Origin of the sequence: Candidatus Phytoplasma pyri (assembly GCF_046600495.1) — a bacterium.
In the GTDB taxonomy this organism is placed as follows: Bacteria; Bacillota_I; Bacilli_A; order Acholeplasmatales; family Acholeplasmataceae; genus Phytoplasma; species Phytoplasma pyri.
The window spans coordinates 136,641-230,003 of sequence record NZ_JBKIOZ010000001.1 but is presented as its reverse complement, the minus strand read 5'-3'; the positions used below and the strand labels follow the sequence as shown (position 1 = coordinate 230,003).

The following is a 93,363-nucleotide window of genomic DNA, read 5'->3' as shown; positions in this document are numbered from 1 at the left end:
ATATTTTATTTTAAAAAATTAAAAATTTTCTTTAAGCAAATATATTATAACATGTAAAAAAAACAATGTCAATAATTTATTATTTTATAAAATTTATTATTTAAAAAATAAAAATTGAATTAGATATTGTAATTTTAACATAAATTAAATTATTTTTTTAATATTATTTACAAATAATTAATATAATCAAATAATAAAAATTATAATAATATTAATTTTAAAAATTTAAATTAATTAAATAATGATTTAATTAAAATTTAAAAAAAGTATATTATAAAATATAATAATTTTTTAAAAAATCCAATATAAAAGATAAAAAATATATTTTATTTTTTATCTTCTAATAATAAATATAAAAATTACTAATAAAAATTTTATTTCAATCATTTATTTTTAAAAATTTATGTAAAATTATTTAAATTTAATATATATAATTACTAAAAATTATAAAATAAATGTTTTTATAAAAATTAATAATATATTTTTTTAAAATATTTCTTAATTTAAAAATTTTAGTATATTCTAAATAATTTTATTAGTTGAAAATATTATTAAGGAGTTTAATGAAGTTTTTTACTTATAAAGATTAAAAAAAAATTTATATATTTATACTTTATATTATAAATTTAAATTTATTTATGTTTTAGAAAATTAATTGTATAAAAAACATATTTTCTATAATATTTTTAATTTAAATTGTAAATTTTATAATTATTATGTTAATTAATATTATTAAAAATTAAAAAAATAATAAATGATGTTGAAAAAAAATAATTGATATAGCTATTTTTTAAAAATAAATTATATTTCAATAAAATAAAATAAAAAAATATTATTACTTAATATCTAAATTATTTTTTTTTTTTATAAAAATAAGATTTAAGTAATTTTTGATATTCTTCAAAATTATTATAATTTTTATTTTTCATAAAATAACGTTTTAAATCTCTAGATAAAAAAATTCTAATATCATCACTGTTATATCCTACTTGAATTTTTTTATCACATACAATGATTGGTGTTCTTAAAATACTAGGATATTTAATAATAATATTTTTTAACTCTATAACATTTAAATTTTCAAAATCAATTTTTTTTTCTTTATAAATATTGGACCTCTTAGAAATTATATTTGTAAAACCATGTTCTGTATTTTTTAATATAAAATTAATATCAAAATAATTAATTTTATAAAAATTTAAATTAAACTCTTTATAATCCAATTTATGTTCATCTAACCAATTTTTAGCTTTCTTACATGAAGAACTACTTAAACTAGTATAAATTCTAATCAATTTATATATTTCTTCTCCTTTATAATAATTTAATTCATATTTTTTAAATATTTAATATTAAATTATTTAAAATTTAAAATAATAATTAATATATGAAAAAAATTATAACAAAAAACAAAAAATATTCAACTAATAGGCAAATATATAAAAAAAATATAACAATAATTTTAAAATTTAGTCGCTAATTGTATTGATTTTTATGAAAAATTTAAAAAATAAATAATTATTAATTAATAATTTAACTATTAGACTATCACTATTATATTTTGATTACAAATTTTTTATTTAAAAAATATGAAAATAAAATCAATAATCAAATTAAAAAATTAAAATTATATATTATCATACTTCAAAAATAATTTTTTAAAAAAATAGTTTAAAAAAAGATTTTTTTCCTTAGTTTTTTATTATTTCGTAAAATATTTATTGATTTTTTCATTTTTTTAAAAAAAAAAAATCGATATTTATCGATTTAATGAGTTAAATTTATTCAATTTTAAAAAATTAAAATTTTGGTAAAACTACATTTTGTTAAATTATGTTTCTATTATTCAACAAATTATTTAATAAAATAAATTATTTTTATTTTTAATATAATTTAAAATTATTCCAAAGAAGATACTTTATTTTTATAATTTTCTAAATAAATCATTAAAATAGAAATATCAGTAGGATTAATACCTGAGATTCTTGATGCTTGACCTAAATTATAAGGTTTAATTAAATCTAGTTTTTCTTGTGCTTCTTTAGATAAATTATGAATTTTATGATATTCAATATTAGTAGAAATAACTTTACCTTCTAATTTTAATAATTTATTAACTTCTTTTTGTGCTTTTTTTATATATCCTTGATATTTAGTTTGAATTTCTACTTGTTCAAAAATAGAATGGTCAATATTTTCTTTAAAAAAATATTTTAAAAAATGAGTATTTATCTCTGGTCGTTTTAATAATTGTGATAAACTAGTTTTTTCACAAATTAAAGAAGATTTAAATTTTGATAAATAACTTAAATTTTCTTCATTAGGTTCTATTTGTAAATTTTCTATTTGTTTTAAAACATCTTTAATTTTATCTTTTTTTGTCTTAAATTTTTGATAATTTTCTTCACTAATCAAAGACATTTCGTAAGCGTATTTTTTTAATCTTAAATCTGCATTATCATGTCTTAATAATAAACGAAATTCAGCTCTTGAGGTTAATAAACGATAAGGTTCATGAGTTCCTTTATTAATAAGATCATCAATTAAAACACCAATATAAGCTTCATTTCTCTTCAGAATAAAAGGTGGTTTGTTTTCTATTTTTAAACTAGCATTTATTCCAGCCATTAAACCTTGACAAGCAGCTTCTTCGTAACCACTAGTTCCATTAATTTGACCTGCAAAAAAAAGATTTTTTATTTTTTTAGTTTCTAAACTATGATAAAGTTGATTAGGATTTAAAGCATCATATTCAATAGCATAACCATATTTAACAATTTCTGCATTTTCTAATCCCGAAATTGTTTTTAAAATTTTATGTTGTACGTGTTTAGGCATGCTTGTCGAAAGACCTTGTAAATACATTTCATTTAACTTTAAACTTTCTGGTTCTATAAAAATTTGATGTTGATTTTTATTACAAAATCTAACTACTTTATCTTCTATTGAGGGACAATAACGTGGCCCTTTCCCTTCAATATAACCACCATACATAGATGATTGTTTTAAATATTTATTTATAATATCATTAGTTTTTTGATTAGTATATGTTAAAAAACAAGGCTCTTGTTTTCCCATTGTGTTAATAGGAGAATCAAAACTAAAAGTTTGAAAAATATCATCACCATGTTGTATTTTAGTTTTAGAATAATCAATAGTATTTTTTTTAATTCTAGGTGGTGTACCAGTTTTTAAACGAATTATTTCAAAATTATTTTGTTTTAATTGTTTACTAATTCCGTAATTAGTAGGATTATTATTAGGTCCTGATAATATTTTATCTTCACCTATAAAAATTTTACTAGATAAATATGTTCCGGTTGTAATAATTACTGTTTTGGCCAAAATTATACTTTTATTATTTAATTTAACTCCTTCAATTTGATTATTATTAAGAATTAATTCTTCTACTAATCCTTCTAATAAAGTTAAATTATTAGTTTTTTTTAATATTTTTAAAATAACTTTTGGATACTTCAATTTATCAATTTGCGCTCTTAAAGCTCTAACAGCAGGACCTTTAGAACTATTTAGCATTTTCATTTGAATTTGAGATAAATCTGCTGCTTGGCCCATAATACCGCCCAAAGCATCAATTTCTCTTACAACTACACCTTTAGCTGGTCCCCCAATTGCAGGATTACATGGTAAACAACCTATTTGTTCTAAACTTCCTGTAATTAATAAAGTTTTTTTGTTTTTTTTCGCTAAAATTAAGGCTGCTTCTATTCCTGCATGACCACCACCAACAACAATACTATCATAATTCATTTCTATAAAATTTTCTCCTTTTATTGATTATTTTGCATCATTAAAAGATTTAGGTTGATAATTTTTTTGTTGTTCTAAAATTTCTTCATATTCTTTAGAACCTATAATTTTTTTTATTTTGTTAATTGTTTCATTTAAATTATCATTTTTTAATAATATAAAATATTTTTGTTGTTTTTTAGTTATAAAAATAGTACCTAAAATAGGAAATAAAATCGATAATAATATTATTATAAAAGCATAATTTTCTAGTACGTCTAATTTCCAATTTATAATCAAAAACAAAACACTTATTATAAAACTAATAAAAACATAAAAAGAATATTTTTTTTGAAATTGTAGTTGTTTTTCAAATAAAGAAATCATAAAATTAATCCAAATAATATTTATTTTTTTTTGATATAAAATTTTAAAATTTTTATAATATTCTTTATCTATTAATACTCTAAAAAATCCTTTATCCGCTGTATAAACAACAAATTGACGTGAATTTATTAAAGGGTTTTTATATTTACTCTGTTCTATATAATAAAACTCTATTCGATGTTTACCTTTTTCATTTTCAAAATCTTCAATTTTAAAAGGTTCTCCTTCGACAGAATTAAATATAACATCTAACATTTTTATTTTATTATTTTTTTTAAAATTAAATAATTTCATATAAAAAACCTCTTGTTTTTTCAATAATAAATAATTTCTTGACATCTTGTTATCTTTAACATAAATTTATAATTTATGGCTGCTTCAATTAAGTTCTGACCAGATTCATTATTCATTTATTCAAGTACAAGATGTCAAGAAATTATTTATTATTATGTTTATTATTTTGATTAACAATTTCTTAAATTTTTAAAAAAATTTTTCAAAAGTATCTTATTTTCCTTAGCTAAAAGACCTGATTCAGTAATTATTTTATGTGGATAATTTAATTTTAATAAAGAAATTATACTATCAATAGAACCGGATTTATAATTATTAACACTATAATAAATTTTGTTTATTTGAGTTTGAATTAATGCACCTGCACACATAAGACAAGGTTCTAAAGTAACATAAATATTAATTTTATTTAAACGACGATTTTTAAATTTTTTGTTTAATTTCATCATTAATAAAAATTCTGCATGTCCAAAGAAAATTTGTTTTTTTTCACAATTATTATGTGTTCTTTCAATAATTTGATGATTCAAAACAGCAACAGCTCCAACAGGAACTTCATTTTTATAATAAGCTTTTTTAGCTTCTTTAAATGCTTCTTGCATAAAAAATAAGTCTTCATTTAACATAATTTTTTTTCAATATTCTATTTATTTTTTAATTCGTGATATTTTCTATTTCTTGGCTCATATTTTACAATTTTATTTTTTTCTGTCATTATTATAGGTTCACTATTTTTAGCAGGTTTTTGATTTATTAATCGCTGTGTTCTATTGGCTGGTTTACCACTTACAGAACAAACACTTTTTAATTTTGTTACTTTATCAGCAATAGCGAGTAAATTCGGCATTGATCCAAATGGTTTACCCCTAAAATCTAAATCTAAACCTGCTATAATAAATTTTATATTTTTATTAGCTAAACTATCTACAATATCAACTATTTGATTATCTAAAAATTGTGCTTCATCAATAACTATTACTTCTGTATCATTTTTAATAAAATCTAAAATTTCTTTACTTTTTTTAATAACAAAAGAATTTATAGTATTTTGATTATGTGATATTAATTCTTGTTTTTTTGAAAAACGTGTATCTAAATAAGACTTAAAAACTAATACTTTTTTATTTAAATTTTTTAATTTTTTAATAATTTCTATTAGTTTTTCTGTTTTACCTGCAAACATTGGACCACAAATTATTTCAATTAAATTATTTTCATCATATGACATTTTTTAAAATCCTATTTTTTTAAAATAATTAGTTATTGTTAACAATAATTTTTATTTAGTTTTATTTTGATAACGTTTATTAAATTTATCTACTCGACCTGCCACTGTAGTAAAATTTTGTTTTCCTGTATAAAAAGGGTGACAATTAGCACAAATCTCAATATGAATATTATCTACTGTAGTATCAATAACGTGTTGTTTTTTACAAGTTGCACAAACTAATGAAATTTTTTTTAATATTGGGTGTAATTTTTTTTTCATTTAACACTAATCTCCTATATTAACTAGATTTTTATGAAAATTTATTTTTAATACTAAGTAATCATATTTCATATTATTTTAAAATTAAAAATAAATAATGTCAGAACAATAATTAAATTAAATTACATATCATCAAAATTTATTATAACATAATAAAAATGATATTTTATTATTAAATTAAAAATATCGAATATTTTAACTATTTTATTAAATATTTTTTATATTTTTAAAGGAAATTTTTTTGATAATGTAATAACTTTTTGTTTTAAATGGTTCAAATAATTTAAATCATTATGATTTTTTATTGCTTCATCAATAAAATCAGATACTTGTGCAAATTCATTTTCTTTAAAACCTCTAGTGGTCATCGCAGGAGTACCAATTCTAATACCGCTCGTTACAAGAGGTGGTTCTTTATCAAAAGGAATAACATTTTTATTTGCTACAATATTAACTTGATTTAAAATATCAGATATTTTTTTACCAGTAAAATTTAGATTTTTACTTTTTACATCTACTAAAAATAAATGATTTTCAGTACCTTTACTAATTATTCGATAACCTTTTTTTTTTAAATTTTCAGCAAAAAAGAAAGCATTTTTAAGTATTTGTTTTTGATATTTAATAAAATCAGATTGCAAAGCTTCTTTAAAAGCTACAGCTTTAGCTGCTATTACATGCATTAAAGGTCCACCTTGACCACCAGGGAAAACAGCTTTATTAATTTTTTGTATTATTTCTTTACTATTAGTTAAAATTAATCCTCCTCTGGGCCCTCTTAAAGTTTTATGTGTAGTTGATGTTACTACATCAGCTTCAGCCTCTAAAGGACAAGGGTGTAAACCACTAGCTACTAAACCTGAGATATGTGCTATGTCTGCCATTAAATAAGCATTAACTTTATTGGCAATTTTACGAAAAGCTTTAAAATCAATAATTTTTGAATATGAAGAATATCCTGTAATAATTAATTTTGGTTTAACATTCAAAGCTATTTTTTCAACTTCTTCATAATCAATTGTTTCTGTTTTAGGATTTAATCCATAAAAATAAGATTCATAATACTTTCCAGAAAAATTTACTTTACTACCATGTGTCAAATGTCCACCATCTGACAAAGATAAACCTAAAATTTTATCATTAGGTTTTAATAAAGCTTGGAAAACAGCCATGTTTGCTTGTGAACCAGAATGAGGTTGAACATTAGCATATTTAGCTTTAAAAAGATCAGTAACTCTTTGAATAGCTATTTTTTCTATTTCATCAATATAATTACAACCATTATAAAATCTTTTTTCAGGATAACCTTCTGCATATTTATTTGTTAATATTGTTCCTTGAGTTTTTAAAACATCTTGTGAAACAAAATTTTCCGAAGCAATTAAATTTATAGTTTCTTTTTGACGTTTTTCTTCTAATTTAATTTGTTCAAATATTTCTTGATCTTTTATATAAAAATTATTTATTTCTTGATTCATACTTAAAAAAACCTCTTTTTTTAATAAAAAATATTATTTTTTTATTTTATTAAATAATTTTAGAAAGATTAAAAAAATAAATAAAAGACTATTGAAAATATTTATAGTCTAATTATATTATTTCATTTTAAAATTATAAATTTTATATCAATTTATTTTTTAAATTATGATATTTTATAATAATTAATTATTATTTTATATAAAATAATTTATAAAAAAAACAACAACAGAACCAAAAAATATATTTACTGCACTTAATAATAAATACTTTAAAACATTTTTATATTTAAAATTATTATTAGATGTTGTCGTAACAATAACTTCTGGATTAATATTATCAACTGAAGATAAATTTATTTCATTGTAAAAAGGATTATTTGTGTTTTGTGAATTAGATGTCTCGGGCAACTCAGACATTGATAAAAAATTTACACTAGGATTAATTTTATTTTGATTTTTACTAGTAATAACTTCAAAAAAAGCATACATTTTATTATTATTTTGATTTATTTTTTCTGGTTTGGATGGTGTTTTTTCTTTTTCTAAATTTTTTTCTATAGATAAATCAATGTTTTTTGTTAATTCTTTCTCTTCAACGGCGGCACAAATATATAATATATTTTGATTATAATTAATAAAAAATAAAATTAAAATAATAAAAAATTTATTTAAAAAATAAAACTTTTTATTAAAAATTTTTTTCATTTTTTTATAAAAACCCACTCTCTATTTTGAAATTTGAGTAATTTTAAATTTTATAATCTAATTTTAACAATTATATTATAACAAAATTAAATTATTTAGTTTAAATTTTATTTTAAAAAATGTTATAATTTATTTAAAAGTTTAAATAAATTATTAAATAAGGTGGTCAAATAAAATGGAGATATGTCCCCAAATTAAATATATTTTAATTAGTGATAAAAAAAACTTATATAAAATTAATAATTTTTTAAAAAACCAAGGTTTGAAAAAAGATATTGTTGATGATTTTGGAGTAATTTTTGCGGAAAATCAAGAAATTATTGGGACAGTCGGCAGATATCGTAACAATTTAAAATGTTTAGCGATTGCCCAAGAATATCAAAACCACAATATTGCTAATCAATTAATTACTTTTATGATAGAAAAAATTTATCAAAAAGGTTTTAATGAAGTTTTTGTTTTTACCAAAAATGATTATTTTTTTATTTTTAAAAATTTAGGTTTTGAATTAATTTATGGTAATGAAAATTTTGGTTTTTTTACTAACAGACATGATTTATTTTTAAAATATATTGATTATCTTCACAATCAAACTAAAATATCTTCTAATAGTGGAATTATTGTTATTAATGCTAATCCTTTTACCAAAGGACATGAATATTTAATTAAACAATCTTTAAAAATAAGTGACATCATTTATCTTATTGTAGTTAAAGAAGAAGGATCTTTTTTTGATTATCAAAAACGTTTAGAAATGGTTAAATTAGGGGTAAACAACATAAAAAATGTAATTGTTTTAGAAGGTAGCAATTACTTAATATCTAAAAATGTTTTCCCTTCTTATTTTTTACCTTCTACAGAAGAAGTTATTAAACAACAAACTATTTTAGATACGTATATTTTTATCAATTACATTGCCAAAGCTTTAAAAGTTAAAAAAAGATTTGTTGGAGAAGAACCTTATTCTCTAACTACTTATCATTATAATAATACTATGAAAAATATTTTAAAACAAAATAATCTAGAATTAATTATATTTCCGAGACTTAAATTTAAAAATAAATATATTTCAGCTACTCAAGTTAGAAAATTATTTGTTTTAGGTCAATTTGATAAATTATCATCTTTAATCCCGGAAACAACTTTAAATTATTTAAAAAAATTAAATTATTTAGAATATAAAAATAATGTTGATTTAATGAAATTAGTTGATAAACAATATTAATAAAATAAAAAACATCAAAAAATTTTAATTTTATTTACAAAAATTAATTAAATTAGTAGAAATTTTAAAAATTATATGTTAAAATTATGTTAAACAAATTATTTTAAATTTATAATGTATATTTAAAATAATAAATACAATTAAAATAATAATTTAATAATATTTTGCCTTTAAATAATCGGAGGATGATGTGTATATATAATTTTATATATAAATATTTAAAATATAAATTACATAAAACAATTATTATATTATCAATTTTATGTATAATGATAAATTATGTTTTTTATTGTTATTTAGAACATTATTTAAATTATATTTATTATTTTTTTTATAGTTTTTTAGATATACCAAATAAAATATATTCTAACTTTAATAAAAGAGCTTTAAACATTAATGTTAATAATCAAATATATTTTAACTTAATTAAAAAATCAATAATCAAAAACAAAAAAATACTTTAAAAAAATAATAAATATTTATATATTATAATAAAAAAATATAAAAATAAGGAGAATTATTAAAATAATGTTATCTCAAAAAGAAAAAAACCAACATCAAGAAATTAAAAATTTTCTTTTAGAAATTCAAGCAAGATATTATAAACATAATCAAATGCCCAAAAAAGAATGGTTTACTAATACCATCCCTGAATCCTGTTATTCTTCTTTAAAATTAATCAATAATAATTTAAAAAAAGAGTTAATAGTAAAATTTACTCATATAGATGAAGATAATCCAGAATTCTTTTTACAACCAAAACAAATTATTAAAGTTTTAGAATGTGAAATTTTAATTAATAATGAAGAAGGACCAAAACCTTTAATTTTAATACATGAATTTCGACACGTGAATGAAGAAGAAAGTAATAAATTTCGAAAAGATAACCATATATTATAAAAATTATTTTAATATATTATTATAATAACAAATTTTTTCGGCAATATTTAAAAATACAAAATAAATTATAGTTCAAAAAAAGCTAAACTGTTTTTTAAAACAGTTTAGCTTTTTTTGTTATCTAAATTGAACCAAATATGTTAATTTTAACAACATAGAATTAAATTTGGGTAAAAAATGAAAATTAATCTTTTATTAATTTATCAATTAATTTTATTGTTAATAAAAATTTACAATAAAAAATAAATTATCAAAAAAATAAAATTAAAAATGATATTAAAATAGTTTTTATAAAAAAATTATTATAATACGATTAAAATATAAAAAAATAGTAATTTTTAAAAAATAAATTCATTATTTGATTTATTTTATTTTTATAAATATTAAAAAAATTTATTATAATTTAATTAATCATACTATTTTTTAAATAATAGATAAATAAATAATTTTAAATAAAAAATATTAAAGAAAAAAATTTGTTTTTTCTTTAATATTTTTATGTTTATTATTTTTATTTGAAAGTACCTTCAACTGCTTCTTTAGTATGTAAATTAATTGCTGCTAATAATTTTATTGATTTTTGTTCTGTTAAAAATGGACTTTTTTCATTCCAAACGCCACTATTTTCCATTAGTGCCTCATCAATTTTAAATTCAATTTTTAATTTTATTTTGCGACTTTTTTTATATTGATCTTTAAATTTTTCATATAAACTAGAATTTCTTTGTACGTCTTCTTTAGAAAAAACTTTATTTTCTCCTTGTAACTTTGTAGCGCCTCCTTGTATTAATCCTATTTGTTGTGAATTTGAATCTTGTTGTATAGAGTTTGTTACAGTAAAAGTTTGGCCATTATTTTCTGAAAACTCCCAAGTGTGGTTTAATATTTCCAAATATTGGCAATCTTCTTCTTGCATTTCTGTTGTTGAATCTTGTGAATTTTTTTTCATAATTTTAAATTGAGTTATGTTGTCTAAAACAACATTTAAACTAGTTTGAGCACGAACATGGTCAGCTAATTGTATTTCATAAACTTTTGTAAATTTTCCATCATTTTTAAGTTTAGGATAATCTTCAACAAATAAAATAGTTCCCTCGTTTGTGTTTAATGAAGTCTTCCCATGGTTTTCCCATCCTATTGAATGTGTACTTTCATCAGTTTCTTTAATTATGAATTCGCTGTCTTTTTTTCTTTCACTAACAGGTGGTCTTTTTGTTATTTCAATATTTGCTTTTAACATTCTTTGATAATTTGCCATAAGAGTTCCAGAAACAGATATAATGATTATTAAAGGCAAAGTCAATAATAATATAATTATGATTTGCTTGATAATTTTTTTATTATTTTTAACCATTTTTTACTTCTTTCTTTTTTTATTTTTTTTAAATTATTTTGTATTTTTTATTTGCCATTTTCTTTGATCCATTATTTCTTGCTGTTTATTAATAAAAACATCTCGTAAATCTTCCATAATAATTTGTTTTGGTGTTGCAGAATTTTCCTTATTTCTTTTAATTGCTTTAATAATTGATATTCTTATAAATGTTTCCATATCACGGAATGTTTGTAATTCAGGAAAATTTTCAATTTCATTCGCTATTGTATCAATTAAATAACGAATTGCATCTTCTGATATTAAATTATCTCTTTTTAATTTTTGAATAAGTACTTGATTAAAATATTTTTTTCGACTTTGTAAATCTAAAGGTTTTACTTCTATTTTGTAATCAAAACGAGATAAAATAGCATTGTCTATATCTTCTAAATGATTTGTTGTTCCAATCCAAAAAACTTGTTTTTGATTATTTTGATTTTCAATAGAAGTAAAAGAATTTTTAAACTTTGTAACAATATTTTTAGTAGATTGGTTTTCAGCTTTTTTCAAACTACCCCAAGTATTTTCGCATTCATCAATACAAACAATAACTCCTCCATCCATACTTTGTGTTTTTTTAAATAAAGCATTTACCATTTTAATGCCTTCTTTAGTATTATATTTTTGAAAATTAGTTCCATCAATCTCAATATAGTGAAAATTTGTTGTTTTAGCAAGAGCTCTAGCAAGTGTTGTTTTTCCTGTACCCGGAACTCCATGAAAAATAACTCCAGTTGGAGGTTTTTGTTTAAATTCTCGTAAAGAAATAGAATAAGACATGCAAGTTTGTAAATCACTTAGAGCTGATTTTTCTTGTTGTAAACCAATTAATTCGTCTAAACCCATTAGTTTTTGATATTTAGAATCACCAACTCTACATATCAATTTATCTATTTCTTCTTCATATTCTGTTAAATTTTCATTAATATTTTCTCCTCCCATTTGTGTGACAATGTTTTGCATTTGGGACTTAAAATTTTCATTTGTTTGATTTTGTAATGATTTTAAATTTTCATAATATTCTCTATAATATTTTTTTAAATATTTTTCGATTTCTTCTAATGTATCATCATCTAATTTTATTGAATTGGTTGATTCTATTTTAGATTTTTTTTTATTAAAATCTAAAAATCCCAATGTTTGTAATATATAAAATAAAGCACAAATAGCAATAATAATTAACAATAAAAATAAAATAATATTATATATATTAAATTTTAATTTTTTTTTTTTCAAGAAGTATCAACTCTTCTTCCCATAATTATTTATTTAATATTTTTTATTTAAAATTTTTTTATTTAAATAAAAATTAATTATTTGGATATAATCTACTATTAAGAAATTTTTTAAATTCCTCTTGTTTTGACTCTAATGTTTGTGAATTTTCTAAAATTTTTCTTATTTCTTCATATTTTAATAATGTTTCTTGTTCTTTTTTTATTTCTATTGTGTTAAAATAGTATATTTCTTCTTGTTGATCTTGATTTTTTAATTTACCTCTAAATTTTTTATTAGTTTCATCTTCAAGTTCTAATTTGGGAATCTCATTAATTGGTTTTTTTTTAATTACTATTTCTTCTTCTGCAAAATCTCTATATTTGTTAAAATCCATGATATAAACATCATCTTTAAACTGAATTAAATCAAAAACTCTAAAATCTTCCCAAATAGTACTTCTCAACGAAAATTTAAATTTTTTATCTTTTACATCAATTACTAATAATATATCTGTTTTACAATCAAATTTATCATTTTTTTCATTAATAATATATTTTTCTTTTTCATTAATAATATATTGTTTATTTTTTTCATTAATAATATATTTATCAATTCTTTTATAATTATCATTATTTTTAAAATATAAATATTGCATTATTTGATGCAAAGTGTATTTATTTTTTTTTATTTCTGATTCTTTAAAAATTTCTTTTAAAAATCCTTCTTTTTGTTCTAATTGAATTAACATTTCTTGAAACATTTCTTGAGAAGTATAAAATGTATCTTTTTTAAAAATTTTTGTAAAACCTTCATCTAAAAAATTGGTATCATTCATTATTTTTTCATTAGTAGTAGTATGTTGTTGTTTATAGCCTTTACGAATACAAATTTCTTCCCACAATTTTTGATACATTATTTTATAATCAAATTCATTTTTAGCTAAAATCTCAAATTTAACTTCAATTTTTTTTTCATAATTATTTGCGGAAGCAATAAATGTTGATTGTATTAATAACAAAGAAAATAAAAAAAAAGAAATAAACATATATTTTATTTTTTTAATTTTATTCATATTTAACTCTTTATTTCATAAATTATTTTTATATTGAAATAATTAATTTTAGCTTTTTTTATTTTAATTATAGTTTTAATTTTTAATTTATTTTGAAATAATTATTTTTTTTTCATATTCCTTTCATATCCCAAAATTTTAATTTTATTTAAACCAATAAGTAAAGAAATAGTAAAAATAAAAGTAAAAGAAATAGTCATAATTATTAAAATATATTGATTTGTTTTTTCTTTTGCTTTTAATTCTTCTTTGAATTTTTTTAATTCTTCTTGGATTTTTTTTAATTCTTCTTCTTCTTTTGCTTTTAATTCTTTTTTGAATTTTTTTAATTTTATTTTATCTTTTTTTATTTTTTCTTCTATTGATTGATCAGAAGGAGGATTTTGTACTGAAACAGTTTCTGTTACTTGTGGTTTCAATGTTAAATTTTCTCGTTCTATTTTTAATTTTGTTAATATTTCAGTTTGATTTTGTATCTCTTTTTGTATATCATTTATAGATTCTTTTTTTATCTCTTTTAAGGATGATCTTTGTGAATTTATTTCGTCTTGCAATTCAATAATTCTTTTTTTTTTGTTTTCTAATCTTTCGTCTGTTTTATCAATGTCTTGTTGTAAAGATTTTTTTTCATTTTGTAAAGAATTTATTTTTTCATAAAGATCGTTTTTTGTGCTTTGTAATGTTGAATTTCCGACTGTTTCTAATACTTCATCAATTTTTTTTACAAAAGAAATGGGATTTTCTTTTATAAAATTATTACCAGGCATTTTATATAAAAGATATAAATTAAAAAAAGAAAATAAAAAAATATGAAATAAAATTAATATACTTTTAACTATTTTAAATATGTAAAATATAAAAGAATTATTATTTTTTTTTGTCTTTTTTCTTTTAGGTTTTTTTTTGGTTACTTGTGGTGGTAAAAATTTTTTAATTTCAAATTTATATTTACCTTCTTTCTTTATAAATAATGTTAATTTTAAAATATATTTTAATCATATTTAAAAATATTTAAAAGATAAAGTTTTTTTGAAATTCAAGTTATTTTAATTATTTTTTTAAAAAAATTTTTATAATAAATCGCGTAAATAATAAAAATAAAATGCTTTTTTATTAATAATATTTAACTTTATATTTACATGTTAACATAAAAAAATTTCAATTACAAATGAAATGATAAAAATAACATCATAATATTATAAAAACTAAAGTTTCTTAAAAAAATAAAAATAATTTATTACATTAATTTTCTTGTATTAATGCTAAATAAAATTTATTAATCGTGTTTTAAAAAAATTACTAATAATTATATTTTTTTTATAGATCTTAATAATATGAAATTCATTAATTAAACGTTTTTTTACATTTAACTAAAATACAAAAATAAGCAATAAAATTAGTTTTTTATATTTTTTTAATAATTATTCTAACTTTATTAAATCAAATTTTTGTAGTTCGAAGGTTGAAAATCATTTAAATTTTTTAATAATATAATAAATTAGTTTTTAAAAAAATAAAAAATTTAATCACATTTTTTATTCTTTTTTTTAAAAAAAAAAAAGATCGATAAAATATCGATCTAATAAATTAAATTTTAAAAAATGATGTAAATAGATTTTTAAAAAAAAATAAATTTAATTAATTTTTGGTTCAAAAAAAACAAAATCACCATCTTGTAAACTTTCAGATCTCATTTTTTGATAACCATTACCTTTCATAGAAAAGTTATCCATAGTTTTAGTTTCAGTATTCAAACCGTTTAAAATCACAGGATTTACTTCTTCTTTTTCAAAATAAGGATTAAAACCTAAATTCATTAAAGCTTTATTAGCATTATAACGTACAAATTTATTAACATCATTAACTAAACCTTGTTCATTATAAACACTTTTTACCAAAGCAGTCTGTTCTTTATAAAAATATTTTAATAAATCATACATCCATGTTGATAATTCATCTTTAGTTGATTTATCTAAAGAATTATAAATATTTAAAGCTAATCGAGCAATATAAACTCCATGCACACTTTCATCTCGAATAATTAAATTAATAATTTCACCTGATTGCATTAATTTACCTTGACTATAAAAAAATAAAGGATAATAAAAACCACTATAAAATAGCCAAGTTTCTAAAAAAACCGAAGCAACCATAGTTTTCCATTGATATTTTTTAAAAATTAAATCAGTTATATTTTCATCATTATATTTACGTTGAAAAATTTTTTTTTCCAAATTTTCATAAATATTAATAATTTTAATAATAATATTTTGTAAATGTTGTTGATTACTGCCCCACAAAAATAAATCATCAATTTGTTTACTATTTAATAAAGTCATAAAAATATTTGAATAACTTTTGGCATGCACTGCATTTTCCATTGCACCCATAAAATTAAGTGTCGCTTTTTTTTGATGTTCTTCTTTTGTAAATGAAGAAGAAATAATAAGCATCCCACTATCACCTTGATAAGTATCTAAAAAAGTTAAAATTAATAAATTTTTAGAATAAATATTTTGTTCAAATTTACTTAAATTTTTCCAAGTTTGTAAATCCCCTTGTAAACTAATATCTTCAGGACGCCAAAATTGACTTAAATTTTGTTCATAAAAAAAATGAGTATAAGGATCTTCTAATTGATTCCAATTGGCACCAATATATTTAATATCTTTATTTTCCATTTTTAAACTTTCTTTTTTTTATTTTTTAATTATTTTATTTAAACCCCACAAGCTTCACATTCATTAACTTTTAATTTTTGAGTTCGCGTATAATATAAAGTTTTAATACCTTGATAATGGGCATATAAATAATATTTTTGTAATTCCCTAGTGGTAATATCCGATGTAATGCCTAATTCAAAGGAAATGCCTTGATCAATATGTTTTTGAGCGGTGGCAATAACTTCAATTAAACGATATTTATTCATTTTATAAGTAGTTTCATACATAAAAGAAAATTGTTCTAAACCAGGAACCGGAAAATAGGTTTTCGAATTTCCATAAGTTCTTTCTTCAATTAATTGTTTAATTGGAGTTAAAGATGGCGTCGTACTCATAATATAACCAATTGAACCATTCGGCGCAATTGCTAAACGATGCGAATTATAAAGCCCATATTTAATCACGTTTTTTTTCAATTCGGCCCAATCTTGATTACTAGGTAATTTAATATGTTTAAAAATATTTTTTACTTTAGTGCTTTTTGGTAAAATTTCGCCGCGATTATTAAAATAACTCCCATCAGCATATTTAGATTTAGCAAAATTAAAAAATTTTTCACCAGTAGTTTTAGCTTTTTGCATGGAATGTAATAAACTATAATAATTAACAGCGTTAAAAAATACGTCGATTAAATCTAAATTCTCAGCACTACCAAAAAAAATATAATGCTTAGCAATAAATTCGTGATGACCCATAATTCCAAAGCCAACACTACGATTTAAACGATTAGCTTTGGCAACTCCCGGAACATAAGAAATATTAGTATTTAAAGCAACGGAATTCATTAATTCCATCGCCATAAACACTGTTTCTTTAATGGCGTTATTTTTAATCATATTACCCATATGACCAGAAGATAAATTACAAGAAATATCCATGCCAATTTTATCTTCTTCTCTTTTATCATAATCAGCATAATGAGAAGTAACGGTCGGTTGTAAAATTTCGGTACATAAATTAGAAAATTTAATTGGTAAATTCAACATATTATTTTTATTAACATTATCAGAATACATAATATAAGGATAACCCGATTCACCTTGTAATTGAGCAATTAAATCTAATAAATTACGCGGATTAATAATTTTCTTTTTAATTTTTGGATTTTTAACTAAAATATCATACCAATAATCCATATCAATGCTAATATCAGCAAAATTTTGACCATATTCTAAAAAAACAGTATGCGGATAAAATATATACATCATTTCATTATTTTTAGCTAATTCTAACATTTTATCCGGAATTACAACTCCAAGCGATAAAGTTTTAACTCGCACATCTTCATCAGCATTTAATTTTTTAGTATTTAAAAAATCTTTAATATCGGCATGAAAAACATTTAAATAAACTGCCCCAGCACCATTTCTTTGACCCATTTGATCAGCATATCGAAACCCATGATCCAGTAATTTACAAACTCCAACTACTCCTTTACAAACATTAGCATTTTTTTTAATTGTTTCGCCTTTGGCTCTTAAATTACTTAAATTAATGGAAACTCCGCCACCAATTTTCGAAAGTTGCATCGAAAATTCAAAAATACGGGCAATATCATTTAATGAATCACCACCTTCAATTAAAAAACAAGAAACAAATTCGCCACGATATTTTTTTCCACTATTAAGTAAAGTTGGAGTAGCAGGAGTGAAATTTTGTTGAATTAATGATTTGATTAATTTTTTAGCTAACCCAAAATCACCATGGGCATGATACAAAGCATTAATAACTAAACGATCTTCATAAGTTTCTAAATATTTGGTTTTATTTCTATTTTTTAAAGCATAATCATTATAAAATTTAAAAATACCCATAAAACTAGCGAATTGAAATTTTTCGGCATAAGCTATTTGATAGATAGTTTTGATTTGTTCATAAGTATAATGATTAAAAAAATCTTTTTCGTAATAATTATTTTCTAATAAATATTCTATTTTAGCTTTTAAACTAGAAAAATATTTTAATTTCGGTTTTACTTCTTCTTTCAAATAAACTTCTAATGCTTCTTCATCTTTTTTTAAATCTTTAATATTCCCGTTTTCATCAATAACTTGATTATTCAACATAATCCATTTAGGAATCACATTTTTTTGACCATTTTTATAAATATAATTAGATAACCATTTTTTCAAATACAAAACATCTTCTTCAAAACCACTACCTTCAAACTTTAAAACTAAAGGAATTTTAAAATTAGAAGCAATTAAATCTCCTGCCATACCAAAATTAGAACCCCAATTTTTATTTCCGGAAACAGCAACACCTATAGTTGAAGCAGAATGTTTATCTAAAAAAATTTTAGTTTCATTTGGAATTTCACCAAAATTTACACTTTTAGTAATAAGAAAAATAGGAAGACCATTTATCAAATGTTCTTTTAGTTCTAAATTATATAAATGGTCTTTTACATGATAAAAAGAATAATTTAAATTTTTTGCCATATTATAAACTTGACCATACTTTAAACCATCATAAACAATTTTTATCATTTTATAAATCCCCCGGACAAAAATTTATATTAATTTACATATTTAAAAATATTATATTAATATTATATCATAGTTAAAATAGTATTTAAAAATAATAACAAAATCAAAATATTCAATTAACTAAAATTTTTAAAAAAATAAAAAATAATTATAATAAAAAAACACTCTATTAAGAATGTTTTTTATTATAATTACTAAATATTTATTTTTGTTATTATTATATTATTCAAAAAATAAAATCTTTATTGTTTAAAAAATAAAATATCTTTATTATTTAAACAATAAAGATTTTAAAATATTAATTTTGGTGGAGATGATGGGATTCGAACCCATGTATAATATCAATCTTTTTTATATTTTCTACATATTTAGTTTTTTTTAAAATTTTTAATTTAATATAAAAAAACAAAAAATTAAATTAAATGAAAAAAAATAAAAATAAATGTCAAATATTTAAAAATACATTTAATAAAACTTTAGAATAAATTTTATTGATAATAAATTAAAACTATTAAAAAAATATATTATATTATATTTAAAAATTTTTCAAGTTATTTAAAAATTAAATCAATATTCTTGAATTTTTTTAAAATAATTATAAATAATTTTTAAAAATTTATTTTTATTATAAAACAGCTCTTCTCATCGAAGGTAAATTATTATTGAACAAATATGATGGAACAAATTTACTATCTTGTTCTTTTACTGAATGATTATTTTCGTCATTTATTTGAAACCTCAATGTTTTTACTTGCATAACCAAGATATGCTTTATAAAATCAATTGATACTAGCAAATCCAAAAACATCCCCATAACAACATTGTAACAAATTATTAAATAAACTCAAATAATAACTTATTTTTTATTATTTATTATATGATTAATAATAATTCCTATTAAATAAACAATATATACCATTAAAAAATTAATAAAAATACATACAAATATTACATCTTGACTTGTAAAAATATTTCTATCTTTTTGATATGGTAAAGATTGAAAACCATAACGATAAACTATTTCTCCTAAACCATTAATACCAATAGGACCTAAAACACTCGCATATGCTAAGCAACTAATAAAAAGTGATATTGTTTTAAAAATTATACTCTGAATAGATTCTCTTATTATAAAATATCTTATAAATTGCAGTTTATTTGCACCCAACATATAAGAAGTTTCATAAATATTTTCATCCAATTCTAAAAAAATTTGTTCACAATTACGAGCAAAAATAGGAATTAATATAAAAATCAAACATAAAAGTGCAGCTTCAAAACCAAAATAAAAATTCAAATATGGACCTAAAAAAATTTTAATAATTAAAATAGAAAAAGCTAAAAAAGGAGCTGACATTAACAAATTAAAAATAAAATTTATAAAATAATAAATTTTATTTTTAAAATATGTTTTTTTTATTCTAATCATATATAAAAAAATTCCTAAAAATAAACCTATAAAAAAAGAAAAAAAAGTAGCTGGTAATATCAATTTTAAAGTTTCTAAAAAACCATTTAAAATTAAATAAGATTCTCCTTTGTTTGGGTTAACTGTTGGTTCTTTATAAAACAAAACTGCTAAAAATCTTTCAAAAAAATTTTCCATAATATCTTCTATATTTTCATAATATCTTCTATATTTTGCATAATTTTGTCTATATCATCTTTGTTATTAATAATAATTTGTGTATTTGGAAATTGTTCATCACAAAATTTAATTATTTCATCTTGTTGTAAAGATTCTTTTAAATATTTTATTTTTTCACTATCTTTATTATCTTCTCTTGACATTAAAGTAATTGAAAAAATATTAAATTCTTTTTTTTTTAACAAAAATTCATCATTGTTATTATTATCATTAATTATTTTTTCATAATTATTATCGTTCATAAAATTAGGGTAATTAACAGCTAATTTATATTCACTTTGTTGTTTAAATGCATGCGGTATTTGTCCATAAGTTTTACATTCAAAATTTTCATTTTTTAATTTAGAATCAGATTTTAAATCATTTAAAGAATAAAACATAGATGTTGACAAATCATTTTTATCATTTAATTCTACTAAACCATATTCTTTCAAATAAAGTAAAGCAAAATGTACATTTGTAGGATCATTCGGAATTAATACTTTAAAATTATCATTAACTGAAAAACTTTTTAGATCGAAATTATCATTTTTATGTTTATAAATACCAAATTTAGCAACATAAAAAGGCTGAATTGGAATAATATTACTCCATTTATTTTGATGTCTTTGATTATCTAAAAGCCAAGGAGTATGACATGATATAACAGCATCAGCTTGTTTATTTTCCACTAAATCAATTGTTCCAGGAAAATTATTTGAAAGTAGTTGAACTTGTAATTCGATATTATATTTTTTTGCTAAATAATCTTTACACGAAGAATTTAAAATGCTTTCAACTTTTGGTAAAGCTGTTACTACTTTAAAAATTTTATTTGGTTTTATATAATTAGTTTTATTTGATTTTTTATTACTAATTCCAGTAGTAAATACATTAGCAAACAAAATTCCAATTAAAATCGATAATAAAACAAAAATAAAAATAAAAAATAATTGAACTTTATTTAATTTTTTAATTTGATTTATAAAATCTTTTAATTTGTTCATTATATGAAATATATTTTATACTCCTTTTTATTTTTTCTTTATAGTTTTTTTAATATTTAATTTTTATTTTTATCAAATTTAAAATATGAAAACTTAAATATTATAAATATGCCATTTATAAATATACCATACATAATTTTTTTTATATAATTTATATATTTTCAAATAAATATAAAATTTAAAAATGTAAATTTAACTTTTAAAACATTTTAATTTTTTTTAAATAAACAAATAATTTAATTTTTATTTCTAAAAATAAAAATTAAATATTATCTTTTAAATTATATAATTTTACCAATATTCTTTGTTATTACTTATGTTTAAATAACAATAATTTTAAATAAATATTTTCCAACACAAATTCTTTTTTTATCTTCTAATAAATTTCTATACATTTCTAATTATTTAGTTTTTATAAGCAAGAATAAATTAAAAATAAAAATAATTAAAAAATGTTTTAAATTTTTTGATTAAATCATTAATTAAACGTACTTTTAACAATATTAATAATCTTATAAAATTGATTAATAAATTAATAAATAATTTAAAATTAAATTTTCTTTAGTAAAATTTCAATAATTTTTAAATCAAATAAAATTTAAAAAATTGAAATTTTAAAAATTAGGAACATTAGACACTTATTTTTTTTTAAAAATTTAAAAAAATGTTCCTAATTTTTTTAAACAAGTAATTTACGAATAATAAAATTCATTCTAGGAACAATTTTTAAAATGTTCCTAAATTAAAAAAATTGTTCCTAACTTAATATTTTTTATTAATTAATAAATAAAAACAAATTATTTAAGTAATAAAAAAATGTTCCTAAATTGTTAAAATTAGTAAATGTTTTTAAAAAAAATAAGGAACATTTAAATTTTTATTTTATTTTTAAAAACAAAAAAAATTTTATTATTTTATTTTAAAAAATGTGTTTAAAAAAATATAAAAAATTTTATATCTTCTTTTTATGTTCCTATAATGTTCCTATAATGTTCCTATAATGTTCCTATAATGTTCCTATAATTTTGATTTTTAAACATAAAATACTTGTAAAAAAAAAATAAGAACATAAAAAGAGGTTTATAATAATAATAATAATTAATATATTAAATAAATAAATAAAAAAAATTTTTTTAAAAAAAAATAAAAAAATAAAAAAATAAAAATATGTTAATATTATTGTTATAGAAAGAAAAAAAAATAATTATAAAATTTAAAATTTATAAATAATTAATAATTAGAATTGAAAGAGATTTAAATTTTAATAATGAAAAAATATAATTATATCTGGGAAAAAATTTTAGAAGAAATTTCAAAAATTTATAGTGATAAAGTTTTTAACGAAACCTTTAAAAATACTAAAAAAGTTTATAAATATGAAAATAAAATAATTTTTATTTTAACAGAAAATGAATTTATAAAAAATAAAATTTATAAAATTTATTTATCAAAAATAAATGAAATATCCAAAATTTTTTTTAAAGAAGAAAATTTAAATTTTAAATTTATAACCAAAAATGAAATTAACGAAATTAAAGAAGAAAAAATAGATAAAAAAGAATATAATATTTATAATTATGGAAATTTAAATCAAAAATATAATTTTAAAAATTTTATAATAGGCGAAAGCAATAAATTTGCTTTTGAGATGTCTAAAAAAATTTCAGAAAATGAAAAAATTAAAATTAACCCTCTTTATATTTTTGGAAATGTTGGACTAGGTAAAACACATTTATTACATTCGATAGGAAATAAAATTATTGAAAACAATAAAGAAAAAAAAGTTTTATATGTTAAAGCTGATGAATTTATAGAAGATTTTATTAATCAATTAAAAGAAGAAAAAATAGAAAATTTTAAATTAAAATATAGAAATATTGATGTTTTATTAATGGATGATATTCAAATAATGTCTGAAGCTAAAAGAACTCAAATAGAATTTTTTAAATTATTTGATTATCTTTATTTAAATAATAAACAAATAGTTATTACTAGTGATAAAAATACTTCAGAATTAAAAAACATAATGTCGCGTTTAATATCAAGATTTGAAGCTGGATTAATAATAGATATTAAAAAACCTGATTTTAAACATAGAATAAATATTCTAAATCAAAAAATGTATGAATTCGAAATAAAAAAAATTAAAATTAATAAAGAAATTTTAGAATTAATAGCATCTTGTTTTGTCAATAATATTAGAGAAATGGAAGGTGCTTTATTAAGACTTTTTAATTATATTCAAACTTATAAGGATGAAATTGATTTGAATATTGCTAAAGAAATTTTAAAACCACTTCTAAAAGGAAAAATAAATAATTTTAAAAATAAATCATATAAAAAAAAATATTTAGAAAAAATCAATATTATAATAAGTAGTTTTTATAATATTGAAATTAATGAATTATTGGGAAAAAAAAAACATCAAAAATATACTTTACCGCGTCATATATCAATGTATCTATCTAAAAAATTGTATAAATTTTCATATAATGAAATTGGAAATTTTTTTAAAAAAAACCATTCCGCTATTTCTAAAGGTTGTAAAAAAATTGAAAAAAATATCGAACAAAATACAGAATTTAAAAAATCAGTTGATTTTATTATAAAAAAAATAAAATCAAAAGAAGAAACTGAGGAAATATAAAAAAAATGCATTTTAAAATTAAAAAAGAAATATTTTTAGAACAACTTTTAAAAATTCAAAAAATTATTCCTCATAAAACTTTTTTTCCTATTTTTTTAGGAATTAAAATAAAAATTAAAAAAAATTTTTTAATATTAGAATCAACTGACGGCAATACATCAATTAAAATAAAAAATAAAGATTTAAAAATCAAAGAAGAAGGAAGTTTATTAATTTCAGGAAAATATTTTATTGAAATTATTAAAAAAATAAACAGTGATTTTATTGAAATGATAAAAACTGAAAATAATTCATTAAATATAAAAACACAGCTTTTAGAATATAAATTAAAATTAATGAATTTAAATTATTTTCCTAAAATTAATTTTTTTTTAGAATTTAAAGAAAAAATTGAAATTAAAGGTAATATTTTTAAAAAAATTATTAAAGAAATTAAAATATCAGCAGCCAAAGATGAAAAAAAAACAATTTTAACAGGCGTAAATTTTATTTATCAAAAACCATTTTTAAAAGTTTTATCCACTGATTATTTTCGTTTAAGTCAAAAAAAAATAAAATTAGATTTTGATTATAAAAATTTTAATATTGTAATACATTATAAAATTTTAGAAGAATTGAGTAAAATTTTAGAATATTATGAAAACGATATTTTACAAATTTATTTTAATTCTAAAAAAATGTTTTTAAAAACTGATAATTTATTTTTTCAAACAACACTTTTAGAAGGCGAATTTCCTAAAACGCAAGAAATTTTAGAAAATAATTTTATAAATAAAATTAAATTAAATAAAGAAAAATTAATTAAAACTTTAGAAAGAGTTTCTTTTATTTCAAACAAAGATATAAATGATATTAGTATTGTTAAATTAAAAATAAAAAAAGAAAAAAAAATAGAAATATCTTCTTATAATGATGAAATTGGTAATATTGTAGAAGAAATTTTGCCTTTAGAAGAAATTATAGCAGAAGAAATAGAAATATCTTTTAATGCAAAATATTTAGAAGATATTTTAAAAGTTTTTTTAGTTAAAGAAATTACTATTTCTTTTCAATCTGCTTTAAAACCTTTTATTATTACCAGTTCTGAAGATCCAACTTCTTTACATTTAATTCTTCCTTTATTAAATTAATAATTTTTATGATAATAAAAATTATTCCAAAAAATAAATTAATATAAAAAATATTAATATATTAAAATATATATATATATATATATATGAATTAATTAAAAAAAAATTAAATATTTATATTATTAAAAAAGAAAGGTAATTTTTTAACAAAATGTTGAAAAAAACAAAAATATATAACGCTGATAGCATTCAAGTTTTAGAAGGTTTAGAAGCAGTAAGAATAAGACCTGGAATGTATATTGGTTCAACAAATGAAAAAGGTTTAAATCATTTAGTTTGGGAAATTATTGATAATTCTATTGATGAATCTTTAGAAGGATATGCTAATGAAATAACACTTGAAGTTTTACCTGAAAATATTATTCGTGTAACTGATAATGGTAGAGGAATTCCTATAGATATTCACCCAAAAACTAATAAAACAGTAGTAGAAACAATTTTAACAACATTACATGCGGGTGGAAAGTTTGATAATTCTTCTTATAAAATTTCTGGAGGACTACATGGTGTTGGTGCCTCAGTAGTAAATGCTTTATCTTCCTGGTTTTTAGTTGAAATTCATTTAAAAGGTAAATTATATTTTCAAAAATATGAAAAAGGGAAACCAGTAACTGAATTAGAAATTAAAGGTAAAACTGATAAAAAAGGAACTGTTATTACTTTTTTACCAGATAATGAAATTTTTAAAGAAACTACAAATTATAATTTTGAAACTTTGAAAATAAGAATGCAACAATTAGCATTTTTGAATAAAGGTATTAAATTAATTGTTATTGATAAAAGAAAAAATATAGAAGAAAAATTTGAATTTTATTATAAAGAAGGATTAAAAGAATATATTAAACATTTAAATAAAAATAAAATAAGTTTAAACAAAGAATTTTATCAAGAAAAATTTTTTGAAAAAATGTTTTTTGAAATTGTTTTTCAATATACTGAAGTTTATAATAGTAGTATTTATTCTTTTGTTAATAATATTCCGACTCATGATGGTGGAACACATGAAGAAGGTTTTAAAATGGCTCTTAACAGAATTTTAAATAAATATGTTAAAGAAAAAAATATGTTTAAAAAAAATATTACTTTTATTAGTGAAGATACTTTAGAAGGTTTAACTGTAGTTATTTCTTTAAAACACCCTAATCCTTCTTTCGAAAGTCAAACTAAAACTAAATTTTTAAATTCTGAAGTTAGACAAATTATTTCTAAGTTTTTTGGCGAAGAATTAGAAAAATATTTATTAGAAAATCCTCAAGAAGCTAAAAAAATTATAGAAAAATGTTTTTTATCTTCTAAAGCAAGAATTGATGCTAAAAAAGCTCGTGAAGCTACAAGAAGAAAATCACCTTTAGAAACTTTAGGATTTGCTTCTAAATTAGCTGACTGTTATAATAAAAATCCACAAGAATCAGAATTATATATTGTTGAAGGTGATTCGGCTGGTGGATCTGCTAAACAAGGAAGAGATTCTAAATATCAAGCTATATTACCTTTAAAAGGAAAAGTTTTAAATGTTGAAAAAGCTCGTTTAGAAAAAATTTTAAGTAACAAGGAAATTATTTCTTTAATTCAAGCGGTAGGAACTGGTTTTGGTAAAGATTTTAATATTGAAAAAGTTCGTTATCATAGAATTATTATTATGACTGATGCTGATGTTGATGGTGCTCATATTAGAACTTTACTTTTAACTTTTTTCTTTAGAAATTTAAAAGCTTTAATTGAAAAAGGTTATATTTATTTTGCAAAATCACCTTTATATAAAATTCAATATGGTAAAAAAATAACTTATGCTTATGAAGAACAAGAATTAAAAAATATTTTAAGTCAAATAAGTGGTAAATTTTATATTCAAAGATATAAAGGTTTAGGGGAAATGAATCCTGAACAACTTTGGGAAACTACGATGAATCCAGAAACTAGAACTCTTTTGCAAGTTAATTTAGAAAATGATTTAGAATCAGACCAAGTTTTTAATATGTTAATGGGAGAAGAAGTTTCTATAAGGAAAAAATTTATTCAAGATAATGCAGTTTACGCTGATTTAGATGTTTAATAAAAAAATTTTTTAAAAAGAAGAGATTAAAAAATGTCAAAAAAAAATGATTTGTTAAAAAATGAAGATTATCTGATCGGGAAAATTAAAAAAATTAATATTAATCAAGAAATTAAAAAATCTTTTTTAAGTTATGCTATGAGTGTTATTGTGGCTAGAGCGTTACCAGATATTAAAGATGGATTAAAACCTGTTCAAAGAAGAATTTTATATGGAATGAATGAATTAGGTGTTTATTATCATTCTAGTTATAAAAAATCAGCTAGAATTGTTGGTGATGTAATGGGTAAGTTTCATCCTCACGGAGATTCTAGTATTTATGAAGCTATGGTTAGAATGGCACAAGATTTTAATTATCGTTATCCTTTAATTGATGGTCATGGTAATTTAGGTTCTATTGATGGTGATAACGCGGCAGCTATGCGTTATACTGAAGTTAAAATGTCTAAAATATCTATGGAATTATTAAAAGAAATTGATCAAGAAACGGTTGATTTTATTGATAATTATGATGGTAGTGAAAAAGAACCGGTTTTTTTACCTTCTAGTTTTCCTAATTTATTAGTAAATGGATCAACTGGTATTGCTGTTGGAATGGCCACTAATATTCCTTCTCATAATTTATCTGAAGTAATAGATGCTTTAATTAGTTATATTGACAATAAAGACATTGATACTGAAGGTTTAATGGAATTTATTAAAGGACCTGATTTTCCTACCGGAGGAGAAATTTTAGGTATTTCAGGTTTAAAAGAAGCTTATGAAACCGGAAGAGGAAGAATATTTGTTCGTTCTAAAACAGAAATTATTTATTCTGATAAAAATAAACCAATTATAATAATTAAAGAAATTCCTTATCAAATAAAAAAAACTAGTTTAATTGAAAAAATTGCTTTTTTGGTTAAAGAAAAAATTATTGAAGGTATAACTGATTTAAGAGATGAATCTAATAATGCAAGAGGTATGAGAATTATTATTGAATTGAGAAAAGATATTGAACCTAAAATTATTTTAAATAATTTATATAAACATACTCAATTGCAAACTTCTTTTTGTTTTAATATGATAGCATTAGTTAATGGTGTTCCTAAAATAGTTTCTTTAAAAAATATGTTGGAAGAATTTTTTCTTTTTAGAATAGATGTTATTAATCGTCAAAAACAATTTGAATTAAATAAAGCTAAACAAAAAAAACATTTGATTACTGCTTTAGCAATTATTCTTAATGATATAGATAAAGTTTTAGAAATTATTAAAAATTCTAATGATGTTAAAGAAGCACAAAAAAATATTATGATAAATTATAATTTTGATGAAATTCAAAGTAAAGCTATTTTGGAAATGAGTTTACAAAAAATTACTAATTTAGAAATAAAAAAAATTATAAAAGAAGAAGAAAGTTTGAAATTAAAAATTTTAGAATGTGAAAACATTATTAGTTCACAAACTAAAAAAGAAAAAATTTTAAAAAAAGAATTATTGAAAATTAAAAATCAATTCCAAGATAAAAGAAAATCTATTATTAGTAATGAACAATATTTAACAGTTGAAGATGAATCTTTAATTAATAAAGAAACAATTTTAATTACAGTTACTCATAGAGGTTATATTAAACGTTTAAACCTTGATACTTATAAAAAACAAAATCGTGGTGGAAAAGGTGTATCAGGCTTAAAAATGCAAGAAAATGATTTTTTAGAACATATTTTAATTACTTCTACTCACGATCATCAATTATTTTTTACTAATAAAGGTAAAATTTATAAGTTAAAAGGTTATGAAATTCCTTTAGGTTCACGTTATTCTAAAGGTATTCCTTTAGTTAATTTATTACCTTTAGAAGAAAATGAATTTTTAACTTCTTTAACAAGTGTAAAAGATTTTAAAGAAGAAAAAAATTATTTAGTTTTAGTGACTAAAAAAGGGTTAATAAAAAGAAATTCTTTAAAAGATTTTGAAAATGTTCGTAGAAATGGTAAAATAGCTGCTGTTTTAAAAAATAATGATGAAGTTTTATTTGTTAGTAGAACTACCGGTGAACAAGATATTATTTTAGCTGCTTCTGATGGTAAAGCTATTCGTTTTAATGAGTTTGAAATTAGACAAACAGGACGTAAAAGTTCAGGTATTAGAGGTATTAAAATAAAAGAAGAAGAAGAAATTATCGGTATGACTGTAGTTGATAGTGAAAAACAAAATATTTTAGTTATTACTGAAAAGGGCTATGGAAAAATAACTAAAGCTAATGAATATCGTAATCAAAATCGTGGTGGTAAAGGTACTAAAACATTAAAAATAACTTCTAGAAATGGTAAATTAGTAAGACTTTTAACTATTTATCAAAATGAAGAATTAATTATTTTTTCTGATCATGGAAAAGTAGTTAGAATTGATACTAAACAAATACCTTTGACTAAATCTAAAGTAACACAAGGAAATATTTTAATTTCACTTGAAGAAAGTGATAAAGTATCTTCAACAGCTTTGATTAAAAAAACTTTGATTAAAAAAGAAGAATCAAATGATGAAACTTTGATTGAAATTTTTTAAAAAAATATTTTTTCAAATTATTTAGTTAAATATTTTATTTATTGTTGATAATAATTATAGTTTATTAATATAAACTAAATTTTCTTTTTTATATAAAAAAGTGTGGTAAAAAAATGATTAAGTATTTTAAAAATTTTAAAATTATTAAATTTTCATTATTTATTTTATTTTTTTTCTTTGCAATTTTAAATTATAATTTTATTTATGGTTTAAATGAAGAAATAGAAAAAGAAGTTAAAACATTTGATGTTTATTTAGGAAAAAATTCTAATAAAAAAGATATAAAAGAATATTTACAAAAAAATATAAAAAATTTTGATTTTTCACAAAAAAAAATATTAAGTTTAATTGAAATTGATAATTCAATTATTAATTCAAATTTAATGGCTATTTATTTAGAACCATCACTAAAAGAATTATCATCTCAAAATACAAATATTAGTAAAAATAAATATATTGATTATATAAATATTTATTTTTTTTGGTTTTTAGAAAATAAAAATATTAACTTTGATTTTAAAGAAAATAATTATGATTTATTAGAACAAATTTCTCAATTTGATTTTATAAAAAAAGAAGATTTAAAAAAAATTAAATTAAAAACTTTTAAAAAAATAAATTCTCAAAGAATTAATGTTTGCATCAAAAATATTTTTAAAAAATTATCTAAAAATTCAGGATTTATTTTACAAAATTTACTTAATAGTGTTTTATTTGAAAATTTTTTAATTAAAATGTTAGAATTTATCGAAATTAAAACAAATTTAACTTTAAATATAGAAATTTTAAATTTTATAGAATTTAATTTAGATCGATTGGAAAAAATTAAAGAAAATTTTTTATATTTTGGTGAAAAAAAAACTTTTCTAGGGCCAGGAATTATATTTTTAAAAGAAATTTTTTTAATTATTGAAAAAATAAATAATTCTATTAATGAAAATTTAAATATTGTTATAGAACAATGTAATGAAGGTGTTTATGATTTATTTTCTGGAAATTTATTAAAAGGTTTTTTAGAAATTTTTATTGATGTTCCTAAAAAAATTTTTCGAGGTCTTTTTAATGTTATTGATAAAGTAATGATAATTTTTTATCAACAAGATATTTATTTAATTAATTAAATTTTAATATAAAAAATTTTCAAATTCAAGGAAGTTTAAAAGTTTTTGAATGAAAATAAAAAATAAAAAAATAATAACAAAAAAAACTAATTCTTTTGAAGAAACTAAAGAAATAGGTAAATTTTTAGGACAAAAAATTAAATTTATTAAAAAAACAGTTATTATTTTATTAGAGGGTGAAATGGGTTCGGGTAAAACTTGTTTTACAAAAGGTTTAGCTCAAGCTTTAGGCATAAAAAACAATATTAATAGTCCTACTTTTGTTTTAATGAAAACTTATTTTGGTTTTAAAAGGAATTTACATCACCTAGATATTTATCGATTTATTTTGAAACTTGAAAATTTAGAAGAGTTATTAGAAGAAGTTGAAACAGGGGATGTTCTAGTTATTGAAACTTATCAAGATTTAAGAAAATTATTTAGTAATTTTAATTTTAGGGTAAAAATTGATTATTTAAGTGAAAATCAAAGAAATATTTTAATTGAATTAAATTAAAATATTATAAAATAAAAGCTTATAGTAAAGGTAATGTTATAAAGTAAATGAAAAATTTTCTTATTTTAGATACTTCTACTGAAGTTCAAATTGTTATTTTGGTTATTGATGGTAGCATAAAAACTTTTAAAAAAAAAATTGGCCAAAAAAATTATGTTGCTAATATGGTTCCTTTGATGGATGCAGTATTACAAGAAAATAAAATAAATTTAAAAGATTTAAATGGTATTTTAGTAGGAACAGGTCCTGGTTCTTATACGGGTACTAGAATTGCTGTTTTAACATCAAAAATAATTGCTTTATCTTTTAATATACCTTTATTAGAAATTAATAGTTTAATTCTTTTAACTAGTGGATATCTCCAAAAATATTTAACTCCTTTAATAGATGCGAGAAATAATTTTTTTTTTGGTTTAAGTTTAAAAAATAATGAAATAATTTTACCAGAAGGTAGATATAATAAAGTTTTTTTAGATAATTATCCAAATCACATTTTAATAACTAATGATAATATTAAATTAGATTTGAAAAAAGTTTTTTTTTATGCCAAAAAAGTTAAAAACGTACATACTTTAGTTCCTAATTATTTAGTTAAAATTTAAAAATTTAAGGAAAAAAATATGATAATTTTATCGATAGAAACTAGTTGTGATGAAACTAGTGCATCTATAACTAAAGACGGTAAAAAAGTTCTTTCTAATATTGTTTTTTCTCAAATAAAAGAGCACTCATTAAACGGCGGTGTTATTCCTGAATTAGCATCTAGAGAACATGTAAAAAATATTACTTTAGTTTTGGAAAAAGCTTTAAAGGAAGCAAATATTCAACCTCAAGAAATTGATTTAGTTGCCTTTACACAAGGCCCAGGTTTAATTGGTTCTTTATTAGTAGGGATTAACTGCGCTTTGGTTTTTGGTTATATTTATAAAAAACCAGTTTTAGGTATTAATCATTTATTAGGACATATTTATTCGGCACAAATAGAAAATGAGATTGAGTTCCCGGCTCTAGTTTTGGTTGTTTCGGGTGGACATACAGAATTATTAGCTTTAGAAAATTATTTACAAATTAAAAAGTTAGGTTTTACTTGTGATGATGCTGTTGGGGAAGTTTATGATAAAGTTGCTAGAATTTTAGGTTTTGGTTATCCCGGAGGTCCTATTATTGATGAATTAGCTCAAAAAGGTAAGGATACTTTTAAATTCGTTCGTCCTTATTTAAAAAATGATAATTTTAATTTTAGTTTTTCTGGTTTGAAAAGTTCAATATTTAACTTAGTTTCTAAAAATAATTTTGATTTAAAAGAAAAAATAAATATTTGTAATTCTTTTCAATCTAGTGTTATTGATGTTTTAGTAGAAAAAACAAAGAGAGTTTTAAAAAAATATTTTTTTAAACAATTAATTATTACAGGCGGAGTTGCTGCTAATTATAGTTTAAGAAAAAGATTTGTAAGTGAATTTTCTCAATTAAAAGTTATTATACCTAGTTTAAAATATTGTGGTGATCAAGCAGCTATGATTGGAATTGCAGCTTATTATCAATTTAAATATCAATTAAAATTTAATCAAAATTATCATTGGGAAGGTAAACCTAATTTATCTTTTTAAATTAGGATGAAAAAAATGCAAAAACAATCTAATTTTATTAAAAAAATTATGATCGAAGATTTAAAAAAAAAAAAATACCATCAAATTATTACAAGATTTCCTCCTGAACCTAATGGTTTTTTACATTTAGGTCATGCAAGAGCTATTTTTATTAATTTTGAATTAGCTAAATTTTTTAATGGACAAACTAATTTAAGATATGATGATACTAATCCTATTAAAGAAGATAAAATTTATGTTAATTCTATTTTAGAAGATATTAAATGGCTAGGTTATGAACCCAATAAAATATTATTTGCTTCTGATTATTTTTTAGAAATGTATGAAAGAGCTTTAATTTTGATTAAAAAAAATAAAGCTTTTGTAGATGATTTGAGTTCTAAAGAAATATTTCAAACTCGTGGTAATTTAATCGAACCTGGTCAAAATTCTCCTTATCGTAATCGTAGTATTGAAGAAAATTTAAGACTTTTTCAAAAAATGCAACAAGGAATTTATAAAGAGGGTGAAAAAGTTTTAAGAGCTAAAATAGATATGAAAAGTCCTAATATTAATTTAAGAGATCCTGTTTTATATCGTATTTTAAATGCTAAAACTTTAAAAAATGTTAATTGGTTCATCTTTCCTACATATGATTATGCACATCCTTTAGAAGACGCTATTGAAAAAATTAGTCATTCATTATGTTCTTTAGAATTTGAAGATCATAGAGTTTTATATGATTGGGTTATTAAAGAAACAGAAATGTCTCATATTCCTACTCAAATTGAATTTGGTAAGTTAAATATTACCGATTTTATTTTAGGTAAAAGAAATTTAAAATTTTTAGTAGATAATAAATTAGTTAATGGTTGGAGTGATCCGAGAATTCCTACATTGTCTGGTTTAAGAAGAAAAGGTTATACCCCTGATTCTATTAAAAATTTTTTATTAAATATTGGCTTATCTAAAAATAATTCTAAAGTAAAAAAAAGTATGTTAGAATCTTTTGTAAGAGATGATTTACAATCTAAAACTTTTAAAATGATGGCTGTAATAAATCCTTTAAAAGTAACAATTACTAATTATCCTTTAAACCAAAAAGAAATTTTAGAATTTCAAGAAAATAATGGTTATTTATTTCAAACTAAAAAGATTTTTTTTTCTAGAGAAATATATATAGAAAAAGAAGATTTTCAAATTAATAAACCTGATATAAAATATAAAAGATTATTTTTAAATGGTGAAGTAAGATTATTACATGCTTATTTCATTAAAGTTTATGATATTATTAAAAATAATCATGGTGAAATTATTGAATTATTAGCTACTTATGATCCTAAAACAAAAAGTGGTAGTGGTTTTAACGAAAGAAAACCTAACGGAACTATTCATTTTGTAGAAGTTAGTACAGCACAAAAAGCTAATTTTAATTTTTTTACGTCTATATATAAAACTGAAAAACCTAAAGATTTGAAATCAGAATTTAATTTTAAATCTTTAGAAATTAAAGTGGGATTTTTAGATAGTTCTTTTAAAAATTTTAAACATTTGGATAAATTTCAATTTATTAGAAACGGTTATTTTGTTTTTGATAAAGTGGAAGAAAAAATATTAAATTTTAATGAAATTATTTCTTTAAAAAAAACTTATAAATAAAACAAGTAAAATATATTAATTAATCTTTTGATATAATTTATTTATTAAAATAAATTAATAAAATAATATTTTTTATTTAAATTTTCTAATTTTGAATTGTTTTATTTATTTTTATTTCATTTTTTTTAAAAAAATAAACTTTCTTTAAAAAATAATTTATCATATTATTTTTTTAGATTTGTTTTAAAACTTTGTAATTTTTAAAATTAAATAATTTAATTAATTAGATCGATATTTTGTCGATCTTTTTTTTAAAAAAAATAAAAAACCATTTAGATTTTTTTTTGTTTTTATTTTATTTTTAAAAAATTAAAATACTAAAAATTTTTATTTTTTATAATGTTAATTTATTTTTTTCACATTTTATTTTATTTGATATTAAAAATATAAATTTATTAATAAATATATTTATTAATATAAAGGAATTAAAATTAATTAATTTTTTAAATATTCTAAAAAAATATAACACTTTTCTTCGTTTTTTTAATCAAATAAACACCTTTAACGGTGTTTTTTTTATATTTAAAATTAAAAAAATTAAAAACGAAATTAATAAATAAAATTTAAAAAAATATCAAAACAACTTGCTGAATTAAACAAATCATTTGCATTATTTAAACAAACATACTACAATAATAATAAAAATAATTATAAAAAGGAAAAAATGATGAAAATAATAAAATAAATTTTTTTTTTATGTTATAAATCAAATATAGTTATTAAAAAATACTTTAAAAAAAACTAGTTTATATATAACAACAAAATTTCAATTTAAAGAAAATAAAAATAAACAAAAAGAGAAAATATTATGTTTGAAAATCAATATACTATTGCTGAAACTTTCGTAGGTGCTGGTGGATCTCATTTAGGTTTTTTTAAAAATGGTTTTAAAACTGTTTATTTAAATGATTTTTGTTCTGAATGTGTTCGAACACTTAATTATAATTTCCCTATTTTATCTAAAGTTATCGAGTGTGAAGACATTAAAAATATTAGCAAAGAAAAAATTTCTCAAAATATTACTTCTTTAGACGTGTTGTTTGGAGGAGTGGTTTGTAAAGGTTTTAGTTTGGCTGGAGAACGAAATTTAGCCGATGAAAGAAATTATCTTTATTTAGAACAATTAAAATTAGTTGAAAAATTAAATCCTAAAATATCTATTATTGAAAATGTCCCTACTTTTTTTACTTCCGAAGTTCTTAAACGAGAACATATTCCTAATTTTCAAAATGAAATTACTATTTTATGGCGAAATATTAGTAAATTAAAACATCAAAAAGCAACCAAACGCAAAAAAAATTTAGATTTTTCAGAAGAAAATAAAATTTTAGAAATACTTAAATTAAAAAGAAAAAAATTTGTTAAAAGTTTAAAACAAAAAAATGTACTTATCTCTGTTTTTCAAGATTTAAAACAAAGATATGAAAAATTAGGATATCGTATTTATTATCATATTTTAAACTCAGTTTGGTATGGTTCTGCAACAGATCGAAATCGTTTAATTATAGTAGCAATAAAAAATGATATTCAAAAAGAATATAAATTTCCTATAATTACTCATTTTGAATATGATAATCCTATTGGAAAAAAATTTTTGCCAATAGTAAAAAATCCTAAACCGTATAAAACAGTTGCTGACGCTTTAGCTTTAATAGACTATTCCAATAAACAAGATTTAGACAATAAACCTATGATACATAAACAACGAACTGTTTCTAGATTTTCTTATATTCCTGAAGGTGGTAGTGTAAAAAGCGTTATGAATATTTTGCCTCAAAATTTAAAATTAAGTGTTTTTCATTCTAGAGGATGTAATAGAAGATTATCTAGAAATAAACCAAGTATGACGTTGGTTCCAGGACATAGTGCTTTTCCAATTCATCCAACAAAAAATAGAAGTATTACCGTGAGAGAAGCCGCTTGCATTACTGGTTTTCCTATTGATTATAAATTTTTTGGTAGCCATACTAATCGTTGTGAACAAGTAGGTAATGCAGTACCCATTGAATTGTCAACTGCTATTGCATTTTCAATTAAAACTTTTTTGGATGAAATTAATGATAGAAAATGAAATAAAACAACTTATTTTGCATAATGAAATTGTGCGCAAAAATATATTAAATCTTTTGCATATTAAAAAAATGAAGTTTATTTCTGAAGTTACATTTATTAATGGAATTAAACCCGATTTTTGTTTTTTAAATCAAGACAAACAAATTTTAGCTATTTTAGAATGCAAAGGAAGTGATATTGAAATTAAAGAATATGTTGGAGTTATTGGTAAAATATTTCAATATGAATATCTTAAAACAAGAAAAATTATACAAACTTTTAATAAAAAATGTTTTTTTTTGCTTTGCATAATGAGTGATTTACTAAAGAATTTAAACATTTGTAATTTTGCTTATCCTAAAAAAATAAATATTCTTATTATTAATAATAAGAATTATTGTACTACAATATTAAATAATAAACATATTTCTAAGAAAAAAAAATCTAAAAATCTTATTATGATTTCGCCTTATTTTTTTAAAGATATTAGGATTGGTGAAATGTATATAGTTTTAAAAGAAATTTTAAAAGATACATTACTTAATCAAAGTATTTCAAAAATTAAAAGAAAAAAATATGAAAATAATTTTTTATCAAAATATAAAACACCTAATTCAAAATGCATACGTAATGTTTTTATTTCTTTGACATCATTAGGTTTAATCACTCCTTTCAACAATATTCCTTCTAATGAAGGATTTCGAATGGCTAATTTGCCTTTTGAAGAATTTTGTTTTACTATTTATAATAATTGGTATTCGGAATTTATAAATACTTTATTGAGTTCATTTGAAACATGGCGTAAAAAAAATAATAGTCATAAAATAATTAATATAAAGAATAAAGATATAGCTGATATAATTAGACAAAAATATAATGGAGCGGATGTTAAATTTTTAACAGAGTCTAAAGAAAGATATATAAGTAGTTGGTTAAATTGTATGAAGAATGATTTTGGTTGTATTAATTTTTTACCATATAAATTAAAAAAAAATATTACTATAAATTATAATCTAACAATAGAAAATAAAACAGAAGTTTTAGATAATATTAAAAAATATTCTAATATAGAATATGTTAATCTATATTTAAATAAATAATTATTAATATTTATTAATTAATGAATTTTTTAATTAATATACATTTGCAACAAATAAAATGAATAAAAATTATTTTTTAACTATAATTATGTTTTAGTAATATTATTTTTTGAATTAAATTCCCAAAAACTGTATTATTAAAATGTTTTGAATGTAATATTTTAATTTAAACTTATTTGTATTTTTATTGAAATATAAATTCAAATATAACTAAAATCAATTAATTCTCTTAAATGAGAATTTTTTTATATATTCAAACCACATTAATTTTATTAAGCTACCTTATAAAGAAGGTAGTTTTTTTAGCTTTAAACATGACTTAAATAATTTACGAAATTATTTACAAAAAATAAAAAGGGGAAAAATAAAAAAATCACCTATGAAAAGAGGTTGCAAACATGACAAAAAAAGAAAAAAATTTCAAATTAATGCAAAAAAAATACAAATTAAACCTTGGTAAAAAAGCTAAAATTATCCTAACTGTTAAAAAACCAGTTGCGGCAATCAAATAAAACGGTTAAACTAGTGGTAACATTACTTACAGCGTTAAATTTTAACTCTTAATATTTGTTGAAAAATTGTTAAACATATTTTGTTAACGATTTTATATGGTGGGGGGCCAACATTGATTGCTTTTAATGCTTTATACAATTTAAATAAAATAACTAAATTATCTAATATTTTGTTCTTTAAAGAATATTTAATACTTAATATAAAGATTTAGTAACCGGTTTAAAAAAACATATTTTAATATTAGAAGCTGAAATTGCAACCACTACGAATGCAACTAAAAAGTCGACTTACAAAAAGCTAAAGCTAAATTAGAACAAGGATTTATTATTAGTTAAAAAGCCAATTGTTAGTTAAAAAGTAACCATTATATTAGTTACTGAGGGGAATACAGTAAGCTCAATTAGAACCACTTAAAGATGCTTTTGAAATATGGTTATTGTTAGATAATAGTGATCGCTCCGGCCGTTTGTTCAAAAACTTACAAAATATTAGGGATAAATTGTGCTAAAAAACGCCTTTAGTTCAATTTATATCTATTTTTTTTGTATTTTGGTTTTATTAGAAAATTAAAAAAGTAGAAATAAATATAGTTTTAAAAAAAATAATTAAATTATTTAACAAGATTTTTAAAAAAGTTTAAATGTCTTTTAAAGCATTTTTAAAAATTTAAAAACAAAAACTATATCTATATCTTTAAAAAAAGATATAAAAAATAATAATTAATGTATATAACTTAATGTACAAATAATTTTTTTTCTTTTTTCTTTTTGTTTTTTTTAAATTTTTTAAAAAAATTAATTGATTTTACTTTTATTTTTTGGTTTAATAAAAAATAAGAAATTAAATTTAAAAATTCTAGAAAGGGAAAATAACTTTTATAAAAAAATAATTAAGTTAGATTTAATAAAAATTTGACAAAATATTTTTTTTAGTTATCATTCGATTAAATTTAATAAATGATTTTTTATTTTTGTATTTTTTAGTAGTTCCATTTTTCTGGTACACTTCATAATTAAAAAATTATATAATTTTATTATCATTATTATATAAGATATATATTTTTTTATTAAAATTGATAATTTTTTTGGTTTCAAAAAAATTTGGTTTATCTAAAATGTATTAATTTTTATTTTACTTTTATATTTATTTTATTTTTTATATAAAAAAAGCTAAATTATTTTTTTAATAATTTAGCTTTTATATTATTTTTTTAATAAAATATTTAAATTTTATTATTCTGGCATCATCATAGAATTTTCTTTATTATTATCGTTTTCTTTTATTGTTACTACTGCTGCTTCAGTAGTTATTATTAATGATGCAATAGAGGCTGCATTTAGAACTGCTTGACGAGCCACTTTAGTTGGATCAATAATACCTTTTTTTAATAAATTAGTATAAATACCTTCTTTGGCATCAAATCCAAAATTTTCTTCTTCAGATAACTGTTTACGAATTACATGATCACCATCAAAACCTGCATTTTCTGCAATTTGATATGTTGGCGCTAAAAGACTTTCAATAACTACATTAATCCCTTTTTGTATATCTGGATTAGAATCGGTTAATTTAACATTTAATTCTTTATAAATTTCTATTAAAGCTTTACCACCGCCTACAACGATTCCTTCAGTTATAGCTGCTTTAGTAGCATTTAAAGCATCTTCAATTCTTAATTTTTTTTCTTTTAATTCTGTTTCAGTAGCTGCTCCAACTTTAATTAAAGCAACTCCTCCTGATAATTTAGCTAATCTTTCTTTTAAGTTGTTTTTTTCAAATTCGTTATCATTATTAGCACATTGGATTTCGATTTCTTTAATTCTTTCTTTTAAAGCAGAAGTTTTGTGAGCTCCAACTAAAACAGTGTTATCTTTTTTAATTAATGCTTTATGAACATTACCTAAATCTTTTATTTTTATATCTTTTAGATTCATATTTAAATCTTTAGAAATAAATTTAGCTTGAGTTAAAATAGCAATATCTTGTAAATTTTCTTTTTGATTATCTCCAAAACCAGGCGCATTAGTAACAACTATATTAAATGTCCCTTTCATTTTGTTGATAACTAAAATACTGGTAACTTCATTTTCTACAGAATCAGCAATTATTAATAATGACTTACCTTGTTTTACTACTTCTTCTAATAAATGTAAAATTTCTTGAATATTATTTATTTTATGATCTGTTACTAAAACTAAAGGTTGTTCTAATTCAACTGACATAGTTTCTCTATTATTAACAAAATAAGGTGAAGCATAACCTTTGTCATATTGCATACCTTCAACTACTTCTAATTTAGTTTCAAATCCTTTTGATTCGTCAACATTAATAACGCCATTTTTGGTTACTTTTTGCATTGCTAAAGCAATTATTTTTCCAATTTCTTTACTTCCAGAAGAAATAGAAGCTACATTTTCGATATCTTCTTGTGTTATTACTGGTTTTGATTTTTCTAAAAGTTTTGCTATAACTTGTTTTGTCGCTTTTTCTATTCCTTCTTTTACTAAAACAGGATTAGCACCTAAATCTATTGCTTTGAAACCACGATGAATCATTTTTTGAGCTAAAAGAGTAGCAGTTGTAGTTCCATCTCCTGCATTATCATTTGTTTTAGAAGCAACTTCATATAATAATTTAGCCCCCATGTTTTGAAAAGAATCTTTTAATTCTATTTCTTTAGCAATAGAAACTCCATCATTAACGATTAAAGGAGATTCATAATTTTTTTCTAGAATAACGTTACGTCCTTTAGGTCCTAAAGTAACTTTAACAGTATTTGATAAAATATCTACTCCTTTAAGAAGTTCTTTTCTTGCTTCTTTATTGTAAATAATTTCTTTTGCCATATTAAAAATTTACTCCTTTCACATTTAATTTATTTTTTTAATTATTAATATTTTCATCAATTAATTTTTTTTAATCATTTATTATTGTTTCATTTTAAAAATTTATTTTACAAACTTTTTTTAAATTATTTTACAATAAAGCTAAAATATCTTTGGAAGAAATTACTAAATACTCTTTATTTTCAATTTTAATTTTATTACCTGAATAATTTTTGTAAATTACTTCGTCATTTTTTTTAATTTCTGATACTTTCGGTCCTACTGCTATAACTATTCCTACAGATGATTTTTCTTTTTCTTGAGTATTTACAATAATTCCACTATCTGTGGTATTTTTTTCAATTTTAAATTCTAAAATTACATTATCTTCTAAAGGTCTAAACAATATCTTCACCTCTTTTTTAAATTTTAAAAATATATTAAAAATTTCATAAAAAATATTTATTATATTTTAATTAAATTTCTATGTTTTATAAATGATGTTTTTTAATAATGATATTTTTATTAATTTTTTAAAAATAATAAATTATTGTATATAACATCAAATTTAATTATAATATAGTTAAAAAAAAATGTCAAATTTTAAAATATGAATTTTATTATAAGATTTTATTAAAAAATATATATAATTATATTAATATTGATGATATTTTTAATAATTTAAAATTATAAATTGTTTTTTTAATTAAATTTTTAAGAATACTAATATAATCAAATTTTTTTAAAAAAATATAGAAAGGTTTTTTTAAAATTATAATTATGTATAAAAATGGTTTAATCAAAATTGAATTATCTAGTCCTGATATTAGAATTTGTAATCCTTTTATTAATGCTGAAAAAATATTAAAAGTTATAAATTTGAGTTTATCTAGTTTTGTATTGTTTCCAGAACTTTGTTTAAGTAGTTATAGTGCTGGAGATTTATTTTTTAAAACTGCTTTTTTAGAAGAAAATATTAAAGCTTTAGAATGGTTAATAAATACTACTTCTTTTGAAGGAGTTTATATTTTAGGAATACCTTTAGTCATTGGCACTTTAATTTTTAATGTAGCAATAGTTATACAAAATAAACGTATTTTAGGTATTATTCCTAAAAAAACTATTCCAAATTATAAAGAATTTAATGAAAAAAGATGGTTTCAATCAGGAAAAAATTTTTCTCAAACGGAAATTATTTTATTAGGACAAAAAGTTCCATTTGGTGATATTTTGTTTATTAATAAAGAGTTTGATTTAATTTTTGGAGTTGAAATTTGTCAAGATTTATGGACTATAGAATCTCCTAGTGATCTTTTAGTTTTGAATGGAGCTCATATAATTTTTAATTTATCATCTTCTACTGAACATATTGGTAAAACAGAACAACGTTTAATGGCTGTAATAGATCATTCTCGTAAACAAATAGGAGGATATTTTTATACTAGTAGTGGAATAACAGAATCATCAACAGATGCTGTTTTTTCTAATCATAAAATAGCTGCTGTTTTAGGTGAATTGATAGGTGAAAAACATTTATTTGAACCAGATGTTAGTTTGGTTGTAGATGTTTGTCTTGATTCTATTAAAAATCAAAGAATAGTTGATACTACTTATGGCGATCAAATAATTAATAAATTTTTTAAATTTCAAAAAGTTAATTTTAAATTAAAGGAAACTAAAAAATATATTTTAGAAAATAATTTAGATCGCTTGCCTTTTATTCCAAAAAATAATTTATTTAAACAATTAAAAATAGCCGATATGCTTCAAGTTTGTTCTTTACAAAGTAAATTGTATTATCTGCCAGAAGCTAAAGTAATTTTAAATATTACAAATAGCATTGAAGATTTTTTATCTTTAATGGTTGTTTATAAAGTTTTTATAAATTTAAAAAAAGATTTAAATAATTTAATTATTATTTTACCTTATTATGAATTGAGTGAAGCTAGTTATTTTAACAAAATTCAACAATTTTTAAAACAATTAGAAATTAAAAATATTGTAAAAACTATTTCTTTATCAAAAAAAAATAATAAATTAATGTTAGATTATAAAAAAGATATTTTGCGAGAAACAAATAATAAAGATATAAATAATGAAAAAAATTTATTTTTATTTACTTATAATTTATCTGATATTGCTTTAGGTAATATTCAAATTAAATTTTTTTATAATTATGTTTATAATGTTAATGTTGGGATACCTAATACTTTTATGCAAAAATTATTTTTATATCATTTAGAATCTGATGATTGGAATATGGATTCAGAATTAAAAAAATTTTATTTATCAAAAGCAAATGATTTTTTAAAAGAAAAAATAATTGTTGAAGATTTTATTTTATATTATTTTTTATTTAAAGGTTTAAAAAAAGATAAAATAGTTTGGTTTTTAAAAGAAGCTTTTAATTTTGATAGTAAAAAAAGTTTAAAATTAGTTAATGATTATTTACAAAAATTTTATAAATCACAATATAAAAGACAATATATTTCTCCAGGACCAAAAATATTAGAAAATAGTTTATCTCCTAGAACAGAATTTAAACTATCATTTGATTTTTAAATAAATCAAAATAAAAGTTAATATAAATATGAAAAAAAAAGTAATTATTGGTTTATCTGGAGGAGTAGATAGTAGTGTTGCAGCTTTATTATTAAAACAAAAAGGTTATTTAGTAGAAGCTGTTTTTATGAAAAATTGGGATTCTGGTTTAAATTTTGATATTGAAGGTAATCCTGATATCAAAGAATTGGTTTGTCCCCAAACAAAAGATTATCAAGATGCTTTAAAAGTATCTCAACAATTAGAAATTAAATTTCATAAAGTTGATTTTGTAGAAGAATATTGGAATAAAGTTTTTAAATATTTTTTAGATTCTTTGAAAAAAAATTTAACTCCTAATCCTGATGTATTATGTAATAATAAAATTAAATTTAATGTTTTTACTAAATATGTTGATAAATTTAAACCTGATTTTATTGCTACTGGTCATTATGCGAACGTAGAATATGATATAAATAATAGAGTAATTTTAAAAAAAGCTTTTGACATAAATAAAGATCAGAGTTATTTTTTATCTCAATTAAAACAATATCAATTGAAAAAAATTATTTTTCCTTTGGGTAAATTAACTAAACCAGAAGTTAGAAAAATAGCTAAAAAAGCTGGTTTAATCAATGCTAATAAAAAAGATTCCACTGGTATTTGTTTTATTGGTGAAAGACGTTTTTTTGATTTTTTAAAAAATTATTTGCCAACGCAAAAAGGACAAATGCAAAAACTTGATGGAACTTATTTAAAAGAACATCAAGGAACTATATATTATACTATTGGTCAAAGAAAAGGCTTAGGTTTAGGTAGTTTTAAATCTAATAATCAATCCCCTTGGTTTGTTGTTGGTAAAAATTTAAAAAAAAATATACTATATGTAGAACAAGGTTCAGAACATTTTTATTTGTATAGTGATTCTGCTTTAATAGTAGATATTGTTTGGCGTGGTAATGTTTTTGATATTCAAAAACAAATTATGATATCTAAACAAAATTTAAACGCTAAATTTCGTTATCGTCAATTAGATCAAAAAATTAATATTACTTGGTTAAATGATACTACAGTTAAAGTTTATTATCCTCAAAAAATTAAAGCTGTTACTCCAGGACAAATATGCGCTTTTTATTTGGGTGATATTTGTTTAGGTTCAGGTATGATTAAAGAAGTTTATTCTTACGATAAAAAAATGATTTATGTTTAAAAATTATTTAAATTATATTTTATTTTTATTGACCAAAATCATCTTTAAATTTATATTATTTTAACTCGTTATAAAGGAAATAGGTAATATATTTGATAATAAAAAAAAAAAATTTACAAAATGATCTTTTATTTCAAGATTTAATTCAGACTGTTACTAAAAATATTTCTCAAACAAAAATTTTAAATAAAATAACTAAAGCTTATCAGTTGGCTAAGCTTAAACATGCTGGACAAAAAAGATTAACAGGAGAAGATTATATTGTTCATTTAGTAACTGTAGCTAAAATTTTATCTAATTTGAATGTCGAACCTAATACTTTAATTGCTGGTTTATTACATGATATATTAGAAGACACTGATTTAAGTTTTTCAGAATTAACTAATTTAATGGGTGAAGATATAGCTAATTTAGTTAGATATGTTACTAAGTTAGATAAATTAGTTTTTAATCATGATTCTGGACAATCTGATAATCATCAAAAAATTTTTTTAGCAATTGCACAAGATATTAGAGTAGTCATTATTAAAATTGTTGATAGATTACATAATATGCAAACTTTAAAATCATTAAGACCAGAAAAACAAGTTAGAATAGCTAAAGAAACACTAGAAATTTATGCTTCTTTAACTCATTGTTTAGGTCTTTTTGAAATTAAATCTGAATTAGAGGATTTATGTTTAAGATATATTAATCCTCAAATTTACTATCATATTTCAGAATTAATTAGGGCTAAAAAAAAAGAAAGAGAAATTGCTATTGAGAAAATTATAACTAATATCAAACATTTATTTTTTCAAAATAATTTAAATAATTTTTCAATTAAAGGAAGAGTTAAAAACATTTATAGTATTTATAAAAAAATGACTAAAAGGAATTTGAGTTTTTCTGAAATTTTTGATTTATTTGCTATTAGAATTATTGTTGATAATGTAGATTTATGTTATCAAATTTTAGGAGTTATTCATGCTAATTATTTCCCTATTCCATTAAAATTTAAAGATTATATTGCTGTTCCTAAACCTAATTTATATCAATCTTTACATACTACAGTTTTATCAAAAACAGCAGGTATTTTATTTGAAATTCAAATTAGAACAATTTTAATGGACGAAATAGCTGAAAAAGGTATTGCTTCTCATTGGGCTTATAAAGAAAATAAAGTTTATTCTAAAGAAGCAAAACAACTAGAAATTGCAAAAAAATTAAGATGGTATAATGAACTTATTAAAATTACTAAAGATTCTGATAATTATCCTCAAGAAACTTCTAAAGAGTTTACAAATGCAATTAAAAATGATATTTTAAGTGAAAATGTTTATGTTTTTACTCCTAAACAAAAAGTTTTAGAATTACCTAAAGGTTCTACACCAATTGATTTTGCTTTTAGAATTCATACTGAAATTGGTGCTAAAATGTCTGGTGCTATTATTAATGGTAAAATTACTCCTTTAAATTATCAATTAAAAAATGGTGATTTTGTTGATATTAAAACTAATAAAAATGTTTTAACAATTAATAAAGAATGGTTAAGAATCGTTAAAACTATTTATGCAAAAAGAAAAATTACACATATATTACATAAATACCAAAATGAAGATTTGATTACATTAGGAAAAGAATTATTAGAAAAAGAAAAACAATTACAAAAAATAAATTTTATCATTGACAATAAATTTTTAAAAAATAATTTTAAAAAATATAATTTTCATTCTTTAAATGATTTTTATTTAGAAATAGGTAAAAAAAATATTTCTCCTAAATTAATTTTTCAACAATATGTTTTTAAAGAAGATGAACAAAAAAAAATATTAAATCATTATATTCATAAATCTTCTCCAATATCAAATAAAAAAAATAAAATTGGTATTATTGTTGATGGTTTAAACAATATAAAATTAAAATTAGCTAATTGCTGTTTACCTGTTTTAGGCGATGAAATTTTAGGTTTTATCAGTAAACAACAAGGTGTTGTTATACATTGTAGTGAATGTATAAATTTAAAAAAATATAGTAAAAATAAATTAGTTAATGTCGTTTGGGATTTTAATGTTAAAATTAAAAACCCCACTTATATTTATGTAAAATATTCTAAAAATATTTCTTTGTTACCACAAATTATTAATAAATTAAATAAATTTGCTATTAATATTGTTAATTTAAATGTTATTAATAATAAATTTGAAACTATTATTAAATTAAAAATATTGGTTAATAATAAACAAGAATTAGATAATTTAATAATTAATTTAAGAATTTTTTCTAATATTCATTACATTTCTAGAAATTTTAATTAAATTATATTCATAAAATTTAAATGTTTGATATAATTATATATTATAGTTAAATAACTATAAAATTTTTTAATATTGAATATATCTTTTAAATTGTAACTAATATGATTATTTAATATATATTTTTTTAAAAATAAATAATTTTAATTATTTAATTATTTATAAAAATGGCGGTTGTGGCGAAGTGGTTAACGCGGCGGCTTGTGGCGCCGATATTCGTGGGTTCGATTCCCATCAACCGCCCCAAAAAATATTATTTATTATTATTATTTTTTTAGGCCCATAGCCAAGTGGTAAGGCAACGGACTTTGACTCCGTGATTCGTTGGTTCAAATCCAGCTGGGCCTGCCAATTTTTATTTATTAATTTTTTATGATTATATATTATTTTGCGGGTGTGGCGGAATGGCAGACGCACTAGACTTAGGATCTAGCGTTTAATAAAACTTGCAGGTTCAAGTCCTGTCACCCGTACCATCCTCTCAATAAATATTTATTTTTAAAAAATATTGATATATTAAAATTACAAAAATTATATATAGGGATATGATGTTAACGGTTAGCATAACGGTCTCCAAAACCGCTTGTTCGGGTTCGAATCCTGATATCCCTGCCAATATACAAAAATTTAAATGATTTTTTATATTTTATTAATTAATATATTATTTTTTTAAATTTTATATTAATTAATAAAATAAATTAAATAATTATTTATTATTAATTAATATAAAACAATTTTAATTTTATTAAATAAAATTTTTTAAATTAATGATTTTATATAATTTATTTTTTTATTTATTTTTTTAATTTTAACAATATAATATATATTTTAAGAAAAATTTAATTAGTTTAGTATTATTATTTTTGATAAATTTGATAAAATAAAATAGAAAATGATTTTTATATAAGTTGATCCTTTTCTTTATTAATTTTAAAGAACAAAAAAAATGTCCATAAGGAGAAAAAATATGAAAAAATATGAAATATTATATATTATGCGTCCTAATATAGGGGATGAAGAAATTAAAAAAAATATTGAAAATATTAACAAAATATTTTTTAATAAAGAAAATGAAAATCAAATTATTCAATTAAAAGAGCTAGGATTTAAAGATTTAGCTTATTGTATTGATAAACACTATAAAGGTTATTATGTTTCTATGTTTTTAAATGCTATTCCACAAATGATAGAAGAGTTTAATCGTGTTGTTAAAATTAACGAAGATATAATAAGATCTATAGTTATAAAAGAGGAGTAATTTATTTATGATTAATAAAGTTATTTTAGTAGGCAGAATAACTAAAGATCCAGAGTTGCGTTATGTCAATCTTGATATACCTACTGTTAGATTTAGTTTAGCTGTTAGTAGAAATTTTATTAACAAAGAAGGTAATAGGGAAACTGATTTTATTAGTTGTGTAGTTTGGCGAAAACAAGCTGAAAATTTAACAAAATATATTACAAAGGGTGCTTTATTAGGTATCGAAGGCAATATAAGAACTAGTAATTATGATGCTCCAGACGGTACTAAACGTTATGTAACTGAAGTTTATTGTGATAGTATTCAATTTTTAGAACCAAAAAAGTTTAATAATTTTAGTGATAACTTAGAAATTAATAATAATAAAAAAAATATTGATGATTACAATAATGAAGATGATGACAATCTTCCGTTTTGAATTAATAAAGAGAGAGTAAATTATGAAATTTAATAAAAAGAAAATTTTTAAAAAACGTAATAAAGTTTGTTATTTTACAGATAATAAAATCACAAAAATCGATTTTAAAGACATAGAATTATTAAAAAAATTTATTACTGAACAAGGAAAAATTGTACCAAAAAGAATAACAGGTACCAGTGCTATTTGGCAAAGACGTTTAGCAATTGCAATAAAAAGAGCGCGCCATATGGCTTTACTTCCTTTCATCAAAAAATAAAACAAACAGAATACTTTAATTCTGTTTGTTTTTTTATAATATTTAAAAATATAAAAGAAAGAGTTTTATTAAATTTTATGTTCAAAAAAATTAACTATAAAACTATTTTTATTTTATGTTGTGTGATATTTATTTTTATATTATTTATTAGTTTGACTATGGATTTTATTAGTATTAAAAGTAATATTAAAAATACAATAGTTGGTGGAGAAACATCAATAAAAAAGGCATGGACTACTTTTACTACTTTTAGTCTTTTAGTGAAAATATTTTTATTAATTTTATGCATGGGATTTTTATTGAATTTTCAAAATTATTTTGAAATTAATCGTTTAAGAAATAAACTTTCTTTATGGTCTAAATTATCTTATTATGTAAATCAAGTCGGTGAAGAAGTTTTTAATAAACTACCTATAGGTATTGTTTTAATTGATGATATTGAAAAAGGTGTTCAATGGTTAAATCCTTATGCTAATTTTATTTTAAAAAATCCTGTAATTAACACACCTTTAAAAAATTTAAATGAAGAAATGGAAAAATTAACTAACATTTCTGATAATAATAAAACTATTATAAATATTGGTCAAGAGAAATTTGAATGTTTATATAAAAAAGAATTTAATGTTTTTTATTTGTTTAATGTTACAGAAAAAGAACAAATCAAAAAACTTTATTATCAAAAAACACCAGCTTTATCAATTTTATCTTTTGATAATTTAGAAGAGTCTTTAATACACTATGATTTATCCGAACAATCCCATATTCAAGGTCAATATTTGACAGTCATTTCTGAATTTGCAGAAAATTACGAAGGTTATTTAAAAAAATTATTTGATAATCGTTTTTTATTGCTTATCAATAGAGAAAAATTAGAAATTATTATAAAAGATAAATTTTCAATATTAGAACAAGTTAGAAATATTTCTAATAAATATCAATTAAAAATTACACTTTCAATTGGGATTGCTTGTTGGAATTTATCTTATGATAAATTAGCTTCTTATGCGCAAAATGCTATTGAATTATCTCAAAAAAGAGGTGGAGATCAAGCAGTTGTAAATATAGAAAATGAAAATATTAAATTTTTTGGTGCTAAGACTGATTCATTTATTAAAAATTCGAAAGTTAATGTTAGAGTTAATGCACAAATTTTATTAGATATACTAAATAAAAATAATGATTGTTTTATTATGGGACATAATAATACTGATTTTGATTCTTTAGCATCCATGATAACTTTTTATAGAATTGCTTCTAGTATAAATAATTTTAATAGGCAATATTTAATTATAGATGAAGATAAATTAGACCCTAGTGTTACTTTTGTCTATCATAAACTTATAAATCAAATTCCAGAAATAAAAAATAATATTATTGTTACTGATAAAGCAAAAAAAATGATTCAAAAAAATGATACTTTAGTTGTTTTAGATACTCAATCAAAAGAAATAACTAACAGTCCTCAATTACTTTCTTTAACTGATAATATTGTTGTTATTGATCATCATCGTACACCAAATGACAATATTAAAAGTCTTTTTGCTTATTTAAATTCTTCTGCTTCTTCTACTGTAGAATTAATCGTAGAATTAATACCTTTTTTAGGGAAAGAAATTATATTTACCCCTTTTGAATCAAGTATTATGTATGCAGGAATTTTATTAGATACTAATAATTTTACTTATCGTACTAGTTCTATAACTTTTGAAGTTTTAGCTAAGTTAAAAGATTTAGGTGCAGATAGTATGGAAGTTAAATCTTGGTTAAGAAATGATTTTATAAAAATTTTAGAAATAAATAAATTAATTGATAAAATGGAAATTTATATGGGAAGATTTGCTATTGTTAAAAGTGAACAAATTTATGATAATAGATCTTTTTTAGCACAAGTTTCAGAAACAGTTTTAGATATTCAAAATATTGATGCTGCTTTTACATTTACTAAATTAAATGAAAACACTATTGGTATTAGTGCAAGATCTTATAATAATGTTAATGTGCAAATATTAATGGAACAGTTAGGTGGGGGAGGGCATTTAAATAGTGCGGCTACTCAAATTAAAAATGATAATATTGAAAAAACTGTTCAAAAATTAAAAAAATTATTAAAATTAGAATATGAAATTGGTGTTAGTATGAAAATTATTTTATTAGAAGATGTTAAAAATAAAGGTTTAAAAGGTGAAATTATTGAAGTTACTCCTATTTATGGTAATTTTTTAATAAAAAGTAAAAAAGCTTTATTAGCTAATAATGAAAATATTGAAAAAATAAAAAAAGAACAAAATGATGAGATAGAAAAAAAACGTAATCATGAAATTTTAATGTCCAAATTAAAATCAGAAATTGATAATAAAAAAATTAATATTAATGTAAAATTAGGACCTAATGGAAAAATTTATGGAAAAGTTACTTCAAAACGAATTATAGAAGAATTTCATAAAATATATAATATTTTGATTGATAGAAAAAAAATATGTTTAGATAGTGAAATTAATTCTTTAGGTATTTATAAAATAGAAGTTATTTTAACTAATGAAATTAAAGCTTATTTTTTAGTTAATGTTATTGATGATAAGAAGATTTAATAATGAAAAATGTTATAACAAGAAAAAAATTACCTTTTCATTTTGAAGCTGAGCAAGCGATTTTAGGAATTATTTTTTTAAATCCTCAAAAAATGTCTTTTATTGATGATGTTCTAAATGTAGAAGATTTTTTTGATATCAAACATAAAGATATTTTTCAAGCAATGAAAGATTTATTTAAACAAAAAAAAGAAATTGATTATATTTCGGTTCATTCTTTATTAAAAGAAAAAAATATATCAGAAGATAAAGAAATGGATATATATTATTTAATTGATTTAGTTAATTTAATTTCTGATATTAAAAATTTAGAAACTTATATAGAATTAATTAAAGAAGCAGCTTTGAAAAGAGAATTGATTGAGGTTAGTGCTGCTATTAATGTTCAGGGTTATAATGATGAAATTGATGTTCAAAGTTATTTAGATTTAGCCGAATCTAAAATTTTTGAATTATCACAAAAAAGAAAAACTAATTTTTTTATAGAAATTAGAAGTTTATTAAAATCTATTCAAGAAAAAACTATTAATACTCGTAATTCTGATGATAGAGTAATTGGTTTAAGAACTGGATTTAATAGTTTAGATGAAATTACACTAGGTTTTAAATCAGAAGAATTTATTGTATTAGCTTCTAGACCGGCTATGGGAAAAAGTGCTTTTGTTATGAATTTAGCTTTAAATATGTCTAGAGTTAACGTAACTCCGCCAGGAATAGCTATTTTTAGTTTAGAAATGTCTAATGAACAAATTGGAACTAGAATATTAAGTTTTAAAACTAAAATATATCATAAAAAAATTCAATTAAGTAGAGGTTTAAGTGAACATGAATTAAACATGATTAAAACAACTTGTGATGAAATAAGTGAGTATAATATTTTTTTTGATGATTCATCTTCTGTAAATATTTCAACAATTAAAAGTCAATGTCGTAAACTTAAGTATGAAAATAAATTAGATTTTGTTATAATTGATTATTTACAATTAATTCATAATTCTGATCAAAAAAGTAATCGACAAGAAGAAATATCAAATATTTCACGAAATTTAAAACAAATGGCAAGAGAGTTAAAAATTCCAGTTTTAGCTTTATCACAATTATCTCGCGATGTAGAAAAAAGAGAAGATAAAAGACCAATACTATCCGATTTAAGAGATTCTGGTTCGATTGAACAAGATGCTGATGTTGTAATGTTTTTATATCGTGATGATTATTATGTTAAAGATAAAAATCAATTTGGGAAGAATGATTTAGTTAAAGTAGATTTAATTATTTCTAAAAATCGTCAAGGCATTATTGGTATTAAAAAATTTGATTTTAATCTTACAACTTTATCTTTTATAGAAGAAATATAGATATTTTAATAAAAATATATAAAAAACTTATTATAATAAGGAAAATAGTAAAAAAATGTTTGATAAATTAAAAAAAATAAATCAAAAATATTTAGATTTACAAAAATTAATTTTATTAGAAGAAAATTCTAAAAAAAAAGTTCAATTATTTAAAGAAATAGGAAATTTAAAAGTAATTATTGATACTTATAATGAATATTTAAATTTAGAAAAAGAATTATTTAAAATAAAACATTTTATTAAAAATAATTCTAATAATAATGATTTATTAGAATTAGCTTTTCAAGAACAAAAAATTTTAAACGAAAAAATACAAAATGAAATCAAAAAATTAAAATATTCATTATTTCCACTTGAACCAGAAGATAATAAAAATGTTATTATGCAAATTAAAGGTGCTGCTGGCGGAGATGAAGCTAATCTTTTTTCCGCAGATTTATTTAGAATGTATTGTAAATATGCTGAATTAAAAAATTGGAAAATAGAAATTTTAAATTTAATGACTAATATTAAAGGTGGTATTTCTTCAGTAGAATTTATTTTATCTGGTAAAAAAGTATATTATTTTTTAAAGTATGAATCTGGTGTTCATCGTGTTCAAAGAGTACCAAATACTGAAGTACAAGGACGCATTCATACTTCTACTTCTACAGTTTTAGTTATGCCTGAAGTAGACGAAATAGATTTTAAAATTGATTGGAAAGATATTCGTTTTGATACTTTTAATTCTAGTGGTCCAGGCGGTCAATCAGTTAATACTACTAAATCAGCAGTTCGTTTAACTCATTTACCAACTAATATTAGTGTTGCTTGTCAAATAGGTAAGAGTCAACATGAAAATAAAAAAAAAGCATTTAGTTTATTAAAAGCTAGAATTTATGATAAAATTAATAAAAAAAATACAGAAAAAGAAAATAAAAAAAGAAAGTTTTTAATTGGTGGTGGTGAACGTAGTGAAAAAATAAGAACTTATAATTATCCACAAAATCGTATTACTGATCATCGTATTTCTTTAAATTTAAAGAAATTAGATATTATTATGGAAGGGAAATTAGATTTTATCATTGAACCTTTAATTAATGAATATAAAAAATAAAATTTTAGTTATTTATTTAAATTAAATATAAAATCTAATAATTTTAATATGAAAAAAGGATCATTAATTATTTTTCCTACGGATACAATTTATGGTATAGCAGCTAAAATTAATGATAACGAAGGAATTAATAAAATTTATGAATTAAAAAAAAGAGATTTTTCAAAACCATTATCTGTTTTAATTGCTGATTTATCACAAGTTAGAAATTTTGTAAAAATTAATTCAATATCTAGAAAATTAATGAATTATTTTTGGCCTGGCCCTTTAACTTTAATCTTAAAAACTACCTCTTTTTATAAAAAAAAAAATAAAGAAAAAAACTTGGGTATTAGACAACCTAAAAATTTATTAGCTTTAAAATTATTAAAAAAATATGGACCTTTAAAAACTACTTCTGTTAATATTAGCGGGTTGCCGCCTTTAAATAATTATAAAGTTATTTGTCAAAAATATGAAAAAAAAGTTGATTATATTTTTTATAATTCAGATAAAAATTTATCAAAATTACCTTCTACTGTTTTAGATTTGCAATTTAATAATAATTTTAAAATTTTAAGAGAAGGTTCTATTACTAAAAAAATGATTTATAAAGTTATTTATAATTATTAAAAATTATATTACTATATTTATTAATTTTTAATAATTATAATTTAAAATTATTTAATCTTTTTTATTATGATTTTAATTATTTTATTTTTTATATAAAATTAAAATAATTTATAATAATATAAGATAAAATTTATAATTAATTTTTATAAAAAAAATCAAAATAAAAAGGAAGAAATTGACACAATGTTGAATATTAGTAGTGATTTTTTATTGTTTATTAATAATTTTTTTATTGCTATTAGTTTTTATTTTGTAGGATCTTTTCCTACAGGTTTAGTAATAGGTAAATTATTTAAAAAAAAAGATTTACGTTTTTTAGGTTCTAAAAATATCGGAACTAGTAATGCTGCTAGAATTTTAGGTTTTAAATATGGTCTTGTTACTTGTTTTTTTGATTTTTTTAAAGGTTTTTTAGCTGTATTTTTTTTTAAAGAAAATAATTATAGAATTATATTTGGATTATTTTCTATTTTAGGACATATTTATCCATTTTTTACTAATTTTAAAGGTGGTAAAGCTGTAGCTACTACAGTAGGTATGTTTTGTGGATTAGAACCTGTTTGTGGTTTATTAGGTATGTTATTTTTTATCATTATTTTTTTAATTTCTGGTTATTCATCGTTATCTTCAATTTTAACTATTTTTTTTATTTATATTTTGTTTTTATTTGTAGATTCAGTTGGTAAATTTGAATTAATTACTATTTTTTTTATTAACATTATAATTTTATTTAAACATAAAAAAAATATTTTAAATTTAATTAATAAAAATGAATATAAGTTTAATTTTAAAAAATAATAATATTTTTTAAATATTTTATATTATAGTAATATAATATAAATTTTTTATAAAAAATTCTAAACTATTTTAATTTATTATACATTTTTTAATTTTATTTTTATTTACTTTTATTAATTTATTATTTTTTTTAACCACTTTAACTTTATAAATTAAAATAAAAAATATTTAATTTTTTGAGAAAGATAGGAAATAAATGGAAAGTTCTAAATTGAAACAAATGCATTCTCTCACAAAAATGTCCACCTTTGATATTTAGTTTCATTATTATCTTCAAAGTCTTTAAATCTCAAAAGTGGACATTTAAATACTTTTTAAAATTAAATATTTAATTTCAGTGACCCACTTTTTGGTACCACCAAAAAACATAAAAAATAAAATAAATTAAGCTTTTAAAACAAGCTAAATTGTTTATTAAAAAAATAAACAGTTTAACTTTTTTTGTTATCTAAATTGAGTATATTTTAATTTTTATCACATAGGAATCAATTGATAAATAGTTATTTTCCTTTTTTTTACTATTTATTAATTGAATGTGTGTAATAAAAATTAACATAAGAAAAAAAACTTTTAAAAAAAAATTAATTCAGTTAGTTTTAATAAAAATTTGACAAATTTTTTTTGTTTATTATAAAGTTAATTTAATAAAACTTTTTTTATTTTATTTTTGTACTTTTAAGTATTTTTATTTTTTAGTTCATTTTGCTTTAAACTCTTAATCTATTTATATTTAAAAGTTTTTAATTTTTTTCTTCATTTTTTGATATTTATTTTGTTTATTATTAAAATAATGTAAATTATATTATTAAGATTTTGAAAAATAATTTTTAAATGATAAAAAGTAAATTTTTTTTAAGATTATAAAAATAATAATGATTATAATATTTTTTATTTTTATAATTATCTTTTTAAAGTTATATAATTTTAATATTTTATTTATTATTATAAAAAATATATATTTTTAAAATCTATTATTTTTAAATCTATTTTAAAATTCTTAAGTATTTTAATTATAAATTTATTTTCAGAAATAATATCAATATTTTTTCTACTATTAAATTAAAGGTAAGTAAGTAACAGTACACTTTACTTTGGCATTGTTTTTAATTAGATTATTTAAATTATTAAGAAATTAAATTTAAAATAAATTATTCTAATATTTCAAATATTTAATAAATAAATTTTTTTTTCTATATTATTTTCTTTTTTAATATTTTTTTTTGATTTTTTTTGATTTTTTTTAATTTCAATTTTTTTAATTAAATATTTAAAATAAATTAAAATGATAATCAAAAATAATTTAATTTTTTCTAAAAAAATTATTTTTTTAATTTTTATAATTAAAAAAAAATTATTTTTTTTAATTATAAAATTAATTTTTTTAATTTTTTTATCATTTTTATTTTTATTTTTTTTAAATTTATATAATAATTGCTTTTTAATATTTTGAAAATAATTCATATTATAATGTTCATTATTTTTTTTTAATTTTTTTATTTTTTTAAAATATAAAAATCTTTTTCTTAGTTTTAAATTTAATTCTTCTCTTTTTAAGTTAAATACTTTATTTAATTTTTTTTGTTCTTCTTTAAATTCTTTTATAATATTTAAATTAGCTTCTTTTAAATTTTCTTCTATTAAACAAGTGGTATTTTTCATATAAACAAATTTATTTTTAATTATATTAATAATTTGTTTTTTTTCTTTTTTTAAATTTATTTTTTTTTCTAATTTTTTTTTGTTTTTATATTCTTGATTAATAATATTTATATTTTCAATAATACTTATCACTAAATCATAAAAAATATCTATTTTTTTTTTGTTTTCTTCAATAAGATTATTTTTAAAAATTAGCATATTATTTTTTTCTTTTTTAAAAAAGTTAAAATTTTTTATTATTTTATTTTTTTTTAATTTATTTTGTTCATAAATAAAGTTAATGTTTTTTTGAAATTTTTTTAAAATTTTTTTAAAATTTTTTTTTAATAAATTATTTCTATATTTTTGAAATAATTTATTATTTTCAATATTTATTTTTTTTTGATTTAAATTATTTAATATTTCTATTTGTAAAATATTATTAATTTCAATTATTTTAAATTGTTCTTGTTTTAATTCAAAAATATTTTTTTGATGTTTTTTAGTTAATATTTTTATTTTATTATTTAATTTTTTTAAATTTTTTTTTAAAATAAGATTATTTTTTTCATATTTTTTTATTTTTTTTTCTAAAAAATAATTTAAACGATATTTATTATCATAAGAAATATTTTGTTTTTTTTGTATTAATTGTCGTATAAAAGAAAGATTATTTTCGTAATATAATATTATTTCTTTAGCTATTTGAATTTCATTATTAATTTTTTGTTTTTCAAATAAATATTTTTTTTTATAAAAAAAATAATAATTTTGATATTTTTTATCAATAATTTTTTTAGAAATAAAATTAAATAAATTATTAATTTTATTTAAATTTTCAGTAAAAATATTTTGATTAATATTGATTTCATTTAAATAATAATTAATTTTATAAAAAATAGGGTTAGTAATTTTTATTATATCATCAAAAAAAATATATTTTTTTATAAATTCTAATATTTGTTTTAAATTAAAATCTTGTTTTAAATAAGATTTTTCTAATAAATTTGTAATTTTATGTTTTTGAATTTGATATTTAGTGAAAAAATTTTTTTTTTCTTGATTATGAAAAATATAATTTATTTGCATATTTATGTTATTAAAAAATTTTAAATTTTCTATTTTTTGTTCTAAATTAATAATTTGTTGACGTTTTTTATAAATTTTTTCAATATCTTTTAATTGAAATTTATTTTTTTCTAATTTTAATTGTAAAATTAATAAATTTTTTTTTTGTTGATAAATTTGATTTAAATTTAAAAAATTTTTTTGATATTCTAATTCATTTAAAATATTTTCTTTTTCTATTTTTAATTGTATTTTTTTATTTTGAATTTCTTCTTTTAATTCATAATTTTGAATATTTAATAAATATTTTTTTTCTTTATTAATATTTAAATTTAATTCTGTTTGCATTTTAATAAAATTGATTTTTGTTAAATTTAATAATTGATATTGTTCTTGATTTTTATCAAAAATAATTTCATCTTGTTGTTTTTTATGTTTAAATTTTTGAATTTCTAAATAATGTATATAGTTTAAAAATTTAATTTTTTTTTGATTAGATAATTTAATAAAAAAATTTTTTTGACGCCAAGAAGTTAATTTTTTTAAATGAATTAAATTATTTTTTTTATTTTTATTTAATAATTTTAAAAAAATTTTATAAATATTATTTTTATCTAAAATTATCGGTAAAAAAATATTATGAATAAAATAAATTATTTTTTTTTTGTCAAAACATTTTTTTATTTTTTCTTGTAAAACTTGTTTTTTTTCTAAATAATCTTTTTGTATTTGATCAAAAATTTTATAATGAATAAAAAAATTTTGTTGATAAATATCATTTGTTTTATTAATTTTTTTTTCAAAAAGTATAATATTTTTTTTTTCTGTTTTTTCTAAAATATCTTTATTTTTTTGTTTTTTTTTAATATTTATTATTATTTTTTCTTGTAATTCTTTATTAATAATATTTATTTGTGAATTCAAATAAGCATTTTTTTCTTTAAAAATTTTATCTAAAATTTTTTCTTGTTGAGAATGATTATAATCTTGTTGAATTTGTTTTTGTTCTAAAAATTTTAATTCATTTTCTATATTTTCATTTTTTTTAAAAAAAAGATTTTCTATTTGTTGTATTTTTTCTACAGTTTGTTTTTGAATTTGATTTTTTTGTTTTATAAAATCAATATGTAAATTTTGAATTTTTAATTTATTTTTATTTTTTTGTTGAATTAATTCTTTAATTAATAACTTTTGTTTTTTATTTTCTTTAGATATTTTTTCTTCTTTTAATTTTTTTTGATAAAGCATAATTTTTTTTAAATTATTTTTAGAAACAAAAATATTTTTCCAATTTTGTTCATTTAAAGTTTTAACTAAAATTAGAAATTCATCATCTAAATATTTTATTTTTTTTTTTAAAATTTCCTCATTTTTTTTATTTTTATTTGTTAAAAGTTGTTGATTTTTAACAATATAATTAGAATCTAAAGTATTTTTTAAAAATTTTTTTTCAGAAGATGACATAAAAATTCTCCTTAATTAATAAAATGATATTTAAAAAAACATACTTAAATTATTATAACATACTTATTTATAAGATATAATTATAATTATAAATTTTTATAAATAATAATTTAAGGGAGTTTTTATGTATTCTTATATTAAAGGTAAATTAGTAAATATTGGTCAAAACTTTGTTGTAGTTGATAATAATAATATTGGTTATCATATTATAGTTTCTAATCCTTCTTTTTATGAAATAAATAAAGAATATAAATTTTTTATTCATTTTCATATTAAAGAAAATTTACAAATTTTATATGGTTTTAATAAACATAAAAATTTATTTTTTTTTAAAAAATTACTAGATGTACCTACTATAGGACCTAAAAGTGCTTTAATGCTTGCTGAAAAAGATAATTTAGAAAAAGTTTTACAAGCTATCGAAAATAATGATGATTTGTATTTAAGAAAATTTCCCGGAATTGGTATTAAATCCGCTCAACAAATAATTTTAAAATTAAAAGGTAGTTTAATATTTTCGGAAAAAATAATTTTAAATCAAAAACAAAAAGAATTGGAAAAAATTTTATTAAATTTAGGTTTTGTTAAAAATGAAATTAAATCAGTTTTAAATCAAATTGATGATAAAAAAGAATTAGAATTAATGACAAAAGAAGCTTTATCAAAATTAGCGAAAAATATTTAATAAAAAGGTTATAAAATAATGAAATTAAATAAAAATTCTGAATTAAAATTATCTACTATTGATGAAAAAGAAAAAAGTTTAAGACCAGAAACTTTGAAAGAATATATGGGTCAGAAAAACCTTAAAGAGATTTTATCTGTATATATAAAAGCTGCTAAAAAAAGAAAAGAATCTTTGGAACACTTATTAATTTATGGTCCGCCAGGTTTGGGTAAAACAACTTTAGCTAAAATTGTTGCTAAAGAATTAAATGTTAATTTTAAAATTACTAGTGGTGCCGCTATGGAAAGAAGTGGCGATTTAGCTGCTACATTAAGTAGTTTACAAATTGGAGATGTTTTATTTATTGATGAAATACATCGTTTACCTAAATCAATTGAAGAAATTTTATATTCTGCGATGGAAGATTATGTTTTAGATATTATTTTAGGATCAGAAAATGAAAAAAAATCTATTAGAATTGATTTGCCTCCTTTTACTTTAATAGGAGCTACTACTAGATTTGGTGATATTTCTTCTCCTTTGAGAGATCGTTTTGGTTTAATTTTAAAATTAAATTATTATTCCGAAGATGAATTAGAATTAATTATAAAAAGAACTTCATTAGTTTATAATACAAAAATTGATAATAATACTTTAAAAAAATTAGTAAAAAGAAGTAGAGGTACACCGAGGATTGCAAATCGACTTTTTAGAAGAATTAGAGATTTTGCTGATGTTTATAATAAAGGTTTGATTGATGAACATATTGCTAAAATAGCTTTAGAAAAACTAACTATTGATAAAAATGGTTTAGATAATACTGATTATATATATTTAAAAAGTTTAATAGAAAAATTTGAAGGTGGACCGGTTGGAATAAAAAATATTGCTGCAAATATTGGAGAAGAAGTTTCTACTATTGAAGATATATATGAACCTTATTTGCTAAAAAAAGGTTATATTAAAAGAACAAAAAGAGGAAGAATAGCAACATCTTTAACATTTAAACTTTTTAAAAATGATAAAAATAAATAATTTAATATTGACACAAATATAATAAATATTTATTTTTAAAAATTTTATGTTTTTTAACAATAAAATAATTTAAATTTTTAAATTTAAAAATTTAGTTATAATTTTTGTTTATAAAATAGATTAAAAAAATTTTAAAATATCAAAATATTACAAAAATTTTTTTTAAAAAAAATTTTAAAAAATATTATAATTTATATTTATTTAATATAAAAAAAACTCCGTTTTAAAAGGAGTTTTTTTTATAAATTGTTAAAAAGAATTATTATATTAAAAATTAATTATATTTTTTTATCATAAAAATTATTTTTATTTAAAGCAACTTTTTTAGCAATTTCTGTTAAAAATAAAAAGTCTTTTACTTTTAAAGAAGAATTACCAACTAAAACGCCATCAATTTCTTCTTGTTCTAAAATATCTTGAATATTAGAAAAATTAACAGAACCACCATAAATAATTCTTGTTTTATTAGCTATTTCTAAAGAAAAAAATTGAGAAATTTTTTTTCTAATAAATTTAAATGTTTGATTAATATCGAATAAATTAGCAATTTCTCCTGTACCAATAGACCAAGAAGGCTCATAAGCAATAACAATGTTTTTAAAATCTGTTAATGAAACTCCATTAAATAATTTTTTAAATTTTTCAGCTAAAAATAATTCTTTTTTTTTAATTTCATTAATTTTAAAATTTTCACCTATACATAAAATTATTTTTAATTTTTCTTTTAAAGAAGCTAAAATTTTTAAATTAATTAATTCATAGGTTTCATAAAATAAATTTATTCTTTCACTATGACCTAATAAAACATATTTAACGCCTAATTGTTTTAAATTTGTTGGAGAAACTTCACCAGTAAAAGGACCTTCTTTTTTATGAAAAGTATTTTGAGCTCCAATTTGTAATTTAGATCCTTCTCGTTGAATCAAAGAATCTAATAAAGTAAATTGAGGAAAAATAATTGTTTCTATTTGTTCAAAAGAAGGTATTTTAGTATTAATTTGATAAATAAATTCTAGTGCTTCATCTTTAGATTTATACATTTTCCAATTGCCGGCGATTAAAATTTTTCTTTTCATATTGAAAATTTCCTAACTTAATTTTTATTTTATAAATATAATTAAAATAAAAATTATTATAATATTATTGATTTTTGATTCATTTTTTCTATTAATAAATTAATAAATTTATCAATTTTCATCATTATTTGTAAATCTTTTTTATATTCTCTAAAAGTAATTATATCATTTTTTATTTCTTTATCACCAATAACTATTTGATAAGGTATTTTTAATTTTTGAGCTTCTCTAATTTTATAACCTAAAGTATAATCTTTTTGATTAATTTCAACTCTAAAACCATTTTTTAATAAAATAGATTGAATTTTTTTTGCATATATTAAGTGATTATCTAAATTAATAGGAATTAAAATAATTTGCAAAGGTGCTAACCAAAAAGGAAAAAAACCTTTATATCTTTCTAATAAATAGGAAAAAAATCTTTCCATAGTGGAAACAATACAACGATGGATTAATATAGGTGAATATTTTTTTCCATTTTCACCAATATAATTTAATCCGAATCTTTTTGGTAATAAAAAATCAATTTGAACAGAAGATAAAGTTTCTTCATGTCCTAAAGCTGTCAAAACTTGAACATCTAATTTAGGACCATAAAAAGCAGCTTCGCCTTTAACTTCGATAAAATTTAATTTTAATTCTAACATAATTTCTTTTAAAATATGTTCTGCTTTATTCCACATTTCATCATCATTAAAATATTTTTTTTTATCCAAAGGATCACGATAACTTAAACGAAATATATAATCATTAATATCAAAATCTTTATATACTTCTCGAATAAAATTTACAATTTTTTTAAATTCTTCTTTAATTTGATCTGTTCTAATAAAAATATGAGCATCATTTAAAGTCATTTCTCTTACTCTTTCTAAACCAGAAACTGCACCTGATTTTTCTAAACGATGCATCATTCCTAATTCAGCTATTCTAACTGGTAATTCTCTATAACTATAAATTTTATTTTTATAAATCATCATATGGTGTGGACAATTCATAGGACGTAAAACATATTTTTCTCCATTTGGCATAGTCATTTCTGGGAACATATTATCATGATAATGTTCTAAATGACCTGAAGTTGAATAAACATTAATATTAGCAATAACGGGTGTATAAACATGATCATATCCATCCATTAATTCTTTATCAACAATATATCTCTCAATTATACGTCTTATAGTACTACCTTTTGATAACCAAAAAGGAAGACCTAATCCTACTTCTTGTGATAGCATAAAAAAATTTAACTTTTTATTAATGTATTTGTGATCATTCATTTTTTTTTCTTGTAAAATTTTTAAATAATTATCTAAATCTATTTTATTAAAAAAAGAAGTTCCATAAATTCTAATTATTTGTTTTCTATCAGAATATCCTTTAAAATAAACACCAGAAATTTTTAAAAGTTTAAAATATTTTATTAATTTAGTGTTTATAATATGTAAACCAGAACAAAAATCAATAAAATCTCCTTGTTGATAAATAGTAATTTTTTTATTTTTATTTTCTTGTAATAATTCTTTTTTATAATGATTATTTTTAAAGATTTTCAATGCTTGTTCGTAAGTAAATTCTTTTTTAGATATATTTAATTTTTTTTCTGCAATTTTATGCATTTGTTTTTCTATAGAATCGAAATCATGATTAGAAACTTTATGTTCTTGAAAATCAATATCATAATAAAATCCTTCTTCATTAAAATTTCCTAAAGTTGGTAATATATTGGGATATTTAATACTTAATGCTTGCAACATCAAATGAGAAGTAGTATGATTTAACATTTTTAAACTTTCGATGTGATTGAAATTGATAATTTCTAGTGTTCCATCTTCTTTTAAAGGAGTGTTTAATTCAATTAATTTTTGATTAAAAAAAGCTGCTACCGCTGTTTTTTCTAATTTTTTTAAACACTTTTTTATAATAGTTAAAACATTAGTTCCGTTAGAAAAATATTCTTCTGAACCATTTTTTAATTTAATTTTAATCATATTTTTAATTTCTCCATTGATTTTTGTTTTTAATTTTTATCAATTATTTGCCTAAACAAAATTTAGAAAATAAATTTTTTATTAAATCATCAGTTTGGCATTCACCTAAAATTAAACCTAAAAATTCATAAGATTTCTTAAAATCATCTACACAAATATCTACCGGTATATTATTTTGTAATGAATTTAAAGCATCTTCTAAAGAATATAAAGTTTTTTTTATTTGTTGAATATGTCTTGTGTTTGACAAATAATTAAAATCTTTTTCTTTAATAATATCTAGTTTTAAAATTTTTAAAATATTATTTTTAAGTTTTTCTAATCCCTTTTTTTTAATAGTAGATATAAAAATAATTTCTTCTGGTAACTTTTGTTTTTCAATTTTATTTTCTAAATCCGATTTATTGCCTATTAAAATTCGAGGGTAATTTTTTGTTAAATTTAATAATTCTTTGTCTTCTGGTTGTAAATAATTACTTTGATCTAACACTAATAAAACTAATTCTGCTTTTTTTAAAAGTTGTTTAGTTTTTAAAACACCAATTTTTTCTATTTTATCTTGTGCTTTTCTAATACCAGCGGTATCAATTAAATGTAATGTAATTCCTTGTAAATTTAAATAAACATCTACAAAATCTCTTGTAGTTCCTGGTATATCAGAAACAATAGATCTTTCTTCTTCTAAAAAAAAATTTAATAAACTAGATTTTCCTACATTAGGGCGACCAATAATTAAAGTTTCAATTCCTTCTTTTAAATAACGTGTTTTATAAGAATGTTTTAAAATATTTTTTATTTCTTTAATTAATAATTTAGTTTTGGGTAAAATATTTTCTTTAGACATTATAATTGTATCTTCATATTCGGGATAATCAATATTAACTTCGATTTTAGAAATTAAGTTTAAAATTTTTTCTCTTAATTTAATAACTAATTGGGAAGTTTTTTTTTGTAAACCTAAATTAGCTATTTTAATAGCATTTTCATTTTTAGCATAAATTAAATCCATAATTGATTCTGCTTGTATTAAATCAATTTTACGGTTTAAATAAGCTCTTTTACTAAATTCACCTGGATAAGACATTCTAATTTCTAATTCTAATATTCTTTCTAAAACCATTTGTGTAATTAAAATTCCCCCATGGGTATGAATTTCAATTACATCTTCACCAGTAAAAGATTTAGGATTTTTAAATAAAGATAACAAAACTTCATCTAAAATAATATTATCTTTATTTAAAATAAAACCATGTGTGATTGTATGAGATAGCATTTTATTTAAATCTTTACCTTTAAAAATTTTTTTTATTTCTTTTATGGTTTTGGTTCCACTAATTCTAATAATACTAACCCCGCCTGTTCCAAAAGGGGTTATAATTGCTGCTATAGTATCAAAAATCATTTAATTATAATATTAACCTTCACTTTCGTTTTAAATTAAAAAAATCTTATCAAATAAATTTTTAATAAGATTTTTTATTACAATTATTTATTAATAAAAAAATTAATTGATTTTTTAATTTCTTCAAAAAATAAAAATAATTTATCTTTAGAATTAAAAATTACTCCACAAGCTTTTAAATGACCACCACCACCAAATTTTTTTGAAATATTATAAATTTCTGGTCCTCTTGAACGAATACTAACTTTAATTTCGTTGTTTTCTTTTTCTAATAATAAAGCCCATACATAATTTTCTTTTAAATTTTCTAATAAATTAACAGCAGAAAGGGCTTCTTGCAAACTTAAATTAAATTTTTTTAAAATATCTAAAGAAATATTAACATAACAAAATCCTTTATCAATAATTAAGTTTTTTATAATATAACCTTTATATTTTAAAAAATTTAAACTTTCTGAATGTATTTTTTGTTCAATTTCAGGAATATTTAAACCATATTTTAATAATTCAGAAACAATATGAAAAGTAGTACTATTAACACGATCATATTTAAAATTACCACTATCTGTTAAAATACCTACATAAATCGCTAAAGCACCTTTAAAATCTAGTTTCATATTTAATTTTTCTTTTAAAATATAAATCATTTCCGAACAAGAAGCAAAATAAATATCAATCCAATAATGAATTTTATCATCAATGATAATATTGTTTTTAATATGATGATCAATCCAAATAATTTCTTTTCCTAAAAAAAATCTTTGATCACTAATCAAATTTTTATCTCCAGTATCAACTACAATAACCAAAGCATCTTTATATAAAGAATCTGATACTTGATCAAATATACCAATAAAATTTAAATTAGGGTTGTTTTCGCCTACAACATAAACTTTTTTTTCAGGAAAAGTATTTTTAATTATATTTTTTAAACCAAATTGTGAGCCATAACAATCACCATCAGGTGTTTTGTGACCATGAATAATAATAGTATTAAAATATTTAATTTTTTTTTTAATTAAATTCATTTTTTAACTTTCTTTTTTGTTTATTAATTTCTATAAAATAAATAATTTATTTTTTATTTAATTTTTAAAAAAATTAAATTTTGTTTATTATATTTTTATGACAAAATTTAAAATAATACATTTTTATCTTATTTTTATATACTAATTTTTTGTATTCTAATTAAATTTTATATGGTTAATTTTAGTATTAAATTATATTAATAATAAATTATATATTTTTTAAGTCATAGTTAGAGGACTTTTATATTAATACTTTTAATTATTTTTTTAATTTATTTATATACATTATTAGAATAGAATTTTATTTAATAATTTTTTATTTTATTAATATTATTTTTTTAAAAATATTAATTATTTTCATAAACTATTTGTCAGATAATGTTGGTTATAATTATAATTTTTATTTTTTTAGATAAAATTAATTTTAAAAATAATATATATATATATATATTCTAAGTTATTTTTTAGTTATAATTAAATTATTAATATAATGATTATTGTTAAATTTAATAGTAAATTATGTTTTTTAGATTTTGTTATTTTATTTACTATGTTAATAATTTTAAATATTTGTTATCCTAAATATTTATTTATATATATTTTAGATTTTAAATTTTAGCAATTATTTTTCAAGTTTATTATTACTTTTTTTCTTTTATAATTAATTAAATTCTATTATTATATTTTTTACTTTATTAAATATTATTTATTAAATATTTTCTTTTTAAATAATTTTTATTTTTTGTTATAATTTCTTAAATTATTTCATTTTTAAAAATTAAAATCTTACTTAATAACATTACTAATTAAAATTATTTTAATTAGTTAAATTATTATTAATTTATGTAAATTTTTGTCTAAATTAATTTAAATTATATATTTATATTAGTGTTATATAAGTTTTAAATATTATTTATTAATAAATAATAAAAAAATAAGTGCAAATTATTCAGTTAACAAATAAATTTAAATTTAAAAAAATAATCAAGAAGAATTATAATAATTTTCATAAAATTTAAGTTTTTTATTTATTTCTATATCTAAATCTTCATTTTTTGCAAAATTAATAACTAGACAATCAATAAATAAATTTCCTATTGATTCTCTAAGTATATTAGATTTTTCAAAAACTTTAGTATAAAATTTATTTTTATTTGTAGAGTTTATTAATTTTAATAAAGAATATTGTAAATCATTATTTTTTTGTGTTTCATGTTCATCAAGATATTTTTGTACATATTGTTTTACAGGAGAAAATTTACCTTCTCTTAATAATATATTACTAACTTCTTCAGAAAATAAATATTTAATAAAATACCAAGAAGCTAAAATTTCATCTGTGTTTTTTTTATAAAAAAAACAAATACTAGGACCTTGTTGTAATGTTTTTGAATTATTTGTACTATTTTGATGAAAAGGGATAGGAGCAATTCCTAAATTAAAACTACTATCAATAATTTTTTGATAATCATTTAATTTTCTAGAAGAATTAATCATCATATAAATTTCTTGATTTTTAAAAGCAGATATATTATCTGTTAAACCAGATAATTTTTCTGAAGTTAAATATTGTTTGTCATAAAAATTTTTTTTAAAATATTTTAGTATATTTTCTTTAATATTTTCATTATTAAAAATATTATCTTTTGAAGAATTAATTTTCATAGATTCAGCTGAATCATAAAATATATTTTCTATACTTTGTACAAAAAATGGGATAACCATTTTTTCATTATTTTCTTTTTCTATATTTTTAATAGTTTCACATAAAATTTCTATTTGTTCCCAAGTAAAAGGTGTTTTTGGTATTTCTTTTGATTTTTCGTTAAAATATTCTTCATATTGTTTTTGATTCCAATCGTTTTCCCAATCTTCTTCTTTTTTTTTATATTTGTTACAGTCAAATTTTTGTAATGCTTCTTTAAATTTTTTTTTATTTTTTGCAAAATAATTTTTATTATAGTATAATAATTCTTCAGTTTTGAAAAAAGGTAAAGAAAAAATTTGTTCATTTTTTCCATCTAATTTAATTATACCCTCTTCCCAATAACTACTATAAATTTCTTCTTTGGTTTTATTTTCTTGATTAATTTCTACTTTATCTTCAATTATTTGATATAAATTAAATTCTTTAATTTTATTTTCGTTTTTCTGATTTGAATATTCAATAAATTTATCGAAGGGCAATAACTTACCAGAATAATAATAAGAAAATAAATAATCTGGATAACAAAAAACTAAATTAGGATAATTATCAGTAGGCAAAACACCACTAACATTTTTATAAAGTTCAGGCCAATTACCTTTATTAACTGAGATAACTTTTATTTTATTATGTTTTTTATTAAAAGACTTAATAATTTCATTTAACATTTCACTTTCTGAATTAGAAACACTATTCCAAAAAATAATTTTAATATCTTTTTTCTCAGGATCGAATGACTCTAGTTTTTGTTGTATATTTTTTTGAAATTCTTTTATTTCGTTTGCCATTTTTGAAGAATTTAAACTATTAAAACACATTGTTAATAAAATAAATAAAAAAATAATTAATAAATAAATTATAATTCCAATATTATTTTTTAATTTTTTTTTTAAAAAAAATTTAACCTTTGATACCACTTTGTAATTCTCCATTAGTTATAATATATTTTTTAAAAAATAAAAAAATTAAAATTAAGGGTAAAATAACTAAAAAAGAAATAGTCATTTGTAAATTCATAGGTAAATTTTCTGCTTCATAATAAAAAAATTTTCTAACTGTATTAGTTAATAATTTACCTCCTACTAATTCAGGCCACATATAAGAATTCCAAGCAGCAATAGATCTAAAAATAATAGTTGTAACAATAGTGGGTTTTAAAATAGGAACCCAAATTTTCCATAAATAATTCCAATCACTAGTTCCATCTATCTTAGAGGCATAATATAATTCTTTTGGTATTTTTTCCGAATTTTCAATTAATAAAAAAATATGAAAAATATCTACTAAAAAAGGTAAAATCATAGCTAAATAAACTCCTCCAATAATAGTCGAACCATCACCAGTATCAGTCATTTTTAAACTTGTTACAGTGCGAAAATTGGTTAATAATAATGATTCATTAGTAATAATCATTCCTAAAAAAAGAAGTGTATATAATTTTTTCTTAGATTTAAATTTTAAAACACTAAAACAAAAAGCGGTAATAATAGAAATAAAAGTTCCTAATAGGGTTGAAAAAAAAACCATTTTTACGGTATTTAAAAAATATTCAAAAAGTTTTATTTCTTTAATACTTAATACATTAGAAAAATTTTTAAAAGTAATTTTTTGTGGTTCAAAACTAAAATTTGAAGATAAAATATCTTTATCATTTTTTAAAGCACAAATAATCATAAAAACAAAGGGAAAAACTAAAAAAATAGCACATAAAACTAAAAAAATATACTTACAAATACAAATAAAAATTTCAATTATTTTTTTTTTTTTTAATTTTTGTAAAAAAAAATTGAATATATTTTTTAAATATAATAAAACTTTTTTGTAAAAATACATGGAAACATTAACCCTATTTCATTTTTTCTTAAAAAAGTAAAAACTAATTAAAGTAAATATCGCTGAAATAAAAAATAATATTATTGATGCTGCCGAACCTTTGGCATAAGAATCTAAATGATGACTTTGCAATTGTTTATAAATATAAAAAGTCATAGTCTGGATTGAACTATTATTTTCGCCAAATAGACCAACAATAGAATCGTATTCTTTAAAGGTGTGTACAATAGAAACAATTAATTGATAAAAAAAAACACGCGATAATAAAGGTATAGTGATTTTAAATAAAATTTTTGATTTAGAAGCACCATCAATTTTAGCAGCTTTATAATAATTTTTATCAATATTTTGTAAACCTATAGTAAAAATAAAAATTTTATAAGGAAGACTAGTCCAAATATTATAAAAAATTAAAACAAAAAGCTTTCTGTTCCAGCTAGAAGAAGGATTTAACCAACCACCTTCGATTTTTAAAATTTTATTTAAAAAAATATCAATAAAACCATCAGGTTTATTAAAAAAGCCATAACTATGATAAAAAAGAAAAGAAAAAACAATTCCCATAATAACTTTATTCATCAAAAAAGGAAGGAAAAAAATAGTTTTAAAAAATTCTTTTAATATTTTGTTGTAAACAGAATTTAAAAATAAAGCAATTACTAAAGAAATAATCATAGATAAAGGTACAGAAATAAAAACTAATAATAAAGTATTTATAAGACTTTGAATAAAATATGGGTCTTCAAAAACTTTTTTATAATTTTTAAAACCAAAATTAAAAAATTTATTACCATTAAAACTATCTGAAAATTTATTATAATTAACGCTAAAAGAAATAACAAAAGTTTTTATCAAAGGATAAAAAGTGAAAATAGTTAAAATAAATATTGCTGGTATTAAATATAAAAAATGTTTATATTTTTTTTGATTATTTAAAAAAAACATGATTAAAAAATCCTTTGACCATTATTTTTATCAAAAATAAAACATTTTTCTTTTTTTATATCAAATCTTAAAAAATTTTTTTGATTAGTATTAAAATTTAAAAATTCTTTTTTAATTTTATAAAAAATTATACGGAAAGTTTGTTTTAAACATTCGCTATGGAATGCTAATAAAATTAATTCTCTACCAATATTTTCAAAATACAAAGCTCTTATTTTTAAAATTCCCTTAGGATTTAAATTATATCCTTCTGGTCTGATTCCAATATAAACTTCTTGTTTGATTTTTTTTAATTCTGGAACATTAAAAATAACAACTTCACCAATTTTAATTTGACCATTATTAATTTCGCCATTAAAAATAGAAATAGCGGGAATACCTAAAAATTCTGCTACAAATAAATTTTTAGGTTGCATATAAACTTTTTGCGGAATACCCTTTTGTTGAATTTTACCTTGATTAATTAAATAAATTTCATCACTAATACTCATTGCTTCTTCTTGATCATGAGTTACTAAAATAATAGTAATACCTGTTTTTCTTTGTATTCTTCTTATTTCTTCTCTCATAACTACCCTAAATTTTGCATCTAAATTTGAAAAAGGTTCATCCATTAATAAAACTTTTGGTTCTTTTATTAATGCCCTAGCAATTGCTATTCTTTGTTGTTGTCCACCTGATAGTTCAGAAGGTTTCTTATCTAATTGTTCTTCAATTTTTAATAATTTAGAAATTTCTTGTATTTTTTGTTTAATATAATCTTTAGTTTTTTTTAAATTTTCTAAAGGAAACATAATATTTTGACGAGCTGTCATATGAGGATATAAAGAATAATTTTGAAAAACTAATCCTACACCTCTTTTTTCTGGCGATAAATTAGTAACATCTTTTTCATCGAAAAATATTTTTCCAGAACTTACACTAGTTAATCCGGCAATCATAAAAAGAGTAGTAGATTTTCCACAACCAGAAGGTCCTAAAATAGTTACTAAACTACCTTTTTCAATATTCATTTCAATATTGTCAACAGCGTAATTTATTTTTTTTTTTGAATCAATAAAATTTTTAGAAACTTTTTTTAATATAATACTCATGAATATATTTTACCTTAACTTTAATTAAATTATTAAAATAATTAATAATTAAAAAATAAATTTCACAATTAAAAATTAATACTTTTATTACTAATAGGAAAAGCAATAACATCTCTAATATTTTCAATTCCAGTTAAATAAATTAATAATCTTTCAAATCCTAAACCAAATCCAGAATGTATACAACTACCAAAACGACGTAAATCTAAATACCATTCTAAATTTTCTGAAGAAATATTTAATTCTTTCATTCTATTTTTTAAAATTTCTAAATTTTCTTCTCTTTGTGAACCACCAATTAATTCGCCAACAAAAGGAACTAAAAGATCTACACAAGCAACTGTTTTTCCATCTGGGTTAATTTTCATATAAAAAGCTTTTATTTCTTTCGGCCAATCAATAATAAAAACAGGACTTTTAAAATAAATTTCAGTTAAATATTTTTCATGTTCAGTATAAAAATCACTACCGTGAAAAGGTTTAAATTCAAAATCAATACCGCTTTTGATTAAAATTTCCATAGCTTCTTTATATTTAATTTTTGGGAATGATTTTAATTCAACAAATTCATTTAATTTTTTAATTAAACCAGGAGATTCATTGATTTCTAAAAATTCAAAATCATTTTTATTTGTTAATAAACAAGATTTAACTATTTTTTTTAACATTTTTTCAATAATTTCCATATTTTTTTCTAAATTAGAAAAAGCCATTTCAACTTCTAGCATCCAAAATTCTGCAACATGTTTAATAGTATTAGATTTATCAGCTCTAAAAATAGGACCAAAACTATAAACTTTATTTAAAGATGTTGCTAAAGCTTCTAATTCTAATTGACCAGTTACACTTAAAAAAGTTTTTTTTCCGAAAAAATCTTTAGTATAATCGATTTTTTTATCTTTTGTTAAAACTAATTTTTCTAAATCAAAAGTAGTAATTTGAAATAATTCACCCGCTCCTTCACCATCATTAACAGTAATAATAGGGGTATTAGTTAATAAAAAACCTTCATTTTTAAAAAATTCATGTATAGCTAAAAAAACAGCACTTCTAATACGAAAAATAGAACCAAAAAGTTTAGTTCTTAATCTTAAATGAGGGATTTTTCTTAAAAAAGCTTTTGAATGATTTTTAGGTTGAATTGAATATTCAAAAGAACTATAACCTAAAATATTAATTTTTTCCGCTTCTAATTCAAAAATATTATTTATTTTAAAATTTTTAATTAAAAAACCTTCAATTTCTATAGATGCTCCTATTTGTAGATTTTTTTTAATTTTTTCAAGAAAAAAAATTTTATCTTTTTTGCAAACAATTTGCAAATCAGTAATAAATGTTCCATCATTAAAATCAATAAAAAATAATTTTTTTTGATAACGACAATTTCTAATCCAACCTTTTAAAAAAATTTTTTTATTTTCATAAAATGATGGATTTTTAAATAAATCTTTCAAAAAAACTATCATATAAAAATTCTCCTAAAAATTAAAATTTATTTAAAATAAAAATTCAAAAAATTTAAAAAAAATCATTCTTTTAATTAAAATAATTATACATTAAATTTTAGTTTTTTAAAAATAAATAATAAATATTAATATACTAATATTTGTTAAATTTATATAAATATTTTTTAAAATTTGAAAAAGTGTTACATAATTATTTGAGATTTTATTAAAAATAAAATTAGATATAAAAAAATTAAAATTTAAAATTATTTTTTTAATATTATTTATTAAATAAATTTTATTTTTTTATATAATTTAATTTAAAATTTTGAAATTAATTAAAGCATATTATCTTGATAAAATTTTGCTTATTATTTTATAATTTTTTTAAAAATTATTTAATGCTTGTTCATAAGAAATAAATTTTAAATTTTCAAATTTATTTTTTAAAATTATTTCTTTTATTATTTCCCCTTTTTCTAAAATAGCAACTCTATGGCATAAATTTTTAATAATAGAAATGTCATGTGAAACTAAAACAATAGTAGTTTTAAAATTATTATTAATTTCTTTAATTAATTTTAAAATTTCATAACTAGAATAACTATCTAAACTTGAAGTTGGTTCGTCACAAAAAATAATTTTTGGATATATTGATAAAGCTCTAATTATAGATATTTTTTGTTTTTGACCACCAGAAATTTGATTAGGATAAGCTTTTTTAAATTTTTTTAATTTAAAATATTCCAATAAATAATTTATTCTAGAAATAATTTTTTTTTTAGAAAAATTTCTTAACTTTAAAGGTAAAGCTGCATTTTCAAAAACATTTAAATTATTTAAAAGATTAAAATTTTGGAAAATCATTGAGCTTTCTAAATGATCAAATTTTCTTATAATATTATTTTCATCTGGTTGGATGAAACCACTCATAATTCTTAATAAAGTAGTTTTTCCACAACCTGTATTTCCTATTAATCCAAAAATTTCGTTTTTTTTAACTTTTAAATTAATTTTTTTTAATATTTTAAAAGGTTTTTTTTTAATGTAAAAAGTTTTTGAAATATTTTCTAATTTAATCATATACCCCCCATTTATTAAATTTATTTTTAAATACTTTAATTAATTAAAATTTATCGTTATTATATTAATAAACTAAACTGACTATAAAATAATTTTTAAAAAAATATTAAATTTTATTAATATTATTTTTGACATTGAACTAATTATAATTTAAATATATTTTATTTTATTATTTTATTTTTAATTATTTAAAAAAATATTGTAAATTATAATTATTAAAGAATAAAAAAAGTGAAAATTTTAATTTTTAAATAATTAATTAAAAAAATATTGAATTAACAAAGAATTAACAAAATTTAAAAAATTTTGCTCTTATATAAAATAATATTATAAATTAGTATACTATCTCCAATATTGTTTATATAAATATAAAATAATAAATTTTAGTATTTTTTTTTTTTTGTACTTTATAATTTTATAAAAATAAATAATTTTTTATATATTATGAAAAAAATTATTTATTTTATCTATCTTAAAAATAGTATTAAAATGAATTTATATGATTATAATTTATCATAATTTAAAGATATAAAACATAATATAAAAAGATTATTATTTTATAATAATAATATGTAAAATAATTATTGTTTTTGACAAATTATAAAATAAAAGTAAAATTATAGTTGTTATTTTAAAAACGTATTTTTTATTATTAAAATATTATTATATTAAATTAAAAAAAATTAAAATATATTTTATTTTTTTAAAATAATGATATCATAAAATAAGTGCTAAATAAAATAGAAATAGACAAAATTAAATAATTATTGTTTTTTTTAAGTTTTAAAATTTAAAAATTAAATTTAAAAAAGTTGAGGAGTTTTAAATGTTATTTGAACAATATGAACCTTTAAAAAAAAAAAGATTACAAATTTTAGATGAAGAAGGTAATTTAACTAAATCAGAGTTAGAACCTAAAATATCTAATGAAATATTATTAAAAATTTATAAAACAATGATATTAGAAAGAATTTCAGATATAAAAGCTTTTGAATATCAAAGACAAGGAAGAATGTTGACTTATGTTTTAAACATTGGACAAGAAGCTTGTCAAGTTGCTTCAGCAGCAACTTTAGAAAAACAAGATTGGGTTTCTCCTTATTTTCGTGATATAGGTTTTTATTTATATAAAGGTGTTCCGTTAAAAAATATTTTTTTATATTGGTACGGAAATGAAAAAGGTTCAAAAATGGATCCAGAAACTCGTATTTTACCAGTAAATATTATTATCGGTTCTGGTATTAATATGGGAGCTGGGTTAGCTTTAGCAAGTAAAATACAAAAAAAAAATGAAGTTGTTATTGCTACTATTGGTGACGGTGGAACATCTCATGAAGAGTTTTTTGCAGGTTTAAATTATGCTTCTACTTTTAAAGCACCTTTAATAGTTTTAATTCAAAATAATCAATATGCTATTTCAACACCAAGAAAAATTGCTTCAAATGCAGAAACTTTAGCTCAAAAATGTTATGCTTTTGGAATTCCAGGTATTCAAGTTGATGGTAATGATGTTTTAGCTGTTTATTCAGCAGTTAAAGAAGCTGTTGAAAGAGCTAGAAAAGGTGAAGGTTCTTTTTTAATTGAATTTTATACTTATCGTATGGGGGCTCATACAACTAATGATAATACTAAGTTATATCGTACAGAAGAAGAAGAATTATCATGGAAAAAAAAAGATCCAATTTTACGTTTTGAAAAATATTTATTATGGAAAAAAGTTTTAGAAGAAAAAGATATTAAAAAAATAGCAGTTGAAACAAATAATTATGTAGCAAAAGTACATCAAGAAATTTCTATTGATGGTGATAAAGTAGAACCGATTGAAGTTTTTGAAAATGTTTATGAAGAAATGACGCCACAATTAAAAGAACAATATGAAGAATATGTATCTTTCTTATCAAAAGGAGATAAAAAATAATGGCTTTGATGAATTTATTAGAATCTATAAATAATGCTTTAGACATTTGTTTAGAGAATAATCCTAAAACTGTTGTTTTTGGTCAAGATGTAGCTAAATTAGGTGGTGTTTTTAGAGTAACTGCTGGATTACAAAATAAATATGGTAAAGAACGTGTTTTTGACACACCAATATCTGAATCTTCTATTGTTGGTAGTTCTATAGGTATGTCAATTAATGGTTTAATACCTATTGCAGAAATACAATTTGATGGTTTTTCTTATGTTGGTTTACAAGATTTATTTTCTCATGCCGCTAGAATGAGAAATCGTACGCGTGGAACTAGAACTGTTCCTATGGTTTTAAGAATACCTGTTGGTGGTGGTATTAAAGCATTAGAACATCATTCTGAGTCCTTAGAAACTATTTATGGTTCTATTCCAGGATTAAAAATAGTTTTTCCTTCAACTCCTTATGATGCTAAAGGTTTATTATTATCTGCTGTTAAAGATCCAGATCCTGTAATTTATTTTGAACCAAAAAAAATTTATCGTTCAGGAAAACAAGAAGTTCCAAAAGAATATTACGAAATACCGATTGGTAAAGCTAAAATAGTGAAACCAGGTGATGATATTACTATTGTAGCCTGGGGTTCTATAGTTAGAGAAGTAGAATCAGCTATTAAATTATTGGAACAAGAAAATATTTCTATAGAATTAATTGATTTACGCACTATAAATCCAATTGACCGAGAAACTATTATTCAATCAGTTAAAAAAACTGGTAGATTTTTAGTAGCACATGAAGCTTGTAAAACTTATGGTCCGGCAGGTGAATTAATTACTTTAGTTAATGAAAAAGCTTTTGAATATTTACAAGCTGCTCCATCTAGAGTTACAGGTCATGATATTATTTTTCCTTTAGCTAGAGGTGAAAAACATCAATTTTTAAATCCTAATCGTATTGCCGAAGCAATTAAAAAAGTTTTTTGTGAAGTTTAAAAAATTAAAAATAAATTCAGGAGATAAAATAAAAATATGTTTGAATTAAAATTTGCTGATATTGGCGAAGGTATTGACGAAGGAACTGTTTTAAAAGTATATTTTAAAGTTGGTGATAAAGTTAAAGAAGGTGATATTTTAGCTACTGTTGAGACAGATAAAGTAAATGCAGATTTACCAGCTCCAATTAACGGTTTTATTACTAAATTAGGTGTTAAAGAAGGCGAAACAATTCATGTTGGTGATATGGTAGCTGTAATAAGTGATGAAATTAATGAAAAAACTAATTTAAATAATAATAAATTATCTGATGAAAATGAATTAAAACACAAAGATAAAGAAGATGATGCAGGAGTAGTGGGTGATTTAGAAAATTCTTCTCAAATCATAGAAACATTTAGTGATAATCATGATTTAAACAAAATTAATTCAAATAAAGAAAAAATTTTAACAACACCTTTAGTACGTTCTATGGCTAAGAAGTTAGGAATAGATTTAAATAATGTTAATGGTAGTGGAATAAATGGTAAAATCTTAAAAGAAGATGTTGAAAAATATCAAAATGAAAATTTAAAATTTTCAAATTTATCAACACAAAAACAAAATATAGAAGAATCACATTCATTAAATAATTTTGATTTTAGTAGTTCTGATGTTGAAGTTATTAAAATTTCTCGTTTAAGAAAATCTATTTCAGAACAAATGAAAATTTCAAAAAATTTTATTGTTCCTACTACTTTATTAAATGAAATAAATATTGATAATTTAGTATCATTTAGAAAAAAATTAAAATCTGAAGCAGATTATAAAAATATTAAATTAACTTATATGGCTTTTATTATGAAGGCAATTATTCTTGTTTTAAAAGAATTCCCAATTTTTAATTCTAGTTTTAATGAAATTAAAGATGAAATTATTATTAAGAAAAATATTAATTTAGGAATTGCTGTTGATACTGAAAATGGTTTGATAGTCCCTAATATTAAAAATGCTAACAAAATGAATATTTTAGAATTAGCAAAAGAATTAGAAATAATTGCTAAAGAAACAAGAGAAAGAAAAGTTTCTATAGAAAAATTAAAAAATGGTACTTTTACAATTACCAATTTTGGAGCTATTGATTTAACTTATGGAACTCCTATTATCAATTATCCAGAAACAGCAATTTTAGGTATTGGTAAAATAATTAAAAAACCAATAGTTGAACAAGAAAAGATAATAATTGCTAATATGTTACCTTTATCTTTAACTATTGATCATAGAATTATTGATGGTGCAGATGGAGGAAGATTTTTAAAAAGATTTAAAGAAATTTTAAATAATCTTTCTTAATTTTTATTATTTTTTAAAGGATGTTATTAAAATATGAAAAATTATGATATTGTAGTTATTGGTGGTGGCCCTGGTGGTTATGTAGCAGCTATAAAAGCCAGTCAGTTAGGCGCAAAAGTAGCATTAGTAGAGAACCACAAAATTGGTGGTGTTTGTCTTAATTATGGTTGTATACCTACTAAAACTTATTTTAAAAGTGCTAAAGTTTTTAAAGAAATAAAAAAATCTTCTTATTATGGATTAAAAATTCAAGGTGATGTAAGTTTTAATTGGAAAGACATTTTATTACGAAAAAATAAAGTTGTTAAAAAATTAAACAATGGCGTAGAATTTTTGTTAAAAAAAAATAAAGTTGATTTATATTATGGTTTTGGAGAAGCTTTAACTTCTAAAATAGTTAAAATTGGAAATGATTTATTAATTAATACTAAAAAAATAATTATATCTACTGGAGCAAGTACTTTTATACCTCCAATTGAAGGTCTTAAAGAATCTTTTGAAAAAGGCATTGTTAAAACTAGTAAAGAATTATTAGAATTAGAAGAATTACCTAAAAAAATGGTTATTATTGGTGGTGGAGTAATTGCTATTGAATTTGCCACTATTTTTAAAGCTTTTGGTTCTGAAATTATTATTTTAGAAAGACAATCTAATATTTTAAATAACATGGATCAAGATATTATTGAGGGTTGTTATAAAAAAATAAAAAATGACGGTATAGAAGTTTTAAATAATGTAGAAGTAATGTCTATAAAAGATAATAAAATTTTTTATTCATATAACAACCAAAATAGAGAATTAATATCTGATACTATTCTAATAGCTACAGGTTTTAAACCAAATTTATCAGGTTTAGAAAAACTTAACTTAAATATTGAAAAAAATTCTATAGTAACTGATAATTTTTTAAGAACGTCTTTACCTGATGTTTATGCTGTTGGAGATGTTAATGGTAAATATATGTTAGCACATGTAGCTAGTCATGAAGGTATAATTGCAGCAAATCATGCTTTAGGTAAAGAAGAAAACTTAAATGGAATAAATTATAATCGTATTCCTTCTTGTGTTTATTCTTTTCCAGAAATTGCTACAATTGGGTTAACAGAACAAGAAGCTAAACTAAAAGGTATGGATTATAAAATATCTAAATTACCTGTAACTTCTATAGGGAAATCTTTGGCCGATGGTGAAACAGAAGGTTTTGCTAAACTTATAGTTGACAAACAAAGTTTAGAAATTATAGGTATGCATATTTATGCTTATAATGCTACTGAGTTAATTAGTGAAATTTCTGTTGCTATGGAGTTAGAGGGAACTGCTTATGAATTAGTTAATGCTATTCACCCTCATCCAACTTTATCTGAAATAATATTTGAAACTTATTTAGGAGCTATAGATAAACCTATACATATGTAAAAATATATTATATTTATTATTTATAATTTTTTTATTTAATGTAATATTAAAAAATAATATAGATTTATAAAAAATAATTTTAAATATAAATAAAATATTACACTAATTTAAAAAAAATTAATATTTTGTTTCTTAACTTTTAAATAATATGAAAATATTTATTTTTTTAAAAATTTATCAAAAAAATTAAATTAAAAAAAGGTTATAAAATAAAATGTTAATAGATACTCATGCTCACTTAAATCAATCAGATTATGATAATGATTTAGAATATGTAATTGCAAGAGCTTTAAAAAATGATGTTCAAAAAATTATTGTTGTTGGTATGGATGAAAAAAGTAATCAAAAATCAATTGAAATAGCTGAAAAATTTGATAATGTTAAAGCAACTATAGGCATTCACCCTTGTTATTATCAAAATGAAGATCCTAAAAAATTAGAAAAATATTTAAAACATTCTCAAGTTATAGCTATAGGTGAAACTGGTTTAGATTTACACCATAGAAAAGACAATTTATTAGAACAAAAAAATATTTTTAAAATTCATATTGAATTAGCATTAAAGTATAAATTACCCTTGATTTTGCATGCTAGAGATGCTTTTTTAGAAGTTTACGAAATGTTACAACCATATAAAGAAAAAATCACAGGGGTTTTTCATTGTTTAGTTTCTAATTTAAAAGAATCAAAAAAAGCTTTAGAGTTAGGTTTTTATATTGGTATTGGTGGTATTGTTACTTATAAACAATCTATAATTACTCATGAAATTGCAAAAACAATTCCTTTAGAAAAAATTATCTTAGAAACAGATTGTCCTTATTTAACACCTATTCCTTTCAATAAACAAAGAAACGAACCGGCAAATATTAAAATAATTGCTGAAAAAATTGCAAAATTAAGAAACATTTCTTTACAAGAAGTATCAAAACAAACTACTAAAAATGTAAAAAAACTTTTTAATTTTTAGTTTTGATATAAAAATACTATTATACTTATATTTTTATATAAATTATTAATATTTATTAATTTCCAAAAATATTTTAAATATAATTACCAATAAAGTTATTAATTCTATTTTAGGATAAATAACTTTTTTTTATTTTTATGATAATTAATTTAAATTAATATTTGTAGTTATTAAATATATCTAGATTTAAATTTTTTATTTTTTAATTATAAATACAAGTAGTGTATTATTAACTAAAATTATTAGAATAAAATTTTTTTATTTTAATTAAAAATCAAATATTTTATGATAATAATTTGTTATTATAATATTGTATTGTTAAAAAGTAAAATTTATTTTTAAGGCGGTTTTTTTATAATATGCAAAAAAATAAAAACATAAAAATTTTTGGTATTAATATTTTTATGTTTCTAATTTTTATTATTACAATGATTATTAATATATTTTATATTTATAAAAACCCTGATTTAATATTTAAATTATGGCATCCTTTATTAACACCTTTATTTATTTGTATGGTGATAGGAATTTCTTTAAATTTTATTGGTAAAAATATTCCAGTTTTAAATAAATTTGGATTAAGTTTTTTACTTTGTATTATAGTACCGTCTTTTTTAGTATATCAAGGAATTATACCTGAAAAAGTAGCTGTTTTTTTTGATAAACTTTTTTTTAATAAAGTTACTAATAATAAATTAGTCAATGAGTTACCTAATGTTGGTATTAATTTCTCTCAGTTTTTCATAACTATTGTAATTTCAGGCAGTATTTTAAGTGTTGATAGAGAATTATTAAAAAAATCTATTTCAAGATTTATTCCTTTGACTTTAATTGTTATTTTTTTTTCTATTATTTTAACATCTTTTATAGGTTATTTATTGAATTACCGATGTCCTAGTATATTTTCAAAATATTCTAAAAATTCTTTATTAGATTCTATTTTTTACATTTGTCTTCCTTTAACTAATGGGGGTACAAATTTAGGAATTAATGGTTTTTCAAATGGAATTTTCAAAGAAGCTTTTCCTTCAATAACATCAAGTGAAATAAGAAGTTATTTATTACCACCACTACTTTTAACTCGAATTTTAAGTATTATATTTGCTGGAATTTTATATTTTTTATTTGATAAAACTAAATTTAGTGGTAAAGGAAATTTAACAAAAAATACAATTTATATCGAAAATAATTTAAAATCAAATACACCTTTAGAATATCAAAATATAGGTATAGGATTATTAATTATTCTTGGTTTTTATTCTTTAGGAATTATAATTAATCAATTAATTAGTAGTAAAATAACAATTTTGCAATTAGATGCAATGGTTTATGTTATTATTATTTTATTAATTGTTAAAATATTTAATCTAATATCTATTGAAAATCAAAATTATGTTGAACAAACTGGTAAATTAATGAGTACTATTTTTACTATTCCTGTTTTGACTGGTTTAGGACTTACTACTGATTTTAAAAAATTGTTAGAATGTATAACAGATTATAAAATGTTATTAATAGTTATTTGTGCTTTATTAATTAGTATTTTGATAACATTTATTCTTGCTAAAAAATTTGGTTTTTACGAATTAGAAGCATCTTTAGCATCTGGAATTTCTGGATATAGTATTGGTGGTACTGGTAATGTTGGAGTAATGTCTGTAAGTCATAGAGAATATTTATTACCATTTTCTATGATTGCAACTAGAATTGTAGGTCCTATTATGTTTATTATTTACAGTATTTTTTTTAGAATTATATATATGTCATAAACAATTTACAATTTTTTTAAAAAAAATAATAAAATTTATTTTTAATAAATAAAAATATAATTTAAAAAAATGCACTATTTATTTAAAATAAATAGTGCATTTTTATTATTATTTTTTGTTTTGTTTTAATGATAATAAAATTTCTTTTTGTTCTAAATTTTTTATATTTTCATATAATTTTTGTTTTTCATTTTCTAGTTGCATAATTGAATATTGATTTTTTTTAAATATGATGCTTCCATTATAAACAACTTCCCAAAAATAAATATATAAAAGACTAAATAAAAAATTAAATAAAAACCTATCCATTAACTTATAAACAATAGCAGTAAAATTCTCATTATCTTGATGTAAATTTAAGAAAGTATTTGCTATACTTATAATATAAATAATTGTTAATATACATAAAATAATTATTTGTGTTCTTCCTAATGTGAATAAAGATTTTTTGTTTTTTTGATTACTTTTTTGATATATCATAAATTTTCTTCTTTTAAATTAATATTTTTTTGCATTTCTTGAATTTTATTTTGTAAATTATTTATTTCTTGAAAAAAATATTTTTTTATGGAAATTTGTAAATTAATGTCACGATTAAAAGCACAAGCTTTAAAAAAAGGATAAACCAAAAACCATCCTATACCCATAGTAAAAATACTTATAAAAATAATTAAAACTAATTGTACTGTACTTAATTTACATTTATCCAAATTTGTATTCATAATTTGAATTTGATACATTTTTCCCACTCTTTTATTTTATTTTTTTTTATGATGAATTCTTAAATTTTTCTGAAACCACTTCGCAAGGCTTTTTGATGTTTTTTCAAGTTGAATTTTACGGTTAGTAATTTACTATATTTTTTGCGAATTATATAATTAATAATTTTATTTGTTTAAAATTTAATGATAAATCTTTTTATTGAAAAATTTAATAATTTTAAATTATTATTATTTTTTTGAGTGTTTTATATAAAAATAATAATAATTTAATTTATTTAATTTTCAATTTTAATCTTGGTATTTGTTTTAATTATATATTCTAGTAACATCAAAAATATTGATTTCACATTTGCATTATTTTTTATTTTTTATAATATTTACTTTCCCCTCCTATTGAAATTTATTTAAAGTAATTATATCATAAAAAAATTATTTACTAATTGTTATTAATATTGAATTGTTAATTTAATATTAAAATAGATATCTTTTTTATTTTTATTACATTCTCTATAAGTTTTAATCTGGTTTTTTATATTATAATTATGTCAAATAGTTGATAGATTTTTAAAAACATATAAATTTTTTCCATAAATTTTAAATTCATTAATAAATTTATTGCTTTTTGATACTACCAAAAAATTCAAAACTGTAATATTTTGTTTTGAATTTTAAAATAAAAGTTTTTTTATATTTATTAAAAAATTTAATTTAAATTTTTTAATGATCAATATTTATATTTTTTAAATATCATCATTAATAAAGAAATATTTTTTTATAAAAAAAGTTTATTATTTAAGTTTTATTAAAGGTTTATATTTTATTTTTTTTGTTTTATAAAAAAAAATTTCAAAAAAAAAAAAAAAAAAAAAAAAATTATCATAATTAATTAGAAAAAAACATTTTTTATTATTTTATTTATTATTGATATTATTTTATATTTAAATTTTATTATTTTTCAAAAATTCAGAAAAAAATAAAATTACTTTTAAAATATTTAGTTTATAAGGTTTTAATTTTCCATTTTTATTTATTTTCGTAAAAAATTTTTTATACCAATTAAGTAGTTTTTGATAATTTTTTAAATTAAGATTATTTATTGTTTTTTTATTTTTTTTTAAAATTTTAATTACTATTTGATACCAAGATAAATTTATTTTATAAGGTTTAAAATCTTTTATATCCCACTGAATACAACATTCTAAAATTAAAAAAAAATCTGTTGAAATTGTTTTTGTAATTACTTTTTGAGAATAATATAAATGAAAAGTATTTATATAATGTTTACGTTTTTTCATTTCTTTTGTCCATTTTTTGATTAATAAATTAAAATAAACTCTTCCTAGATCTAAAAAAGGTTGCATTCCTTGATTACGAATATTCATATTTAAATAATAATCATGCATTCCAAATTCTTTTCTTAATGCGCATAATGAAATATCAGGACTGTATTTATATAATTCATGTGGTATTATTCTCATTTTATAAAATTTTACCTTTCTATTATTTTTTTAATTATAAATAAATAATATATTTTTTTATTTAAATTTTTTTAGTAATAATTAAAAATAAAACTTAATTTAAAAAAGTTAATATAAATAAAATATTTTTATATTTCTAAATATTAAATTAAAAATTTTAAACTCAGAAAATTTTTTAATTTTTTAATTTAATATTTAGAAAAAAATTATTTTTTACTTTTAAAAATTTTGAATTTTTAACAGATTATTTTTAAGTTTTTTACGAGTTAATTTTTAAGTTAATATATTGACAATTTTTAATTTTATACTAATTGAATATTTTTTTATTTAATTTTTTTTATTTTAAATTATTTATTTGAATTTTATAATATTATATATAATTTAATTAATTTTTTTAACTATTTTTTAAAATATATTTTATTTATTTTTTACCAAAAAAAATTTGAATTACTTTATTATTAATATTAAAATAAAATCCCTTTTTTGATATTTTTGAAATTTTATTTTAATATAATTATTATAAATTAAGTTTTATAAATTATGTTGATATTATTTTTTTCATTTTTTTTGATAGGAATTAAAAAATTTATTTTAATCAATATTTTAATGCTATAATAATATTATAATTGCAATTTTTTTTGTTAATTATAATTTTATTCTAAGTTATTTATTTTTTATTAATAAAAATATTTTTAAGTTTATAATTTTATTTTAAAAATTAATTTTTAAATAATTTAAATTTTTAATGTTTTTATAATCTTAATTATTTATAAAATTTAATATAGAAAGTTTTTCGGATGAATAAAAATTATAAAAAAATTAATTTAAATTATTTATTTTTTATTAATTTATTATTTTTATTATTTTTTTATATTATTATTACAAAATATTATTTTTTCTCAATAGTAAAACAAAAATATGAAGAACAAAATTATATAGATCAAAATTATTTAAGTTTTAATCAACAAAAGTCTGATAAATTAGAAACTATAAAAAAAGATTTATTAAGTATTGAAAATTATCCTTTAAGTTTAATCTTTGGTAAAAAAAAATTGAAATTTAACGATAAAATAGACAATTTTGAATATTATTTAATTTCATTTGATAAAATTAATGATGAAAATTTTAAAGAAATAATAACATATACTTTAAATTATTTTGGTATTTATCTTTATTCTTTTATTTCTCAAAAAAAATATAATTGTTTTGAATTAAAAAAAAATACTTATGAAAAAGGTGAGATATTGTATTCTTTTTCAAAAGATAATGTTTCAAAAAATATTTTATATAAAGAAGGAATAATTAGCTTTTCGGAAAATAATAAGGATAATTCAGAATTTATTTTTTATGTTTATACAAAAGGTAAAGAAAATAAATTTTTTTTTAATCAAAAAGGCGATTTCGTGGGTTTTCAAAAAAAAATATTTTCAGAAAAAGATAATCAACATTTTAAATTTTTAAATTCAGTTTTTAATGTAGATTTAATTTTGAATTTATTACCTAAAAATTTAATTTTAAATATTAATAAATCATCAGATATTAAAACTAACAATAATAATGATTTAAATAATTCTTTTATTAATAAAAAAGATTTTTTTTTGTCTAAAGAACCTGATTTATCTAAAATTACTGTTGCTGTTAATTATATGAATAGTGTAAATGATGATAGAATTAGTGTTTTAGGTTCTGGTATTATTTTTAAATATCAAAAAATAAAAGATACAGAATATGAATATTATGTTTTAACAAATCGACATGTTGTTATTGATATGGATAATGAAAATGAACAAAATGTTAAAAATAAAATTTTTTATATTAAAAATAAATTTTTTTCTTCCGAAATCGAAGCTAATATACATTTTTATATTGATAATAATCATGAATATGATGATTTAGCAGTTTTAAAGTTTAGATATCGAAATAATTCTTTAAAAAAATTAAGAAATATTAATGAAATTATTGATAATCTTGATTTTAGTAAAAATTTATCAAATGATTTTTTAATAGGTAGTTCTGTTTATGTTCTTTGTTCACAAATACAAAAAATTTATAATAATGAAAATGAATATAAAACTTTTTTTAATTTATTAAAAAAAGGAGTTATTTCATCTTTTTTGGAAAAGGAAATTATTTTTGATATAACTATAGAACCTGGAAATAGTGGTAGTCCTCTTTTTGATTATAAAGGTTCTTTAATTGGTATTAATAAATCTTCTAGTAAACCGAATAATTTATCGCAAGCTATTAATATAAATTATATTAAACCACAAATCGAAAATATTATGAATTTAAAATCTTACAATAATGATAAAATAGCATTTTTAAATCCTAAAGATCCTAATATAATTTTAGATACTAAAAAAAAAATTATTAATTTTAAAAATAATATAGCAAATAATATTGAAGAAAAATTATGTATTTCTTTAGAAAATATTATTGCAGCTAATATACAAGAGTTACTTTTTCCTCAATATCATAATATTTTGAATCATAATAATTTAGTTAAATTTACTATTCAAGGTTTTAATGAAACATCTAATTTTATTGAATATGATCCAAAAATAGAACAATTAAATATTTTTTTTGATAGTAAAAATAAAGAAAAATTTAAATATAAAATTATTACAGAAAAAACTAATTTTAAAACTTCATTTATTTCTAGAAATACACATATTTTTTCATTAAATGATCATTTTGAAGATAAAGTATTTTTTATTTTAGAAAACATTTTTAATAAAAATAATTCTAATTTATCTAAAAATGTTCAAAATGATATTGTTAAAGATATACAATTGGAAAAAGAATTTTCACAACAAAAGATAAGCCAAAATATTATTAATAGTTTAGTTTTATTTGAAAATTATGGTGATGAAATAGGTATTATTATTGATAAAAAGAAAGTAAATACATTAAATAAAGAAACTTATTTTGTTTATTCTATTCTGACTAAAAAATATATTGATTCTGAATATAATAAAAATTTACAAAAATTAAAATATTTTTTATCTTCAAAATTAAAATTAAAATTAAAAATTAATAATGATTTTTTTGAAGAAACGGGTTATTTTGATAATTATTTTTTTACTCAAGATAATAAGAATCTTTTAGGTTTAATTAAATTTAATTCTAAAAATGACTATTCTAATGTTTCTATTAATAATGGTGAATTAATGTTAGGTGAAAATATATATTTAGTTAATAGTTTTGATAATAAAAATTTTTCTTCATATTTAATAAAAAGTAATTTATCTTTTTATAATTTAAATGATAATTTTGAAAAAAACAATATTATTATTTTAGATTTACCTTTTGAACAACCTAAAATGAAAAAATTTTTTGAAAATAAATTAAATAATTTTTGTTTTTTTTTTGATCATAAGGGAAGATTAATTAGTGTAAACAATGATTTAAATTTTTTGCCTAATGAATTATCTTTTTTTACAAAAATTAATGTTTTATTAAAAAATATGATGTTAAAATTTAAACAAAATAAGATATTTAAACAATATTTATTTTTAACACTATATTTGTTTTTAACTTTTTTAGTTTTTTGTTTACAAATTAATTATTTATGTATTTTTTGTTTTTCAGGATTAGATAAAATAATTTTAAAAAATATTTATTTTTAATATAATAAATGTTATAATTATGTTGATTAGTAAAGAAGGAGGTGAAATATAAATGATGAATGTTTCGCCAAAAAAAAATTTTTTATTAATTAATTTATTTAAAATTTTATTTATATTTGTTTTAGTTTGTTTTTCTTTATTTCAAGTTTATATTAAAGCTGAAGTTTTTAAATATCAAGATAGATATGATGATAATTTTAAATATCAAAGAGAAAATATAAATAAAGTTATTGAAGAAGTAAATAAATCATCAAATTTAAAACCAACAATTAATTTAAATGTAAAAGTTAAAAAATCCATAATTAATTTAGTTAATGATTTGGTAAATAAATTAATAGATGTTGTAAGTGATAAGTCTTTAATATCTGGTTATATTATAAAATTTTTTAAACCTATTATTTTGTTTACGGTTAATAGTTTTGTAGAAAGAATATTATAGAGCAATAAATATAAAATAACAAATATTTAAATTATTTTAATTACAAATGATTATTTTAAATATAATAAAAAATGACTTATTTTTAATAAGTCATTTTTTATTATATTTTTTTATTTAATAATCCTAATTTTAATTATAATAATTAAGATAATATTAATAATAATTAAAATAGTAAAAAAATAAAAATAATTTTTGGTTGATTTATTATTGATTTTTTTATTATTTTTAAAAAAATATTTTTTTTTTATGTTTGATATTTTTTGATTTTTAGTTAATATATTAATATTTTGATTATTTATTACTTGTTCTAATGTTTTTGTTAATTTAAGTGTTTTTTGGTCTATTTTTAATGGTGGTATTTTCTTTTGTTTTATGATATATTCTAATTCTTTTATTTGATTTTTGATTAAATTTTTTTGATACGAAGAAAATTCATTTTCAAATAAATTTAAATATTTATTACTATTTTTAATATTTAAAATAGCTGTATTTTTAGCTTCTTCAATTTCTTGTAATAATATTAATATTTCTTGTTCAAAAATCCATAAATGATTAATTTTAAGTTTAATTTTAGGAATATTTGATGTTTCTAATATTTTTTTTAAATTTTGAATTAAAATATTAGCTTTTTGTTTTTCATCTTTAGTTATTTCATTATTTTTTAATTTTATTTTTTTTTCAATTTTATTAATTATTTCCCATGCTTCTGTTTTTGTTTCTTCTAATTTATTTTCTAAAACTTTTTCATAAATATTATTTAAATTTATAAAATTAACTTTTAATTTTATTAAATTACCATCTTTATATTTTTTTTCTAATAATTCTTTTATTTCAAAATTTAATTTTATTGTTATATTTTTTAATGTATATAATTCTGAAGTATTTAAAAATATGTGGATTTTTTCTATTTTATTCCAGTTTTGAATAAATATTTGTTCTATTTCGGTTTTTAATTTATTTGGGAAAATATCAATGTTTTTTTCATATTTTGATAAAAATAATTGTAATGTATTTTTTAAATATTGAATTTCTTTTTGAATTTTTTGCCAAATTTTATTGTTATTAAAGTAATAATCTGATAATTTTTTTTTATTATTCCAAATTATTATTTTTTCTTTGTTATTTTTATCATTTGAATAATTTTTATTATTATTTTCTTTTTTATTATAAAAATATTCAATAAAAAAACAAAAAATTAAATAAGAAGTAATAAAATAATATTTTAAAATTTTTTTGTCTCCTTTTTTAATAATAATTTAAATTTATATTTAAAATATTTATAAGTATTATGAATAAATTTATATTTAAGGTATAATATTCATATGAAAGAGAAAATGAAATTAATTTTATCAATTGTTTCTTATGAAAACGCTAGTGAAATTCAAAATAATTTAATTAAAAAAAATTTTTTTATTACTAGATTGGCCACTAAAGGAGGTTTTTTAAAAGAAAATAATTCTACTTTTGTTATAGGAGCAAAAGAAAGTCAAGTAGAACAAATATTAAAAATAATTAAAGATTATTCTAAAAAAAAAACTCAAATGATTCCAAATAATATTATAAACCAATTTGGCGCTTTTTATAATTTATCTAATGAGATTAATACAGGCGGTTCAATTACTTTTGTTTTAGATATTGAACAATTTATTAAATTATAATTATATTAAAAGATTAGTTTTTAAAAAAATGAAAGGATTTAATTATGGCATTAAGTAAAGAACAAAAAAAAAAAATTATAGAAAAACACCAACGTTTTAAGGGTGATACTGGCTCAACCGAAGTCCAAATAGCTCTTTTAGATGAGGATATTAAAAATAATAATCATTTAAAAGAACATCCTCATGATTATCATTCTAAAAGAGGTTTATTTATAAAAAGTAGAAAAAAACAAAAATTATTAAAATATTTGAAATCATAAAAATAAAATTTTTTCATAATTATTATTTAAAAAATAATTTTAAAAACAAATAGTTCAAATTTAAAATATTTATATTTAATAAAATATTAAATTTTGATTTATTTGTTTTTTTATTATTTATTTAATTTTTAATTTTTTTTAAGTATTTCTAATAATAAGGTAAATAATTAAAAATTTTATTTTAATTTAAAATTATTTTAATTATTTTAAATAATATAATTAAATTATAATTTTTTATGTTATATTATTTTTTATATTTCATAATTTTATATATTTTATATAAATATTTTTGAATAATTCAATGATTTATTAAAAAGAGAACTTATATTTTAATTAAAAATTTTAAAATTAAGATAAAATTATATAATTTAAAATATAATTAGAATTTATTCTTTAATACATTAAAAGGAATTTAATGAATTTATGATTATAAAAAAACCTAAAGGTACATATGATTTATTATTTAATGAAATATCACAGTGGCAGGAATTAGAAAAAAAAGTTAAATTTTTTTTTGAAAGTTATAATTATCAAGAAATTAGAACTCCAATAATAGAATATAATGAAATTTTTAATCGAACTGCAACTTATTCTGATATGGTTAATAAAGAAATTTATAATTTTTATGATAAAAAGGGTAGATTTATAGCTTTAAGACCGGAAGGTACTGCAGGAGTTGTTAGAAGTTATATTGAAAATAAATTAGATTTTAATAAAAATTTAAATAAATTTTATTATTTAGGTTCTTTTTTTCGTTATGAAAGACCGCAAAAAGGTCGTTATCGTCAATTTCATCAAATAGGAGTGGAAGTTTTAGGTGATAATACCCCTTTTTTAGATTTAGAAGTTATTGTAATGGTTTCAGAAATGTTGCTTTTTTTAGGATTAAAGGATTTTAAAATTATTATTAATACTTTAGGTGATGAAAGTTCTTATAAAAAATATATTCAAGTTTTTAATGAATATATTAAAAATCAAGATATTTTTTTATGTTCTTTATGTAAAGAAAGATTAAAAAAAAATTCTTTGAGAATTTTAGACTGTAAAACTTGTTCACAAAAAAATTTTTTAAAATCAGCACCATTAATTACAGATTATTTAAATGATTTTTCTAAAGAACGTTTTGATACTTTAATTAAAGGTTTAAAATTTATGAAAATTAATTTTCAAATTTGTCCTCATTTAGTAAGAGGATTAGATTATTATAATCATACTGTTTTTGAAATTATTTTAAAATCAGATTCTACTGGAAAACGAAATAGTTTAGGTGGAGGCGGTTGTTATGAACGGTTAGTTGAAGTTTTAGGTGGTAATAAAACACCAGGTATTGGTTTTGCTTTAGGAACAGAACGTTTAATTTCGGTTTTAAAAAAATATGATTTATTACAAAATTATAATAATAACCAAATAGATGT

General features: G+C 19.1%; 69 protein-coding genes and 4 tRNA genes (1 of these 73 cut by a window edge). 41 read left to right on the top strand and 32 right to left on the bottom strand.

Annotated features, from left to right (window positions below):
- Window positions 1–851: 851 nt before the first annotated feature.
- From ACLHHF_RS01140 to ACLHHF_RS01105, 8 genes are all read right to left on the bottom strand, one after another.
- Window positions 852–1,295, bottom strand: coding sequence for a Spx/MgsR family RNA polymerase-binding regulatory protein (locus ACLHHF_RS01140; protein ID WP_411307995.1), 444 nt, complete (start codon window positions 1,293–1,295; stop codon window positions 852–854).
- 604 nt (window positions 1,296–1,899) lie between these two features.
- Window positions 1,900–3,771: a tRNA uridine-5-carboxymethylaminomethyl(34) synthesis enzyme MnmG gene (gene mnmG, locus ACLHHF_RS01135; protein ID WP_411307994.1), complete on the bottom strand. Its 1,872-nt coding sequence runs from the start codon at window positions 3,769–3,771 to the stop codon at window positions 1,900–1,902.
- A 27-nt stretch (window positions 3,772–3,798) separates the two neighbouring features.
- Window positions 3,799–4,431, bottom strand: coding sequence for a hypothetical protein (locus tag ACLHHF_RS01130; RefSeq protein WP_411307993.1), 633 nt, complete (start codon window positions 4,429–4,431; stop codon window positions 3,799–3,801).
- A gap of 170 nt (window positions 4,432–4,601) precedes the next feature.
- Window positions 4,602–5,057, bottom strand: coding sequence for a nucleoside deaminase (locus ACLHHF_RS01125; RefSeq protein ID WP_411307992.1), 456 nt, complete (start codon window positions 5,055–5,057; stop codon window positions 4,602–4,604).
- Between the two features lie 17 nt (window positions 5,058–5,074).
- The gene (locus ACLHHF_RS01120) at window positions 5,075–5,659 is read right to left on the bottom strand and encodes a thymidine kinase (protein ID WP_411307991.1); all 585 of its coding nucleotides are present in this window, start codon (window positions 5,657–5,659) and stop codon (window positions 5,075–5,077) included.
- A 51-nt stretch (window positions 5,660–5,710) separates the two neighbouring features.
- Window positions 5,711–5,920: a 50S ribosomal protein L31 gene (rpmE, locus tag ACLHHF_RS01115; protein WP_411307990.1), complete on the bottom strand. Its 210-nt coding sequence runs from the start codon at window positions 5,918–5,920 to the stop codon at window positions 5,711–5,713.
- A 218-nt stretch (window positions 5,921–6,138) separates the two neighbouring features.
- Entirely contained in the window at window positions 6,139–7,398 is a 1,260-nt protein-coding gene (glyA, locus tag ACLHHF_RS01110; RefSeq protein ID WP_411307989.1) for a serine hydroxymethyltransferase, read from the bottom strand.
- A gap of 195 nt (window positions 7,399–7,593) precedes the next feature.
- Entirely contained in the window at window positions 7,594–8,103 is a 510-nt protein-coding gene (locus ACLHHF_RS01105; RefSeq protein WP_411307988.1) for a hypothetical protein, read from the bottom strand.
- 175 nt (window positions 8,104–8,278) lie between these two features.
- Here ACLHHF_RS01105 and ACLHHF_RS01100 point away from each other — a divergent pair, with 175 nt between their 5' ends.
- Window positions 8,279–9,328 (top strand): GNAT family N-acetyltransferase, encoded by a 1,050-nt coding sequence (locus ACLHHF_RS01100; RefSeq protein ID WP_411307987.1) that lies wholly within the window; start codon window positions 8,279–8,281, stop codon window positions 9,326–9,328.
- Between the two features lie 528 nt (window positions 9,329–9,856).
- Entirely contained in the window at window positions 9,857–10,228 is a 372-nt protein-coding gene (locus ACLHHF_RS01095) for a hypothetical protein (protein ID WP_411307986.1), read from the top strand.
- A gap of 511 nt (window positions 10,229–10,739) precedes the next feature.
- Here ACLHHF_RS01095 and ACLHHF_RS01090 read toward each other — a convergent pair.
- The 8 genes from ACLHHF_RS01090 to ACLHHF_RS01055 all read right to left on the bottom strand — a co-directional run bounded on the left by ACLHHF_RS01090 (window position 10,740) and on the right by ACLHHF_RS01055 (window position 21,739).
- Entirely contained in the window at window positions 10,740–11,582 is an 843-nt protein-coding gene (locus tag ACLHHF_RS01090) for a hypothetical protein (RefSeq protein ID WP_411307985.1), read from the bottom strand.
- Window positions 11,583–11,615: 33 nt separating this feature from the next.
- Window positions 11,616–12,839: an ATP-binding protein gene (locus ACLHHF_RS01085; protein ID WP_411307984.1), complete on the bottom strand. Its 1,224-nt coding sequence runs from the start codon at window positions 12,837–12,839 to the stop codon at window positions 11,616–11,618.
- Between the two features lie 73 nt (window positions 12,840–12,912).
- Window positions 12,913–13,893, bottom strand: coding sequence for a hypothetical protein (locus ACLHHF_RS01080; protein WP_411307983.1), 981 nt, complete (start codon window positions 13,891–13,893; stop codon window positions 12,913–12,915).
- Between the two features lie 101 nt (window positions 13,894–13,994).
- A complete protein-coding gene (locus ACLHHF_RS01075; protein WP_411307982.1) occupies window positions 13,995–14,660 on the bottom strand; it encodes a coiled-coil domain-containing protein in 666 nt (221 codons plus the stop codon).
- Between the two features lie 867 nt (window positions 14,661–15,527).
- Complete coding sequence (nrdF, locus tag ACLHHF_RS01070; protein ID WP_411307981.1) at window positions 15,528–16,574, bottom strand: class 1b ribonucleoside-diphosphate reductase subunit beta; 1,047 nt, start codon at window positions 16,572–16,574, stop codon at window positions 15,528–15,530.
- Window positions 16,575–16,612: 38 nt separating this feature from the next.
- Window positions 16,613–19,105 (bottom strand): class 1b ribonucleoside-diphosphate reductase subunit alpha, encoded by a 2,493-nt coding sequence (gene nrdE, locus ACLHHF_RS01065; RefSeq protein WP_411307980.1) that lies wholly within the window; start codon window positions 19,103–19,105, stop codon window positions 16,613–16,615.
- 856 nt (window positions 19,106–19,961) lie between these two features.
- On the bottom strand, window positions 19,962–20,711 hold the full coding sequence (locus tag ACLHHF_RS01060; protein ID WP_411307979.1) for an ABC transporter permease subunit: 750 nt from the start codon (window positions 20,709–20,711) through the stop codon (window positions 19,962–19,964).
- 8 nt (window positions 20,712–20,719) lie between these two features.
- Window positions 20,720–21,739, bottom strand: coding sequence for a MetQ/NlpA family ABC transporter substrate-binding protein (locus ACLHHF_RS01055; protein ID WP_411307978.1), 1,020 nt, complete (start codon window positions 21,737–21,739; stop codon window positions 20,720–20,722).
- A 1,267-nt stretch (window positions 21,740–23,006) separates the two neighbouring features.
- Between ACLHHF_RS01055 and dnaA the strand changes: the two genes are divergently transcribed.
- The 11 genes from dnaA (at window position 23,007) to ACLHHF_RS01000 (ending at window position 38,136) form a co-directional block, all read left to right on the top strand.
- Window positions 23,007–24,386, top strand: coding sequence for a chromosomal replication initiator protein DnaA (gene dnaA / locus ACLHHF_RS01050; RefSeq protein ID WP_411307977.1), 1,380 nt, complete (start codon window positions 23,007–23,009; stop codon window positions 24,384–24,386).
- A 5-nt stretch (window positions 24,387–24,391) separates the two neighbouring features.
- Complete coding sequence (gene dnaN / locus ACLHHF_RS01045) at window positions 24,392–25,516, top strand: DNA polymerase III subunit beta (protein WP_411307976.1); 1,125 nt, start codon at window positions 24,392–24,394, stop codon at window positions 25,514–25,516.
- Window positions 25,517–25,667: 151 nt separating this feature from the next.
- Window positions 25,668–27,569: a DNA topoisomerase (ATP-hydrolyzing) subunit B gene (gene gyrB / locus ACLHHF_RS01040; RefSeq protein ID WP_411307975.1), complete on the top strand. Its 1,902-nt coding sequence runs from the start codon at window positions 25,668–25,670 to the stop codon at window positions 27,567–27,569.
- A 33-nt stretch (window positions 27,570–27,602) separates the two neighbouring features.
- Entirely contained in the window at window positions 27,603–30,119 is a 2,517-nt protein-coding gene (gene gyrA / locus ACLHHF_RS01035) for a DNA gyrase subunit A (RefSeq protein WP_411307974.1), read from the top strand.
- A gap of 113 nt (window positions 30,120–30,232) precedes the next feature.
- On the top strand, window positions 30,233–31,240 hold the full coding sequence (locus ACLHHF_RS01030) for a hypothetical protein (RefSeq protein ID WP_411307973.1): 1,008 nt from the start codon (window positions 30,233–30,235) through the stop codon (window positions 31,238–31,240).
- 49 nt (window positions 31,241–31,289) lie between these two features.
- A complete protein-coding gene (gene tsaE / locus ACLHHF_RS01025) occupies window positions 31,290–31,736 on the top strand; it encodes a tRNA (adenosine(37)-N6)-threonylcarbamoyltransferase complex ATPase subunit type 1 TsaE (RefSeq protein WP_411307972.1) in 447 nt (148 codons plus the stop codon).
- Window positions 31,737–31,783: 47 nt separating this feature from the next.
- The gene (gene tsaB / locus ACLHHF_RS01020; protein ID WP_411307971.1) at window positions 31,784–32,338 is read left to right on the top strand and encodes a tRNA (adenosine(37)-N6)-threonylcarbamoyltransferase complex dimerization subunit type 1 TsaB; all 555 of its coding nucleotides are present in this window, start codon (window positions 31,784–31,786) and stop codon (window positions 32,336–32,338) included.
- Window positions 32,339–32,356: 18 nt separating this feature from the next.
- Window positions 32,357–33,346 (top strand): tRNA (adenosine(37)-N6)-threonylcarbamoyltransferase complex transferase subunit TsaD, encoded by a 990-nt coding sequence (gene tsaD / locus ACLHHF_RS01015; protein WP_411307970.1) that lies wholly within the window; start codon window positions 32,357–32,359, stop codon window positions 33,344–33,346.
- A gap of 15 nt (window positions 33,347–33,361) precedes the next feature.
- The gene (gene glnS / locus ACLHHF_RS01010; RefSeq protein ID WP_411307969.1) at window positions 33,362–34,984 is read left to right on the top strand and encodes a glutamine--tRNA ligase; all 1,623 of its coding nucleotides are present in this window, start codon (window positions 33,362–33,364) and stop codon (window positions 34,982–34,984) included.
- Between the two features lie 808 nt (window positions 34,985–35,792).
- Entirely contained in the window at window positions 35,793–37,055 is a 1,263-nt protein-coding gene (locus tag ACLHHF_RS01005; protein WP_411307968.1) for a DNA cytosine methyltransferase, read from the top strand.
- Window positions 37,042–38,136 carry a hypothetical protein gene (locus tag ACLHHF_RS01000; RefSeq protein ID WP_411307967.1) on the top strand — a complete coding sequence of 365 codons (1,095 nt, stop codon included), beginning with the start codon at window positions 37,042–37,044 and terminating at the stop codon, window positions 38,134–38,136. Before ACLHHF_RS01005 ends, ACLHHF_RS01000 begins: the two co-directional genes overlap by 14 nt.
- Window positions 38,137–39,881: 1,745 nt before the next feature.
- Here ACLHHF_RS01000 and groL read toward each other — a convergent pair.
- Window positions 39,882–41,495, bottom strand: coding sequence for a chaperonin GroEL (groL, locus tag ACLHHF_RS00995; RefSeq protein WP_411307966.1), 1,614 nt, complete (start codon window positions 41,493–41,495; stop codon window positions 39,882–39,884).
- 130 nt (window positions 41,496–41,625) lie between these two features.
- A complete protein-coding gene (locus ACLHHF_RS00990; RefSeq protein ID WP_411307965.1) occupies window positions 41,626–41,889 on the bottom strand; it encodes a co-chaperone GroES in 264 nt (87 codons plus the stop codon).
- A 365-nt stretch (window positions 41,890–42,254) separates the two neighbouring features.
- Between ACLHHF_RS00990 and ACLHHF_RS00985 the strand changes: the two genes are divergently transcribed.
- From ACLHHF_RS00985 to plsY, 15 genes are all read left to right on the top strand, one after another.
- On the top strand, window positions 42,255–44,036 hold the full coding sequence (locus ACLHHF_RS00985) for a nitrilase-related carbon-nitrogen hydrolase (RefSeq protein ID WP_411307964.1): 1,782 nt from the start codon (window positions 42,255–42,257) through the stop codon (window positions 44,034–44,036).
- A gap of 10 nt (window positions 44,037–44,046) precedes the next feature.
- Complete coding sequence (gene mnmA / locus ACLHHF_RS00980; protein ID WP_411308001.1) at window positions 44,047–45,225, top strand: tRNA 2-thiouridine(34) synthase MnmA; 1,179 nt, start codon at window positions 44,047–44,049, stop codon at window positions 45,223–45,225.
- 92 nt (window positions 45,226–45,317) lie between these two features.
- The gene (locus tag ACLHHF_RS00975; protein WP_411307963.1) at window positions 45,318–47,522 is read left to right on the top strand and encodes a RelA/SpoT family protein; all 2,205 of its coding nucleotides are present in this window, start codon (window positions 45,318–45,320) and stop codon (window positions 47,520–47,522) included.
- Between the two features lie 167 nt (window positions 47,523–47,689).
- Window positions 47,690–47,765, top strand: a tRNA-His gene (locus tag ACLHHF_RS00970).
- 30 nt (window positions 47,766–47,795) lie between these two features.
- Window positions 47,796–47,870: transfer RNA gene (locus ACLHHF_RS00965), tRNA-Gln, on the top strand.
- A 39-nt stretch (window positions 47,871–47,909) separates the two neighbouring features.
- Window positions 47,910–47,995, top strand: a tRNA-Leu gene (locus ACLHHF_RS00960).
- Window positions 47,996–48,058: 63 nt separating this feature from the next.
- Window positions 48,059–48,134: transfer RNA gene (locus ACLHHF_RS00955), tRNA-Trp, on the top strand.
- 352 nt (window positions 48,135–48,486) lie between these two features.
- Entirely contained in the window at window positions 48,487–48,777 is a 291-nt protein-coding gene (gene rpsF, locus ACLHHF_RS00950) for a 30S ribosomal protein S6 (RefSeq protein ID WP_411307961.1), read from the top strand.
- Window positions 48,778–48,784: 7 nt separating this feature from the next.
- Window positions 48,785–49,198, top strand: a complete 414-nt coding sequence (locus tag ACLHHF_RS00945; protein WP_411307960.1) for a single-stranded DNA-binding protein — start codon at window positions 48,785–48,787, stop codon at window positions 49,196–49,198.
- A 22-nt stretch (window positions 49,199–49,220) separates the two neighbouring features.
- Complete coding sequence (gene rpsR, locus ACLHHF_RS00940) at window positions 49,221–49,457, top strand: 30S ribosomal protein S18 (RefSeq protein WP_411307959.1); 237 nt, start codon at window positions 49,221–49,223, stop codon at window positions 49,455–49,457.
- A 77-nt stretch (window positions 49,458–49,534) separates the two neighbouring features.
- A complete protein-coding gene (gene rplI, locus ACLHHF_RS00935; RefSeq protein WP_411307958.1) occupies window positions 49,535–52,045 on the top strand; it encodes a 50S ribosomal protein L9 in 2,511 nt (836 codons plus the stop codon).
- A gap of 2 nt (window positions 52,046–52,047) precedes the next feature.
- On the top strand, window positions 52,048–53,400 hold the full coding sequence (gene dnaB, locus ACLHHF_RS00930) for a replicative DNA helicase (protein ID WP_411307957.1): 1,353 nt from the start codon (window positions 52,048–52,050) through the stop codon (window positions 53,398–53,400).
- Window positions 53,401–53,455: 55 nt separating this feature from the next.
- On the top strand, window positions 53,456–54,496 hold the full coding sequence (gene prfA / locus ACLHHF_RS00925; RefSeq protein ID WP_411307956.1) for a peptide chain release factor 1: 1,041 nt from the start codon (window positions 53,456–53,458) through the stop codon (window positions 54,494–54,496).
- Window positions 54,497–54,544: 48 nt separating this feature from the next.
- On the top strand, window positions 54,545–55,108 hold the full coding sequence (locus ACLHHF_RS00920; RefSeq protein WP_411307955.1) for an L-threonylcarbamoyladenylate synthase: 564 nt from the start codon (window positions 54,545–54,547) through the stop codon (window positions 55,106–55,108).
- 183 nt (window positions 55,109–55,291) lie between these two features.
- Window positions 55,292–55,906 carry a glycerol-3-phosphate 1-O-acyltransferase PlsY gene (gene plsY / locus ACLHHF_RS00915; protein WP_411307954.1) on the top strand — a complete coding sequence of 205 codons (615 nt, stop codon included), beginning with the start codon at window positions 55,292–55,294 and terminating at the stop codon, window positions 55,904–55,906.
- 1,161 nt (window positions 55,907–57,067) lie between these two features.
- Here plsY and ACLHHF_RS00910 read toward each other — a convergent pair.
- The gene (locus ACLHHF_RS00910; RefSeq protein ID WP_411307953.1) at window positions 57,068–60,076 is read right to left on the bottom strand and encodes a hypothetical protein; all 3,009 of its coding nucleotides are present in this window, start codon (window positions 60,074–60,076) and stop codon (window positions 57,068–57,070) included.
- 124 nt (window positions 60,077–60,200) lie between these two features.
- On the opposite strand from ACLHHF_RS00910, the gene ruvA reads away from it, so the two are divergent.
- Both ruvA and ruvB read left to right on the top strand, forming a co-directional pair.
- Window positions 60,201–60,761 carry a Holliday junction branch migration protein RuvA gene (gene ruvA / locus ACLHHF_RS00905; protein ID WP_411307952.1) on the top strand — a complete coding sequence of 187 codons (561 nt, stop codon included), beginning with the start codon at window positions 60,201–60,203 and terminating at the stop codon, window positions 60,759–60,761.
- 18 nt (window positions 60,762–60,779) lie between these two features.
- Window positions 60,780–61,778: a Holliday junction branch migration DNA helicase RuvB gene (gene ruvB, locus ACLHHF_RS00900; protein WP_411307951.1), complete on the top strand. Its 999-nt coding sequence runs from the start codon at window positions 60,780–60,782 to the stop codon at window positions 61,776–61,778.
- 278 nt (window positions 61,779–62,056) lie between these two features.
- On the opposite strand, the gene tpiA is transcribed toward ruvB, so the two are convergent.
- The 10 genes from tpiA to ACLHHF_RS00850 form a co-directional block, all read right to left on the bottom strand.
- Window positions 62,057–62,863 (bottom strand): triose-phosphate isomerase, encoded by an 807-nt coding sequence (tpiA, locus tag ACLHHF_RS00895; protein WP_411308000.1) that lies wholly within the window; start codon window positions 62,861–62,863, stop codon window positions 62,057–62,059.
- A 47-nt stretch (window positions 62,864–62,910) separates the two neighbouring features.
- Entirely contained in the window at window positions 62,911–64,845 is a 1,935-nt protein-coding gene (gene thrS, locus ACLHHF_RS00890; RefSeq protein ID WP_411307950.1) for a threonine--tRNA ligase, read from the bottom strand.
- Between the two features lie 43 nt (window positions 64,846–64,888).
- Window positions 64,889–66,247 carry a tRNA uridine-5-carboxymethylaminomethyl(34) synthesis GTPase MnmE gene (gene mnmE, locus ACLHHF_RS00885; RefSeq protein WP_411307949.1) on the bottom strand — a complete coding sequence of 453 codons (1,359 nt, stop codon included), beginning with the start codon at window positions 66,245–66,247 and terminating at the stop codon, window positions 64,889–64,891.
- An 83-nt stretch (window positions 66,248–66,330) separates the two neighbouring features.
- Window positions 66,331–67,275 (bottom strand): DHH family phosphoesterase, encoded by a 945-nt coding sequence (locus tag ACLHHF_RS00880; protein ID WP_411307948.1) that lies wholly within the window; start codon window positions 67,273–67,275, stop codon window positions 66,331–66,333.
- Between the two features lie 984 nt (window positions 67,276–68,259).
- A complete protein-coding gene (locus ACLHHF_RS00875) occupies window positions 68,260–69,897 on the bottom strand; it encodes an ABC transporter substrate-binding protein (RefSeq protein ID WP_411307947.1) in 1,638 nt (545 codons plus the stop codon).
- Complete coding sequence (locus ACLHHF_RS00870; RefSeq protein ID WP_411307946.1) at window positions 69,881–70,813, bottom strand: carbohydrate ABC transporter permease; 933 nt, start codon at window positions 70,811–70,813, stop codon at window positions 69,881–69,883. The genes ACLHHF_RS00875 and ACLHHF_RS00870 overlap by 17 nt, the downstream gene beginning before the upstream one ends.
- A gap of 18 nt (window positions 70,814–70,831) precedes the next feature.
- Complete coding sequence (locus tag ACLHHF_RS00865; protein WP_411307945.1) at window positions 70,832–71,758, bottom strand: carbohydrate ABC transporter permease; 927 nt, start codon at window positions 71,756–71,758, stop codon at window positions 70,832–70,834.
- 2 nt (window positions 71,759–71,760) lie between these two features.
- The gene (locus tag ACLHHF_RS00860; RefSeq protein ID WP_411307944.1) at window positions 71,761–72,852 is read right to left on the bottom strand and encodes an ABC transporter ATP-binding protein; all 1,092 of its coding nucleotides are present in this window, start codon (window positions 72,850–72,852) and stop codon (window positions 71,761–71,763) included.
- A 68-nt stretch (window positions 72,853–72,920) separates the two neighbouring features.
- Entirely contained in the window at window positions 72,921–74,318 is a 1,398-nt protein-coding gene (asnS, locus tag ACLHHF_RS00855) for an asparagine--tRNA ligase (protein WP_411307943.1), read from the bottom strand.
- A 366-nt stretch (window positions 74,319–74,684) separates the two neighbouring features.
- A complete protein-coding gene (locus tag ACLHHF_RS00850; protein ID WP_411307942.1) occupies window positions 74,685–75,380 on the bottom strand; it encodes an ATP-binding cassette domain-containing protein in 696 nt (231 codons plus the stop codon).
- An 826-nt stretch (window positions 75,381–76,206) separates the two neighbouring features.
- Here ACLHHF_RS00850 and pdhA point away from each other — a divergent pair.
- The 6 genes from pdhA to ACLHHF_RS00820 all read left to right on the top strand — a co-directional run bounded on the left by pdhA (window position 76,207) and on the right by ACLHHF_RS00820 (window position 83,762).
- On the top strand, window positions 76,207–77,298 hold the full coding sequence (gene pdhA, locus ACLHHF_RS00845; protein ID WP_411307941.1) for a pyruvate dehydrogenase (acetyl-transferring) E1 component subunit alpha: 1,092 nt from the start codon (window positions 76,207–76,209) through the stop codon (window positions 77,296–77,298).
- A complete protein-coding gene (locus tag ACLHHF_RS00840; protein WP_411307940.1) occupies window positions 77,298–78,278 on the top strand; it encodes an alpha-ketoacid dehydrogenase subunit beta in 981 nt (326 codons plus the stop codon). The genes pdhA and ACLHHF_RS00840 overlap by 1 nt, the downstream gene beginning before the upstream one ends.
- A 36-nt stretch (window positions 78,279–78,314) precedes the next feature.
- Window positions 78,315–79,610 (top strand): dihydrolipoamide acetyltransferase family protein, encoded by a 1,296-nt coding sequence (locus ACLHHF_RS00835; protein ID WP_411307939.1) that lies wholly within the window; start codon window positions 78,315–78,317, stop codon window positions 79,608–79,610.
- Between the two features lie 33 nt (window positions 79,611–79,643).
- Entirely contained in the window at window positions 79,644–81,026 is a 1,383-nt protein-coding gene (gene lpdA, locus ACLHHF_RS00830; protein ID WP_411307938.1) for a dihydrolipoyl dehydrogenase, read from the top strand.
- Between the two features lie 214 nt (window positions 81,027–81,240).
- Window positions 81,241–81,993 carry a TatD family hydrolase gene (locus ACLHHF_RS00825; RefSeq protein WP_411307937.1) on the top strand — a complete coding sequence of 251 codons (753 nt, stop codon included), beginning with the start codon at window positions 81,241–81,243 and terminating at the stop codon, window positions 81,991–81,993.
- 359 nt (window positions 81,994–82,352) lie between these two features.
- The gene (locus tag ACLHHF_RS00820) at window positions 82,353–83,762 is read left to right on the top strand and encodes a 2-hydroxycarboxylate transporter family protein (protein WP_411307936.1); all 1,410 of its coding nucleotides are present in this window, start codon (window positions 82,353–82,355) and stop codon (window positions 83,760–83,762) included.
- Between the two features lie 108 nt (window positions 83,763–83,870).
- Here ACLHHF_RS00820 and ACLHHF_RS00815 read toward each other — a convergent pair whose 3' ends face one another.
- The 3 genes from ACLHHF_RS00815 to ACLHHF_RS00805 form a co-directional block, all read right to left on the bottom strand.
- Complete coding sequence (locus tag ACLHHF_RS00815; RefSeq protein WP_411307935.1) at window positions 83,871–84,242, bottom strand: hypothetical protein; 372 nt, start codon at window positions 84,240–84,242, stop codon at window positions 83,871–83,873.
- Window positions 84,239–84,502 (bottom strand): hypothetical protein, encoded by a 264-nt coding sequence (locus ACLHHF_RS00810; protein WP_411307934.1) that lies wholly within the window; start codon window positions 84,500–84,502, stop codon window positions 84,239–84,241. The genes ACLHHF_RS00815 and ACLHHF_RS00810 overlap by 4 nt, the downstream gene beginning before the upstream one ends.
- A gap of 920 nt (window positions 84,503–85,422) precedes the next feature.
- Window positions 85,423–85,962 (bottom strand): hypothetical protein, encoded by a 540-nt coding sequence (locus ACLHHF_RS00805; RefSeq protein WP_411307933.1) that lies wholly within the window; start codon window positions 85,960–85,962, stop codon window positions 85,423–85,425.
- Between the two features lie 797 nt (window positions 85,963–86,759).
- Between ACLHHF_RS00805 and ACLHHF_RS00800 the strand changes: the two genes are divergently transcribed.
- From ACLHHF_RS00800 to hisS, 5 genes are all read left to right on the top strand, one after another.
- Window positions 86,760–89,591 (top strand): S1 family peptidase, encoded by a 2,832-nt coding sequence (locus ACLHHF_RS00800; protein ID WP_411307931.1) that lies wholly within the window; start codon window positions 86,760–86,762, stop codon window positions 89,589–89,591.
- Window positions 89,592–89,643: 52 nt separating this feature from the next.
- Window positions 89,644–90,030, top strand: a complete 387-nt coding sequence (locus tag ACLHHF_RS00795) for a hypothetical protein (RefSeq protein WP_411307929.1) — start codon at window positions 89,644–89,646, stop codon at window positions 90,028–90,030.
- Window positions 90,031–91,352: 1,322 nt separating this feature from the next.
- Entirely contained in the window at window positions 91,353–91,688 is a 336-nt protein-coding gene (locus ACLHHF_RS00790) for a cyclic-di-AMP receptor (protein WP_411307928.1), read from the top strand.
- 44 nt (window positions 91,689–91,732) lie between these two features.
- Window positions 91,733–91,948, top strand: a complete 216-nt coding sequence (rpsO, locus tag ACLHHF_RS00785) for a 30S ribosomal protein S15 (RefSeq protein WP_411307927.1) — start codon at window positions 91,733–91,735, stop codon at window positions 91,946–91,948.
- A 426-nt stretch (window positions 91,949–92,374) separates the two neighbouring features.
- Window positions 92,375–93,363: the 5' portion of a histidine--tRNA ligase gene (gene hisS / locus ACLHHF_RS00780; RefSeq protein ID WP_411307999.1), read on the top strand. 280 nt of this gene lie beyond the right edge of the window; 989 of the gene's 1,269 nt are visible here — the first part of the coding sequence; the start codon lies at window positions 92,375–92,377; the stop codon falls past the right edge of the window.

Excerpts from the sequence above, each read along its gene's own strand:
- mnmG (WP_411307994.1), bottom strand. The coding sequence starts at position 3,771 with ATGAATTATGATAGTATTGTTGTTGGTGGTGGTCATGCAGGAATAGAA.
- ACLHHF_RS01130 (WP_411307993.1), bottom strand. The coding sequence starts at position 4,431 with ATGAAATTATTTAATTTTAAAAAAAATAATAAAATAAAAATGTTAGAT.
- ACLHHF_RS01125 (WP_411307992.1), bottom strand. The coding sequence starts at position 5,057 with ATGTTAAATGAAGACTTATTTTTTATGCAAGAAGCATTTAAAGAAGCT.
- ACLHHF_RS01120 (WP_411307991.1), bottom strand. The coding sequence starts at position 5,659 with ATGTCATATGATGAAAATAATTTAATTGAAATAATTTGTGGTCCAATG.
- rpmE (WP_411307990.1), bottom strand. The coding sequence starts at position 5,920 with ATGAAAAAAAAATTACACCCAATATTAAAAAAAATTTCATTAGTTTGT.
- glyA (WP_411307989.1), bottom strand. The coding sequence starts at position 7,398 with ATGAATCAAGAAATAAATAATTTTTATATAAAAGATCAAGAAATATTT.
- ACLHHF_RS01105 (WP_411307988.1), bottom strand. The coding sequence starts at position 8,103 with ATGAAAAAAATTTTTAATAAAAAGTTTTATTTTTTAAATAAATTTTTT.
- ACLHHF_RS01100 (WP_411307987.1), top strand. The coding sequence starts at position 8,279 with ATGGAGATATGTCCCCAAATTAAATATATTTTAATTAGTGATAAAAAA.
- ACLHHF_RS01095 (WP_411307986.1), top strand. The coding sequence starts at position 9,857 with ATGTTATCTCAAAAAGAAAAAAACCAACATCAAGAAATTAAAAATTTT.
- ACLHHF_RS01090 (WP_411307985.1), bottom strand. The coding sequence starts at position 11,582 with ATGGTTAAAAATAATAAAAAAATTATCAAGCAAATCATAATTATATTA.
- ACLHHF_RS01080 (WP_411307983.1), bottom strand. The coding sequence starts at position 13,893 with ATGAATAAAATTAAAAAAATAAAATATATGTTTATTTCTTTTTTTTTA.
- ACLHHF_RS01075 (WP_411307982.1), bottom strand. The coding sequence starts at position 14,660 with ATGCCTGGTAATAATTTTATAAAAGAAAATCCCATTTCTTTTGTAAAA.
- nrdF (WP_411307981.1), bottom strand. The coding sequence starts at position 16,574 with ATGGAAAATAAAGATATTAAATATATTGGTGCCAATTGGAATCAATTA.
- nrdE (WP_411307980.1), bottom strand. The coding sequence starts at position 19,105 with ATGATAAAAATTGTTTATGATGGTTTAAAGTATGGTCAAGTTTATAAT.
- ACLHHF_RS01060 (WP_411307979.1), bottom strand. The coding sequence starts at position 20,711 with ATGGAAAATTTTTTTGAAAGATTTTTAGCAGTTTTGTTTTATAAAGAA.
- ACLHHF_RS01055 (WP_411307978.1), bottom strand. The coding sequence starts at position 21,739 with ATGAACAAATTAAAAGATTTTATAAATCAAATTAAAAAATTAAATAAA.
- dnaA (WP_411307977.1), top strand. The coding sequence starts at position 23,007 with ATGAAAAAATATAATTATATCTGGGAAAAAATTTTAGAAGAAATTTCA.
- dnaN (WP_411307976.1), top strand. The coding sequence starts at position 24,392 with ATGCATTTTAAAATTAAAAAAGAAATATTTTTAGAACAACTTTTAAAA.
- gyrB (WP_411307975.1), top strand. The coding sequence starts at position 25,668 with ATGTTGAAAAAAACAAAAATATATAACGCTGATAGCATTCAAGTTTTA.
- gyrA (WP_411307974.1), top strand. The coding sequence starts at position 27,603 with ATGTCAAAAAAAAATGATTTGTTAAAAAATGAAGATTATCTGATCGGG.
- ACLHHF_RS01030 (WP_411307973.1), top strand. The coding sequence starts at position 30,233 with ATGATTAAGTATTTTAAAAATTTTAAAATTATTAAATTTTCATTATTT.
- tsaE (WP_411307972.1), top strand. The coding sequence starts at position 31,290 with ATGAAAATAAAAAATAAAAAAATAATAACAAAAAAAACTAATTCTTTT.
- tsaB (WP_411307971.1), top strand. The coding sequence starts at position 31,784 with ATGAAAAATTTTCTTATTTTAGATACTTCTACTGAAGTTCAAATTGTT.
- tsaD (WP_411307970.1), top strand. The coding sequence starts at position 32,357 with ATGATAATTTTATCGATAGAAACTAGTTGTGATGAAACTAGTGCATCT.
- glnS (WP_411307969.1), top strand. The coding sequence starts at position 33,362 with ATGCAAAAACAATCTAATTTTATTAAAAAAATTATGATCGAAGATTTA.
- ACLHHF_RS01005 (WP_411307968.1), top strand. The coding sequence starts at position 35,793 with ATGTTTGAAAATCAATATACTATTGCTGAAACTTTCGTAGGTGCTGGT.
- ACLHHF_RS01000 (WP_411307967.1), top strand. The coding sequence starts at position 37,042 with ATGATAGAAAATGAAATAAAACAACTTATTTTGCATAATGAAATTGTG.
- groL (WP_411307966.1), bottom strand. The coding sequence starts at position 41,495 with ATGGCAAAAGAAATTATTTACAATAAAGAAGCAAGAAAAGAACTTCTT.
- ACLHHF_RS00985 (WP_411307964.1), top strand. The coding sequence starts at position 42,255 with ATGTATAAAAATGGTTTAATCAAAATTGAATTATCTAGTCCTGATATT.
- rpsF (WP_411307961.1), top strand. The coding sequence starts at position 48,487 with ATGAAAAAATATGAAATATTATATATTATGCGTCCTAATATAGGGGAT.
- ACLHHF_RS00945 (WP_411307960.1), top strand. The coding sequence starts at position 48,785 with ATGATTAATAAAGTTATTTTAGTAGGCAGAATAACTAAAGATCCAGAG.
- rpsR (WP_411307959.1), top strand. The coding sequence starts at position 49,221 with ATGAAATTTAATAAAAAGAAAATTTTTAAAAAACGTAATAAAGTTTGT.
- rplI (WP_411307958.1), top strand. The coding sequence starts at position 49,535 with ATGTTCAAAAAAATTAACTATAAAACTATTTTTATTTTATGTTGTGTG.
- dnaB (WP_411307957.1), top strand. The coding sequence starts at position 52,048 with ATGAAAAATGTTATAACAAGAAAAAAATTACCTTTTCATTTTGAAGCT.
- prfA (WP_411307956.1), top strand. The coding sequence starts at position 53,456 with ATGTTTGATAAATTAAAAAAAATAAATCAAAAATATTTAGATTTACAA.
- ACLHHF_RS00920 (WP_411307955.1), top strand. The coding sequence starts at position 54,545 with ATGAAAAAAGGATCATTAATTATTTTTCCTACGGATACAATTTATGGT.
- plsY (WP_411307954.1), top strand. The coding sequence starts at position 55,292 with ATGTTGAATATTAGTAGTGATTTTTTATTGTTTATTAATAATTTTTTT.
- ACLHHF_RS00910 (WP_411307953.1), bottom strand. The coding sequence starts at position 60,076 with ATGTCATCTTCTGAAAAAAAATTTTTAAAAAATACTTTAGATTCTAAT.
- ruvA (WP_411307952.1), top strand. The coding sequence starts at position 60,201 with ATGTATTCTTATATTAAAGGTAAATTAGTAAATATTGGTCAAAACTTT.
- ruvB (WP_411307951.1), top strand. The coding sequence starts at position 60,780 with ATGAAATTAAATAAAAATTCTGAATTAAAATTATCTACTATTGATGAA.
- thrS (WP_411307950.1), bottom strand. The coding sequence starts at position 64,845 with ATGATTAAAATTAAATTAAAAAATGGTTCAGAAGAATATTTTTCTAAC.
- mnmE (WP_411307949.1), bottom strand. The coding sequence starts at position 66,247 with ATGATTTTTGATACTATAGCAGCAATTATAACCCCTTTTGGAACAGGC.
- ACLHHF_RS00880 (WP_411307948.1), bottom strand. The coding sequence starts at position 67,275 with ATGAATTTAATTAAAAAAAAAATTAAATATTTTAATACTATTATTATT.
- ACLHHF_RS00870 (WP_411307946.1), bottom strand. The coding sequence starts at position 70,813 with ATGTATTTTTACAAAAAAGTTTTATTATATTTAAAAAATATATTCAAT.
- ACLHHF_RS00865 (WP_411307945.1), bottom strand. The coding sequence starts at position 71,758 with ATGTTTTTTTTAAATAATCAAAAAAAATATAAACATTTTTTATATTTA.
- ACLHHF_RS00860 (WP_411307944.1), bottom strand. The coding sequence starts at position 72,852 with ATGAGTATTATATTAAAAAAAGTTTCTAAAAATTTTATTGATTCAAAA.
- asnS (WP_411307943.1), bottom strand. The coding sequence starts at position 74,318 with ATGATAGTTTTTTTGAAAGATTTATTTAAAAATCCATCATTTTATGAA.
- ACLHHF_RS00850 (WP_411307942.1), bottom strand. The coding sequence starts at position 75,380 with ATGATTAAATTAGAAAATATTTCAAAAACTTTTTACATTAAAAAAAAA.
- pdhA (WP_411307941.1), top strand. The coding sequence starts at position 76,207 with ATGTTATTTGAACAATATGAACCTTTAAAAAAAAAAAGATTACAAATT.
- ACLHHF_RS00840 (WP_411307940.1), top strand. The coding sequence starts at position 77,298 with ATGGCTTTGATGAATTTATTAGAATCTATAAATAATGCTTTAGACATT.
- ACLHHF_RS00835 (WP_411307939.1), top strand. The coding sequence starts at position 78,315 with ATGTTTGAATTAAAATTTGCTGATATTGGCGAAGGTATTGACGAAGGA.
- lpdA (WP_411307938.1), top strand. The coding sequence starts at position 79,644 with ATGAAAAATTATGATATTGTAGTTATTGGTGGTGGCCCTGGTGGTTAT.
- ACLHHF_RS00825 (WP_411307937.1), top strand. The coding sequence starts at position 81,241 with ATGTTAATAGATACTCATGCTCACTTAAATCAATCAGATTATGATAAT.
- ACLHHF_RS00820 (WP_411307936.1), top strand. The coding sequence starts at position 82,353 with ATGCAAAAAAATAAAAACATAAAAATTTTTGGTATTAATATTTTTATG.
- ACLHHF_RS00815 (WP_411307935.1), bottom strand. The coding sequence starts at position 84,242 with ATGATATATCAAAAAAGTAATCAAAAAAACAAAAAATCTTTATTCACA.
- ACLHHF_RS00810 (WP_411307934.1), bottom strand. The coding sequence starts at position 84,502 with ATGTATCAAATTCAAATTATGAATACAAATTTGGATAAATGTAAATTA.
- ACLHHF_RS00805 (WP_411307933.1), bottom strand. The coding sequence starts at position 85,962 with ATGAGAATAATACCACATGAATTATATAAATACAGTCCTGATATTTCA.
- ACLHHF_RS00800 (WP_411307931.1), top strand. The coding sequence starts at position 86,760 with ATGAATAAAAATTATAAAAAAATTAATTTAAATTATTTATTTTTTATT.
- ACLHHF_RS00795 (WP_411307929.1), top strand. The coding sequence starts at position 89,644 with ATGATGAATGTTTCGCCAAAAAAAAATTTTTTATTAATTAATTTATTT.
- ACLHHF_RS00790 (WP_411307928.1), top strand. The coding sequence starts at position 91,353 with ATGAAAGAGAAAATGAAATTAATTTTATCAATTGTTTCTTATGAAAAC.
- rpsO (WP_411307927.1), top strand. The coding sequence starts at position 91,733 with ATGGCATTAAGTAAAGAACAAAAAAAAAAAATTATAGAAAAACACCAA.